This window comes from Lysobacter sp. cf310 (genome assembly GCF_900114355.1).
In the GTDB taxonomy this organism is placed as follows: domain Bacteria; phylum Pseudomonadota; class Gammaproteobacteria; order Xanthomonadales; family Xanthomonadaceae; genus Lysobacter.
In genome coordinates this window covers 851,277-932,544 of sequence record NZ_FOSS01000002.1, presented here as the reverse complement: position 1 = coordinate 932,544, position 81,268 = coordinate 851,277, and the positions used below count along the sequence as shown (strand labels likewise).

78 protein-coding genes are annotated in these 81,268 nt (G+C 69.2%); 47 read left to right on the top strand and 31 right to left on the bottom strand.

What is annotated here, in order from left to right:
- From BMZ45_RS11025 to BMZ45_RS11005, 5 genes are all read left to right on the top strand, one after another.
- Positions 1–234, top strand: a 234-nt coding sequence (locus BMZ45_RS11025; protein ID WP_139215471.1) for an OmpA family protein, incomplete at its 5' end; no start/stop codon positions are given.
- Between the two features lie 224 nt (positions 235–458).
- Entirely contained in the window at positions 459–980 is a 522-nt protein-coding gene (locus BMZ45_RS11020) for a hypothetical protein (protein WP_091636187.1), read from the top strand.
- A 67-nt stretch (positions 981–1,047) separates the two neighbouring features.
- Entirely contained in the window at positions 1,048–1,794 is a 747-nt protein-coding gene (locus tag BMZ45_RS11015; RefSeq protein WP_091636184.1) for a pseudouridine synthase, read from the top strand.
- 229 nt (positions 1,795–2,023) lie between these two features.
- On the top strand, positions 2,024–2,530 hold the full coding sequence (locus tag BMZ45_RS22000) for a hypothetical protein (RefSeq protein ID WP_254776597.1): 507 nt from the start codon (positions 2,024–2,026) through the stop codon (positions 2,528–2,530).
- 951 nt (positions 2,531–3,481) lie between these two features.
- Positions 3,482–3,973, top strand: a complete 492-nt coding sequence (locus BMZ45_RS11005; protein ID WP_091636181.1) for a hypothetical protein — start codon at positions 3,482–3,484, stop codon at positions 3,971–3,973.
- Between the two features lie 84 nt (positions 3,974–4,057).
- Here BMZ45_RS11005 and kbl read toward each other — a convergent pair whose 3' ends face one another.
- Both kbl and tdh read right to left on the bottom strand, forming a co-directional pair.
- A complete protein-coding gene (kbl, locus tag BMZ45_RS11000) occupies positions 4,058–5,251 on the bottom strand; it encodes a glycine C-acetyltransferase (RefSeq protein WP_091636179.1) in 1,194 nt (397 codons plus the stop codon).
- A 133-nt stretch (positions 5,252–5,384) separates the two neighbouring features.
- Positions 5,385–6,419, bottom strand: a complete 1,035-nt coding sequence (gene tdh / locus BMZ45_RS10995; RefSeq protein ID WP_175489045.1) for an L-threonine 3-dehydrogenase — start codon at positions 6,417–6,419, stop codon at positions 5,385–5,387.
- A 144-nt stretch (positions 6,420–6,563) separates the two neighbouring features.
- Between tdh and BMZ45_RS10990 the strand changes: the two genes are divergently transcribed.
- The 3 genes from BMZ45_RS10990 to BMZ45_RS10980 all read left to right on the top strand — a co-directional run bounded on the left by BMZ45_RS10990 (position 6,564) and on the right by BMZ45_RS10980 (position 11,431).
- Positions 6,564–8,717 (top strand): S46 family peptidase, encoded by a 2,154-nt coding sequence (locus BMZ45_RS10990; RefSeq protein WP_254776596.1) that lies wholly within the window; start codon positions 6,564–6,566, stop codon positions 8,715–8,717.
- A 103-nt stretch (positions 8,718–8,820) separates the two neighbouring features.
- Positions 8,821–10,992: a S46 family peptidase gene (locus BMZ45_RS10985; RefSeq protein ID WP_091636176.1), complete on the top strand. Its 2,172-nt coding sequence runs from the start codon at positions 8,821–8,823 to the stop codon at positions 10,990–10,992.
- A gap of 76 nt (positions 10,993–11,068) precedes the next feature.
- Positions 11,069–11,431, top strand: a complete 363-nt coding sequence (locus BMZ45_RS10980) for a hypothetical protein (protein WP_139215464.1) — start codon at positions 11,069–11,071, stop codon at positions 11,429–11,431.
- 116 nt (positions 11,432–11,547) lie between these two features.
- Here the strand turns inward: BMZ45_RS10980 and BMZ45_RS10975 are convergent, their stop codons facing one another.
- Positions 11,548–11,775 carry a DUF6289 family protein gene (locus BMZ45_RS10975; protein WP_091636170.1) on the bottom strand — a complete coding sequence of 76 codons (228 nt, stop codon included), beginning with the start codon at positions 11,773–11,775 and terminating at the stop codon, positions 11,548–11,550.
- A 119-nt stretch (positions 11,776–11,894) separates the two neighbouring features.
- A complete protein-coding gene (locus BMZ45_RS10970) occupies positions 11,895–12,125 on the bottom strand; it encodes a DUF6289 family protein (RefSeq protein ID WP_056172473.1) in 231 nt (76 codons plus the stop codon).
- A gap of 389 nt (positions 12,126–12,514) precedes the next feature.
- On the opposite strand from BMZ45_RS10970, the gene serA reads away from it, so the two are divergent.
- The 10 genes from serA (at position 12,515) to BMZ45_RS10920 (ending at position 23,117) form a co-directional block, all read left to right on the top strand.
- Positions 12,515–14,080, top strand: a complete 1,566-nt coding sequence (gene serA, locus BMZ45_RS10965; RefSeq protein ID WP_056172477.1) for a phosphoglycerate dehydrogenase — start codon at positions 12,515–12,517, stop codon at positions 14,078–14,080.
- A 1-nt stretch (position 14,081) separates the two neighbouring features.
- The gene (locus BMZ45_RS10960) at positions 14,082–14,726 is read left to right on the top strand and encodes a histidine phosphatase family protein (protein WP_091636167.1); all 645 of its coding nucleotides are present in this window, start codon (positions 14,082–14,084) and stop codon (positions 14,724–14,726) included.
- A 69-nt stretch (positions 14,727–14,795) separates the two neighbouring features.
- A complete protein-coding gene (locus BMZ45_RS10955) occupies positions 14,796–15,206 on the top strand; it encodes an energy transducer TonB (protein ID WP_091636164.1) in 411 nt (136 codons plus the stop codon).
- Between the two features lie 227 nt (positions 15,207–15,433).
- A complete protein-coding gene (locus BMZ45_RS10950; protein ID WP_091636161.1) occupies positions 15,434–16,234 on the top strand; it encodes a TonB family protein in 801 nt (266 codons plus the stop codon).
- Between the two features lie 91 nt (positions 16,235–16,325).
- On the top strand, positions 16,326–17,615 hold the full coding sequence (gene folC / locus BMZ45_RS10945) for a bifunctional tetrahydrofolate synthase/dihydrofolate synthase (protein ID WP_091636159.1): 1,290 nt from the start codon (positions 16,326–16,328) through the stop codon (positions 17,613–17,615).
- Positions 17,616–17,737: 122 nt separating this feature from the next.
- Positions 17,738–18,658, top strand: a complete 921-nt coding sequence (locus tag BMZ45_RS10940) for a DUF2167 domain-containing protein (protein ID WP_091636156.1) — start codon at positions 17,738–17,740, stop codon at positions 18,656–18,658.
- A gap of 201 nt (positions 18,659–18,859) precedes the next feature.
- Complete coding sequence (locus tag BMZ45_RS10935; protein WP_091636153.1) at positions 18,860–19,927, top strand: SPOR domain-containing protein; 1,068 nt, start codon at positions 18,860–18,862, stop codon at positions 19,925–19,927.
- An 11-nt stretch (positions 19,928–19,938) separates the two neighbouring features.
- Positions 19,939–20,715 (top strand): CvpA family protein, encoded by a 777-nt coding sequence (locus BMZ45_RS10930; protein ID WP_091636151.1) that lies wholly within the window; start codon positions 19,939–19,941, stop codon positions 20,713–20,715.
- A 30-nt stretch (positions 20,716–20,745) separates the two neighbouring features.
- Complete coding sequence (gene purF / locus BMZ45_RS10925) at positions 20,746–22,215, top strand: amidophosphoribosyltransferase (RefSeq protein ID WP_091636148.1); 1,470 nt, start codon at positions 20,746–20,748, stop codon at positions 22,213–22,215.
- A gap of 95 nt (positions 22,216–22,310) precedes the next feature.
- Complete coding sequence (locus BMZ45_RS10920; protein WP_091636145.1) at positions 22,311–23,117, top strand: ferritin-like domain-containing protein; 807 nt, start codon at positions 22,311–22,313, stop codon at positions 23,115–23,117.
- Between the two features lie 100 nt (positions 23,118–23,217).
- On the opposite strand, the gene BMZ45_RS10915 is transcribed toward BMZ45_RS10920, so the two are convergent.
- On the bottom strand, positions 23,218–24,660 hold the full coding sequence (locus BMZ45_RS10915) for a phosphatidylinositol-specific phospholipase C domain-containing protein (protein ID WP_175489043.1): 1,443 nt from the start codon (positions 24,658–24,660) through the stop codon (positions 23,218–23,220).
- Between the two features lie 408 nt (positions 24,661–25,068).
- On the opposite strand from BMZ45_RS10915, the gene BMZ45_RS10910 reads away from it, so the two are divergent.
- Entirely contained in the window at positions 25,069–27,318 is a 2,250-nt protein-coding gene (locus tag BMZ45_RS10910) for a TonB-dependent receptor family protein (protein WP_091636140.1), read from the top strand.
- A gap of 166 nt (positions 27,319–27,484) precedes the next feature.
- On the opposite strand, the gene lpxH is transcribed toward BMZ45_RS10910, so the two are convergent.
- Positions 27,485–28,219 carry a UDP-2,3-diacylglucosamine diphosphatase gene (gene lpxH / locus BMZ45_RS10905; RefSeq protein ID WP_091636138.1) on the bottom strand — a complete coding sequence of 245 codons (735 nt, stop codon included), beginning with the start codon at positions 28,217–28,219 and terminating at the stop codon, positions 27,485–27,487.
- A 168-nt stretch (positions 28,220–28,387) separates the two neighbouring features.
- Between lpxH and gltX the strand changes: the two genes are divergently transcribed.
- Positions 28,388–29,788, top strand: a complete 1,401-nt coding sequence (gene gltX, locus BMZ45_RS10900) for a glutamate--tRNA ligase (RefSeq protein WP_091636136.1) — start codon at positions 28,388–28,390, stop codon at positions 29,786–29,788.
- A gap of 31 nt (positions 29,789–29,819) precedes the next feature.
- Positions 29,820–30,311 (top strand): transcriptional repressor, encoded by a 492-nt coding sequence (locus BMZ45_RS10895; protein WP_091636133.1) that lies wholly within the window; start codon positions 29,820–29,822, stop codon positions 30,309–30,311.
- 212 nt (positions 30,312–30,523) lie between these two features.
- On the opposite strand, the gene BMZ45_RS10890 is transcribed toward BMZ45_RS10895, so the two are convergent.
- Positions 30,524–31,774: an MFS transporter gene (locus tag BMZ45_RS10890; protein ID WP_091636131.1), complete on the bottom strand. Its 1,251-nt coding sequence runs from the start codon at positions 31,772–31,774 to the stop codon at positions 30,524–30,526.
- On the bottom strand, positions 31,771–32,145 hold the full coding sequence (locus BMZ45_RS10885; RefSeq protein WP_254776595.1) for a MarR family winged helix-turn-helix transcriptional regulator: 375 nt from the start codon (positions 32,143–32,145) through the stop codon (positions 31,771–31,773). The genes BMZ45_RS10890 and BMZ45_RS10885 overlap by 4 nt, the downstream gene beginning before the upstream one ends.
- Before the next feature lie 368 nt (positions 32,146–32,513).
- Here BMZ45_RS10885 and BMZ45_RS10880 point away from each other — a divergent pair, with 368 nt between their 5' ends.
- Positions 32,514–34,217 (top strand): hypothetical protein, encoded by a 1,704-nt coding sequence (locus tag BMZ45_RS10880; protein WP_091636124.1) that lies wholly within the window; start codon positions 32,514–32,516, stop codon positions 34,215–34,217.
- A 138-nt stretch (positions 34,218–34,355) separates the two neighbouring features.
- Here the strand turns inward: BMZ45_RS10880 and BMZ45_RS10875 are convergent, their stop codons facing one another.
- Positions 34,356–36,386, bottom strand: coding sequence for a TonB-dependent receptor (locus tag BMZ45_RS10875; RefSeq protein ID WP_091636121.1), 2,031 nt, complete (start codon positions 36,384–36,386; stop codon positions 34,356–34,358).
- A gap of 97 nt (positions 36,387–36,483) precedes the next feature.
- Here BMZ45_RS10875 and BMZ45_RS10870 point away from each other — a divergent pair, with 97 nt between their 5' ends.
- A complete protein-coding gene (locus BMZ45_RS10870; protein WP_091636432.1) occupies positions 36,484–36,894 on the top strand; it encodes a MerC domain-containing protein in 411 nt (136 codons plus the stop codon).
- A 140-nt stretch (positions 36,895–37,034) separates the two neighbouring features.
- Positions 37,035–37,226: a 30S ribosomal protein THX gene (locus BMZ45_RS10865; protein WP_055901445.1), complete on the top strand. Its 192-nt coding sequence runs from the start codon at positions 37,035–37,037 to the stop codon at positions 37,224–37,226.
- A gap of 988 nt (positions 37,227–38,214) precedes the next feature.
- Here BMZ45_RS10865 and BMZ45_RS10855 read toward each other — a convergent pair.
- A complete protein-coding gene (locus BMZ45_RS10855; protein ID WP_091636116.1) occupies positions 38,215–39,423 on the bottom strand; it encodes a dipeptidase in 1,209 nt (402 codons plus the stop codon).
- A gap of 33 nt (positions 39,424–39,456) precedes the next feature.
- The gene (hutI, locus tag BMZ45_RS10850; RefSeq protein ID WP_091636113.1) at positions 39,457–40,740 is read right to left on the bottom strand and encodes an imidazolonepropionase; all 1,284 of its coding nucleotides are present in this window, start codon (positions 40,738–40,740) and stop codon (positions 39,457–39,459) included.
- A 104-nt stretch (positions 40,741–40,844) separates the two neighbouring features.
- On the opposite strand from hutI, the gene BMZ45_RS10845 reads away from it, so the two are divergent.
- A complete protein-coding gene (locus BMZ45_RS10845; protein WP_091636110.1) occupies positions 40,845–42,197 on the top strand; it encodes a formimidoylglutamate deiminase in 1,353 nt (450 codons plus the stop codon).
- 212 nt (positions 42,198–42,409) lie between these two features.
- Here the strand turns inward: BMZ45_RS10845 and BMZ45_RS10840 are convergent, their stop codons facing one another.
- Both BMZ45_RS10840 and BMZ45_RS10835 read right to left on the bottom strand, forming a co-directional pair.
- Positions 42,410–42,937 carry a methylated-DNA--[protein]-cysteine S-methyltransferase gene (locus BMZ45_RS10840; RefSeq protein ID WP_091636108.1) on the bottom strand — a complete coding sequence of 176 codons (528 nt, stop codon included), beginning with the start codon at positions 42,935–42,937 and terminating at the stop codon, positions 42,410–42,412.
- A gap of 61 nt (positions 42,938–42,998) precedes the next feature.
- Entirely contained in the window at positions 42,999–44,591 is a 1,593-nt protein-coding gene (locus BMZ45_RS10835) for a DNA-3-methyladenine glycosylase 2 family protein (RefSeq protein WP_091636105.1), read from the bottom strand.
- A gap of 130 nt (positions 44,592–44,721) precedes the next feature.
- Between BMZ45_RS10835 and BMZ45_RS21670 the strand changes: the two genes are divergently transcribed.
- Positions 44,722–45,138, top strand: a complete 417-nt coding sequence (locus BMZ45_RS21670) for a protease inhibitor I42 family protein (protein WP_175489042.1) — start codon at positions 44,722–44,724, stop codon at positions 45,136–45,138.
- Here BMZ45_RS21670 and BMZ45_RS10825 read toward each other — a convergent pair.
- Positions 45,135–46,385 carry an alkaline phosphatase family protein gene (locus BMZ45_RS10825; RefSeq protein WP_091636103.1) on the bottom strand — a complete coding sequence of 417 codons (1,251 nt, stop codon included), beginning with the start codon at positions 46,383–46,385 and terminating at the stop codon, positions 45,135–45,137. The genes BMZ45_RS21670 and BMZ45_RS10825 overlap by 4 nt on opposite strands.
- A 112-nt stretch (positions 46,386–46,497) precedes the next feature.
- Between BMZ45_RS10825 and BMZ45_RS10820 the strand changes: the two genes are divergently transcribed.
- The gene (locus tag BMZ45_RS10820; RefSeq protein WP_254776594.1) at positions 46,498–47,082 is read left to right on the top strand and encodes a YybH family protein; all 585 of its coding nucleotides are present in this window, start codon (positions 46,498–46,500) and stop codon (positions 47,080–47,082) included.
- A gap of 110 nt (positions 47,083–47,192) precedes the next feature.
- The gene (locus tag BMZ45_RS10815) at positions 47,193–47,606 is read left to right on the top strand and encodes a hypothetical protein (RefSeq protein ID WP_139215463.1); all 414 of its coding nucleotides are present in this window, start codon (positions 47,193–47,195) and stop codon (positions 47,604–47,606) included.
- Between the two features lie 292 nt (positions 47,607–47,898).
- Here BMZ45_RS10815 and BMZ45_RS10810 read toward each other — a convergent pair whose 3' ends face one another.
- Positions 47,899–48,480 carry a TetR/AcrR family transcriptional regulator gene (locus tag BMZ45_RS10810; protein ID WP_091636095.1) on the bottom strand — a complete coding sequence of 194 codons (582 nt, stop codon included), beginning with the start codon at positions 48,478–48,480 and terminating at the stop codon, positions 47,899–47,901.
- Between the two features lie 144 nt (positions 48,481–48,624).
- Here BMZ45_RS10810 and hutU point away from each other — a divergent pair, with 144 nt between their 5' ends.
- Positions 48,625–50,295, top strand: coding sequence for a urocanate hydratase (hutU, locus tag BMZ45_RS10805; RefSeq protein WP_091636092.1), 1,671 nt, complete (start codon positions 48,625–48,627; stop codon positions 50,293–50,295).
- 206 nt (positions 50,296–50,501) lie between these two features.
- Here hutU and BMZ45_RS10800 read toward each other — a convergent pair whose 3' ends face one another.
- The gene (locus BMZ45_RS10800; RefSeq protein WP_091636089.1) at positions 50,502–50,945 is read right to left on the bottom strand and encodes an SRPBCC family protein; all 444 of its coding nucleotides are present in this window, start codon (positions 50,943–50,945) and stop codon (positions 50,502–50,504) included.
- Between the two features lie 542 nt (positions 50,946–51,487).
- Between BMZ45_RS10800 and BMZ45_RS10795 the strand changes: the two genes are divergently transcribed.
- Entirely contained in the window at positions 51,488–52,927 is a 1,440-nt protein-coding gene (locus BMZ45_RS10795; protein ID WP_091636087.1) for an MATE family efflux transporter, read from the top strand.
- Between the two features lie 61 nt (positions 52,928–52,988).
- On the opposite strand, the gene BMZ45_RS10790 is transcribed toward BMZ45_RS10795, so the two are convergent.
- Together BMZ45_RS10790 and BMZ45_RS10785 are read right to left on the bottom strand one after the other, a co-directional pair.
- On the bottom strand, positions 52,989–54,461 hold the full coding sequence (locus BMZ45_RS10790; RefSeq protein WP_091636084.1) for a hypothetical protein: 1,473 nt from the start codon (positions 54,459–54,461) through the stop codon (positions 52,989–52,991).
- 79 nt (positions 54,462–54,540) lie between these two features.
- The gene (locus BMZ45_RS10785) at positions 54,541–55,320 is read right to left on the bottom strand and encodes a carbonic anhydrase (protein WP_091636082.1); all 780 of its coding nucleotides are present in this window, start codon (positions 55,318–55,320) and stop codon (positions 54,541–54,543) included.
- Between the two features lie 356 nt (positions 55,321–55,676).
- Here BMZ45_RS10785 and BMZ45_RS10780 point away from each other — a divergent pair, with 356 nt between their 5' ends.
- Positions 55,677–56,378 (top strand): response regulator, encoded by a 702-nt coding sequence (locus BMZ45_RS10780; RefSeq protein WP_175489041.1) that lies wholly within the window; start codon positions 55,677–55,679, stop codon positions 56,376–56,378.
- Here BMZ45_RS10780 and BMZ45_RS10775 read toward each other — a convergent pair.
- Positions 56,356–56,715 (bottom strand): DUF1428 domain-containing protein, encoded by a 360-nt coding sequence (locus tag BMZ45_RS10775; protein ID WP_091636077.1) that lies wholly within the window; start codon positions 56,713–56,715, stop codon positions 56,356–56,358. The two genes, BMZ45_RS10780 and BMZ45_RS10775, sit on opposite strands and share 23 nt — an antisense overlap.
- Before the next feature lie 157 nt (positions 56,716–56,872).
- Between BMZ45_RS10775 and BMZ45_RS10770 the strand changes: the two genes are divergently transcribed.
- Positions 56,873–58,033, top strand: coding sequence for an AAA family ATPase (locus BMZ45_RS10770; RefSeq protein ID WP_091636074.1), 1,161 nt, complete (start codon positions 56,873–56,875; stop codon positions 58,031–58,033).
- A gap of 58 nt (positions 58,034–58,091) precedes the next feature.
- Here BMZ45_RS10770 and BMZ45_RS10765 read toward each other — a convergent pair whose 3' ends face one another.
- Positions 58,092–59,072 (bottom strand): CsgG/HfaB family protein, encoded by a 981-nt coding sequence (locus BMZ45_RS10765; RefSeq protein WP_056172595.1) that lies wholly within the window; start codon positions 59,070–59,072, stop codon positions 58,092–58,094.
- A 358-nt stretch (positions 59,073–59,430) separates the two neighbouring features.
- On the opposite strand from BMZ45_RS10765, the gene BMZ45_RS10760 reads away from it, so the two are divergent.
- Positions 59,431–60,408 carry a hypothetical protein gene (locus BMZ45_RS10760; protein ID WP_091636071.1) on the top strand — a complete coding sequence of 326 codons (978 nt, stop codon included), beginning with the start codon at positions 59,431–59,433 and terminating at the stop codon, positions 60,406–60,408.
- A gap of 12 nt (positions 60,409–60,420) precedes the next feature.
- Here BMZ45_RS10760 and BMZ45_RS10755 read toward each other — a convergent pair whose 3' ends face one another.
- Entirely contained in the window at positions 60,421–61,347 is a 927-nt protein-coding gene (locus BMZ45_RS10755) for a CPBP family intramembrane glutamic endopeptidase (protein WP_091636068.1), read from the bottom strand.
- Between the two features lie 91 nt (positions 61,348–61,438).
- Complete coding sequence (locus tag BMZ45_RS10750) at positions 61,439–61,660, bottom strand: RNA-binding S4 domain-containing protein (protein ID WP_091636065.1); 222 nt, start codon at positions 61,658–61,660, stop codon at positions 61,439–61,441.
- A 120-nt stretch (positions 61,661–61,780) separates the two neighbouring features.
- Between BMZ45_RS10750 and BMZ45_RS10745 the strand changes: the two genes are divergently transcribed.
- Positions 61,781–62,779: a zinc-dependent alcohol dehydrogenase family protein gene (locus BMZ45_RS10745; RefSeq protein ID WP_091636063.1), complete on the top strand. Its 999-nt coding sequence runs from the start codon at positions 61,781–61,783 to the stop codon at positions 62,777–62,779.
- Positions 62,780–63,112: 333 nt separating this feature from the next.
- Positions 63,113–63,460 (top strand): hypothetical protein, encoded by a 348-nt coding sequence (locus tag BMZ45_RS21665; RefSeq protein WP_175489040.1) that lies wholly within the window; start codon positions 63,113–63,115, stop codon positions 63,458–63,460.
- Between the two features lie 63 nt (positions 63,461–63,523).
- Here BMZ45_RS21665 and BMZ45_RS10735 read toward each other — a convergent pair whose 3' ends face one another.
- On the bottom strand, positions 63,524–63,787 hold the full coding sequence (locus BMZ45_RS10735) for a GIY-YIG nuclease family protein (protein WP_091636057.1): 264 nt from the start codon (positions 63,785–63,787) through the stop codon (positions 63,524–63,526).
- A gap of 127 nt (positions 63,788–63,914) precedes the next feature.
- Between BMZ45_RS10735 and BMZ45_RS10730 the strand changes: the two genes are divergently transcribed.
- The 3 genes from BMZ45_RS10730 to BMZ45_RS10720 all read left to right on the top strand — a co-directional run bounded on the left by BMZ45_RS10730 (position 63,915) and on the right by BMZ45_RS10720 (position 66,219).
- Positions 63,915–64,934: a fatty acid desaturase gene (locus BMZ45_RS10730; protein WP_217643185.1), complete on the top strand. Its 1,020-nt coding sequence runs from the start codon at positions 63,915–63,917 to the stop codon at positions 64,932–64,934.
- A gap of 296 nt (positions 64,935–65,230) precedes the next feature.
- Positions 65,231–65,671 (top strand): hypothetical protein, encoded by a 441-nt coding sequence (locus tag BMZ45_RS10725; RefSeq protein ID WP_175489039.1) that lies wholly within the window; start codon positions 65,231–65,233, stop codon positions 65,669–65,671.
- Between the two features lie 233 nt (positions 65,672–65,904).
- Positions 65,905–66,219, top strand: a complete 315-nt coding sequence (locus BMZ45_RS10720) for a metalloregulator ArsR/SmtB family transcription factor (protein ID WP_056172614.1) — start codon at positions 65,905–65,907, stop codon at positions 66,217–66,219.
- A gap of 87 nt (positions 66,220–66,306) precedes the next feature.
- On the opposite strand, the gene BMZ45_RS10715 is transcribed toward BMZ45_RS10720, so the two are convergent.
- From BMZ45_RS10715 to BMZ45_RS10690, 6 genes are all read right to left on the bottom strand, one after another.
- On the bottom strand, positions 66,307–66,966 hold the full coding sequence (locus tag BMZ45_RS10715; protein ID WP_091636052.1) for a hypothetical protein: 660 nt from the start codon (positions 66,964–66,966) through the stop codon (positions 66,307–66,309).
- 58 nt (positions 66,967–67,024) lie between these two features.
- Entirely contained in the window at positions 67,025–67,522 is a 498-nt protein-coding gene (locus BMZ45_RS10710; RefSeq protein ID WP_057161532.1) for an RNA polymerase sigma factor, read from the bottom strand.
- Between the two features lie 116 nt (positions 67,523–67,638).
- Positions 67,639–68,640, bottom strand: coding sequence for a hypothetical protein (locus tag BMZ45_RS10705; protein WP_091636047.1), 1,002 nt, complete (start codon positions 68,638–68,640; stop codon positions 67,639–67,641).
- Positions 68,637–69,620: an acyl-CoA desaturase gene (locus BMZ45_RS10700; RefSeq protein ID WP_175489038.1), complete on the bottom strand. Its 984-nt coding sequence runs from the start codon at positions 69,618–69,620 to the stop codon at positions 68,637–68,639. Before BMZ45_RS10700 ends, BMZ45_RS10705 begins: the two co-directional genes overlap by 4 nt.
- Positions 69,621–69,781: 161 nt before the next feature.
- Positions 69,782–70,276 (bottom strand): hypothetical protein, encoded by a 495-nt coding sequence (locus BMZ45_RS10695; RefSeq protein WP_091636044.1) that lies wholly within the window; start codon positions 70,274–70,276, stop codon positions 69,782–69,784.
- Positions 70,277–70,294: 18 nt separating this feature from the next.
- Positions 70,295–70,867 carry a hypothetical protein gene (locus BMZ45_RS10690; RefSeq protein WP_175489037.1) on the bottom strand — a complete coding sequence of 191 codons (573 nt, stop codon included), beginning with the start codon at positions 70,865–70,867 and terminating at the stop codon, positions 70,295–70,297.
- A gap of 136 nt (positions 70,868–71,003) precedes the next feature.
- On the opposite strand from BMZ45_RS10690, the gene dbpA reads away from it, so the two are divergent.
- Together dbpA and BMZ45_RS10680 are read left to right on the top strand one after the other, a co-directional pair.
- The gene (gene dbpA / locus BMZ45_RS10685; protein WP_091636041.1) at positions 71,004–72,386 is read left to right on the top strand and encodes an ATP-dependent RNA helicase DbpA; all 1,383 of its coding nucleotides are present in this window, start codon (positions 71,004–71,006) and stop codon (positions 72,384–72,386) included.
- Positions 72,387–72,513: 127 nt separating this feature from the next.
- On the top strand, positions 72,514–73,230 hold the full coding sequence (locus BMZ45_RS10680) for a hypothetical protein (RefSeq protein ID WP_091636038.1): 717 nt from the start codon (positions 72,514–72,516) through the stop codon (positions 73,228–73,230).
- Positions 73,231–73,306: 76 nt separating this feature from the next.
- Here BMZ45_RS10680 and BMZ45_RS10675 read toward each other — a convergent pair whose 3' ends face one another.
- Complete coding sequence (locus BMZ45_RS10675) at positions 73,307–73,702, bottom strand: DoxX family protein (protein ID WP_091636036.1); 396 nt, start codon at positions 73,700–73,702, stop codon at positions 73,307–73,309.
- Between the two features lie 196 nt (positions 73,703–73,898).
- Between BMZ45_RS10675 and BMZ45_RS10670 the strand changes: the two genes are divergently transcribed.
- The 4 genes from BMZ45_RS10670 (at position 73,899) to BMZ45_RS10655 (ending at position 76,135) form a co-directional block, all read left to right on the top strand.
- On the top strand, positions 73,899–74,849 hold the full coding sequence (locus tag BMZ45_RS10670) for a S41 family peptidase (protein ID WP_139215462.1): 951 nt from the start codon (positions 73,899–73,901) through the stop codon (positions 74,847–74,849).
- Between the two features lie 24 nt (positions 74,850–74,873).
- Positions 74,874–75,218 carry a VOC family protein gene (locus tag BMZ45_RS10665; RefSeq protein ID WP_091636030.1) on the top strand — a complete coding sequence of 115 codons (345 nt, stop codon included), beginning with the start codon at positions 74,874–74,876 and terminating at the stop codon, positions 75,216–75,218.
- A 60-nt stretch (positions 75,219–75,278) separates the two neighbouring features.
- Entirely contained in the window at positions 75,279–75,674 is a 396-nt protein-coding gene (locus tag BMZ45_RS10660; protein ID WP_175489036.1) for a hypothetical protein, read from the top strand.
- Between the two features lie 89 nt (positions 75,675–75,763).
- Positions 75,764–76,135, top strand: a complete 372-nt coding sequence (locus BMZ45_RS10655; RefSeq protein ID WP_091636028.1) for a VOC family protein — start codon at positions 75,764–75,766, stop codon at positions 76,133–76,135.
- A gap of 114 nt (positions 76,136–76,249) precedes the next feature.
- Here the strand turns inward: BMZ45_RS10655 and BMZ45_RS10650 are convergent, their stop codons facing one another.
- Positions 76,250–77,191 carry a DMT family transporter gene (locus BMZ45_RS10650; protein WP_091636025.1) on the bottom strand — a complete coding sequence of 314 codons (942 nt, stop codon included), beginning with the start codon at positions 77,189–77,191 and terminating at the stop codon, positions 76,250–76,252.
- Between the two features lie 106 nt (positions 77,192–77,297).
- Between BMZ45_RS10650 and BMZ45_RS10645 the strand changes: the two genes are divergently transcribed.
- The 3 genes from BMZ45_RS10645 (at position 77,298) to BMZ45_RS10635 (ending at position 81,005) form a co-directional block, all read left to right on the top strand.
- A complete protein-coding gene (locus tag BMZ45_RS10645; RefSeq protein ID WP_091636022.1) occupies positions 77,298–77,990 on the top strand; it encodes a Pr6Pr family membrane protein in 693 nt (230 codons plus the stop codon).
- Positions 77,991–78,112: 122 nt separating this feature from the next.
- Complete coding sequence (locus tag BMZ45_RS10640; protein ID WP_091636020.1) at positions 78,113–80,530, top strand: TonB-dependent receptor plug domain-containing protein; 2,418 nt, start codon at positions 78,113–78,115, stop codon at positions 80,528–80,530.
- A 106-nt stretch (positions 80,531–80,636) separates the two neighbouring features.
- Positions 80,637–81,005 carry a TfoX/Sxy family protein gene (locus BMZ45_RS10635; RefSeq protein WP_091636017.1) on the top strand — a complete coding sequence of 123 codons (369 nt, stop codon included), beginning with the start codon at positions 80,637–80,639 and terminating at the stop codon, positions 81,003–81,005.
- Positions 81,006–81,268: the final 263 nt, after the last annotated feature.

Sequence of the window (81,268 nt, the reverse complement as noted above, 5' to 3'; positions counted from 1 at the left end):
GTCGAAGTCGCCGGTCACACCGACCAGTGCGGTAAGGACGCCTACAACCAGAAGCTGTCCGAGCGTCGCGCTCAGACCGTGTACGACTACCTGACCAGCAACGGCGTCGACGCCGCGCGTCTGTCGGGTCCGAACGGCTACGGCGAGAGCCGTCCGCTGGAAGACAAGGGCCAGGCGTTCCCGGGCTGCAAGAGCGAGGTCAACCGCCGTACCGAGCTGAACTCCCAGAACTAAGGGACGCCAGCCGGTTCTACGGAACCTGCCGCAACACACGAAGCCCGGCCCCGTGCCGGGCTTCGTCTTTTTGCGCGCCGCGGCCGGGAATGTGATCGCAACGGCGAAACCGCGGTGAACGCGCGCATGCGCGGTTGTCCGATCCGGCCCCCGCGCCTACACTGCCTGGGTCGTGTCCGGACCCCGTCGGGACATCGCGACGGCCAGACCGGAGGAAGTTCGCCATGCATCGTGTCCTAGCTGCAGCGCCGCTGCTGTTCATCGCTACGATCGCCCAAGCCGAAGTCGGCAACTGCGGCTCGATCACCGCGCCCGCGCTGCCGGTGCAGCCGACCGTGATCGCCCCGATCGCTCCGGAACTGGTCACCCCCAACTATCAGCTCGGCTCGGCCACCGGCGTGCTCTCGCAGGCCCTGGACGAATCCCTGTCGGTGGACCGCGTGCTGCTGCGCATGCGCATCGAAGGCTGCAACCTGGCCAACGCCAAGCCGGCCGCGGGCGGCATGCCGACCTCCAACGATCCGGCCGCGTACAAGCCCAAGACCCAGTTCGACAACACGCCCTGGCGCTTCGACATGAGCCAGGGCGGCAAGCGCATGACCGCCGACGAGTTCAGCGCCTGGATGAAGGCCAAGGGCGTGCGCGTGGCCAAGGGCGCCCCGGGCGCCGCCGCACCGGCCCCCGCGCCGGCGCCGGCGCCGGTGGTCGAAGCGCCCAAGGACGAGAAGAAGGGCAAGAAGAAGTAAGCGCCGCGTCCGCGCGCGGTTCGTTCTCCTTCGCCATCGAGGCCGCGCTGCGCGCGCGGCCGCCGCCATGACCACCACGCCCCGCCACGGCCTCGCCCGCGTGCTGTCCAAGCAGGGCCTGTGCTCGCGCACCGAAGCCGCGCGCTGGATCGCCGCCGGCCGCGTCGCGGTCGACGGACGGGTGGTGCGCGATCCCGAATTCCCTATTTCCAGCGGCCCGCGCGCGCGCCCGCGCATCGCCGTCGACGGCCGCGACATCGATCAGGCGCCGCGCCTGTACCTGATGCTCAACAAGCCGCGCGGCCTGGTCACCACCGCCCGCGACGAGCGCGGCCGCGACACCGTCTACCGTTGCCTCGACGGCGCCCGGTGGCAGGGCGCGCCCTTGCCCTGGTTGGCGCCGGTGGGGCGTCTGGATCAGGCCAGCGAAGGCCTGCTGCTGTTCTGCAACGATCCCGAATGGGCTGCGCGCATCACCGATCCCGAGCACGGGCCGGACAAGACCTATCACGTCCAGATCGACACGATTCCCGACGAGGCCGCGCTCGCGGCGCTGGTCGCCGGCGTGGTCGAGGACGGCGTGGCGCTGCGCGCCAAGTCCGCGCGCCTGCTGCGTAGCGGCGAGAAGAACGCCTGGCTGGAGATCGTGCTGGACGAAGGCCGCAACCGCCAGATCCGCCGCCTGCTGGCCGCGTTCGACATCGGCGTGCTGCGTCTGCTGCGGGTCGCGATCGGCGAACTCGCCCTGGGCGAGCTCGGCAAGGGCCAGTGGCGGATGCTCAGCGAGTCCGAGCTTGCGCAACTCTCGCGCTGACGCGCATTCGCGTCGACCGCATCGCCGCGAACGCTGAACCGACGCGTCGCCTGCCCGAAAAAAACGTGCGCCGCTGCGGCATCGCGACGTGCGCGCGCGCCGCGATCGCGACATCGGCCGATGCGTTTGCGCGGGACTGTGCCGGAGCGCACCGTTTACCACCTTTGAGTTGCGAAGTGCGCACCTAGACTCCTCCGGGACCGATGGCCGGACTTGGGGAGTGTGCGAGATGCGCAAGATCACGATGGCGGTATTCCTGCTGCTGTGCGCGAACGGCTTGGCTGCGCAGGAACGGCCTTGCGGCGCCGGCGACGTTGCGGCGGTGCAGGCCGAAGTTGCGCTGTTGCTGGAGCCGGCGGCCGCCTCGCCCAGGCTGGCGCGGCGCGCGAGCGCAGGGACGGGCGGGGCGCTCGCGCAGGCCTTCGGCCAAGCCGAAGCCTTGTCGCCTTCGCTGGCGCCGTCGCCGCTGGGCGCATGCACGCAACTGACCGCGCGCCGCGACAAGCGCAAGCGCGGCGGCGAGGCCAAAGCCGACACCGCCGCACCCGCGGCCTACAAGCCCAAGACCCGTTACGACAACACGCCCTGGCGCTTCAACATGGAGCAGAACGGCAAGCGCATGACCGCCGACGAGTTCGACGCCTGGATGAAGGCCAAGGGCGTGCGCGTGGCCAAAGGCGCGCCGACGCCGGTGCGCAAGGAAGACAAGCGCCGCCGCATCGCGCGCGAGCGCTGACGCCTCGCACGCATTCGCGTTCGCGGAAGCGCAAATCCCCTCGATCCCCCTTTTTTTGAAGGGTGGAGGGGACGAGCGCAACGCAACGCCTTCTGTGGGAGCGGCGTAAGCCGCGATTGGGCCACACGCGCGACGCAAGTTTCACCGGTGTGCCATCGCGGCTTACGCCGCTCCCACAGAAATCAAAAGCATGAGTCCCACAGCGCAGCACCGCTTTGGGTAGGAGCGGCGTCCCACAGGGACTTCGTCGGTCATTAGCCGCGACCGAACCGCAGACGCGGATCCAAGCGCCAACCTCCCGTCCATGCCCCTCCTCAAACGGGGACGGCCAGCGCGACGCAACGCCTTCTGTGGGAGCGGCGTAAGCCGCGATTGGGCCACGCGCGCGACGCAAGTTTCACGGCGCGCCATCGCGGCCTACGCCGCTCCCACAGGAATCAAAAGCATGAATCCCATAGCGCAGCACCGCTGTGGGATAGGAGCGGCGTCCCGCCGGGGCTCCTTCGGTTAAAAGCCGCGACCGAACCGCAGACGCGGATCCAAGCGCCAACCTCCCGTCCATCCCCCTTCTCAAACGGGGACCGCCAGCGCGACGCAACGCCTTCTGTAGGAGCGGCGTAAGCCGCGATTGAGCCGCACGCGCGACGCAAGTTTCATGCGCCATCGCATCTTTGCCTAATCGGGCGCGAGCCCACGGGCACTGGCCGCGTCTCGCATCCCTGGGCTAGTCTCGGGCCTCGCGGCGCCGAGCCGACGCACACCGCGTCGCAGCGCCCACCGGGTCCATGAAGGACCCGGCTATCGACACAAGGAGGTGGCCAGCCGGCCCGGATCCCGCGATCCGTCGAGGATGCCGGCATCGACTCAACCGATGCGATCCGCACCGACCCTGCTCGGCGCGGCGTCGCCGCGCGCGCACGCGCGCTTCCCCCGAATCTCAAGGAGAGAACCATGCTTCGTAACACCTATTCCGCGATCCAGGCCCTGCTGCTGTCCCTGCTGCTGATCGCCAGCCCGCTGGCCCTGGCCGATCCCACCGCCGCCAACCAGCATATGCAGATGGCGCAGCTCAACTTCATGCAGGTGAAGCTGCAGTTCCAAGTGGCCGAGGCCCACCTCAACGCCGGCCACGTGACTCAGGCGCGCCAAGCCTTCAGCGCCGCCCAGGTCAATGCGCAGCTGCTCAACATGAGCGTGATGCAGCTCAAGATGGAGAACACCGCCACGCTCAACAACGGCCAGTTCGTGCATCGCGCGCCGCAAGAGCGCGCCGTGGCCTACAGCGAGCTCGCCAGCCTGGAATCGCTGCAGCTGTCGGTGCAGTTGTCGGTGCTGGCGCAGCAGCCGACCTCGTATCAGAGCCGGATCCAGGCCCAGATCTCGATCCAGCAGCTCACCCAGAGCCTGCAGCAGTGCGCGCTGGAAATGGCGGCCGCGCAGTAAGTCGCGGCGGTTCTGTCGTGCGCCGGGTCGCCGCAGTGCGGCGGCCCGGTCGCAAGCGGCGCCCTTGCGGCGCCGCGACGCGGCTCAGGCCGCGATCACGCCCAGTTCGCGGCCGATCTTCACGAACGCCGCGATCGCGCGGTCCAGGTGCTCGCGGGTGTGCGCGGCCGACATCTGGGTGCGGATGCGCGCCTGGCCCTGCGGCACGACGGGGAAGAAGAAGCCGATCGCGTAGATGCCCTCTTCGAGCAGGCGCGCGGCGAACTTCTGCGCCAGCGGCGCGTCGTACAGCATCACCGGGGCGATCGGGTGCACGCCGGGCTTGATGTCGAAGCCGGCCTGGGTCATCCGCTCGCGGAAGTAAGCGGTGTTCTCGGCCAGACGCTCGCGCAGCTCGCCGGCGGCCGACAGCATTTCGAAGGCCTTGATGCCGGCCGCGACCACGTGCGGCGGCAGCGAGTTGGAGAACAGGTAGGGGCGCGAACGCTGGCGCAGCAGTTCGATCACTTCCTTCCTGGCGGTGGTGAAGCCGCCGAGCGCGCCGCCCATGGCCTTGCCCAGGGTGCCGGTATAGATGTCGATGCCGTCCATCGCGCCCTTGACCTCGGCCGAGCCGCGGCCGCTGGCGCCGAGGAAGCCGGTGGCGTGGCATTCGTCGATATGCACCAGGGCGTTGTACTTGCGCGCCAGGGCGACGATCTCGTCCAGTGGCGCGATGAAGCCGTCCATCGAGAACACGCCGTCGCTGGTGATCAGCTTGGTCTTGCAGCCGGCCGCGTCGGCGGCCTGCAGCTGCCGCTCCAGATCGGCCATGTCGCAGTTGGCGTAGCGGAACCGCTTGGCCTTGCACAGGCGCACGCCGTCGATGATCGAGGCGTGGTTGAGCGCGTCGGAGATGATCGCGTCGTTCTCGTCCAGCAGCGGCTCGAACAGGCCGCCGTTGGCGTCGAAGCAGGCCGCATACAGGATGGTGTCTTCGGTGCCGAAGAAGTCCGCGATGGTCTTCTCAAGCTGCTTGTGCAGGTCCTGGGTGCCGCAGATGAAGCGCACCGAGGCCATGCCGAAACCGTGAGTGTCCAGCGCGTCCTTGGCCGCCTGGATCACCTCCGGATGGTCGGCCAGGCCCAGATAGTTGTTGGCGCAGAAGTTCAGCACCGTGCGGCCGTCGGCGAGGGTGATCTCGGCCGACTGCGGACTGGTGATCACGCGCTCGGACTTGAACAGTCCGGCGGCGCGGATTTCGTCGAGGGTGTCGGCGTAACGCTGGGTCAGGGACATGGTGGGGATGGCCGCGATTGGATAGGGGGTGGAGCTAGGAACGAGGAGTGAGCGTGGAGGAGTGAGAAGTGAGCGAGAGCTGGCGAGGAGGCTGTTACTCGCTCCTCACTTCTCCACGCTCACTCCTGCTTCACTAATTCCAGCTCAACACGACCTTGCCGGCCTTGCCGGTTTCCATCAGGTCGAAGCCCTTCTGGAAGTCGTCGATCGGCAGCTGATGGGTGAGCACCTTGCCGAGCGGGAAGCCCGACAGCACCAGTTGGGTCATCTTGTACCAGGTCTCGTACATCTTGCGGCCGTACATGCCGTGCAGGGTCAGGCCCTTGAAGATGATCTTGTCCCAGTCCACGCCGGCGCCCTTGGGCATGATGCCGAGCATGGCGATCTTGCCGCCGTGGTACATGCAGTCGAGCATGTCGTTGAAGGCGCGCGGATTGCCGCTCATCTCCAGGCCCACGTCGAAGCCTTCCATGTGCAGGTCGGCCATCACGTCCTTCAGCGACTGGTTGGCGACGTTGACCACGCGGGTGGCGCCCATGTCGGCGGCCAGCTTGAGGCGGAAGTCGTTGACGTCGGTGACCACCACGTTGCGCGCGCCGATGTGCTTGCAGATGCCGGCGGCGATGATGCCGATCGGGCCCGCGCCGGTGATCAGCACGTCCTCGCCGACCACGTCGAATTCCAGCGCGCAGTGCGCGGCGTTGCCGTAGGGATCGAAGAACGCGGCCAGCTCGCTGGGGATCTGGTCGGGAATCGGCCACAAGTTGCTGGCCGGCATCACGATGTACTCGGCGAACGCGCCGTTGCGGTTCACGCCGATGCCGGTGGTGTTCGGGCACAGGTGCTGGCGGCCGGCGCGGCAGTTGCGGCAATGCCCGCAGACGATGTGGCCTTCGGCGGAGACGCGCTGGCCGATCGTGTAGCCGGACACGCCGGCGCCGAGCTCGACCACGCGGCCGACGAACTCGTGGCCGATCACCAGGCCGGGCTTGATGGTGCGCTGGCTCCACTCGTCCCACAGATAGATGTGCAGGTCGGTGCCGCAGATCGCGGTCTTCTCGAGCTTGATCAGGACCTCGTTCGGGCCCGGCGCGGGCACCGGCACCTGTTCCATCCAGATGCCCTTGCCGGCTTCGCGCTTGACCAATGCCTTCATCGTTTGCGTCATGGGGTGCTTGCCTTCGAGTGCCGCGCGGAGGCGCGGAAAGAGGCCGAAATTATACGCCCCCGACCCGCGCCGGGGCCGGTCCGGGTTTGCCCGGTCCGGTCCGCATCGCCTATCGTCGCCGCTTCCCTCCGCTCCGGATCGACCATGCGCCCCCGTCTGTTAGCCCTGTCCCTGGCCCTGTGCGCCGCGCCCGCCCACTCCGACGAAGGCATGTGGATGCCCTCGCAATTGCCGGAGATCGCCGGACAGCTGCGCGCGGCCGGGTTCCAGGGCCAGCCGGGCGACCTGGCCGAACTGGCCAAGCCGCCGATGAACGCCGTGGTCAAGGTCGGCGGCGCCACCGGCGCCTTCGTGTCCGCCGACGGCCTGGTGCTGACCAACCACCACGTCGCCTTCGGGGTGATCCAGTACAACTCCAAGCCCGAGCGCGACCTGATCGGCCAGGGCTATATCGCCGCCGACCGCGCCGCCGAGCTGCCAGCCAATCCCGACTACCGCGTGCTGGTCACCACCGGCTTCGACAAGATCACCGACCGCATCCTCGCCGACGCGCGCGGCAAGCGCGGCCGCGCCTATTACGACGCGGTCGACGCGGCGACCAAGGCCGCGGTGGCCGACTGCGAGCGCGAGCCGGGCGTGCGCTGCAGCGTCGCCAACATGTACTACGGCACCGACTTCTATTTGATCCGCCAGCTCGAACTGCGCGACATCCGCCTGGTCTATGCGCCGCCCAACAGCATCGGCAATTACGGCGACGAGATCGACAACTTCGTGTGGCCGCGCCACAGCGGCGACTTCACCTTGTTGCGCGCCTACGTCGGCCGCGACGGCAAGCCCGCCGACTACTCGCCCGACAACGTGCCCTACCAGCCGCCGGGTCATCTGCAGGTGTCCACCGATCCGGTGCGCGAAGGCGATTACGCGATGCTGGCCGGCTATCCGGGCGTGACCTTCCGTCATCGCATGGCCTCGGAATTCAAGCAGCAGATCGAATGGCAGCTGCCCTCGCGGGTGGCGCTGTTCGATCGCACGATTGGCGTGATCGAGCGCGCCACCGCCAGCGATCCCGCCACCAAGGTGCTGTACGCGGCCCAGGTCGCCAGCGCCAAGAACACCCTCAAGCGCGCCCAGGGCGAGCTCGACGGCTTGCGCCGCAGCGACGCGGTGCGCGTGCGCGCGCAGGACGAAGCCGCGATGCTGGCCTGGCTGGGCCAGCAGCGCGACGCCAAGACGATCCGCGCCGACATCGACGCCGCGCAGAAGGTGCTGGACGCGGCCGCCAAGACCGCCGAGCGCGACCAGCTGCTGACCGCGATCCGCAGCCAGAGCCAACTGCTGCGCGCCGCGATCACCTTGCAGCGACTGGCGGCCGAGCGCGCCAAGCCTGACGCGCAGCGCGAGTCCGGCTATCAGCAGCGCGACGAAACCCTGATCGCCGGCCAGCTCAAGCAGGTCCAGCGCCGTTACGCGCCGAACGTCGAGAAGCAGCTGCTGCGCGACCTGCTGATCCAGTACCAGGGCCTGCCCAAGGACCAGCGCGTCGCCGAGTTCGACGCGGTGTTCGCGGGCGGCGATGCGGACGGACTGCAAGCCGCGCTCGACACCTTGTACGCCGGCACCAAACTCGGCGACGAAGCCGAACGCCTGCGCCTGATGAACGCACCGGCCGCCGAATTGCAGGCCTCCGACGACAGCCTGCTCAGGGCCGCCGCCGCGCTGATGCCGGCGCTGCTGCGCCTGGAACAGGACAGCAAGACCCGCGAGGGCGAGCTGCTGCGCCTGCGCCCGGCCTACATGCGCGCCTTGATCGGCTTCCGCCGATCGCAGGGCCGCGCGGTCTATCCGGATGCCAATTCCACCTTGCGCGTGAGCTACGGCAAGGTCAGCGCGATGGACCCGCGCGACGGCGTGCGCTACCGCCCGTTGACCACGGTGCAGGGCATCGTCGAGAAGCACACCGGCGCGGATCCGTTCGACGCGCCGGCGACTTTGCGCGGAGCGATCGCCAAGGGCGATTTCGGCAGCACCGTCGATCCCGAGCTCAAGACCCAGACCGTCGATTTCCTGACCAACCTGGACACCACCGGCGGCAATTCCGGCTCGCCGGTGCTGGACGCGCACGGCAAGCTGATCGGCTTGAATTTCGACAGCAACTGGGAAGCGGTGAGCGCCAGCTGGATGTTCGATCCGCGCTACAAGCGCGCCATCCACGTCGACATGCGCTACCTGCGCTGGCTGCTGGCCAAGGTCTATCCGGCCCCGCACCTGCTCAAGGAAATGCAGTTGCCGGCCGAATAAGCCGGCCCGGCAAAACATGAACAGCCCGGGCAGGACTTTCGTCATGCCCGGGCCCACCCCCGGCGGGCTAGACTCGCCGGTCGATTAGCGCAAGGAGTGTTGCATGCGATATACGGCGTTGGCTGCGGCCATGGCGATGACGGGAACGTTCGCGGTCGGGGCTGGCCTCGCGCACGCGGGCGAGGGCATGTGGGTGCCGCAGCAGCTGCCGGAGATCGCCGGCCCGCTGAAGAAGGCCGGGCTGAAGTTGAACGCCAAGCAGCTGGCCGACCTCACCGGCGACCCGATGGGCGCGGTGGTCTCGCTGGGCGGCTGCACCGCCAGCTTCGTGTCGCCGCAGGGCCTGGTGGTGACCAACCACCACTGCGCTTACGGCGCGATCCAGCTCAACTCCACGCCAGAGAAGAACCTGATGCGCGACGGCTTCAACGCCGCCACGCCGGGCCAGGAAGTCTCCGCCGGCCCGAACGCGCGCATCTACGCGCTGGACTCGATCCAGGACGTGACCAAGCAGGTCAAGGACGCGATCGCCGCCGCGCCGGACGCGATCGGCCGCACCCGCGCGCTGGAAAGCGTGGAGAAAAGCCTGGTCGCCGCCTGCGAGGCCGACGCCGGCTATCGCTGCCGCCTCTACAGCTTCTCCGGCGGCAACGTCTATCGCCTGTTCCGCAATCTCGAGATCAAGGACGTGCGCCTGGTCTACGCGCCGCCCGGCAGCGTCGGCAACTACGGCGGCGAAGTCGACAACTGGATGTGGCCGCGCCACACCGGCGACTTCTCGTTCTACCGCGCCTACGTCGGCAAGGACGGCAAACCCGCCGCGTATTCCGCCGACAACGTGCCCTACCAGCCTAAGCACTGGCTGAAGATCGCGACCCAGCCGCTGGGCGCGGGCGACTTCGTGATGGTCGCCGGCTACCCGGGCTCGACCAGCCGCTACGCCCTGGCCGAGGACTTCGACAACACCGCGCAGTGGACCTATCCCACCGTCGGCGGCCACTACAAGAAGCTGGTCGCGCTGGTCCAGGCCGAAGGCGCCAAGAACCCGGACATCGCGGTCAAGTACGCCAGCACCGTGCGCGGCTGGCAGAACGCGATGAAAAACTACGACGGCCAGCTCGACGGCTTCCAGCGCATCGGCGCCAGCGAGAAGAAGCACGCCGAGGACGCCGCGGTGCTGGACTGGCTGCGCAAGCAGGGCGCCAAGGGCGAGCCGGCGCTGGCCGCGCACGAAACCCTGGTCCAGATCGGCGATCAGGCGCGCGCCAATCGCGAACGCGACCTGGTGTTCAGCCAGTTCCGCAACACCGGCGCGATCGGCGCCGCGCTGCAGCTCTATCGTTTGTCGATCGAACGCGCCAAGCCCGATCCCGAGCGCGAGCAGGGCTATCAGCAGCGCGATCTGCCTTCGTTCGAAGGCGCGATGAAGCAGATGGAGCGTCGTTACGATCCCAAGATGGACCGCCAGCTGCAGGCCTATTGGCTGGCCGAGTACCTCAAGCTGCCGGCCGGGCAGCGCATCCCGGCGCTCGACAAGTGGCTGGGCGGCAACGACGACAAGGCGGTCAAGCGCGCCCTCGACAAGCTGGCCAAGACCAAGCTGGGCAGCACCGAGCAGCGCATGAGCCTGATGCAGGCCGACCGCGCCGCGTTCGACAAGAGCAAGGACCCGGCGATCCAACTGGCGGTGGCGATCATGCCGACCGTGCTCAAGCTGGAGGAAGAGGGCAAGACCCGCGCCGGCGACACCCTGGTCGCGCGTCCGATCTACCTGCAGGCGGTCGCGGACTACAAGAAGAGCAAAGGCCAGTTCGTGTACCCGGACGCGAACTCCTCGCTGCGCATCACCTTCGGCAACGTGATGGGCTACACCAAGACCGACGGCAGCAAGCAGGTGCCGTTCACCAAGCTGGAGGAGGTTGCGGCCAAGGCCACCGGCACCGACCCCTTCGACGCGCCCAAGAGTTTGCTCGAGGCGATCGCGGCCAAGCGCTACGGCGGCCTGACCGACAAGCGCCTGGGCACGGTGCCGGTGAACTTCCTGTCCAACCTGGACATCACCGGCGGCAACTCCGGCTCGCCGGTGCTGGACGGCAGCGGCAAGCTGGTCGGCCTGGCCTTCGACGGCAACTGGGAATCGGTGAGCTCGAACTGGGTGTTCGACCCGACCATGACCCGCATGATCGCGGTCGATCAGCGCTACATGCGCTGGATCATGCAGGAAGTCTACCCAGCGCCGCAGTTGCTGAAGGAACTCAACGTCGCGCCGAAGTAATCGGCTGCAATTGATTCGCACCAGGGGCCGGGCATTGCCCGGCCTTTTTTATTGTCCTTCGCGAAACAGGTGAACGATGAATCGAGCGCTATCGGCGGCGTTCCTGGCCACGGCGATGATCGGATGCGCGAATATGCCGTCGGGCAACATCGATTTCGAGGCGGCATCGGCGCGGCTGTATGTGGCCGGCGCGGACGGCAAGCCGATCGCTCCATTCGCCGGCGAGCTCGTCGATGTCGACGGCATAGGCTTGGGACGCGAGGCGATCCGGCTGCTGCCTGGGAACCATCTCATCCGTCGCCAATGCCCGAACTTGCCGGAAGGCGTGGTGATCAGTCACCAGATCTCGTACATCGAACATCGCTTCGAAGCCGGAAAACGCTATCTGCTGCTGTGCAACGATGACGGCGGCTTGTCGATCGTGCCGTACCCACATTGACAGCGACCGATCGCGCGTCGGATTGCGGAATCGCGAATGGGCCCGCCGCGGACTCGGGCGCGAAAACGAAAGGCCGGGCATCGCCCGGCCTCCTTTCATCGCTAAACGGTTGGGCCTCAATCCCCCGGGCAGAACGCATGCCCCGAGCTGTACCGCGAAGTCAGCACGCCGGACTGGTAGTAGGTGCCGTCGCAGTCCATCGAGGACTCGCCGACCACGTGGCCGTTGGCGTCGAAATAGACGTAGAACTCGCCGATCTCGTCGGCGATGGGCGGGCGGGCGAGTGCGGCGGTGGCATAGACGGCCAGGGCGAGGCCCAGGCCGATGACGAGGCGCTTACGCATGGGTGTGGCTCCTTGAATGCGGCGCGTGCGACGCGGTTGTGCGACGGGGCGCCGGGGTGGTGGTGGGCTGGGCGCAGGCGCGTCGTGGCGCGTGCGCTGGTGCGGGTCGGCGGATCGGCTCAGCGCGGATCCGGGTCGCAGATGAAGTAGCCGTCGGCGTAGTTCTTGGTGAACTTGCCCCAGGACGCATGGCTGCCATCGCAGTTGATGGCCTGGTAGCCGACCACCGCGCCATTGGCGTCGTAGTAGTAATAGAACTGGCCGGGGCCGGTAGGCCCGACCGCGGCGATCGCCGCGCCCATGGTCGCCGCGGCCAGCAAGCCGAGGGTCCAGGCGGTCTTCTTTCGCATCTTCCACTCCCTGTCGTCGAATGCGCCGGCGTCGTTGCCGGCGCTGCGACCGTAGGCAGAAATTTGTTTGCGCGCGGTGAGGCCGAAACTAAGATTTCGTGGCTTTGTGACCGCGGTCCGCCTGGATGTCGCGAATTGATTAGGCAGGCACATCGGCAGGGTGACGCCCGTGCGGCGCTTGCAACCGCGCCGGGCTTTGCTACTCTGCGCCTTCAGTCGCGGATTCCCATGCCAGCCGGCCCCGTCTCCCGACCCGTGTCAGATGCCGCTTTATCGCGGCCGCGTCGCCCAAGGTCCGTGCCTCCCAGGACCCGCCGGTAGCCGCATCCTGTTCCCGCAGTGCCGGCTCATAGGCTTTCCGCGCTCCCATCCCACGAATGGAGCTTGCGATGAAAGTACTGGCCTGCGATGGCATCCACGAAGACGGTTTGGCCCTGTTCCGCGAGGCGGGCTGGGACGTCGTCGTCGCCCCCGCCCCGATCAAAGATCCCGACGTGCTGGCCCTGGCGCTGGCCGATGTCGACGCCGTGCTGGTGCGTTCGGCCACCGCGGTGCCGGCCCAGGCCCTGCGCGAGGCCAAGCAGCTGCGCGTGATCGGCCGCGCCGGCGCCGGCGTGGACACCATCGACGTCGACGCCGCCACCGCGCGCGGTATCGCGGTGATGAACGCGCCCGACGGCAACACCCTGGCCGCGGCCGAACACGCGATCTCGCTGCTGTTCGCGTTGGCCCGCCACATTCCGCGCGCCGACGCCGGCATGAAGGCCGGCGAGTGGCCCAAGGCCGGCCTGACCGGCTTCGAGCTGGAAGGCAAGAAGTTGGGCGTGATCGGTCTCGGCCGGATCGGCGGCACGGTCGCGCGCAAGGCCCAGGGCATCGGCATGGAAGTGGCCGCCTACGATCCCTTCCTGCCCGCGTCCGCCGCCGGCAAGGGCAGCGTGCCGCTCAAGACCCTGGACGAGCTGCTGGCCTGGGCCGACGTGGTCACCCTGCATATCCCGCGCACCAAGGAAACCACCAACCTGCTGTCGGAAGCGCGCATGCGCGCGATGAAGAAGGGCGCCTACCTGATCAACGCCGCGCGCGGCGGGCTGGTCGACGAGGCCGCGCTGCTGACCCTGCTGGACGAGGGCCATATCGCCGGCGCCGCGCTCGATACCTTCGCCACCGAGCCGCTGCAGGCCGACTCGCCGCTGCGCGCGAACGCCAAGCTGATCCTGACCCCGCACCTGGGCGCGTCCACCAGCGAAGCGCAGCAGGCGGTGAGCACGATCCTGGCCCGCCAGATCATCGACTTCGTCGCCACCGGCGCGGTCGCCGGCTGCGTCAACCTGCCGCCGCTGACCGCCGAGGCCGCGCGCGAGGTCGGGCCGTGGATGCCGCTGATGTCCTCGCTGGGCCGCCTCGCCGCGCGCCTGGTGCCGGCGCCGACGCGTCTGGAGATCACCTACGCCGGCCGCACCGACGCGCTCGACACGCGGCCGCTGTCGCGCCTGCTGGTGGCGGCCTTGCTCGGCACCGCCTCCGGCCGCGTCACCCCGGTCAACGCCCTGCAGGAAGCCGCCGCGCGCGGTCTGACGGTGGCCGAAACCCTGGGCGGCGACGGCGACGGCTTCGACCGCTTGCTCAAGCTGCGCGTGGTCGGCGAAAACCGCACCCGCGAGATCGAGGCGACGCTGCACCGCGGCCCGCGCGTGGTACGCCTGGACGGCGTCGAGATCGAGTTCGATCCGCAGGCGCACGTGCTGCTGCTGCGCAACGAGGACCGCCCCGGCATGATCGGCCTGGTCGGCAGCCAGCTCGGCGCGGCCGGCGTCAACATCGTGAACTTCGCGCTGGGCGCGGCCGGCGACGGCCAGGCGCGCGCCGCGATCACGGTCGACAAGCCGGTCACCGAGGAACAGCTCGCGACCCTGCGCGCGACCCCCGGCATCCTCTCGCTGGCGCAGGTCTGACATGCGCATCCTGCTCGCACGTCACGGAGAAACGCCCTGGAACGCCGAAGGCCGCTATCAGGGCCAGGAGGACATACCGCTGTCGCCGATCGGCATCGCCCAGGCGACCGCGCTGGGCGAACGCCTGCGCGAGGTCGAGATCGCGCGCGCGGTGGCCTCGCCGCTGGTGCGCGCGCGCCGCACCGCCGAGCTTGCGCTGGGCGAGGCGCGCGCGGCCACCCTGCAGCTCGATCCCGGCCTGATGGAGATCGCCCACGGCACTTGGGAAGGCCTGCTCGCCAGCGAAATCCGCGAGCGCGACGGCGAACGCCTGCAGGCCTGGCGCGATGCGCCGCACGAGGTGCTGATGCCCGGCGGCGAATCGATCCAGCACGTGCTCGATCGCGCCTGGCCCGCGTTCGCGCGCGCGACCGAGGGCCTGGGGGAGCACGACACCCTGCTGGTGGTCGCCCACGATGCGGTCAACCGCGTGCTGCTGTGCAAGGTGCTCGGCATTCCCTTGGCCAAACTGTGGACCTTCCGCCAGGCGCCTACCACGCTCAACCTGCTCGAAGGCAGCGACGTCGACCATCTGGACGTGGTCCGGCTCAACGATTGCAGTCACCACACTTTGTTGTTCGGCGAAGCGGTGCACCGCGCGTTGTAAGCTCGGGCCCGATGCCGCGTCCGCTCGGGCGCGGCATCGTTCCGCATCCGGGCCGACTTGGGGAGCGTCATGAGATCAGGACCGCTGTTGGTCGCCTTGCTGCCGTTCGCCACGACGGCCGCGGCGCAATCGCCGACCGCGCCATCGGTCTCGCAATCGCCAGGCGAGAGCGGGACGATGCCGGACGACTGCCCGGCCTACGATCCGGCGTCGGCGCCGTCGCGGCAGCCGCCGACTTATCCGCCGGTGATGGCCGAGCAGGGCCTGTCCGGGGTGGTGATGCTGGTGCTGACGATCGATCGCTGCGGCCGGATCGCGGAAGCGCGCATGGAACGCGGTTCGGGGTATCCGGAATTCGACCAGGCCGCGCTGGAGGCGGCGATGCGCTGGCGGATGACGCCCGCCTATCGCGACGGCGAGGCCGTGACCAGCCGGGTGCGGCGGCCGGTGCGCTTCGAACTGCTGGAAGACGTGCCCTAGTCGCGGGACGCTGCGATTCCCGGCGGGCTGCGTCGGGCCGGTCCGGCTACGGTGCCAGGCAACGCGGATTTGTCGGCGGGTTGCCGCATATCGCATGGTTCGGCTCGACGATCCACGCCCTGTAGTGCGACCAGGCGGTGCATCGTGTCGCGTAGGCATGCCCGAGGCCGCATGGTTCAATTGGGACTCGCCGCGAGCGTGCGGCCAGACTTCGTCCAGGGGGATTCATGCGGGCTTTGTTCGCGGCGCTGTGCATTGCAGGTTCGGCGCTCGCGCCGGGTTCGGTTTTGGCCGATGAGGGCGCGCCCGCGATACCGACGGACTGCCCGCCGCCATCGCAACGGCCGCGGCCGCCGGCTCAGCCCCGCCCCGATATCAAAGAGCCCAAGACCGTGGTGCTGGTGATCGCTCTGGACCGTTGCGGCCAGGCCGGCGAGATCGTGGTCGAGCAAGGTTCGGGCATCGCCGCCCTGGACGAGGCGGCCAGCGAGGCCGCCAGGAGTTGGCGATTCAATCCGTCCCCCGAAGGGCCGAGCCGGGTGCGGGTGCCGGTCGAGTTTTTGCCCAGGCAGGAGTCGACCGTGCCCGGCGGTGCCGAGCCGTCGCTCGACAAGTTGCGTGCGCAGTACCAGGCGATGCAGGTTGCGCGCGTGGCCGCGCGCGCCGATCGCACGGTCGAGGGGTTCATCCCCGATCCGCAGCCGCTGGCGCACGACACCATCGCCGCCAGCGTGGCGATGCTGGAGCGCGAAGCCAAGCTGCAGCCCGATTCGCCGCCGGGCACGCGGGTGTACGTGCGCGCCGACGGGCTGGACATCACCCAGTGGACGCTGTTCGACGAAGGCTGGGCGTTCGTGCCGGCCTTGATCCGGCAGCGCCTGGTCAGCGATGGCGGCAACGCCTTCATGCTCAGCCGCGGCCTGTGCGAAGCCCAGCGCGCGGGCGAATGCGCGCGCTTCGAGGACTTCATGCGCAGCATGCCGCGTCAGGAAACCCGGCCGCCGCCGCCGCTGCCGCCGGAGTCCTGAGCGTTCGAGGGCGGCGCCGGCGCGTGCGTCGCGGCGGGTCGCGGACGCTGCCGCGATCCCCCCGGGGCGGGTTCTGGGCGACAATAGCGCCATGCAACGCACGCTCGCCGACTGGCTGTCCCATATCGAACGCATCCACCCCAAGTCCATCGACATGGGGCTGGAACGCATCCGCGCCGTGGCCGCGCGCCTGGGTCTGAAACGCCCGGCGCGCAAGGTGATCACGGTCGGCGGCACCAACGGCAAGGGCTCCACGGTGGCCTTCATCGAGGCGATCGCGCGCGCCGCCGGCAAGCGCGTCGGCGCCTACACCTCGCCGCATCTGCTGGCCTACAACGAGCGCGTGCGCATCGACAGCCGCGATGCCGAGGATGCGGCTCTGGTCGCGGCCTTCGAGGCGATCGAAGCCGCGCGCCTGGACGGCGACGAGATCGCGCTGACCTATTTCGAGTACGGCACCCTGGCCGCGTTGTGGCTGTTCGAGCGCGCCAAGCTCGACCTGGCCATCCTCGAGGTCGGCCTGGGCGGGCGCCTGGACGCGACCAACCTGGTCGATCCCGACGTGGCGGTGATCACCACGGTCGACCTGGACCACCAGGACTATCTCGGCGACGACCGCGAAAGCATCGGCTACGAGAAGGCCGGTATCGCACGCGGCTGGAAGCCGCTGGTGCTGGGCGACGACGACCCACCGTCCAGCGTGCTGCGTCACGCCTACGCGATCGGCGCCTCGGCGGTGCGCGCGAATTGCGATTTCTTCTTCGAGCCACTGCCGGCGCAGATCGACGCCGAGCTGCAATGGCGCTGGCGCGAAGTCGGCTACCGCGCCGAGCTGCCGATGCCGCGGCTGTCGGCGCCGGCGCAGTTGCGCAACGCCGCGGTCGCGATCGCGGCGTTGCGCGCGCTGGGCGGCGCGCCGAGCAAGGCCCAGATCGCCGAGGGCGTGGCGCGTGCGCACGTGCCGGGCCGCCTGCAACGGTTCGAGCGCGACGGCGTGGACGTGCTGGTGGATGTCGGCCACAACCCGCAGGCCGCGCGCGAGCTCGCGGCCTGGCTGGCGGCCGCGCCGAGCGCGGGACGCGTGCGCGCGGTGTTCGCCGCGCTCGCCGACAAGGACGCCACCGGCGTGGTCGCGGCGCTGGCCGAAGGCGTGGACGAATGGCATCTGGCCGGGCTGGCCGACAGCGGCCCGCGCGGCCTCAACGTGGACGCGTTCGCCCAACGTCTGCAAGGCAGCGCGGCGGGCGAGGGCGAGCGTCATCCGGACGTCGCCGCCGCATTGAGCGCCGCACTCGCGCGCGCCGAAAGCGGCGACCGCATCCTGGTGTTCGGCTCCTTCCACACCGCCGCCGCCGCGCTGGCGTTCCTCGGCGCGCAGTGAGCGCGCCCGGCTGACTTGCGTCGGTCATGCGCCGAACCGGTGGGTTCCGGCTTGTTGTTACGCGCGCGCAGCGGCGACACTAGCGCCGAGGGCGTGGGGACGCCCGCTCATGGGGAATTCGAATGTGGAAGTGGATGCTGGTCGGCCTGATGGCCGTCGCGGCGGGCGCGCATGCCCAGGAAACGACGGACGCCGAGCGTAAGGCGGCCGAGCAGCAGACCGCGCAGGTCGTGCAGTCGCTGAAGTATCACGACGGCCAGATCGCCGTGGCCAAGGCGCAGGCGCATCTGAACCTGGGCAAGGAGTTCCGCTACCTGGACTCGGCCGACGCGCGCAAGGTGCTGGAGCAGTTGTGGGGCAATCCGCCCGACGCCGACGTGCTGGGCATGGTGGTGCCGCGCGACGGCGACCTGCTGGGCGACCAGGGCTGGGCGGTGGTGGTGACCTATGCCGACGAGGGTTACGTGTCCGACGAGGACGCGGCCAAGATCGACTATGCGCAAATGCTGCAGGACATGAAGGACGAGGCCAAAGAAGGCAGCAAGGAGCGACGCGAAGCCGGCTACGGCGGCATCGAACTGGTCGGCTGGGCCGAACCGCCGCACTACGATGCCGGCGCCAAGAAGCTGTACTGGGCCAAGGAGCTCGCCTTCGAGGGCAGCGAGAACCACACCCTCAACTACGACATCCGCGTGCTCGGCCGTCGTGGCTACCTGAGCCTCAACGCGGTGGCCGGCATGGGCGAGCTCGGCCAGGTCCGCACCGGCATGCAGCAGTTGCTGCCGGCGGTCGAGTTCGACCAGGGCGCGCGTTACGCCGATTACGACTCCAGCACCGACAAGACCGCGGCCTACGGGCTGGCGGCGCTGGTCGGCGGCGGCATCGCCGCCAAGGCCGGTCTGTTCGGCAAGATCGGTGCGCTGCTGCTGGGCCTGAAGAAGCTGTTGATCCCGCTGGTGCTGGTGATCGGCGCCTTCTTCGGCAAGATCCTGAGCTTCTTCCGTCGCGACAAGAAGGGCGGCGACGGCGGCGTGGTCGGCTGAGCCCACGCCCGGGCATGCGCGGGCCGACCGGTCCGCGCATGCGCATAGCCCGTTGCGACGGGCTTGGCGACGCAATCGGGCCGGTCGCGCGGGCCGAGCGGGGCGCTACCTGAATGCCATGCGTGCCGTAAACGCCGGCTCGACTGCCAAGCGGCGCTATAATTCGCGTCGGCACCCGACTCAGCGAGCGATCGAGTAGCGATGGAACCTGCCCTGAAACAGCGACTGATCGGCGCGGCGGTGTTGGTCGCGCTGGCGGTGATTTTCCTGCCCATGCTGATCAAGGGGCCGGCGCCGGAAAGCAGCGCCTCCGATGTCCCGCTCAATCTGCCCGAACAGCCCGAAGGCCAGTTCGAAACCCGCGAACTGCCGCTGGTGACGCCGGGCGATGCGCCCAACGGCGGTGCCCTGGGCCTGTCGCCGGCCGCCTCTGGCGCCCAGGGCGAGGCCCTGCCGACCGTGGACACCGCCGCCGAAGCCGCCAAGACCGCGGCCAGCGGCGCCATGCCGGCCGCCACCGCGGGCGGCGATTTCGCCGTGAGTTTCGGCAGCTATGCCAGCAGCGGCGACGCCGACCGGGTGGTCGCGGCCCTGCACGGCGCGCAACTGCCGGGGTATCAGGAAGCCGTGCCGGGCAACGGCCGCACCCTCTATCGCGTACGCATCGGGCCCTACGGCTCGCGCGCGGACGCCGAAACCGCGCGCCTGGCTTCGACCAAGGTGCGCAACGACATCAGCGCCAAGGTGGTGACCCTGGACGCCGACGCCACGCCGCCCGCCAACGCCTCGGCCTCGCAGCCGGTCGCGGCCGCCGCCCCGACCGTGTCGGCCGCGGTACCGCTGGGCGACAGCCGCAGCGCCGCCAAGCCGGCCGCGCTGCCGCCGGAGCCGGCCAAGCCCGCCGCGAGCAAGCCCGAGCCGGCCAAGCCGGTCGCCGCGCCGGCCAAGCCGCCGGTCGCCGCCGCCAAGCCCGCGGCCGAAACGGCCAAGCCCGCGGTCGCGCCGCCGGCGCCGAGCAAGCCCGCCGCCAGCAACACCGGTTTCGCGGTGCAGCTGGGCGCGTTCGGCAGCGCCGAGGAGGCCAACAAGCTGCGCGACCGCGCGCGCGCGGCCGGGTTCAGCGCTTTCGTGGAACAGGTCCGGACCGACAAGGGCACGCTCAGCCGCGTGCGTCTGGGTCCGGTCGCCAACCGTGCCGACGCCGACAAGCTGAAAAGCCAGGCCGCGGCCAAGATCGGCGTCGACGGCCTCGTCCGTCCGCATCCCTGAGCGAGGTCGCGATGGGCGCCGCCGACTTGATTCTGCTGGCGGTGGTCGCGATATCGGCGCTGTTGGGGCTGATGCGCGGTTTCATTGGCGTGGTCGCCTCGCTGGCCGCCTGGGTCCTGGCCGGCTGGGCCGCGTTCGGTTTCGGCGGCAGCGCCGCCTTGATGCTGTCGGACAACGGCGCGCCCGGATTGGGCGAGATGTTCGGCGGCTACGCGCTGTGTTTCCTGGGCGTGCTGGTCACCGTCTGGGTCGTCGGCTACGTGGCCAAGCGCATGGTCCACGAGTCCGGCCTGTCCGGGGTCGATCGCGCCATGGGCTTCGTGGTCGGCGTCGCGCGCGGCGCCCTGATCGCGAGCATGCTGGTGATGCTGGTCGGTTTCACTCCGCTCGCGCACAGGCGCGAGTGGCGCTCGGCGACGCTGGTGCCGCTGTTCGTGCCCGGCGCGCGCATGGTGCGCAGCTGGATGCCCGACTGGGCCGGACGGGCCATGGATTTCAGCGGCGGCGCGCCGGCCTGGATGCCGTCGCTGCCCAAGATGGACTTGAACATGCAGGGCCTGCCGGGCCTGGGTAGTGGCAACGGCCAGCCTTACGGCCAGGACGTGCTGCCCATCCTCAACGCCGGCGTGCTGCCCTTGCTCAAGGGCGCGGGCCTGAAGGACCCGCTGCCAGGAGGCACGCCCTCGCAGGATGCGCCGCAGGGCGATCCGCTCGAAGTCGCGCCTCGCCCGAAGCGCGACGAAGCCCTGCCGATGCCGGTCGAGCAGGACGAAGCCTTCGTGATGTAACTCCACGCAACAGCCTTAGGACTCAGAATCATGTGCGGCATACTTGGCATCGTCGGCCACAACGACGTCGCGGCCCAGCTTTACGACGGCCTTACCGTACTCCAGCATCGCGGCCAGGACGCGGCGGGCATCGCCACCGCCGACGGCGCCAAGCTGCGCGTGCACAAGGGCAACGGCCTGGTCAGCGACGTGTTCGACGAGAAGGCGATGCGCCTGCTCGATGGCCGGGTCGGCATCGGCCATTGCCGTTATCCCACCGCCGGCAGCGAGGGCTCCGACGAGGCCCAGCCGTTCTACGTGAATTCGCCGTTCGGCATCGCCCTGGCCCACAACGGCAACCTGATCAACACCGACGCGCTGCGCCGCGACGTGTTCGAGCAGGACCGCCGCAACGTCAACACCGAATCCGATTCGGAAGTGCTGCTCAACGTGTTCGCGCACGAACTGGACATGCAGCGCGCGCTGACCCCGGAAGCCGCGTTCAAGGCCATCGAGGGCGTGCACCGGCGCTGCGTCGGCGGTTACGCGGTGGTCGCGATCGTGCTCGGCCTGGGCCTGGTCGCGTTCCGCGATCCCAACGGCATCCGCCCGCTGGTGCTGGGCAAGCGCCACAGCGGCGGCCAGGACGAGTACGCGATCGCGTCGGAGTCGGTGGCGCTGGACCTGCTGGGCTTCGAGCGCGTGCGCGACGTGCGCCCGGGCGAGGGCATCGTGGTCACGCCGCGCGGCGAGCTGTTCACCCAGATGTGCGCCGAGCCGCGCCAGCACGCGCCGTGCATCTTCGAGTTCGTCTATTTCGCGCGTCCGGATTCGATGATGGACGACGTCTCGGTGCACAAGGCGCGCATGCGCATGGGCCAGACCCTGGGCGAGAAGATCCTGCGCCTGCGTCCGGACCACGACATCGACGTGGTGATCCCGATCCCCGATACCTCGCGCGACGCCGCCCTGGAAATCTCCAACGTGCTGGGCGTGAAGTACCGCGAGGGCTTCATCAAGAACCGCTACGTCGGCCGCACCTTCATCATGCCGGGCCAGGGCGAGCGCGCGAAGTCGGTGCGCCGCAAGCTCAATCCGATCCCGCTGGAGTTCCGCAACCGGGTGGTGCTGCTGGTCGACGATTCGATCGTGCGCGGCACCACCTCCAAGCAGATCGTGCAGATGGCGCGCGACGCCGGCGCGCGCAAGGTTTATCTGGCCTCGGCTGCGCCCGCGGTGCGCTACCCCAACATCTACGGCATCGACATGCCCTCGGCCGACGAACTGGTCGCGCACGGCCGCAGCGACGACGAAGTGCAGACCCTGCTCGGCTGCGACTGGCTGATCTATCAGGATCTGGACGCGCTGGAACAGGCGGTGTCGGGCCCGAAGCACCGCATCGAACATTTCGATTCGTCCTGCTTCAACGGCGAGTACGTGACCGGGATCGAGACGGGCTACTTCGAGCGCCTGCAGCAGCTGCGCTCCGACGACGCCAAGAAGACCCGCCGGGTCTCGTGAATCCCCTGGCTTTCGCTCCAGCCTTTCCCCCCTTTGCAAAAGGGGGGCAGGGGAGATTTGCTGTCGCTTCCGCTGCTGCTCCGACCGGCTGAGCCATGCCCAGCCTGTTCGACGCCGCGCGCGCCTGCCTGGACGCCGCCACGCCCGAGGACAAGGTCGCCGCGACCTTCGCCGCCGCCGCCGCCCATGCGCGCGGCGAGCTGAGCGCGCCGGACGACGCGCCGGCGCCGGAGCCGGTCCGCATGCCCGGCCGCCCCGAACGGCCCTGGCTGGTGCATCCGCGCGACCTGCCCAAGCGCGGCTTCGGCACCCAGGAGGGGCGCGCGGCGTTCGTGCACGCGATCGCGCACATCGAATTCAACGCCATCGACCTGGCCTGGGATGCGGTCTACCGTTTCCGCGGCTTGCCGGCGCGGTTCTACGCCGACTGGGTGAGCGTGGCCAACGACGAGGCGCGCCACTTCAGCCTGCTGCGCGCGCGCCTGCGCGAGCTGGGCTACGACTACGGCGATTTCGACGCCCATAACGGGCTGTGGGAAATGGCCGAGAAGACCGCCCACGACGGCCTCGCGCGCATGGCCCTGGTGCCGCGCGTGCTGGAGGCGCGCGGCCTGGACGTGACGCCGGGCATGATCGTCAAGCTGCGTTCGCTGGGCGACACCGCCACCGTCGCGATCCTGGAAACGATCCTGCGCGAGGAAGTCGCGCACGTCGCCGCCGGCTCGCACTGGTTCCGCTGGTATTGCGAACGCGACGGCATCGAACCCGGACCGCGCTTCCGCGAATTGCTGGCCGAATACGCGCGCTCCGTGCTCTACGGCCCGTTCAACTTCGAAGCGCGCAGCGCGGCCGGTTTCGACGACGAAGAACTGCGCATGCTCGAGGCCTTCGTCCAACGTTGAGCATGCCCTGATCCGCGTCGCAGGCCATCCAGTGGCTCGCTGCTGCAACAGGGGCGCGCGCGGGGACCGCCTGTCATGGTGGAGGCCGCCCGGGCGCGCCTCAGCCCACGCGCACCAGCACCCAGCGTTGCGCGTAGGCGTTGTTGATCGAGAGGCTGTCGTAGTAGTGGTAGAGCTTGACCGGGCTGCCGTTCTCCTGGCGAGCGCCGAACACGTCCAGCACCGAGTGTGGCGCGTGCTTGGGGCTGATCCGGAGCAGGCCGGCGTCCAGGCGCCGGTGGTCCGGGTCCTCGCCCATGCGCTCGAACTTCCATAGCTGATCGTTGCGGCCGTTCACGGCTTCGATCGCGATCGCGCTGCCGTCGGCGGTGCCGCCGCCAACCACCGTCAGCGCCTTGTCCGGGGCGCTCAGCGCGTGCAGGCGGTAGTAGCCGCCGCCGACGTTGTGCACGCGCCAGCGCTGCCCGCTTTCGGTCGGCATCGGCGCCATGCCGGGCAGGGTGGGCATGCCGGGCCAGAGCGGGGGCAGGTCGGTCAGGGCTTGGGAGATGCCGACATCGCGCCCGCCGACCAGCACGGTCAGGCGGCTGTTCAGGGCCAGTCGCGGCCGCAGTTCGTAGATGGCATCGTCGCGCAGGCTTTCGCTGGGATTGGCGCTGACGATGGCGGCGATCAAGTCGTGGTACATGCCGCCGGTGAACTGCTCCGGATAGTCCATGGGCACGATGCCATAGCGTCCCGGCGCGGCGGCGCGAAAGAACCGGTAGAGCTTGGGGTTGGTGGTTTCGGCCAGGGTGATCGGCCAGACCGTCCCGGTACCGCTGGCGAAGTTGATGAACAGCTTGCGTTTGTCTGGGTCGCGCACCGCGTCCGACAGGGCCCGCTCGACGTAGACGTCGAACTTGCTGGCGCGGTTGAAGTGCGAGTAGACCTTGTATTCGTCCTGCACGTCGAAGAGGACGCCGTCGGCGTTGAGATATCGGAACGGGCAGTTGTCCGGCCAGTAGGTGGCGTCGATGCCGATCGAGCCGGGTTGGTAGCGGCGCAGCAGCACGATCTTGCGCCTGACCTCGCCCAGCTTGGGCACCGTCTTGCCGGTATGCCAGAACTCGCGGCTGCCGGAATGGGCGATGCTGGCCGCGAACAGGTCGGCGAAGGCCTGGTCGTGACTGCCCGGTTGCTCGTTCTTCACCGACATCACGATGCATTCGAAGTTGTGCGCGGCCAGGAAGCGCTCGCAGGCGCCCAGTACATAGTCGAACGTGCGCTCCATGTCCGACGAGCCGTGGCACAGCCGCAGCACCGGCGGCGACACCGCGTTGTCGTAGCGCAAGCGTATGTCGAGAAAGCGGATGCCGTGCTGCAGCTGGACCTCGATATCCAGGTCCTGGCAGCGGGTCCAGCCCTCTTTCATGCCGATGTCGCTGCGGTACAGCGCGGTCACGCTGTCGTGGGTGCCGGGAATGCTGAGTTCGGACAGGTAGCGGCTGTCGTCGACGTACCGCATCCAATCGGTGACGACGGCGCGCGAGGCGTTGGGCATGGCGGACTCCGGGACGGGTGTCGGATGCCGCGATGGTTCCGCGCGCGATCGGGCGCGGCAATCGCCGAAATCAGGTAGGGCGCAGGCGCATCGCCCCGCCGCGCGTGCCCCCGCTGTCTGTGGGAGCGGCGTAAGCCGCGATCGGCTGCCGGCGTGCTTCCGGCTCGCGTCGCAAGCGGGTTCCATCGCGGCTTACGCCGCTCCCACAGAAAGCGAGTGGACGATTCATGGTGCTGGCGCGCGCGAATCGGGCTGGGGAGCGTGCGCTGCGCAGCGTTGTCGGGCGAACTGCCTTCTGACTGCAACCTCGCGTACACACGATATCGACAGACTTCCGCGGCTTCGCTCTGCATGCCGCCCGGAGTGATATCTGCAACGCACGGCGGCCTCCCTGATGGAAATCCCGACATGACGACGAAGACGACGATCCTCGCCGCCTCGATTCTGCTGTGCCTGTACACCGCCGCCGCACGCGCCGAGACGCCTGCCGCGCAGCCCGATGCCGACGCCGCGTCCGCCGCGGCCATGGACGACGCCACCACGCTGGACGCGGTCTCGGTGGTGGGTACCGGCCAGACCCGTCAGGTCCAGTCGCTGGGCCGCGCCGACCTGCAGCGCGAAGCCGCCGGCACCAGCCCGCTCAAGGTCATGGCCAAGCTGCCGGGCGTGCATTTCCAGAGCTCCGATCCCTGGGGCAACTACGAATGGTCGAGCAAGCTCAGCATCCGCGGCTTCTCGCAGCAGCAGCTGGGCTTCACCCTCGACGGCGTGCCGCTGGGCGACATGAGCTACGGCAACCACAACGGCCTGCACATCAGCCGCGCGATCATCAGCGAGAACCTGTCCGGCGCCGAGCTGTCGCAGGGCAGCGGTGCGATCGACACCGCGTCCAGCGGCAACCTTGGCGGCACCTTGCGCTTCTTCAGCAGCGACCCGTCCGCCGACTACGGCGTGCGCCTGGCTCAGACCTTCGGCAGCGACGCCACCCGCCGCAGCTACGCGCGCGTCGACACCGGCGACCACAACGGGTTCAGCGCCTACCTCAGCGGCGCCTTCCACACCACCGATAAGTGGAAGGGCGAGGGCCCGCAGCGCAACGCCCAATTCAACGCCAAGCTGGTCTATGCCACCGAGAACCTCAAGCTCACCGGCTATGCCGCGACGTCGCGCCGGCGCGAGACCGACTACGCCGACCTGTCGCTGGATTCGGCGCGCCGCCTGGGCATGGACTGGGACAACTACGCCGGCGACTGGCAGCGCGCGATCGACGCCGCCGGCGGCATCTTCCGCGGCGGCGTGAACAGTCTCGACGATGCCTATTACATCGCCCGCGGCCTGCGCGACGACGACCTGCTGTACGTCTCGGCCGACTGGTCGGCCAGCGAAGACCTGAGCTTCGCCGCCACCGCCTACTACCACCGCAACGAAGGCCAGGGCCATTGGGCCACGCCCTACGCGGCCTCGCCGACCGTGCCGATCGCGATGCGCACCACCGAGTACGACATCGAGCGCACCGGCATCACCCCCAGCCTGACCTGGCAGATCGGCAACCATCGACTGCAGGCCGGTCTGTGGCTGGAGCGCAACGCGCACGGCGTCCAGCGCAACTTCTACAACCTGCGCCGCGACACCCCGCCCGACGGCATCTACTTTCTGCGCGATCCCGACGCGCGCGTGTTCCGCCAGCGCTTCGACACCGACACGCGCCAGTTCTACATCACCGACCACATGGAGTTCGCCGACGGCCGCGTCGCGGTCGACGCCGGCTTCAAGGGCACGCGCGTGGAGACCGACGGCAAGAACCTGATCGGCAGCCGTGCCGGCGGCAAGCTCGAGGCGGAGGACAACTTCCTGCCGCAGGTCGGCGCGCGCTGGCAGTTCAGCGAGCACGAGGAGATCTTCGGCTCCTACAGCGAGAACATGGCCGCGTTCCGCACCGGCGTGAACGGCCCGCACTCGACCTCGCAGCTGGCGTTCGATGCCGCGGTCGCGACGCTGGAGCCGGAAACCTCGCGCACCATCGAGGCCGGCCTGCGCACCAGCCGCGACGGCCTGGAAGCGTCGGTGGCGCTGTACCGCGTCGACTTCGAGAACCGCCTGCTCGCGATCGCGCGCTGCGCCGGCATCGTCGGCTGCGCGTCCAGCTTCGCCAACGTCGGCGACGTCGAGACCCGCGGCGCCGAACTGACCGTGCTGTGGACGCCGATCGAAGGCCTGAGCTGGTACAACTCGCTGGCCTGGAACAAGTCGGAATACGCCTCGGACTATCTCGACGGCACCACCCTGATCCCGGCCAAGGGCAAGGACGTGGTCGACGCGCCCAAGCGCCTGTACGCGACCGAGCTGCGCTGGAACCGCGACGGCTTCTCGGCCCAGATCGGCGCCAAGTACACCGACAAGCGTTACCTGACCTATCTCAACGACTCCAAGGTCGGATCGTTCTGGGTCGCCGATGCCGCCGTGTCCTACGAGTGGACCGAGTTGAGCTGGGCGGACGCGTTCAAGCTGCAGTTCAACGTCACCAATCTGTTCGACGAAGAGTATTTCGGCAGCATCGGTACCAACGGCTTCGTGACCTCGGACCCGAACGGTCTGAACTACACGCTGCAGTCCGGCGCGCCGCGGCAGATGTTCCTGACCGCGGAAGTGAAGTTCTGATCCAGGCGGCATCTCCTCTCGGGGAGATGCTTGCTTCGACCTGCTACAGCGACGAAACAGTAGGGTGCGGTGAGCCAAAGGCGAACCGCACCTTCGCGCCGATCGGGCGCCCGCGATGGTGCGGTTGCCACCGCACCCTACGTCGCCCGGAGCGACGCCGCGAAGTTCAGCTCAGCGCCTGCAGTTGCAGACCATCGCGGTTCACCCGCAGCACCGAGCCCTGGTCGTACCAGTCGCCCAGCACCACGCGCTGGCGCGCGCTGCCCGCCACGTCCAGCTCGTGCACGGCGGGGCGGTGGGTGTGGCCGTGGATCATGCGGGCCAGGCCGTAGCGCGCGAACACGCTGTCGACGGTGGCCGGCGAGACGTCGGTGATGGTTTCCATGGTGCCGGCGTCGCGCAGGCCGGACTGGTGGGCCTTGCTGGCCGCGCGCGCCTGCTGCGCGAACGCCAATCGCGCGGCCAGCGGCTGGGCCAGGAACTGCGCCTGCCAGGCCGGGTCGCGGGTCTGGGCGCGGAACTGCTGATAGGCGACATCGTCGGTGCACAGCAGGTCGCCGTGCTGGATCAGGGTCGGCTGGCCGTACAGCACCACCACCGCCGGGTCGGGCAGGATGCGCATGCCGGCGCGGCGCGCGTAGTCCTCGCCGAGCAGGAAATCGCGATTGCCGCGGATGAACGACACCGGCACGCCGCTGTCGGCCAGCGCGCGCAGCTCGGCGGACACGTAGGCGCCGGTCTCGGAGGGGTCGTCGTCGCCGACCCAGGCTTCGAACAGGTCGCCCAGGATGTACAGCGCGTCGGCGCCGCGGGCCTCGGAGCGCAGGAACTGGCCGAACAGGGCGGTGGTCTGCGGGCGTTCGGCGTCCAGATGCAGATCGGAAATGAAGAGGGTCGTCATCGGCCTAGTTTAGGGCACCGGCGCCGGGCGACAGGCCCGGCGCGGCGCGGCCGGATTTGCGGCGGTCGGGACGGCCCGCGACGCCGGAACCGGGCATCGCGGGCGCGGCCGGCAGCGCCGCGGCCACTCCGTTAAAATGGCCGATTCCCCGATCCATCCGAGCCCCGCATGACCTGCCGCACCCGCTTCGCTCCCAGTCCCACCGGCTACCTGCACATCGGCGGCGCGCGCACCGCGCTGTACTGCTGGCTGGAAGCGCGCCGCGCGGGCGGCCAGTTCATCCTGCGCATCGAGGACACCGACCAGGAGCGCAGCACCCAGGCCGCGATCGACGCGATCCTGGAGGCGATGGACTGGCTGGGCCTGGGCTACGACGAGGGCCCGATCTATCAGACCCAGCGCCTGGCGCGTTATCGCGAAGTCGCCGAGCAGATGGTCGCCGCCGGCACCGCCTACTACGCCTACGAGACCCGCGAGGAGCTCGCGGCCGCGCGCGACGCGGCGATGGCGGCCAAGGAGAAGCCGCGCTACAACGGCGCCTACCGCGACCGCAACGAGCCCTACCGCGACGACCCGAACCGGGTGATCCGCTTCAAGAATCCGCTGGCGGGCACGGTGGCGTTCGACGACAAGGTCAAGGGCACCATCGAGATCGCCAACAGCGAGCTCGACGATCTGGTGATCTTCCGCGCCGACGGCTACCCGACCTACAACTTCGCGGTCGTGGTCGACGATCTGGACATGGGCATCACCGACGTGGTGCGCGGCGACGACCACGTCAACAACACCCCGCGCCAGATCAACATCTACCGCGCGCTGGGCGCGCCGGTGCCGCATTTCGCCCACCTGCCGATGATCCTCGACGAGGACGGCAACAAGCTGTCCAAGCGCACCGGCGCGGCCGACGTCATGCAGTACCGCGACGAGGGCTATCTGCCGCACGCGCTGCTGAACTACCTGGTGCGCCTGGGCTGGTCGCACGGCGATCAGGAAATCTTCTCGATCGAGGAGATGACCCGGCTGTTCAAGCTGGAGGACGTGAACTCCAAGGCCTCGCGCCTGGATTCGGCCAAGTTGGGCTGGCTGAACCAGCAATACCTGAAGAACGACGATCCGGTCGAAGTCGGCAAGCATCTGGAGTGGCACCTGCTGAACAACGGTTACGACCTCGCTGCCGGCCCGGCGCCGGCCGACGTGGTGATCGCGCTGCGCGACCGCGTGCAGACCCTCAAGGACATGGCCGAGCGCGCGGCGGTCTGGTACCGCCCGCTGCAGGCATACGACGAAGCCGCGGTCGCCAAGCACCTGAACGCCGCGGCACAGGCGCCGCTGGCCGAGGCGCGCACGCGCCTGGCCGCGCTCGAGGCCTGGACCGCCGAGGCCGTGGCCGCGGCCCTGCACGCGGCCGCCGAAGCCCTGGGCATCGGCATGGGCAAGGTCGCCCAGCCGCTGCGCGTGGCCATCACCGGCACCCAGGTCAGCCCGGACATCTCGCATACGGTCTACCTGGCCGGCCAGGCCCAGGCCTTGCAGCGCATCGACGCCGCCCTTATTAAGATCCCTGCCTAGGACGCGTCGCGCGCGTCCATCGGAGCCCGCCATGAGCAGCCACACCGCCTGCACCGACCCCAAGCACCACGTCCACGACGGCGACGCCTTCGTGCACGAGGTCGAGCGGGCCTGCGAGCAGCGCGGGCTGCGGCTCACGCCGATCCGCGCCCACGCCCTGCGTCTGATCGCCGACGCCGGCAAGCCGATGAAGGCCTACGACCTGCTCGATCGCATGAAGGCCACCCACGACGCGGCCGCGCCGCCGACGGTGTACCGCGCCCTGGATTTCCTGCTCGAGCACGGCTTCATCCACAAGCTGGCCTCGATCAACGCCTTCGTCGGCTGCCACCATCCGGGCGGCGCCCAGCATGCGGTGCCGTTCCTGATCTGCGACAGCTGCCAATCGGCGACCGAGCTGGAAGACGAGCGCATCGTCGACCTGCTGGAATCGCGCGCGCGCGCCCTGGGCTTCGCGCCGCAGGCGCAGACCCTGGAAGTGCACGGCATGTGCGCGGACTGCGTGGCCAAGCAGGCGGCTTGAGCGGCAGCGCTGTGGGGTAGGAGCGGCGTAAGCCGCGACCACGAAAACGCGAACATCCGCGCAAGCTTGTCACTTGCGCATCCATACGCTGTTCGATGCTCGCGTCGTAAGCGTCGTAAGCGTCGTAAGCGTCGTAAGCGTCGTAAGCGTCGTAAGCGTCGTGGCGCGGTCGCGGCTTACGCCGCTCCTACCCCAAAGCCCTAGGCCCGGACTTACGCCGTCGCCAGCGCGCGCTGCACGCGCGCCTCGCGGATCGGCAGGTTGGCGACGGCGGCCAGCAGGGCCAGCACGATGTCGGCGTACCACATCCAGGTGTAGTCGCCGAACTTCGCCATCGCCAAACCGCCGAACCAGGCGCCGAAGAAACCGCCGATCTGGTGCGACAGCAGGGTCAGGCCGAACAAGGTGCCCAGGTAACGCGGCCCGAACAGTTTGCCGACCAGGCCCGCGGTCGGCGGCACCGTGGCCAGCCAGGTCAGGCCCAGGCCGGCGGCGAAGATGAAGAACGTGGTCGGCGTCGGCGGCGACACCAGGTAGAGGCCGATCATCGCCGCGCGGCTCGCGTACATCGCCGCCAGCAGGTACTTCATGCGATAGCGCTGACCCAGTGCGCCCGCGACCAGGCTGCCGGCGACGTTGAACAGACCGATCACCGCCAGCGAAATCGCCGACACGCTGTCGGGCAGGCCGCACAGCGCGATCTCGCCGGGCAGGTGGGTAACTAGGAAGGCGATGTGGAAGCCGCAGGTGAAGAAGCCGATGTGCAGGCACCAGTAGCTGCGATCGCGCAGCGCGATGCCCACCTGCTCGCGCAGGCCGATGCCCGGCGCCGGCGTCGCGGCCGCGGTCGCGCCGACGGGCGCCTGGCGCCGTCGCAGCGGCCAGGCCAGGGGCAGCGTCGCCAAGGCCGCCACCGCCAGCGCCCACATGCCCGCGGCCCAACCGGCGGCGCTGATCACCGCCTGCGCGAACGGCGCGAACAGGAACTGCCCGAACGAGCCGCCGGCGTTGATCACGCCTGCGGCCATGGAGCGGTTCTGCGCCGGCACGCGCGCCGCGGTCGCGCCGATCAGGATCGAGAAACTGCCGGCGCCCGCGCCGGCCGCGGCCAGCACGCCCAGGGTCAGCAGCAGGCCCCACTCGGACGGAAACATCGGTGTCAGCGCCATGCCCGCGACCAGCAACAGGCTGCCGAACACCAGCACCCGGCCGGGACCGCGCTGGTCGGCGAACGCGCCGAACACCGGCTGCACCGCACCCCACACCAACTGGCCGATCGCCAGCGCGAAACTGATCTGGGCGATGCCCAGGCCGGTGCTGGCGCCGATCGGCTTCACGAACAGGCCCAGCGACTGGCGCACGCCCATGGTGATCATCAGCATCGCGGTGGCGGCCAGCACCAGCGGCCAGTAACGGATCGTCGGCGCGGCGGCGGACGGAACGGCGGAGGCGTCGGCGCTCATGCGCGGGGTCCTTGCAGTTGGGCGATCGCAAGATCGAGTTGTGCGTGCAGCGCGAGCAGGCCGTCGCGGCCGAGTTCGCGTTCGATGGCGTCCTGCGCGGCCTGCCACAGCGGGATCGCGCGCGCGATCGCGCGCTTGCCGGCGGGGGTGACCTGGATCCGGCGCTGGCGCGCGTCCTCGCCGGCCGCGGTCGCGACCCAGCCGGCGGCGACCAACGGCTTGAGATCGCGGCTGAGGGTGCTGCGGTCCATGCCCAGCTCGCGCGCGAACTCGCCGATGCTGCGCGGCGCGGCGCTGGCGCGGCGCAGGATCGAATACTGGTTGAGATTGAGCTGCGCCGGCGCCAGCGCCTGGTCGTAGCGCTGGCTCATCAGCCGGGTCAGTTTGCGTACCCGGAAGCAGGTGCACGGCGAGGTCGCGGGATCGCTTCCGCGCGGACGATCGTCGCCGGCGCTGCTGCGGTGTTTCGAGGGCGCGGAGGATGGCATTGGGTGCATATGCATGTAATTGGCGTGTATATACACCTATTTGCGGCCCGGCCGCAAGCGCGGCCGGGCGGGCGTCAAACGCGATGCGTAGGACCGAGAGGTCAGCGGGTGAGGGCGGCGTGGTGGGGCCGGCTTGGCCGATTCGGAACGCGCGTTGCGTTCACCTTCGCACAGGGAGTTATGCGGCCAGAAGGCCGTTGCACCGGCGACGCGCATAGCGTGCCTACCGTCGACACGACAAGGAGAAGTTCATGCCCGGCGATATTTTCATCAACGGCAATCCGTACATCGAGATCCTCTACAAGTTTCCCTGCCCGCAACGCATCCTGATGGTGGCCGACAGTTCGCTCGACTTCGGCACCGCCGGTTTCGGGCTGTCCGAGTTCGTGCAGATCGTGCGTAACGCGGGCCACACCGTGACCACCGCGCATCGCTCAGGCGCGGGCCCGGGCCTCAGCATTTCCGGTAGCTACAACTTCGCGACGGCCGCCACCGCGGTGACCGTCGCCAACTACGACCAGATCTGGCTGTTCGCCTTCAGCACCACCGCCTTGCAGGCGGCCGAGCAGCAGCGCATCGCCCAGTTCATGCGCGACGGCGGCGGCATGTTCGCCACCGGCGATCACGACACCATCGGCGCGGGCATGGGCGCCAACCTGCCGCGGATCCGCTCGATGCGCGATTGGGCCAGCATTCCGATGGCCACCGTCGACCGCCACGACACCGTGCTGGAGCCGGGCGCCGACGGCATCAAGCAGTTCAACGATCAGGCCGACGCGATTCCGCAACGTATGTTCCCGGTGTTCTTCTCCAACGGCGGCGATCCCTTCGTCGCCTCGACCTGGGCCGTGCATCCGGTGCTGCGCCACAGTTCCGGCGCGGTGGACTATCTGCCCGACCATCCGCACGAAAGCCGTTGCCTGGCGCCGACGCCGGTCGCCGGCAACTTCGCCGGAATCGAGGAATGGCCCGCGCCCAGCGGCGGCGGCGCGCGGATCGCGCCGGTGGTGGTGGCGGTCTCGATGTCGGCGGGACGCTTCATCGTCAGCGGCGCGCCGACCTCCAGCGGCACCAAGCCGCCGGTCTACCCGCGCAGCTTCGGCGCGATCTCGGCCTACGACGGCGACCCGGCTGCGGCCGGACGGATCGTGTGCGACGCGACCTGGCACCACTTCGTCAACATCAACCTCAACGGCTCCGGCGCGGGCAACGACCCGAGCACCGGCTTGCCCAGGACCGGCCTGTACGCCGGCGGCATGCCGACGCCCGAGTACCAGAAGATCCGCAGCTACTACCTCAACACCGTGCGTTGGCTGGCGCCGATCGGCCGTCGTTACTGCTGGCCGTTCCTGGTCGCTGCGGCGATCCGTTACGACTACGAGATCGCCGAACTGCGCCTGCCGCTGCCGCATCCCTGTCCCTGGGATCCGCTGTTGAAGCTGGGTCGGGTCGTGGAGGAAGTGTTGCTGGCGCGCGTCGGTCCGGGAGCGTTGGCGGACCTGGTGGACGGCATGCTGGCCACCGCCGGTCGCGGTTCGGGCCTGGCCGAATTGCTCGACAGCGCGCGCGTGCGCGGCGAGGCCAAGGAGGGCGGCGCGCCCTCGCTGCTGCCCTTGCAGGACCTGCGCCGGGCGGTGGCGGGCACTCTGGTCAATCTGTTGGCCGCGAAGCTGCCCGAGGACGAGCAGAAGCTGGCATCGCTCATGCGCGATCACGACGGCCTGGCGATCGACGCCATCGCCGAGAGCCTGCAGGCGGCGGAGGGCGTCATCGTCGAGTACGTGGGCAAGGCATTGGAAGCCAGCGCGGCGCAGCTGCAGTCGCTGCGCGCTCAGTCGGTGAAGGCCGGCAAGCCGGTGCCGCGGCCCGCGCGCCCTGGCGCCAAGCCCGGCAAGGCGCTCAAGCAGACCAAACCCGCGAAGCCCGCGAGCAAGGCCGGGAAGACCTCGCGCTAAGGACGTACGTGTCCGCCAGCGTCGCCGTCCGCAGAGCGGGACGGCGACGCGGCGGGCACGCTGCCTAAACGTCCGAGTTCATGCGCGAGCCGCGATGCCGCACGTCGATGTGCGGCGACGGCCATCGCGCACGCGCGATCAGAAGAACATGCGCACGCCGAAGGCCACGCCGCGACCCGGTAGCACCACGCTGTCCTTGAGGAAGGAGGTGTGCACGCGCGCTTCCTGATCGGTCAGGTTGGTGCCGTCCAGAAACAGCTCCCAGCCCAACTGGTCGGTGTCCCAGTGGTAGGCGAGGTGGGCGTCGACCAGGGTGTAGCCGTCGGTCGGGGTCTCGCCCACGGCCACGTCGTCCTGCTTCATGTAGCGCGTCGCGCCCAGCGAGGCGCGCCACGAGGACGCGTTCCAGCGCAGCTCGCCGCCGAAACGCGCCGGCGCGATGCGCGGCAGGTTGCCGCCCTCGTCCAGGGTCGCGCGCACGCGGTCGCCGAACACGCGCACGTCGAACTTGCCGGCGTCGCCGTCGAACACGTGCGCGATCGCCTCGGCCTCGAAGCCGCGGAAGCGCGCATCGGCCTGGCTCCACTGGCGCACCGGCAGATCGTCCTCGATCAGGCCGGTATCGCTGAGGTAGATGAAGCCGTCGAAGTTGGTCTGGTAGGCCGAGAGCTTCGCCTCGAAACGCGCGCCGTGGTAATGCAGGCCGAGTTCGAATTGGTTGGCGCGCTCCTTGCGCAGATCGGCGTCGCCGATCTCGAACGAGGCGGTGGCCACGTGCGGGCCGTCGGCGAACAGTTCCTCTTCGGCCGGCGCGCGTTCTGCGCGGTCGAGGTTGAGGCTCAGGCGCCAGGCCTCGTTGAACTTCCAGATCGCGCCGGCCGACAGGCTGAGCGGAGTGAACGAGCGATCGAAACCGGTGGCCGGATTGCTCTCGATGCGGTCGACGCGCGCGCCCAGTTCGATCTGCAGCGCATCCCATTCGTTCTGCTCGGTCACGAAGGCGCCGTAACCCTTGGTGCGGGTGCGCGGTACGAAGGCCTCTTCGCCGATCGCCTCGAAGGTGCGGTCGTAGCCCTGCAGGCCGAACGCGCCGATCCAGCCGCCGAACGGCTTGTGGGTCAGTTCCAGTCGGCCTTCGGTGGCTTCGTTGGTGAAGCGGGTACCGACTTCCTCGCCTTCGAATTCGACGTGCTCGTAATCGGTGTGGGCGACGCTGGCGCGCAGGCCGCTGAAAATGCCGAATTCCTGGTTGATGCCGGCCTTGCTCTCGAAGCGGCTCTGCTTCATTTCCAGATGCACGCCGGCTTCGCCCGCGGCGATGTCGCCGGGCTCGCCCGGATTGCCGTAGCTGTCCTCGTAGCGCGAGGCCGAGAAGCCGAGGAAACCCAGGTCGCCGACCAGCGACGCGCCGAGCGCGCCGGTCTTGGTGTCGACGAAGCTGTTGCGCTGCCGGCCCAGCGGGGTCTGGTAATCCTTGTTGTTGCGATACACGCCATCGGCATGCAGCACCAGGGCGCCGTCGGCGCCCATGGCGTCGACGCGGGCCATACCGGTGAAGCCGTCGTTGACCGTATCGTGGCGCACCTCGGCGCGACCGGACACGGTTTCGTCCAGCGGCTTCTCGGCGATGCGGCCATCGACCACGTTGACCACGCCGCCGATCGCGCCGCTGCCGTAGAGCAGGGTGGCCGGGCCTTTCAGGACTTCGATCTGATCGGCCAGGAAGGGCTCGACGCTGACGTTATGGTCCTGGCTGACGGTCGACACGTCCTGGGTCGCCATGCCGCCGGACAGCACGCCCACGCGCGGACCCTCGAGACCGCGAATGATGGGGCGGCCGACGCCGGCGCCGAAGTTGGAGCTCTGCACGCCGGGCAGCTTGCCGATGGTTTCGCCCAGGGTCGCGCCGCGGGCTTCGTCCAGCTTCTCGCCGGACAGCACCTCGACCGGCTGGGCCAGGTCCTCGGCGCTCGCGCGCAGCGGCGAGGCGGTCACCACCACCGAGTCCAGGTCGGTCGGCTGGTCGTGGCGTTTGTCGCTGGCGGTGTCGCTGCCGGAGGCCTGGTCGGGCGCCTGCTGGGCGAAAGCGGGGCCGGCCAGCGGCAGGGCGAGGGTGAGGGCGATCGCAAGCAGGCTGCGGCGCGGGCGACGGGCTAGCATGGGGGGCATGATCCGGGCAGGTGACGGGAGGATGTGGAATGTTATATAGTAACGAAATGCGATTTGCACCCTCCCAGAAGTCACCCCGCTCTTGCACGCGTTGCTGATGCCTCCCCTACGTCCCCGCAGTTTCCTCGACCGCCTCGGTGCCTTCGGCTCCTTGTTGTGCGCGGTCCATTGCGCCTTGCTGCCGCTGCTGATCGCGGTCCTGCCCACCCTGGGCGTGGCCGGCTGGTTCGACGACAGCTTCGAGCTGGCCTTCGTGGTGTTCGCGACCCTGCTGGGTCTGTTCAGCGTGGTCTGGGGCTATCGCCGCCACCACGCCGTGCGCGCGCTGTCGTTGCTGGCGCCCGGCCTGCTGGTGCTGTGGCTGGGCGTGCTGTACTCGCCGCTGCACCATTCGGTGGTGCCGCACGCGATCGTGATGACCCTGGGCGGTACCCTGGTCGGGCTGGCCCATCTGGCCAATCTGCGGCTCAATCACGGCCACGTGCACGACGCCAGCTGCGCCCACTGAGGGCCGGCCGGGACCGCGAAAGCCGCTTATGCTAGGCTTCGCAGCCTCGCGCGCGACGCGTGGGCCGGATCCTTACGTCGACCGCGCCCGTCCGGCGCGCGACCGCATACCGCACTAACGAATAATTCAGGAGCACGACCATGGGTAAAGGCGACCGCAAGACCGCCAAGGGCAAGCGCTACAACTCCAGCTACGGCAACGCCCGCAAGGCCGTGACCAAGGCCGCCGGCACGGCCGCTGCGCCGGCCGCGAAGAAGACCGCGAAGGCCCCGGCTGCGAAGGCGCCGGCAGCCAAGAAGGTCGTGGCCAAGAAGGCTGCTGCCAAGGAGTAAGCGTCGGTTCCGACGCTGCGCTGAAAACCCCGCTTCGGCGGGGTTTTTTGTTTTGGGGCGGTGGAGCGGCGTGATGGGGATGTCGGTGCCTTCGTGGCGCTGCTCGCTTGTGGCTGGGCAAGGGGTGCTTTCGCGCTTGTTCGTCATTCCTGCGAAGGCGGGGCCGCTTTACTTCGGCGGAGCCGAGCATCCGGTGTTGGCGTCTTGCTGCGCGCAAGGCTGATCCTTCGCTTCTGGCTCTCTCCTTTATCAAAGGGTGAGGCGGTGCGGCTTACGAATCGCAGATTCGTGCGCGGCTGAATGCCGGCCGCTTGCTCCTAGCCCTTAGCCCTTAGCCCTTAGCTCCCTCCTTTGAAAAAGGGTGAAGCCGTGCGGTTTACGAACCGCAGGTTCGTGCGCGGCTGAACGCCAGCAGGCTATGCCTGCTGGCCGGGCGGGTTGGGGAGGATTTACTGTTGCTTGGCTTTGCGTCTGCTCTTCACGAAGATCAACGGCTTCCGCCTGCTGCGCATGCGGGTCACTTTCTCTTGCTAGCCCAAGAGAAAGTAACCAAAGAGAAGGGCTCGCGTGACCAAACCTCCCCTGCGGGTTCGGTGCTGGCGCCGGGATTTTTCGAATGGACGTCCCTGTCCATTCGAAAAACGGCGCGCGTCCTGCGCGCCGCCCTTCGGGTCTACGGTTGGTCGTGTGAGCGCGGGGCTTTTGGACTTCAATGCCGCGGCAACGGCAACGGCAACGGCAACGGCAACGGCAACGGCAACGGCAACGGCAACGGCAACGGCAAGGGCAAGGGCAAGGGCAAGGGCAAGGGCCGTCGCAACCGCAACGGCAACCGCAACCGCGTCATGGATGCGTTATCAGCGGCGATGCGGCGGCGCTTCCGGCGTTACTTCGACTGCCGCGAATGCGCCCCCTCTCCCGCGCGGCGGGAGAGGGTTGGGGTGAGGGCCGCCAGCGGTGGGATTGAGAGGCGGCGCGCTGCGTGGTCTTACTTGCCCGTCGCCGCGACCTTCTCGACCTCGCGCCAGACCCGCAGCAGGTTCTCGCCCAGGATCTTGCGGATGTCCTCGTCCTTGTGCCCGCGGGCTCGCAGACCGGCGATCAAGTTCGGGTAGTCGCCGACGTTGCGCAGACCCTCGGGCAACGCGCCGCTGACGCCGTCGAAGTCGGAGCCGATGCCGACGTGGTCGGCGCCCAGCAGTTTCACCGCGTAGTCGATCTGGTCCAGCACCGCGTCGATCTTGACCTGCTGGGCCGGATGGCTGCGCTCCCATTCCTTGTCGAACTCCTCGGCGCTGGGAGGCGTTTCGCCGCGCGCGACCGCGTCGGTGCGGGCGCGGTCGAATTCGGGGCGCGCGCGGAAGTAGGCGGTGGTGTCGGCGGCGGTCTTGGGGTCGACGAAGGCGTTGCCGAAGGTGATCTGGACCACGCCGCCTTTCTTGGCGATCGCCAGCGCCAGCTCATCGCTGAGATTGCGTTCGAAATCGGGGGTGAAATGGCGCAGGCCGGAATGGCTGGCGATCACCGGCGCGCGGCTGGCGGCGAGCGCGGCGCGGGTGGCGTCGTCGGACAGGTGCGAGACGTCGACCATGATGCCCAGGCGGTTCATTTCCGCGATCACCTGCAGGCCGAACGGGCTCACGCCCTTCCACGGACGCTCCAGGCTGTAGGAACCGTCGGCGATGCGGTTGCTGTGGCTATGGGCCAGGGTGATGTAGCGCACGCCGCGCGCGTGGAACTGCTTCAGGCGCGCCAGGTCGTCGCCGATCGGCGCGCCGTTCTCCATGCCCAGCGCCAGCAGTACCCGGCCGCCGTCGATCAGGCGCGCGTAGTCCTGCGGCGAACGCAGGATCGCGAACTTGTCCGGATGCCGCCCGACCATGGCCTCGACCGCGTCGATCTGGGTGTTCGCGACCTGCCAGGCGCTGCCGTCCTTGTCCTGCTCGGGCGAGGTGTAGATCGACATGAAGGCCACGTCCAGGCCGCCCTGGCGCGCGCGCGGGTAGTCGAACTCGACCTTCGGCGAATCCAGGCCGAGGTCGTTCCAATGCTTGAGCAGCTCGGTCGGCGCGTCGATATGGGTGTCGACGATGGTCGCGGCGCGCGCGAGTTTCTGCGCCGGGCTCAGGGCCTCGTCGGCGCGGACGTGACCGGCGAACAGGGCGAGGGTACAAGCGGCGACGAGCAGAGAGCGCATGCGGAAACCTCGGGGCTTGGGAAAGGAGACGCTTTACTCGGTCGTACTGCCGGCGACGCGGCGCCCGTCGGCGTAGACCTCGCCCGCGAGCGCGCCGCCCAGCCAATAGCACAACTCGGAGGGGTGGCCGATGCGCCAGCGCACGAAGTCGGCGCGCGCGCCCACGCGCAACGCGCCGCGGTCGTCGCAGCCCAGCGCGCGCGCGGCATGCACGGTCGCGCCGCGCAGCGCCTCCAACGGGGTCAGGCGGAAATGCGTGCAGGCCAGCTGCATGGCTTGGCGCAGCGATTGCAGCGGCGAGGTGCCGGGGTTGCAGTCGGTGGCCACGGCCATGGCCACGCCGTGTTCGCGGAATGCGTCCAGCGGCGGCAGCCGGGTTTCGCGCAGCACGTGGAACGCGCCCGGCAGCAGCACCGCGACGGTGCCGTGCGCGGCCATCGCGCGCACGCTGGCTTGCGAGGTGTACTCGACATGGTCGGCCGACAGGCCGGAGAACTCGGCCGCCAGCGCGGCGCCGCCGAGGTCGCTGAGCTGGTCGGCATGCAGTTTGACCGGCAGGCCCAGCGCGCGCGCGGTCTCGAACACGCGCCGGGTCTGGGCGGGGCTGAAGCCGATGCCTTCGCAGAAGGCGTCGACCGCGTCGACCAGGCCTTCCTCGTGCAGCGGACGCATCCAGCCGCACACCGCGGCGACGTAGTCGTCGGCGCGGCCGGCGAATTCGGGCGGCAGCGCGTGCGCGCCCAAGTACGTGGTGCGCACGCTCACGCCCAGCACCTCGCCGACGCGGCGCGCGACGCGCAGCATCTTGCGTTCGTGTTCGTAGTCCAGGCCGTAGCCGGACTTGATCTCCAGGGTGGTCGCGCCGTCGGCGATCAACGCCTGCGCGCGCGGCAGCGATTGCCGCAGCAGCTCGTCCTCGTCGGCGGCGCGGGTGGCGCGCACGGTCGAGACGATGCCGCCGCCGTTGCGCGCGATCTCCTCGTAACTCGCACCCTGCAGGCGCAGTTCGAACTCGCGCGCGCGGTCGCCGGCGAACACCAGGTGGGTGTGGCAGTCGACCAGGCCGGGGGTAATCCAGCCGTCGGCGACGATCACCTGCGCGGCCAGCGTGGCCGGGTCGCCGGGCAGGCCGGCGCGTGGGCCGACGTAGCGCAGGATGCCGTCGCGCCAGCCCAGGGCGGCGTCGGCGATCTCGCCGTAGCCTTCGTCCGCGTCCAGCGTGGCCAGCGAGGCGCCGACGATCAGTCCGTCCAAGGGCAGGTCCTGCGGCGGCAGGGCGTCGCCGGCGGATGCGGCGCTGGGGCTGGGCTGGCTCATGGGCCGATTCTAACGGAGCGCGTGTTCGGCGGAGCGCATGCGGCCCGGTGCGTCGCCACGCCATGCGCAGCGCGCATGCGGAGCGGGTCTGTAGAATCCGACGCATGGAAAACCTCGACGCGACCACGCTCTGGACCCCCGCCGGTTGGCGCCATGACACCGGGCTGCGCCTGGACGACGACGGCCGCATCCTCGCCCTGGACGGTGTCACGCCGGTCGCCGATGCGGCGCGCCTGGTGCCCGGCATCGCCAACCTGCATTCGCACGCGTTCCAGCGCGCGATGGCCGGCATGGCCGAGCGCCAGACCGATCCGCGCGACAGCTTCTGGACCTGGCGCGAGACCATGTACCGCTTCGCCGCCGGCTTCTCGCCCGACACCTTGTACGCGGTGGCTTCGCAGCTCTATGTGGAGATGCTGGAAGCCGGCTACACCACGGTCTGCGAGTTCCATTACCTGCATCACGCGCCCGACGGCCGCCGTTACGACGATCCGGCCGCGATGTCGCGCGCCTTGATCGCGGCCGCGCGCGACACCGGCATCCGCCTGACCCTGTTGCCGGTGCTGTACATGACCGGCGGTTTCGACGAGCGCCCCTTGAGCGAACGCCAGCGCCGCTTCGGTCACGAGGTCGAGGACTATCTGGACCTGCTGCAGCGTCTGCGCGGCGACGTCGGTCACGGCCTGCGCGTGGGCTGTTCGCTGCATAGCCTGCGCGCGGTGCCGCCGCAGGCGATGGCCGAGACGCTGGCCGCGCTGCCGGCCGACAGCCGTGTGCATATCCACATCGCCGAGCAGGTCGCCGAGGTCGAGGACTGCCTGGCCATCCGCAAGGCGCGGCCGGTGCGCTGGCTGTTCGATCACGCCCAGGTCGACGAGCGCTGGACCCTGGTCCACGCCACCCACCTGGACGAGGACGAGACGCAGGCGATCGCGCGCAGCGGCGCGACGGTGGCGATCTGCACCACCACCGAGGGCAATCTCGGCGACGGCCTGTTCCCCTTGCGCGACTATCTGGACGCGGGCGGGCGCTGGGGCGTGGGCTCGGACTCGCATATCTCGGTGTCGCCGATCGAGGAGCTGCGTTGGCTGGAATACGGCCAGCGCCTGATCACGCGTCGGCGCAATATCGCCGTGGACGCGACGGTGCCCAGCGTCGGCGAAACCCTGATGCGCGGCGTTGCCGCGAGCGCCGCGGATTCGACCGGGCACGCGATCGGCAGCCTGGCGGTCGGCGAGTACGCCGACGCGCTGGTGCTGGATACGAAGGCGCCGATCTTCGCCGGCGCGCAGGACGAGGATGCGCTGGACCGCTGGTTGTTCGCGGGCAACCGCCCGGCGGTGCGCGAGACCTGGGTCGGCGGCCGCCGCGTCGTCGCCGATGGGCGCCATCGCGATCGCGACGCGGTCGCCGCCGCGTACCAGCGTGCGATGCGGGTGTTGTTGGAAACCGCCTGATCGCGACCGCGACCTGCTTGCTGTGGGAGCGGCGTAAGCCGCGATCGCGCAACTGCAATGCGCGACGAAACTGACGACTTCCAACGCACTGCAAGCGAGAACGCCTCGCAAGGAGGCGTTCGTCGCGTGGCGCTACATTCGTCGAATGTGCGGTCTCGCGATCGCGGCTTACGTCGCTCCCACAGGGGGCGGGAGCCGGAGACGCGTGGTGACTAGCCGAACAGATCGTTCGCCGGGGCGATCGCGCCTTCCAGCTCCAACAGGAAGCGCTTGGTCGGCAGGCCGCCGCCGAAGCCGGTGAGGCTGCCGTCGGCGCCGATCACGCGGTGGCAGGGCAGCACGATGGGCAGCGGGTTGCGGCCGTTGGCGGCGCCGACCGCACGCATCGCGCTGGCCTGGCCCAGGTGTCGCGCCATCTGGCCGTAACTCCAGGTCTGGCCCCAGGGGATCAGCGCCAGCGTGCGCCAGCATTGCAGCTGGAACGCGGTGCCGTGCGGCGCCAACGGCAGGTCGAACGCGCGCCGCGTGCCGGCGAAGTATTGGTCGAGCTGCTTCTGGGTTTCGCTGAGTACGGCGTTGTCGCCTGGCTGCCAGCGCGCATCGATCGCGGCCGGGTGCCAGGGCGCTTCGAACTCGATCAGGCGCAGGCCGTCGTCGCCGCTGGCGAGCAGCAGCGGGCCCACCGGGCTGTCGATGTGGCGATAGGTGATGGGGCCGTCCTTGAGGCGGATCTGGCTCATGCGCGCGGCCTCGCGGTTGCGGCGACGGCGCGGCGCGACGGGCGCTCGCGGCGTTGCGGGATCATTCGGCATCGCTCCTCGCTTCGACGGCGGCTTGCGCGCGGCTGCGCGCGCGCGCGCGCGGCGCGATCGGCTTGGCGACTGGCTTGGGCGCGCCCATGGAATCGCGCCACAGGTGGATCACCGCATAGGCGCGCCACGGCCGCCAAGCCTCGGCGCGCGCGATCAGCGCCTTCGCGCTCATGCGGCTGCCGTCCTCGGGCACGGCTTTCTGCAGCACCAGGTCGTCGGCGGGAAAGGCGTCGGGGTGGCCCAGCGCGCGCATCGCGATGTAGTTCGCGGTCCAGGGACCGATGCCCGGCAGGGCGACCCAGCGCGCGGCGAAATCGTCCAGAGTGCGCTCGGCGCCGAAGCCCACGCCGCTGTCGACGCGGCCGTCGAGCAGGGCGCGCGCGACCGTCCGCACGGTGTCGGCGCGCGCGCGGGTGAGGCCGATCTGACTGAGGTCGGCGTCGACCAAGGCGTCCGGCGTCGGAAACAGATGCTCCAGGCCCGGCGCGAACGGATGCGGCAGGGCCTGGCCGAAACGCTGGGCCAGACGCGCGGCGAGGGTGCGCGCGGCGGCCACGCTGACTTGCTGGCCGAGGATCGCGCGCACCGCGATTTCGAAACCGTCCCAGCCGCTGGGCAGGCGCAGGCCGGGGCGCTTCTTCAGCAAAGGACGCAGGCGCGGGTCCACCGACAGCGCGTCGGCGATCGCGTTCGGATCGGCATCCAAGTCGAACATGCGGCGCAGGCGGTTGATGATCTCCAGCAGCCGCGAGGGCGCCGGCCCGTGCAGCTCCAGTTTCAAGGCATGTTCGCCGCCGGGCCAGGCGCTCACGCGCAACCAGCCCGGACGTTCGATCGGGCCGATCACGCGCGCATAGCTGTGCGCGTCGACGCTTTCCACGCCGGGCAGGGCGCGACCGCGCAGGAAATCCAGCATCGTCGCGAAATCGTAAGGCGGGCGGTAACCCAGGCGCAGGGTCAGCACGTCGTCGCCGGCGCCGGCGTTCTCGTTCGGGCGCCGGCGCAGGTCGCGCGGAGCCATGCGGTAGGCCTCGAGAAAGGTCGCATTGAAGCGGCGCAGGCTGCCGAAGCCGGCGGCCATCGCGACTTCGGTGATCGGCAGCGCGGTCTCGGTCAACAATTGCTTGGCGAACAGCAGGCGGCGGGTGCCGTGCACGCCGATCGGCGCCGCGCCCAGACGCTCCACGAACAGGCGCCGCAGTTGCCGCTCGCCCAGGCCGACGCGTTCGGCCAGCGCCGACAGCGGATGTTCGGCGAGCAGGCCCTGGTCGATCAGCTTGAGCGCGCGCGCGACCGCGGCGTCGCCGCGGCGCCAGGCGCCGTCGCTGGGCGACAGCTCCGGGCGGCAGCGCAGGCAGGGCCGGAAACCGGCGGCTTCGGCGGCCGCGGCGTTGCCGTAATAGAGGACGTTTTCGCGCTTGGCCGCGGGCGCCGGGCACACCGGCCGGCAGTAAATGCGGGTGCTGGTGACGGCGGTGAAGAACAGGCCGTCGAAGCGCGGGTCGCGGCTCAGGCGCGCCTGTTCGCAGACCCGCCAGTGCGGCAGGCTGTCTTGGGCGACGGGGGCGGGGAAGGTCGGCATGGGATCCAGGCTAGCACCGTCGCGGGGGCCGGACTCGCCGGATTCGGACATGGACGTGGACGCCGCGTCACGGCGGTTTCGACGCCCGCGGCGCATACTCCGCGCCACCGTCCGAGCAGGGAGCTCCGCCATGAATTCTCGTCATCTGTTCGCCGGCTGCGCGCTCGCGCTGAGCCTGGCGGCCTGCGCCAGCGGTAACGGCTCCGCGCCGGCGTCCGGCGCCGAGCGCGTGCTCAGCGTCGCCGACAGCGCCGCGCCGGTGGCATTGAGCGTCGGCGAAACCGTCGTGGTCCAGGTCGAAGCGAATCCCAGCACCGGCTACGGCTGGATCGTCGATCGGGCCGCCGCGGCGGGCACGCTGGAACAGGTCGGCGAGCCTGCGATGGCCTTGTCGAATCCCGGCGCGGTCGGCGGTGGCGGAACCCAGACCTGGCGCTTCCGCGCGCTGGCCAACGGCCAGGGCGAGTTGCGGATGGATTACCGCCGCGCCTGGGAGAAGGACGTGCCGCCGGTGCGCAGCGTGGCCTGGAAGATCGAAGTCCGTTAAGGCGTGCGCCTGCCGTCGCGCAAGGCCGGCAGCAGCGGCGCGATATCGCCGTCGTTGCGCGCCGCACGGATGCCGACCAGGCGCGCCAGCAGCGGATAGACATCGACGTTGTCGAACGCGGGCAGGGTCGCGCCACGCCGGAATGCGGGGCCGCGCGCGAGGAAAATCGCGCGCATCGACGGCAGCGCCGGGTCGTAGCCGTGCGAGCCGCGATCGGTATTCGGACGTTTCGCCAGCGCCGAACGCTGGATCGCGTCCCAGCCCTCGTGCATCTGGCACACGATCGCCGGCACGCGCGGGTGCCGGCCGTAATGCCAGCGCGCGGGCAGCTCGCCTTTGCGCCAGCATTCGTACTGGTCGTGGCGGCCGAGCAGCTTGCGCTCCACCACGGCTTCGTAGCCGGGCTTGGGCGCGATGCCGATCGACTGCCCGATCGACACCACCGTCGCTTCCTGCATCGACACCATGTCCTCGACCGCGATCGCGTGGCCCGGAGCGACCGTGGCCATACCGTGATCCGAGACCACGATCAGGTTCACGCGTTCGAGTTGGTCGCGCGCGGCCAGGCCGTCGAGCAGGCGGCCGATCGCGGCGTCGATGCTGCGGATGGCGTCGCGCACCTCGACCGAATCCGGGCCGTGCTCGTGACCGGCCTTGTCCAGGGCATCGAAGTACAGGGTGATCACGCGCGGCCGCGTCGCCGTCGGTTCGCCCAGCCAGGCCAGCACCTGGTCGACGCGCGCATCGGCCGAAACGGTTTCGTCGAACAGCTTCCAGCGTGTCGGCCGCAGGCCTTGCACCGGCGCTTCGCTGCCGGGCCAGAACAGGGTCGCGCTGGGCAGGCCGGCCTTCTCGGCACCGACCCAGATCGGCTCGCCGCCCCACCAACGCGTATCGCCCACGGCCTTGCGGTCGGCGACCCGGAAATCGCCGAGGCCGTCTTCCCACATGCTGTTGTGGACGATGCCGTGGTGGTCCGGGCGCAGGCCGGTGACGATGGTGTAGTGGTTCGGAAAGGTCAGCGAGGGATAGGAGGGATTCATCCACGCCGCGCGCACGCCGTCGCGCGCGAGGCGTTCGAGGTTGGGCGAGAGGCCGCGCTCGAAATAATCGTTGCGGAAGCCGTCGATCGAGATCAGCAGCACCGGCGCGGGTTCGGCCGCGGCCGGTTGCGGGGCGCGGGTGGCGCAGGCGGCGAGGAAGAGGGCGAGCAGGGCGGTCGCGGCCGCCGGCAAATAGGAGCGCATGGCCGGATCATAACGGGCGCAGATTGCGCCCAGACGTCGGCATGACTTCCGTCGCTGGCGGCGGCGGGCGCCTGTGCCGATAGTGGCCTGGCCCTTTGCCCGGAGAGTCGCCATGCGCCGTACCGCCGTCCGTTGCGCCGTCGCGGCGCTGTCCTTGGCCGTAGGGCTGCCGGTTTGGGCGCAGACCGGGCCCGCGCCGGTGGTAATGGAGAACCCTCCGCCGCCGCCGAACTCGCTGCCCAAGCTCAGCGCCAAGGAATGCGAGGTCTGGGCACGCGAACTCAGCTTCGCCCAATCGGTCGCCGATCACGATGCGGCTGCGTTCGCGGCACATCTGCAGTCCGGGGCCGCGTTCGGCGCCAGCCGCAGCGCACCGACACGCGGCCGCAAGGCCATCGCCGAGCGTTGGGCCGGCATCATCGAAGGCAAGGCGGTGCGGCTGGAGTGGTACCCCACGCGCGTGACCATCGGCGGCGCCGCGGACGTGGCCTGGTCCAGCGGACCGTCCTTGTTCGAGGACCGCGCGCCGGACGCCAAGCAGCGCTTTTCGATCGGCAGCTTCCACTCGGTCTGGCACCGCGATCCCGACGGCGTGTGGCGGGTCTTGTTCGACGACGGCGTCGAAGGCCGGCCGGTGAGCTCGGCCGAGGCGATGGCGTTCCGCGACGCCCGGCGTACGACCTGCCCGCGAGGCTGACGAGCGCCTAAACGGGCGCGGGGGCGGCGCGCGACTAGCGTGCCTGGAGGCGTATGGTGGTCCTACGGCGGCTACGGCCGTCGATCTCCACAACGCGTTCGAGGTGTCGTATGAAACGTGTATTGCTCGCCAGCCTGCTCGCGGCCTGCGCCTTCGCGGCCTCGGCGCAGACCACCGCTCCGACCCAGACCACGTCCGGCCACACGACCCCGGGCGCAACGACTTCGGCCCAGACGACCTCGGGCCAAACGACTTCGGCACGGACCGACGTGTCGACGCAGTTCCGTACCGACGGTACCTCCGGTACCCAGGCCCAGGCCGACACCAAGTCCAAGACCGAAGTCGATCGCAACTGCCTGCGCCAGACCGGCACGCATATCCGCGACCGTTCGGCGACCAACGGCAAGGGCCGCAAGGGCTGCGTCGCCGCCAACGGCCGCGTCTACACCCGCGACGACATCGATCGCACCGGTCAGACAGACATCGCCGAGGCGCTGCGCCAGTTGGATCCGTCGATCCACTGACGCTTGGCGTGTCGCGAACCAAAACGCCCGGCTCCGACCGGGCGTTCTCGTATCTGGCGCACGGAGTATCGATCACGCTTCGGACCGAACTTGGTTTTGGGGTAGGAGCGGCGTGAGCCGCGACCGTGATCTCACAGTGGCCGGCGCGATGCAGTTAGCTGATGCCCCTGTCTCGATAAATGGGCAGCTTCGTCGCAGGCGCAGCAGCGCGGTCGCGGCTTACGCCGCTCCTACCCCACGGCCGCGCAACGGCGTCGGCGTGAGCGAGGCTCGTAGGGACTCCTCCCCACGCTCAAGCCCTGAGCCCATCCAGCACTCGCCCCAGCGAAGCCTCGTAGAAGGCGCGGAACTGACGATCGTCGTAATTGAAGCGGCCGCCGCGGTAGAGCGAGATCAGACCATGCGATTGCGCCCACAGCGTCATCGCGATGTCCCAGGCATCGCCGGCCTTCAACAGGCCGGCCTGCTGGGCCTCGATCACCACGTCGGCGACCACGTTCAGCGTGGGCGAGCGACGCGCGCGGAAGTCATCGGGATAGCGGCGCGCGTCCTCGCGCCGCATCGAGAAGGCGTGGTCGAACAGATGCGGATGGGCGAGCGCATAGTCGAGGTAGATGCGCTGGATCGCCAACAGGCGCGCGATCACGTCGCCGCCTTCCTTGCGCGCGCTCCAGTGGCGGGCGATCTCCTGGAAGCTGTCGTCGCTGATGCGCTTGAGCAGGGCCTCGCGATTGGGGAAGTGGCGGTAGATCGCCATCGGCGTGATCCCGACCGCCTCGGCGACCCGGCGCATGCTGACCGCGGCGGCGCCGTCGCGCTCGAACAGGGCGCGGGCGGCGCGCAGGATCCGGTCGGCGGTGGCGGGTGCGCTCATGTATACAGCGTATACATTTTCTCGCGGCCGTGGCGAATCGGGGCGAAATCGGCCGGCGCGGGCGCGTATTCGCGTCGCGCGCGCTGGCGGGCGCTGAGAACGCGGCGCGATAATTTCCTACACACTCGAACGCCGGAAACCGCCATGTCCGCAGCCAGCCGCAACGATCCCACCCGCGTCATCCGCGCCCCGCGCGGCAGCGACAAGACCTGCAAGTCGTGGTTGAGCGAGGCGGCCTACCGCATGATCCAGAACAACCTGGATCCGGAAGTGGCCGAGAACCCGGCCGAGCTGGTGGTCTATGGCGGCATCGGCCGCGCCGCGCGCGACTGGCCCTCGTTCGACGCGATCCTGAAAACGCTGCGCGAGCTGGAGGACAACGAAACCCTGCTGATCCAGTCGGGCAAGCCGGTCGGCGTGTTCCCGACCCATGCCGACGCGCCGCGCGTGCTGCTGGCCAATTCCAACCTGGTCCCGCACTGGGCGACCTGGGAGCACTTCAACGAGCTCGATAAGAAGGGCTTGATGATGTACGGCCAGATGACCGCCGGCAGCTGGATCTACATCGGCTCGCAGGGCATCGTCCAGGGCACCTACGAAACCTTCGTCGAGATGGGCCGCCAGCACTACGGCGGCGACCTCAAGGGCAAGTGGATCCTGACCGCGGGCCTGGGCGGCATGGGTGGCGCGCAGCCGTTGGCGGCGTCGCTGGCCGGTGCCTGTTCGCTGAACATCGAATGCAAGCAGAGCAGCATCGACATGCGCCTGCGCACCCGCTACGTCGACGAGCAGGCCAGCGACCTGGACGACGCGCTGGCGCGCATCGCCAAGTACACCACCGCCGGCGAGGCGCGTTCGATCGCGCTGCTGGGCAATGCCGCCGAAGTGCTGCCCGAGCTGGTGCGCCGCGGCGTGCGCCCGGACGCGGTCACCGACCAGACCAGCGCCCACGATCCGGTCCACGGCTACCTGCCGATCGGCTGGAGCGTCGAGCAGTGGCTGGCCGCGCAGAAGACCGATCCCGAAGGCGTGCGCGACGCGGCCAAGCGGTCGATGCGCGTGCACGTGGAGGCGATGCTCGCGTTCCAGCGCCAGGGCATCCCGACCTTCGACTACGGCAACAACATCCGCCAGATGGCCCAGGACGTGGGTTGCGAAAACGCGTTCGATTTCCCAGGCTTCGTGCCGGCCTACGTGCGACCGCTGTTCTGCCGCGGCGTCGGCCCGTTCCGCTGGGTCGCGCTCAGCGGCGATCCGGAGGACATCTACAAGACCGACGCCAAGGTCAAGGAAATCATCGCCGACGACGCGCACCTGCACCGTTGGCTGGACATGGCCAAGGAACGCATCAGCTTCCAGGGCCTGCCGGCGCGCATCTGCTGGGTCGGTCTGGGCCTGCGCCACAAGCTCGGCCTGGCCTTCAACGAGATGGTCCGCAACGGGGAGCTCAAGGCGCCGGTTGTGATCGGCCGCGATCATCTCGACAGCGGCAGCGTGGCCTCGCCCAACCGCGAGACCGAGGCGATGAAGGACGGCAGCGATGCGGTCAGCGATTGGCCGCTGCTCAACGCCATGCTCAACGTGGCCGGCGGCGCGACCTGGGTCTCGCTGCACCACGGCGGCGGCGTCGGCATGGGCTATTCGCAACACTCCGGCGTGGTCATCGTCTGCGACGGCAGCGAAGCCGCCGACCAGCGCATCGCGCGCGTGCTGTGGAACGACCCGGGTACCGGCGTGATGCGCCATGCCGATGCGGGTTACGAGATCGCCCAGGCCTGCGCGAAGGAGCAGGGCCTGAAGCTGCCGATGCTGTGAGCCTGCGGCAGCCGCGGATATCGCGGCTGCCTCTGGTGGGCGCGGCGCGAGCCGCAACCGCGGGGTAACCGCGCACGGCGTCAGTTTCGCCGCAGTTGGGTTGGCGCGGTCGCGGCTTGCGCCGCTCCTACAGGGCTTGCGGGGGAGCAGCGAGCGAATCGACGGCCCGTGTTCGGGCCGTCTTCGTTCGCGCTGGGCGGCCGCGATCAGCCCGGTATCGTCGGTTCGATCAGGCGCTCCAGCAGGGTCAGCGATTCCTGCCAGCCCAGATAGCACTGCTCCGGCGGGATCGCGTCGGGGATGCCTTCCTGCACCACCTGCAGCTCGGTGCCGCAGGACACGCTGCGCAAGCTGATGGTGGTGACCATGGTGCCGGGCAGCTCGGGGGCGTCGAAGCGATCGTCGTGGACGATGCGTTCGTTCGGCACCAGCTCCAGGTAGGTGCCGCCGAAGCTGTGGCCCTGATCGTTCGAGAAATTGGTGAAGCTCATGCGGTACTTGCCGCCGACGCGCGCGTCCAGCTCGTGCACGGTGCAGGTGAAGCCGTCGGGCGGCAGCCACTTGGACAGGGCGGCGGCGTCGAGGAACGCGCGATAGACGCGCTCGGCGGGGGCGGTGAAAACGCGGTGCAAACGGACGGTGCCGGTCATGGGTAGTCTCCTAGGCGAGGTGTAGCCCTCACTGTGTCCGACGAACGAGCGGGGCCGGGATCGACATCGCGTGCATACCGGTTTCTCGGTGGAGCCGGTGTATGCACCCTCGTTCAGCGCGCGGTGCGGATCACCGGGGCGCGAGAATTTCGCGGCCATCCTCTTGGCGCGGCAGGTTTTTTTGCACTCGATGCCGATGAACGCGACCGGATCGAGCCGGGCGCATCCGTCAGGCGATGCGCCGGCCTCGGCTGCGACGCCCCGACAGTCGGTACGCGCATAGCGAAGGGCGCGGTGCGGCGCGACGTTTCAAGCTTTCCGACAGTTTCGGTATCGCGCGCAACATGGCTGAATAGGGCGGCCGTCCCAACCGGTGAGACGGCCGCGCGGCAGGATGCGCGGGGCGGTTGGCCGGGCCTGAGGGCGGCCAGCGACGGATCGGCCTGCGCATGTCGAATTCGCCGCCCCTGGTTCGTCGTACCCGTATCCGGTACGACGGCCTCCGCCGTACTCCCGTCCCTCCAGCGCATGGATAGGTCCCGATGAGTCAGCAAACCCCCACCGTCCCCGAGTCCGATACCGCCCCGCATGTGCCCACCGGCTCGCTGTGGAGCGAGATACGCGAAGCCGTGCGCGGCACCAACGCCGATTACACCAAGATCCCGCTGCGACGCGCGGTGTTCCTGTTGGCGGTGCCGATGGTGCTGGAGCTGGTGCTGGAGTCGACCTTCGCGGTGGTCGACATCTTCTTCGTCGCCAAGCTCGGCCCGTCCGCGGTGGCGACGGTGGGCCTGACCGAAAGCTATCTGTTCCTGCTGTACGCGGTCGCGATGGGCCTGGCGATGGCGGTGACCGCGCTGGTCGCGCGCCGCATCGGCGAGGGCAAGCGCGAGGACGCGGCGGTGACCGCGGTGCAGGCGATCTTCGTCGCCGTGCTGGTGTCGGTGCTGCCGGCCATACTCGGCATCGTCTATGCCCAGGATCTGCTGCGGCTGATGGGCGCCGATGCCTGGAGCATCGAGCACGGCTACCGCTACACCCAATGGATGCTGGGCGGCAACGCGGTGATCATGCTGTTGTTCGTGATCAACGCGATCTTCCGCGGCGCCGGCGACGCAGCCATCGCGATGCGGGTGCTGTGGTTGTCCAACGGCCTGAACATCCTGCTGTGTCCCTTGCTGATCTTCGGCCTGGGCCCGGTGCCCGCGCTGGGCATCGAGGGCGCGGCCATCGCCACCAACATCGGTCGCGGCGCGGGCGTGGCGTTCCAGTTGTGGGTACTGTTCCACGGCGGCAAACACATCCGCGTCGTGGCCGCGCAGTTGGTCTGGCGCGGATCGCTGCTCTGGCATGTGGTGCGCACCTCGCTGGGCGGCATCGGCCAGATGATCGTGGCGATGACCTCGTGGATCTTCCTGATGCGCATCCTGGCCAGCGTCGGCAGCGAGGCGGTGGCCGGCGCCACCATCGCGATCCGCTTGATGATGTTCACGATGATGCCGGCCTGGGGCATGTCCAACGCGGCGGCGACGCTGGTGGGCCAGAACCTCGGCGCCGAGCAGCCCGAGCGCGCCGAGGCTTCGGTGTGGCGCATCGGCTGGTACAACATGGCCTATCTGGTGATCGTGTCGGTGCTGTTCTTTCTGTTCCCGCAGCAGCTGATCGGCTTCTTCACCCAGGACGCCAAGGTGATCGAGATCGGCGCCGAATGGCTGCGCATCCTGTCCTACTCGTTCTTCGTCTACGGCTGGTGGATGGTTACCGTGCAGGCCTTCAACGGCGCCGGCGACACCATGACTCCGACCAAGATCAACGTGGTGTTCTTCTGGCTGATCCAGATCCCGCTGTCCTATTTCCTGGCCATCAGCTTGAACTGGCAGCAGTCCGGCGTGTTCTGGGCGGTGTTCGTGTCGGAGACCTCGGTGGGCCTGTTCACGCTGTGGCTGTTCACGCGCGGGCGCTGGAAGACGGTGCAGGTCTGAGCGAAGCGCAAACGCGAACGGCCCGCGCTGGCGGGCCGTTCGCGCTTTCGACGCCGGGCCTTCAGTTACCGGATTTGCTGCGCAACTGCTGCAGCACCTGCGTCTCGAACGCCTTCCCCGCGCGCTCGGCCTCGGCCGGGTCGCCCGGCGTGAGCAGCTTCTGCCGCAGCGCTGCGTCGATCGCGGCGCGCGGCCCGCCGACCACGATCAGGGTCTGATCGCCGGTCTCCAGCGCCAGGTAGCGGTCCTGGGATTTGCGTGCCTGCAGCAGCGCGTCCAGCAGGCGCAGCACGGCGTCGACGTCGTACCAGTCGCCCTGGTTCTCGGCGCGGGTGCGGTAGATCATGCCGTCGGCGTAGGCGACCAGCTGATAGGGGCCCTCGTCGTCCGCGGGCGCGATCTCCTCGAACACGACCCCGTTCAGCGACGGCCGCACCAGCGCGGCGAGTTCGCGCAGCAGGCTGTCGTGCGCGTTCGGGAACTGGCCGGTCTCGACATCGAACCAGTGCGCGTAACCGGCCGCTTGCAGCACCGCCTCCGCATCCGCGCCCTCGACCTGAGTCGGATCGACCTCGCCGGCGCGCACGAAGCCTAAACCCTGCAATTGATCGATGCGCGCGCGCACCTGGGCCAGGGCGGCGGGCTTGGGCGCCGAGGCCTCGTCCGGCGCCGGCGGGGTGCGCGGCTTGCGCAGCGCGGTGCACACCGGATCGTCGACGCGACGCGCGCAGGCTGCCTGCAACTGGGTCTGGCCGGCGCCGTTGGCGGCGTGCGCGAAGGCCATAGCGACTTCGTCGGCGCGCTCCTGGTCGCGGATCTGCGCGTGCAGCCGTTCCAGCGTCGCCGTGGCGTCGGCTTGCTGCAGCTCCGCCAGCACGAAGGCCGCCTTACGTGCGAGCGCCTCGTCCTCGCCCAGTATCGCGGCGCGCGCGCTGCGTTCCAGGCGAGGATGGAAGGGCGGGCGTTCGGAGACCTGATCGCGTTCGTCGTAGTACGCCAGCACCGCGGCGTCCGGCGTGTCCGCTCGCAGCACGGCGGCGCTGTCCGCGGGGCCGGCGCAGCCCTCGGCGAAGGCCGGCATCAGGGTGCGGCGCAAGGTCGAGTCGGGCTCGGCGGCGATCGCGCGCGCGGCCGTGCAGAACGCCGGCGTCGAAACGCGATAGCGCAGGCGCTGCTGCCACTGTTCGGTCCAGGCCGCGACGTCCGCGGCCGGCACCTCGTCGGCGCTGCGGCGCAGGCGTGCCATCCAGCCGGCGTCGCCGCTGGCGATGCCGTCGCTGGCGTGCATGATCGGCGGAAAGCGGTCGCGGTCTTCCCACCAGCCTTGCATGTCCGCGGCCGTGGACGGCAGCGCCGCGGAATAGCGGGCCGGCAAGGGCCCGCGTTCGACGCTGACCCGGCTGGCGGCGGGGTCGGCGAAAGCCACGCGGGCGCCCGCGCCGTCGGCGACGGGCGCGCCCGCGTCGGGTTCGCCGCAGGACGACAGGCCGGGCGTCATCAGCAACGCCAGCCACCAGCTGAGATTCGAGCGCATCCGTCCTCCCCGACGGTAGTGCGGATGCGCCCGATTGTTTCAGCACCGCCGCGCAGGGTAAAGCCGCGGCCGCGCGCGCTCAGTCGCCGCCGGCCTCGGTGCTGACGGGGCGGCCGTTCAGGGGTTGCACGGGACGGCGGTTGCCCTGCGGAAACTCGGGTCCGCTGAAGCGCGCCGAGAACGCGGCCAGCTGGCTCAGGCTGGCGGTACGAACCCTGCCCATCACATGCCAGGCGAGGTTCTCGCGGCAGTCCGGCGTGGTCAGGGAGCCGCTGAAGCGATAACTGCGTCCGCTCGGGATCAGGGCGCGCAGGTTCAGCGCCCGCGCCGGTGCCGACTGGCCTTCGTGCGCGGGCATCGCGGCGATGATCTTGTCCAGCTGCGGATCGCGCGCGCCCTCGTCGAACAGCACGCCCACCACCGCGATCGCGCCCGAACCGTCGGTGGCGGTATGCACGAAGTGCAGCTCCAGCGGGTACTGCTCGCCGTCGATGTAGTTCTCGCTGGGCGTGTGGACGTGGAACTGGTCCAACTTGTAGGTCCGGCCTGCGACGCTCAGCGTATTGCCGGCCGGCATGTCGGTGCGGATGGTGTGGCCGGCGTTGACGACCGTGACGTTGGCGGAGGTCGAGTAATTGAAGGTCAGGCTGGGCAGGCTCATGACGCGCGCGTTGGCGCGGATCACGTCGATCGGCGATTGGCGCGTGCCGGAGGAGCACAGCGCGTAGCTGGGATGCAGGTCGCCCCAGTCGACGGTGCCGTGTTCGTAGCCCCAGTGCGGCAGCTCGGCGGCGACGCTGGCCGAGGTGAGTAATAAAGACGTGCAAATGATGGATAAAAGCGACAGTCGACGTGTCATATCGGGCTCCGGATGCGATGGGATGGAGCCGCGATGCAGTCCAGCTTGCCATCGCGGCTGCCGCAAACTAGCCCCCGCCCGCGGCGCCTACGCCCGCTGAACAGCGGAGCGCGGCTCTGCCGATCGGCGTATGTCTGGCCGTACTTTCGCGCCGTAGTGTGATTCGCGTGGCTGTTCTCGCCGACCGCGCGGCCGGAAGATCGGCCGTGGACAGGGGTTCCGCGCGATGCTGGGCGTGGATGGCCGCTGCGGACCGCCGCGACCCGGGGACGTCGGTGGCCGCGCGTTCGAGCCGGACGCTGCGGCGGCGGTATCGGGCGCGCGTCCGCACGCCGAGCTCGCCGGAGGGAGACCGCATGCCGATCGTTGTGAACCTGCCCTTGCGTGTGTTGATCGTGGACGACCACGAGATCATGCGTGCCGGCTTGCGCACGCTATTGGGCGGCCTGCGTTGGCTGCAGGTGATCGCCGAAGCCGGCGACGGCGGCGCCGCGATCGAGCTGGCCGAGCGCCTGCGCCCGGACCTGATCCTGCTGGACGTGCGCATGGCCGGCATCGACGGCTGCCAGGTGCTGCGCCATCTGGCCTGGCAGCCGCTCACGCGCGACATCGTGGTGATCAGCCTGCACGACAGCCTGGAGCACGTGCGCGAGGCGCGCAGCGCCGGCGCGCAGGCCTACGTGTTCAAGGACGCCACGCGCGCCGAATTGCTGGGCGCGATCCAGCGCGCCTGGCGCGAGCGTCCGTTGGCCAAGGGCGTGCGCGCCGGCGAGGCCGCGCACTTTCCGATCGACGAACGCCTCACCGAGCGCGAGGGCCAGGTGCTGGCCTTGCTCGCGCAGGGACTGACCAACCGCCAGATCGGCGACCGCCTCGGCATCGCCTGCGGCACCGCCAAGACCCATGTCGAGCACATCCTGGCCAAGCTGGGCGTCTGCCACCGCACTCAGGCCGCGGTGCGTTCGGCCGCGCTCGGGCTAACGCCGCCGCCGCGCCATCCCGACGCGCCGGACGCGGGCTTCCGGGCGCGCGCGCTTACAGTTCCAGGATCGGCTTGAACCCGCCCCAGAACATGCGCATGCCGTCGAAGGGCAGCTTCTTCGGGTCCATGGTGTCGCCCAGGCGCGGGTCCTTCATGACCTTTTCCAGCACCTTGTCGCGCTGGGCGCGCGATTTGTAGACCACCCAGGAGAACACCACCACCTCGTCGGTCTTGAGCTTCACCGCCTGCGGGAAGGAGGTGACCTTGCCCGGCTTGACGTCGTCGGCGACGCATTCGACGTAGGCGAGCGCGCCGTGCTCGCGCCAGACCTTGCCGGACTTGCGGGCGAGGCGCTTGTAGGCGGTGAGGTTCTTGCGCGGTACCGCCAGGACGAAACCATCGACGTAGCTCATACATCCTCCGTGTCTGCGGACAGGTGCGCAGCCGTGGCGACTGGCCGGCGGATCATGCCAGCGTCGGGCTCAAGGTCGGATGAAACGCCGCCGGCAGGTCGCAGGGCCTGAGATGCGGCCGGGCTCCAATGCCCTTCCGATTCGATACCCTGCGCCCATGCTGAGCACGCTCGCGATCGCCCACTACCGCTCTCTGCACGACCTGGTCGTGCCGATGGGGCGCCTGAACCTGGTCACCGGCGCCAACGGCAGCGGCAAGTCCAACCTCTACCGCGCATTGCGCCTGCTCGCCGAGACCGCGCAGGGCGGGGTGGTGCCGGCGCTGGCGCGCGAAGGCGGCCTGCGCTCGACGCTCTGGGCCGGGCCCGAGGAATTGTCGGCGCGCATGCAGCGCGGCGAAGTGCCGGTGCAGGGCGCGGCGCGCCAGAAAGCGGTGTCGCTGCGCCTGGGCTTCGCCGGCGACGAATTCGGTTACGCGATCGATCTCGGCTTGCCGCCGCCGTCGCTGTCGGCGTTTTCGCTGGATCCCGAAATCAAGCGCGAGGCGATCTGGAGCGGGCCGTTCCTGCGCGCGTCCAATCTGCTGGTCGATCGTCGCGGCGCGAGCGCGCGCGTGCGCGACGGCCGCGGCTGGCGGGTGGTCGCCGAACACCTCAACGCCTACGAAAGCCTGTACGGCCAGATCGCCGACCCGGTCGGCGCGCCGGAGGTGCTGAGCCTGCGTGAGACCATCCGCGGCTGGCGCTTCTACGATCACTTCCGCGCCGACGGCGACTCGCCGGCGCGCCTGCCGCAGCTGGGCACGCGCACGCCGGTGCTCAGCCACGACGGCCGCGACCTCGCCGCGGCCTGGCAGACCATCGTCGAGATCGGCGATCCGCAGGCGCTGCACGCCGCGGTGACCGACGCGTTCCCGGGCGCGCGCGTGGACGTGGTCGGCGCCGACGGCCGCTTCAGTCTGGAGTTCAGCCAGCACGGCCTGCTGCGGCCGCTGTCGGCGGCCGAGCTGTCCGACGGCACCCTGCGCTATCTGTTGTGGATCGCGGCCCTGCACACGCCGCGGCCGCCGCCGCTGATGGTGCTCAACGAGCCCGAGACCAGCCTGCATCCGGATCTGCTGCCGGCGCTGGCGCGTCTGATCGCGCACGCCGCGCGCCGCACCCAGGTCTGGGTGGTCTCGCACGCGACCCGTTTGATCGCGGCGCTGGAGCAGGAACCCGGCTGCAACACCCTGCGCCTGGAGAAGGCCATGAGCCGCACCACCCTGGCCGGGCAAGGCCTGCTCGACGCGCCCGCCTGGCATTGGCCGGAACGCTGAGCCGCAAAGCAAAGGGCCGCCTCGCGGCGGCCCCTGCTTCATCGCGACGGCGATGGACTTACTTGGACAGTTCGAGCGCCAGCGAGGTCACCCAACCCTTGTTGCCCATCTCGTCCTCGACTTCCCACATCGCGCCCTGCTTGTTGCCGGTGGGGTAGAGCATCATGCCGACGTCGAGCGAACGCACCACCTTGCCCTTGCCGCTGGCGTCGGTGTACAGGCGGCCGGGCTTGACCACGGTCACGGCCTGCTGGGCGTTGGACGCCGAGGCATTGCCGGACACGCCGCCGAGTTCGCCGACCAGGTCGGTGTAGGCCTGCAGATACGCCAGGGTGATGACCTGGCCCAGTTCGGTGTTGGCATAGCCCGACACGCCCGCGCCGCCCAGGCCGCTGCTGCCGAACAGCGCGCCGCTGGCGCCGAATCCGATGTCGGTCTTCTTGGCGTGGCCTTCGGCCATCGCGACCTGCTCGGAAGAGCGCACGTCGGTCAGGGTCAGCACCACGTCCGCGGTCTTCTTGCGGAAGTTGAGGTTGCCCGCGACCGCGCCGGCCTTGCCGCCGATCAAGCCGCCGAGCAGGCCGCCGATGGCATTGCCGCCGGCGTCGTTGTTCTGCGCGATCAGGTCGGGCACCAGCACGTAGTCGGCGGCCTTGATCTGGCCCTTGCCGACGTTGGAGCGGCCGCGCAGCTGGCCGCTGGCGGCGAGTTCGCGTTCGCGCATGGCCATGTCCATGCCGGCGCCGCGGTCGACCAGGGTGAAGCAGCGCGACTTGTTCACGAACACCTTGATCAGCTTGCTGGGCGCGGGCAGCTGCTGGCCGGTCCACCAGTTGACCGAATCCTCGGGCTCGATGACCGAGATCGTGCCCAGGCTCTTGCTGCAGGTCGGAATCTGCGCGGTCTTCTCGGCGCGCTGTTCCTGCGCGCTCTTGCGCTGCGCCGAAGCGGGGGTGGCGGTCAGCGTCAGGCCCAGGCCCAGCGCGCATGCCAGCAGCGAGGCGCTGCCGAGCGAGATGCCCCTGTGTGCGGTCTTCATTGTGCGGTTATTCCTTCAACGACTACGAAAAAGCCGGCATGTGCCGGCACCCGTGGAGTCCGTTCGTCCTGTCCGGCCGTCGCCGCGATGGCGGGCCATCGGGCGGAGGGTCGGTCCCCAAGCGAGCGTGCCGACGGCGGACCGGCGGGCATGGCGACTCACTCGCCCATAATAACGTGACCTGTGTCGGATTCAGGACGCGTCCGCCGACGGCGGCGTGGATTGGGGGGGCGGAGGCACCGGTCTTATGGCCAGAGCGTGCAAAGTCGGTGCCATCGGTAGTAGGCGCCGGCATGGCGATGGCGCCCGGTCCGGCCAAGGCTAGAATCGGCGACCGAACCGGGGACCGTGAGCACGAATGATCGTTCCAGCCTATTGGGCGGAGGCGCGCCTGCAGCAGCGCACGCACCGTCGTCAGATCACCGTGCGCCGCTTCGGCTGGTCGGACGTCGGCCCGGCCGAGGCCCAGGCGCATGCCGATGCGCGCGTGCGCGAGGCCTTCGACCGCATCGTCGCCGGCGAACGCCTGCCGCGGCTGGAGCGCAAGGTCGGCTACGGCGGCGCCCAAGGCCTGCCGATCCGCGAAGAGATCGTCGACCGCCACGGCGATGCGGTGATCACCCGCAACAGCTATGGCGCCTTGTGCCTCAACACCCCGGACGTGCTGTTCGCGGACGTCGATTTCGACGAGCCGGTCAACGACGGACTGTCGAGGACGGCGGTGGCGGTGGTGGCCGCGATCGCGCTGGCGCTGGGGCTGTGGACGCGCTCCATCGGCTACGGCATCGGCGCGTTGTTCGCCGGCTTCATCGTCGCCATGGTCGTCGTCGGCTGGTTGCGCAAGCGCGCCCACGCCGCCAACGGCGGGCCGGAGGCGCGCGCGCGTCATCGCATCGATGCCTTCGTCGCCGCGCGCCCGGACTGGCTGCTGCGTCTGTACCGCACCCCGGCCGGGTTTCGCCTGCTGGCCTTGCACCGCACCTTCGGACCGCGCGAGCCGGAAGTCGTCGAAAGTTTCCGCGCGCTCGGCGCCGACCCGCTGTACGCGACCATGTGCGCGGTGCAGAACTGTTTCCGCGCGCGCGTGAGCCCCAAGCACTGGCGCGTGGGCCTAAAGCGCAAGATCGTGCCGCCCACGGCGGTGTGGACGTCCGAGCACGCGCAACTGCGCGAACGTCAGGCCTGGTTGGCCGAGTACGCGCAGGCCGCCTTGAACTACGGCGCCTGCCGTTACGTGGCGACGTTCGGCTCCGGCGTCGCCGATCCCAAGGCCGACGACATACGCCAACTGCACGATGCCCTGTGCCGCGCGGACGAAGATCTGCCGATCGCCTGAGCGCGCCACGCCTCAGGCGGCGCCGGTCCACTCGCGGATGAAGGGCGCCAGCTGCGGAATCAGATCGACCATGCCGTGCAGCGGCACGATCAGCCACAGCGAACGCGTGCGCGCCCACAGCACGCCGAAGGCGATGCCGGCCGGCGCGATCATCACGATCGAATAGGCGATGGCCCAGCCCGGCGTCGGCTCGGCCACGCCTTCGAGCAGGCTGGCGCCGCGCAGGTACAGGCCCGGCGCGTGCGCCAGGCCGAACAGCAGCGAGGCCCAGGCGATCGCCGCGACCTGCGAGCCGGTCGCGAGGGCGACATGCTCCTGCAGCACGCGCCGGAACAGCAGTTCCTCGCACAGTCCCGCTTCCACGGTCTGCCAGACGAAGCACAGCGGGATCGCCCACAACAGCGTGGTCGCGGCCGGCGCGAGCTGCGACAGCGACATCAGGCCGCGTCCGAACACCGCCTGCATCGCCAGATAAGCCAAGGCCATCGCCACGAACACCCACCACAACCGACGCGCGCCGAACGGCGCCGGGCCGCGCTCGCGCAGGCGCAGGAACAGCCAGGCCGGCAGCACCACCATGGTCAGCAGCTTCAAGGCGAGCTTGGCGATCGACTGCGCCGGATCCTCGGGCACCGCCTCGTTGAGCGCGCTGAAGCCCCAGCCCAGAATCAATAGCGAGAACACCGCCAGATACAGCAGCACGCCGGGCAGGCGCGCGCGGCCCTGCGGACGCGGCGGATGGCGCGGCTTGCGGGTCAGCGCCCAGGCCAGCGCCGGGAACGCCACCCCGATCACGCCGAACAGGAACAGCGGGTCGGCCAGGCTCGCGCCCGGCAGTCGCTGCAACACGTACAGCGAAGCCAGATAGGCGAGGGCGGCGACCGCGAGGGCGATCGTGGCGTGGCGGCGGCGGGCGCCGGGCGAGGACGGGCTGTGCATCGGCGCATGGTGCGCGATGGCCGTCGCCGGGTCCGCTGCCGTTCGTCGCCCAACCAAAGTCAGGGGGCGATCGGCGTGCCGAATCGGCGCCTCAGCGCGGCGCGATCACCCGGATTTCCACGCCCTGCAGGCGCACGATCTGGCCGGCGTGGATCTTGCAGGTCTTGCGCAGCTCGACCTGGCCGTCGACGGTGACCGCGCCGCTGGCGACGATGGCCTTACCGGTGCCGCCGCTATGGGCGAGGCCGACCAGCTTCAGCAGCTGGTTGAGTTCGACGTGATCGCGGTCGAGTTCGAATTCGATCGGGGACATGGCACCGGCGCGTGGAGAACGACGGGCAGGGTCGCAGCGCGGGCGTCCGCGCGCAAGCCGCACGAGCGCGGTAACGTGGGCGTTCCGGCCCGCGACGGGCGATCACTGGAGGATGCGGCCATGAAGCAGGCCAGGTATGCGACGCGCGGTCCGGTGCCGCAGGACGTGATCGAAGCGGTGGACAGCGAGCTGCCGGCGCTGGCGCCGGGGCAGGCCCTGGTCGAGGTGCTGGCCGCGCCGATCAATCCCTCCGACCTGCTCACCCTGACCGGTCAGTACGGGCTGCTGCCGCCCTTGCCGGCGGTCGGCGGCAACGAAGGCGTGGGCCGGGTGCTGGCCCTGGCCGACGACGTGAGCGCACCCGCGGTCGGGCGCACCGTGCTGTTGCCGCCCAGCGGCGGCACCTGGGCCACCCACATGGTCGTCAATGCGCGCGCGCTGCTGCCCTTGCCGGACGATGCCGATCCGGTGCAGCTGTCGATGATCACGGTCAATCCGCCGACCGCGAGTCTGTTGCTGTCCGAATTCGTCGATCTGACGCCGGGCGAGTGGGTGATCCAGAACGCGGCCAATTCGGCGGTCGGCGGTTATCTGGTGCAGTTGGCGGCGCTGCGCGGGCTGAAGACGCTCAACGTGGTGCGACGCGAATCGGCGTGCGAGGACGTGCTGGGGTTGGGCGCGGACGCGGTGCTGGTGGACGGCGACGATCTGGGCAAACGGGTGCGCGAGGTCACCGGCGGGGCGACGATCCGGCTGGGCGTGGATGCGGTGGGCGGGGCGGCGACGGAGCGTCTGGCGCAGTGTCTGGGCGAGGGTGGGGTGGTGGTCAATTACGGGGCGATGAGCGGGGAGCCTTGCGCGGTGTCGCCGGCTTCGCTGGTGTTCCGCGATGTGGCGTTGCGCGGGTTCTGGCTGGCGCGCTGGTATCGGACGGCGCCGCAGGAGCGGCGGGCGGCCTTGTTCGCGGAGTTGGCGGGTTTGATCGCGCAGGGCAGGTTGCATGCGCGGGTGCAGGCGACTTACGGGATCGATCAGATCAGGCAGGCGGTTGCGGCGGCGGCCGCGGGGGAGCGGGCGGGGAAGATCGTGTTGATTCCTAATGCGTCTTCCCGCGCGTAAGTCCGCCTTCGTCTTTGATTCGCTCGTTTGCTTTTGACTCCCTCCTTTGGAAAAGGGTGAAGCCGTGCGGCTTACGAACCGCAGGTTCGTGCAGGGCTGAACACTAGCAAGCTCTTGCTCCTAGCTCCTCCTTTGTAAAAGGAGGGTTGGGGAGGATTTGCTTTTGCTGTTGCTTCGTCGGCTCGGTTCGAAGGTCAAAGGCTTCCGCCTGCTGCGCATGCGGGTCACTTTCTCTTGCTAGCCCAAGAGAAAGTAACCAAAGAGAAGGGCTAGCGGGACCAAACCTCCCCTGCGGGTTCGGTGGTTGCGCCGGGATTTTTCGATAGGACATCCTTGCCCTATCGAAAAACGGCGCGCGTCCTGCGCGCCGCCCTTCGGGTCTACGGTTGGTCGTGTGAGCGCGGGGCTTTTGGATTTGAATGCCGCGGCAACGGCAACGGCAACGGCAACGGCAACCGCAACCGCAACGGCAACCGCAACGGCAACCGCAACCGCAACCGCAACCGCAACCGCAACCGCAACCGCAACCGCAACAGCAACAGCAACAGCAGCGACAGCGACAGCGATCGGAATAATGGGCGCGGCAACGGCCACTGGTGCAGCTCGGTCCTGCTTTTTGCTGCCATCCCCGAAGGGAGGGCCCGGGGCTTCAGCGCGTGGTCGCGACGACGGGGGCGCTAGCCGCGGCCGTAGAGCACGGCCGGCTCGCGCCGGCGCGTGGCCCTGTTCGGTTCAGGTCCAGGTTCAGGCCGGCGGTGCCTGGGCGCCGGCGCCGAGGGCGCGTTTGCGCTCGGGGCTGAGCTGCTTGATCGCGTATTCCGCGCGCAAGGCGGTCGAGCGGTCGGGGTAGGCGAAGCTGGTCAGCAGTCGCAGGGGCGGGTGCGAGCGGGTGTAGCGGGCGCCTTTGCCGGCCGCGTGCTGGGCGTAGCGGCGGTCCACGTCGACCGCGATCCCGGTGTAGACGCTGCCGTCGCGGCATTCGATGAGGTAGACGTGCCAAACGGCCATGCCGATAGGGTAGCGGCGATCGCGCCGGCGCCGCGAATCTGAATGGCCATCACAACCATACGCCAACGAACGTCATTGCTAGGACACGTAGCGACGCCGACAATGGGTCTTCCCCTGGAGAATCCGCTTGAGCGCCGCAGACGAATCGCACGCCGCCGTAACCAACCTGCGCCAACTGTGCGCGCGCTTCGCCAAGCCGCACCTGGGACGGGCGGTCTGGCAACTGATCAACACCCTGGTTCCGTTCGCCGCACTCTGGACCCTGATGGCCTGGAGCGTGGTCGCGCAATGGGGCTACGGTTGGACGCTGCTGCTGTCGCTGCCCGCCGCCGGCCTGTACGTGCGCATCTTCATCATCCAGCACGACTGCGGGCACGGCTCGTTCTTCGCCAGCAGCCGCGCCAACGATCTCGTCGGTCGCTGCCTGGGTCTGGTGACCCTGTTCCCCTACGGTTACTGGAAGAAGACCCACGCCGTGCACCACGGCACCTCGGGCAACCTCGACCGCCGCGAGATGGGCGACATCGAGACCCTGACCGTCGCCGAGTACCGCGCGCGTTCCTGGCTGGGCCGCATGAGCTACCGCTTCTATCGCAGCACGCCGGTGCTGCTGGGCATCGGCCCGCTGTACCAGTTCGTGCTCAAGCACCGCTTCCCGTTCGACCTGCCCTTCACCTGGAAGAAGGAATGGGCGAGCGTGCTGCTCAACAACCTGATGCTGATCGTGGCCTTCGTCGCGATGGGCTTCACCATCGGCTGGCATACCGTGCTGCTGGTGCACCTGCCGATCGTGCTGCTGGCCGGCGCGATGGGCGTGTGGCTGTTCTATGTGCAGCACACCTTCGAGGACGCCTACTGGACCCGTAAGGACGACTGGAACTCGCACGAGGCCGCGATCGCCGGCAGCTCGTTCTACGACCTGCCGCGGGTGATGCATTGGTTCACCGGCAATATCGGTTACCACCACATCCACCACCTCGCCAGCCGCATCCCCAACTACCGTCTGCGCGAGGCCTACGAGTCCAGCCCGCTGCTGCAGGCCGCGCCCAAGCTGACCCTGTGGTCCAGCCTGAAGTGCGCGCGACTGAAGCTGTGGGACGAAGACCTCAAGCGCATGGTCGGTTTTCCGAAGCGCGCGCGGGCCTGATCCGCGCCTAGGCAATACCGGGCAGGGCGTCCGCAGCGCGCGACGTCCTGCCCTCGACGCCCCGCCGTGACCGATCCGGCGGGCGTCGCCGCCCGCAGCGGGCGCCCTGGCGTTTCGACGCATTCCCTCGCGTACCGCCCCCACGCTCCCGCCCCGACCGGCGCTTCGCTTCCTCGATGCCCGCGGCCCGGCCTCTCGGCCTGGCGCACGCCGACGAACGGCGCTTGACTTCGTGCGCGATTGATTTAGCATATTAGTTAAATAAGCAAATGACTAAACCATAGAGGTGCACCGCCATGATCGATGAAGCCCTAGTCACCCAAGTCGGCCTGCTCGCCTACCTGGCCATCTCCGTCGCCATGACGATCTGGGTGGCCCGCACCCTGTCGCGCAACGGCGAGGTGTTCCTGGTGATGTGCTTCGGCCAGAACGAAGTCCTGGCCAAGTCCACCAACCATCTGCTGGTGGTGGGCTTCTATCTGATCAACATCGGCGTGATCGCGATCCGCCTGGACGGCTGGAACGCCGACGCCCTGCTCAGCAACCCGATCGCTCATATCGGCAGCAAGATCGGCGTGTCGGTGCTGATGCTGGGCGCCATGCACTTCTTCAACATGATGATGATTTCGCGCTACGGCCGGGTGGTGTCGGGCTGGATGAACGAGCAGCGCTACGAAGAGCGGGTCGCCGAAGCCGCCGCGCGTGGCGCGCCGCCGCCGCTGCCGGGTCGCGGTTGAGGTCGGCTTGCGCCGCGCAATCGCGCCGCAAGTCCGGGCCGCGACGGGTGCAGGCACCCGCCGCGGCCTTCGCGCGTGCGGCTCCCGGCCGCAGCGCGCGGCCGGTTTCGCCCACGCTCATACCGGCGTGGCGCGGAAGGCTATGATGTTCTCGCAGGCCACTGTCCATGTGTCCCGGCCCTCGCGGGCCGCCGTCGTTCCGACTCTGAAAGACCAGCCATGAGCGCGCAGTTATGAAACAGGACAAGATCTTCGAGGCGCTGGCGTCCACGCCGCGGCGGCAGATTCTGGCCTATCTGTCCGAGCAGGAACTGCCGGCCGGCGACATCGCCGCGCGCTTCAACATGAGCGCGCCGGCGGTCTCGCGCCACCTGTCGGTGCTGGTCAATGCCGGCCTGATTTCCAGCGAGCGGCGCGGGCAGTTCGTGGTCTACAAGCTGGTGCCCGACAACCTGGTCAACACCCTGACCCAGTTCGCGTTCGAGATCTGCCCGGTCGGCGGCCCGCTCAAGCGCGAGAGCCGGCGCGCGAAAAAAGCGGCCGGTTGAGCCGGCCGCTGGGGGAATGGCGCCGCGGTCGCGGCGCGTTCTTGCATTCGATCGAGGTCGGCGCGCGATGCGCCGGCGGCCCTGATTTCAGTCGCGCTCGAAGCGCGCGATCTCCTCGGCGATCGCCTGGGCGCGGCGCAGGCTGCGGCCGGTGATGCTGTCTTCCATGGCCTTGGCCAGGCGCGGCCGGCTGGGGTGGCGCGACCAGTGGTGGAACCACCAGGTCGCGAGCAGACCGACGACGCCGATCGCGCCGCCGATCACGAACACCGACGGCGCATTGAGGTACAGGTCCGCGCCGAACAGCACCATGAAGACCACCGTCATGAACGGCATCCAGATCAGCCACCAGGCCAGGCCCACGACCATGCCGGTGCGCACGTAGAACTTGCGCAGCCGCGCCAGGCGTTTCTGGATCTCCAGCACCGGCGCCGAGTAGTCCACCGCCGCGATCATGGCCTGCACCATGCCGCCGCAGGCGATCAGGGCCACGCCGTAGACGTGCAGGATCAGGCCGCATACGAACAGGTGGGTGACGTCGCGGTGGCTGGTCCAGAAATCCACGCCCAGCAGCAGCACCGCCAGCCCGATCAGCATCTGCAGGCCCTGGCCCAGAACCAGCGGCCACAGGCCGGATTTCAGGCGCTTGCCGCGTTCTTCGCGGAAGCGCAGCAGGTCCATGGCGTGCTGGCGCTCGAGTTTGCGGTCGAGGTCTTGCCAGGCTTGTTTGAGGTCGTCTAGTTCCATCGTCGTTGCGCTCATCGTGTCGTGTGCCGCGTGGTGGAAAGGGATGCGTGCGCCGCCGTCAGTCCGGCATTTCGCTGCGGATGCGTTGTTTGAGGCGGCTGATCTTTGTGGCCACATTGGTTTCGCTGATGCCGAGCACCTCGGCGATCTCGCGGTAGCTGCGGTCTTCCAGGTAGAGCAGCAGCAAGGCGCGGTTGAGCGGTTCCAGTTGGCCGATGAAGCGGTGCAGGTCGCGCACGCGCTGCGCGCTTTCGTGGTCGCCGGCGGATTCGTCGGCGAGCTCGTGCAGGTCCTCGTCCAGCGGCACCGCGTTGCGCTGGCGCGGGCCGTCGCTGCGCACGAACGAGATCGCCACGTTCAGCGCGATCCGGTACATCCAGGTCGAGAACGGCCGCGACGGGTCGTAGCCGGGATAGGCGCGCCACAGCTGGGTCGCGATCTCCTGGGCCAGGTCGGCGCGATCGTCGGGGTGCCGGCAATAGGTATTGCCGACCTTGAAGACGATCTTGCGATGCGCATCCAGCAGTTCGCCGAAGCGTTGCCGTGCGTTGTCCATGCCGACCGACCCCTCCAAACCCTTCATGCCGATGCCGCCGCTTCCGCCCTAGTCGAACACATGATTCGCGGGGAGGGGCGAAACATCACAGCCGGGCGCGACCGAGGGCGGGGCGGTCAGCCGGGCGGCGGCGCGGCCGGGCGATGGCCGGCTTCGGCGCGGCGCCGATAGAACGACAGCAGGGTCTCGCTCTGGCCGCCCAGCAGCCAGCGCCCCAGCGGCGCGGCGTACCAGTCGAAGGCGGTGCTGACGCGGTAGTCCAAACGCATCGCCAGCTGGGTGCCGCCGTCGCGCGGGGTCAGGGTGTAGGCGGTGTCGAGCAGGTCGAAGTATTCGCCGCCGATGCGTACGTGATCGTCGAGCGCGCCGGCGGGCACCGAATCGGCATCGAAGTGGTACTGCCATTTCACATAGCGCTGCGGCTGCCAGTCGCTCGACATCTGCTGGAAATGGATGCCTTTGCCCATGCGCACGTCGCGCACCAGGCCGGTCGGCGTCTGGCGCACGATGCCGGCCAGGGGCTTGGGCACGCCGATGCGGTAGGTCCAGGCGGTATCGACTTCGTCCGGGCGGATCGCGTCGGCGGTCATCAACTGGCGCCAGACGGTTTCGGGCGAGGCGGCGATGAAGACCTGCCGCTCGATGCGTTCGATGCGACCTTGCGGATGCGGGTTCTCGAGGGCGCCCAATACCAACGGCAGCAAGGCGACGCCGTATAGCGAGTGGCTCGGCCGTCGGGTCAGGCGGCAGATCAGGCCCATGCACAAGCCGCCGAATGCGCCGATGACCGCGAACAGAGGGAGTGCGACGATGGCGCAGATCGCGCCCTCCAGGCCCATGACCAGGGTCCCGGCCACGAAGAACGCATTGGCGAGCGCGCCCATGCCGAAGTGGAAGCCCCAGCCTTTGCGTGCCTGGCGTTCGACCACATAGACGGCGACCATGCCGACCAGGAAGGGTGCGAGCAGCAGGAACGAAATCAGCATGGGCGTGTAGGGATTGCCGGCGTCCGCGCTGAAGATCAGGCGCAAGCCCAGGCCGACCAGCACGCCGCACAGCAGCGGCCACAGCCAGTTGCCGTACAGCCAGCGAACGCGCTTGCCCGGCGCCGCGCTCATGACAGCCCCCGCGCGCGCAGACCCTGGCAGAACGCGCAGGGCGTGGCCGCGGGCTCCGGCAGCCGGTGCAGCTCCGGACGCGGCGGCAGGTCGGCGGGCTCGCGCAGGCGAGCGACCAGGCCGACACGCGCCAACGCGCGCAGCGTCCACCAGCCCGGATCCCATTCGCCCGGATACAGCCCCAAACGCGCCGAGCCCGGGAACGCATGATGGTTGTTGTGCCAGCTCTCGCCCATGGTCAGCAGCGAGGCGAAGCGCACGTTGTGGCCCTGCACCGCGGCGCCGCGCACTTCGTGGTGCATGCCGCCATGGTTATGGGCGAAGTAGCCGATCAGCCAGTGCCCGAACACGCCCGCGCTCACGCGTGCGCACACGCCCCAGAACACCCAGCCCCAACCGCCCAGGGCGAAGAACAGCAGCGCCCAGGGCAGGTGTTGGGCCATCCAGCTGCGCTGCAGGAAGCGATAGAACGGATCGTCGGCGATGCGCGCCTCGATCGCGATCGGCGGCGGATCGGCCAGCCGCAGCTCGCAGTGCAGCTGCCACCAGGCGTCGATCAGGAACGGCTGCCGATGGGCGAGGTAGTCGTGGCAATGCGGCAGGCGCTGGGCGTAGTCGCGCAGGTCGTGGGTGCGCACCAGGCCCAAAGGCCCGGCCAGACCGACCTGCACGCCGCAGTAGACCAGCAGGTACTCCAGCCACTTCGGGCAGTCGTAGCTGTCGTGGATCAGCTTGCGGTGCATGCCCAGCGAGTGGCCGAGCAGCAGCACGGTCGCGGTGCTGAGCGCGAACAGGGCCAGGGCCGACCAGCTGAAGTGCCAAGCCCCGCCGACGATCGCGCCCAGCACCATGGCGCTGAACCACACCGAGCGCACCGGCTCCCAGACCACCGCCCCTACGCTGACCGCGCGCACCGCGGCTTCGGCATCGGGGTGGGTGCGCACGCGATGGGTGCTCAGGCTGTCGGGCAGTGCGTTCATGGCGATCCCCTGGTCTGGGCGCGGACCTGCTCCGAGGTTGGGGCGGCGCCGGCCTGAATTCAGCATTTAACTAATTTGCTAAATATTTATTTGCACCTGCCACGCTTGTCAAGCGGCCGCCGACGGGCGGCGCCGGGGCGATTGGAAGAGGCGTGCGGGTGCTATGCCCGGCGCGGCGGCGCGCCGCGCTCGGAGGCGAGGTCCGGCGCGACCCAGGCATCCACGCCCCAGGACCGCGCCAGAGAGGCGCGGCAGGCGGCCGCCAGTTCCAGCGCGCGATGGCGCAGCTCCGAGCGGTTCTCGGGCATGTACTGCAACGCTTGGCCGAACAGCACCATGCCGGCCTCGACCTCGCGGTTCTCGACCAGCGCCAGCTCGCCCCAATACAGCTCCCAGAAACGCGCGACCGCGTCGCCGTGGTCGTGCGCGGACGCGATGCGCGCGCACACCCGCGCCGCTTCCGCGTACAGCTCGAGCTGTTTCTCCAGAAACGGCCGGGTCGCCTCGATGCGCCGGGCCTCGGCCTTGCGCTCGCCTTCCTCGCGCAAGGCCCGTAGCTGATCGCGGCGGGCGGTGCGCCAGGTCCACACGCCCCAGCAGAACGAGGCGCTGGCGCCGACCACCGCGATCAGTACCTTGAGGGTTTCCGCATCCATGCCTTGCGCTCCGATGCTTCAGTCGACGAAGTCGTACAGACGGTAGATCCAGGACAGCTCGTAGACGATGCCCGCGACCACGAACGCGCGGTGGAACCACTCCGAGCGCGTGCGCATCGCGATCAGGCACATCAGCACGAAGCCCAGATTGCGCACCGGATACTCGGGGCCGCGGCTTTCGAAGTAGATGCTGCCCTTGATCGCGGTGTCGATGAAATCGATCAGGTAACTCAGCGCCATGATCCCGAAGAACCACTTGCGCCGCGACTGGAAGTAATCCTGCCAGCCGCTGTAGTCGCCGATGTCGTCGGGGAACAGCAGGGTGCACAGCAGGAACAGCACGACTACGTAGACGATCAGGAACGCGTAGGCGGTGATGGTCCAGGCATGCACGTGGATCAGGCGGAATTCCCACCACCAGAAGTGGGTGAGCAGGATGAACATCGACACCGCCCAGCCCAGGTGCACCCAGTAGATGCGGTCGCGGCCGGGGTGCTGGACGAAACGCGCCAGGCCCTTGAGCAGGGTGGTGATCGCCAGGCCCAGGATGATGCCCAGCAGGACTCGGATATGGAGGAATTGCGGTTCCATGCGCGCGCTCCGTGTGGCGGCAGATCGTGCCGCGGCGGCCGCCCCCGGGCCGTGCCGGCGCCGGCAGCATACGGCGCGCCGGGGCCGCGCGGCGAGGTTGGAGCGCAGGCTCGGGCCAATGCTGCGATCATGGCGCATGAGCCAGAACGACGATTTCGCCTCCCTCCCGCTGTCGCCCGCCTTGTTGCAGGGCGTGGCCGCGCTCGGCTACGAGCGCATGACCCCCATCCAGGCCCAGGGCCTGCCGGCCCTGTTGGAGGGCCGCGACCTGATCGCGCAGGCCCCGACCGGCAGCGGCAAGACCGCCGCCTTCGGTCTGGGCCTGCTGCACCGCCTGGACCCGGCCGACGGCCGCACCCAGGCCCTGGTGCTGTGCCCCACGCGCGAACTGGCCGACCAGGTCGGCCGCCAGCTGCGCAAACTCGCCTTCGCGATCCCCAATCTCAAGGTCTCGGTGCTCTGCGGCGGCATGCCGCTGGGGCCGCAGCTGGCGTCGCTGGAACACGCCCCGCACGTGGTGGTCGGCACGCCCGGCCGCCTGCAGGAGTTGGTGCGCAAACAGGCCCTGCGTCTGGACGCGGTGTCGGTGCTGGTGCTGGACGAAGCCGATCGCATGCTCGACATGGGCTTCGAGGAGCCGATCCGCGAGCTGGTCGGCAAGACCCCGCGCAAGCGTCAGACCCTGCTGTTCTCGGCCACCTTCCCGGACGCGATCCGCACCCTGGCCGCGAAAATGATGCGCGAGCCGGTCGAGGTCACGGTCGAAGGCGCGGTCGGACAGCCTGTGGTCGAACAGCATTTCTACGAAGTCGAGCCGGCCAGGAAGACCCCGCTGCTGGCCGCGCTGCTGCTGGAGTTCCGCCCGGATTCCTGCGTGGTGTTCTGCAACATGCGCCGCGACACCGAGGAAGTGGTCGGTTCGCTGAGCCACTACGGCTTCACCGCATTGGCCCTGCACGGCGACATGGAGCAGCGCGACCGCGACGAGGTGCTGGTGCGCTTCGCCAACCGCAGCTGCAACGTGCTGGTCGCCAGCGACGTGGCCGCGCGCGGCCTGGACGTGCAGGACCTGGCCGCGGTGGTGAACTACGAACTGCCGACCGATCCGGACGTCTACATCCACCGCATCGGCCGCACCGGTCGCGCCGGCCGCGGCGGCGTGGCGCTGAGCCTGTGCAGCCCGCGCGAGATCGCGCGCGCGCAGCCGATAGAGGAGCGCCAAGGCCGACCGCTGCGCTGGGAGCGCGCTGCGCCGCTGGCCGGTCGCGCCAGCAATGTGCCGGTGGCGCCGATGGCGACCCTGCGCATCGACGCCGGCCGCACCGACAAGCTGCGCCCGGGCGACGTGCTCGGCGCGCTCACCGGCGATGCCGGGCTCAAGGCCGACCAGGTCGGCAAGATCGACGTGTTCCCGACCCGGTCCTATGTGGCGGTCGCGCGCGCGCAAGCCGCGCAGGCGCTGGCGCGCTTGCGCGAGGGCAAGATCAAGGGCCGCAAGTTCCGCGTGCACCGCTTGTAAACGGCCAGCATCGAGCCCGGCCATACGCCCACGGCGATGGCCGGCGCGGGCTGCCCTGGTGTCGTTTGGGAGGGCGGTCTAGGCTGATGCCGGGGATGCGCAGGCGCATCGCTGCGATGCACGCAGCTTGGCGATCACCACGGAGGGTGTCATGCCGCAAAACGAATCCTACGCGACACGTCTGGCTCAACTGCGCGCCTTCGCCGAGAGGACGCCCAGCGCGAGTTTGCGGAGTCTGTACACGACCGCCGCCGATATGACCGAGCTCGCGGCGCAGCAGGCGGATGAGCTGGTTCGCGTCATCGGCGACTACATGCCGGCTTTGCTAGAACGCATCGCCTACGTGCGCGAGGCCCACGCCCAAAAGGTCGAGCGCGCCGGCAGGGAGCTGGAGGACGCGCAAGCGCGCCTGGCCACTGCCGACGACCCGTCCGAGCGCGCCTTGATCGCGACGAACGTGAAAATCCTGATGACCGACCTGGAGCTATCCGCGACCACGCTCAAGTTCACTCAGCTGTTCCAGGACAACGATCGATTGCAGGTGACCAGCGCCCTCAAGCTGGCGCAGGCCTTGTTCGACGATATCTATGCGCCCGACGAGCGGCGCTTCCAATTGGCGGCGGCGATGCAGGCGGTCAAGCTGACGGCGGGGCTGTTGTTTCCCGTGGTCGGCGGCATGGCCGCCGCGGTCGAGGCGCTGTGGGTGGTGGGAGGCGCGCGCCAGCAGCAGGCACAGAAGGCGGGGAAGCACGTCGCCTACATCGAGCAGTACATCGTGGCGCTGAAGACCTGGCACGATGCCGCGGGCCACTCGATCGAGCACTTCCGCCAAGCCTCGGTCTAGGCGTCGGCCGCTGCCGCCAGGCCAGGCGGTCAGGCGCGACGGACGCGGCCATGCGGCCGCATCCGATTCGGGGCGCTTACTTGCCGTTGGCGCTGAAGCTGCCCGGGCCGAGCAGGGCGATCGCCAGGCCCGAGACCAGGAACATCACCTGCAGCTCCAGGGCCCAGCCGCCCTGGTCGTTGAGCTGGTTCAGCTGGCCCAGGTGGACCAGGAAGATCGCGAACAGCATGTTGATCGCGATCAACGCGCCGCCGACGCGCGCGTGCCAGCCCACGATCAGCAGGATCGGCGCCAGCACCTCGCCCAGCAGCACGCCGTAGCCGAGGAAGCCGGGCAGCCCGTGCGACTCGACCAGACCGACGATGCCGCCCATGCCGCCTTTGAGCTTGGCGATGCCGTGCAGCAGGATCAGCGCGCCCAGGACGATGCGCATGAACAGTCGGGCGAGATCCTGTTGGGTGTTCGGGTTCATCGGGCTTCCTCGGTGCGATCGGTTCGCGTGGACGAACGGCAGGATAATCGGCGCGGGCGGCCGTGTCTGCGGGGAGAGCCGTCGAGGCTGGGCCGAGCCGGATGGGGAGCCAGCGGCCCTGCGGCCGACCGGCTTCGATTGACCGGCTCGCGCGGCTGTACCCACAATCGGTCACACCCCGATGCAGCCGACCCGCATGCGATTGCTCCTGCCCTTGCTGCTGTTGGCGCCGGCGTGCCCGGCCGCGGCTTCCGAAACGCTGAGCGCGGTCATCGCCGTGACCAAGGACGAGGCCTATCGCTCGTCGCGCGTCGACTGGCCGCGCGTGGAGGCCGAGGCCGCGGCGGTCGAGCGAGCCGAGGGCGAAGACGCCGCCGTCCAGTTCGTGGTCCGCGCCTTGGGCGACCGGCATACCTGGTACGAGTCGCCCACCGCGAGCCGGCCGCCGGCTTCCGCTGCAACTCCGTCGGCCGCACTCGCCGCATCCGCCGCACCGCGGCCGATCGCGGTCGCGCTACCGGCCGCGCAGGGCGTGCCGGTGCTGCAGATCAACGCCTGGAGCGGCAAGGATACGACCGCCGCCGCGTCCAGCGTGCGCAATGCCCTGATCGCTTCGCTGGAGCAATCCGCCTGCGGCCTGGTGCTGGACTTTTCCTCGAACGAGGGCGGCAACATGTGGCCCATGCTGACCGGGTTGGCGCCCTTGCTGACTGAGGGCAAGCTCGGCGCCTTTCGCGACGCGAAAGGCGCCGAAGTCGTGATCGAAAAGCGCGACGGAAAAATCTACATGGACGGGGTCGAGAACCGTCTCAATAAGACGCTGAGCCAGACGCCGGCGCGGCTGCCGAAATTCATCGCCTTCGCGATCGGAAAGCGATCGGCGAGCTCCGGCGAGATCACTCCCATCATGTTCCGCGGCCAATCCAATGTCCGCTACTTCGGTTCCGCGTCGGCCGGTTACTCGACGGCGAACAGGGCGGTCCCGCTGCCCAACGGCGGACGCCTGGTGCTCACCACGTCGGCGACGCTCGATCGGAACGGAAACGAGTACGTACGGGAAATCGTCCCGGACGTGCAGACGGCGGACCCCATTCAAGCGGCGGCGGCCTGGATCAACGCACAATGCCGAACGAGCGCCAGTCGATGAGGCGACGGCCATAGGAGAGCGGTCATGCGAATCCAATACCTGGAGATAGTGAGCAAGGACGTGGATGGCGTATGCGCCGCCTACGAGGCGGCCAACGGCGTGCGCTTCGGCGCGCCCGATCCCGGACTCGGCCACGCGCGTACCGCACCCTTGGCCGGCGGCGGCCTGGTCGGCGTACGCGGACCCTTGCGGACCACCGAGGAGCCGGTGGTGCGGCCGTACTGGCTGGTGGCGGATATCGAGGCGGCAGTCGCCGCCGTGGTGCAGGCGGGCGGCTTCGTCGCGGTCGAGCCCACGCCGATACCGGGCCACGGCACCTTCGCCATCTATCTGCAGGGCGGCAACGACCATGGCTTGTGGCAGCTTTGAGCCCAGCGCCGGCGGCAGCGTAAATTCGGTCAGGCGTAGATAAGGGCAGAGGCGTCAACGGTGGGCTATTCGATCCCAAAGCAAAACGTAATTTCCTACGGACCCGAAGCCTTGGGTTCCTTCCACGGCTACATCTTCGAGTGGATCGACAACCTGCACTTCACCCAGGCGCCTTCCGCCTTCGTCGGGCCGCAGGCCGCGGCCTACATCGCAGCGGCCAAAGACCGTTTTCTGGCCATGGGCTGGGAGGGCGACGGGGATATCCAGTTGCTCTGGCTTCCGTCATTCGTGTTTCCGTTCGATGCCGGCATCAGGCCCGAGGGACTGGCGCTGTGGCATGTCAAACAAGAAGAGGACGGGGTTTCATTCCTTCTTTCGCCGGTAGAGCTGCCGTTCGAAGCATTCGGGGATGGCAGCCCTGGCGCAAGCGATTCGATGGCCGGCGCTGGCGGTTGACGAACCATTCGATTCCGAATCCCTTCATCGCCAGACCCATGTCGAACGTCAGGCTTGCTCATCGTCCCCAACTAGCAGGAGTGCGATCCATGGAACTCGGCGCGTTTTCCGTCAGCCTCGCGGTCAAAGACATCGCGGCGTCCAAAGCCTTCTACGAAAAGCTCGGCTTCTCCGCTTTCGGCGGCGATCAGGCGCAGGGCTGGCTGATCCTCAAGAACGGGTCGACGGTAATCGGCCTGTTCCAGGGCATGTTCGACAAGAACATCCTGACTTTCAATCCGGGCTGGGACCAAAGCGCGAGTCCGCTGGCTTCATTCACGGACGTGCGCGAAGTGCAGACGTCGCTGGATGCACAGGGCGTCGAGATCACGACGCGCGCGGATCCGGACAGCACCGGGCCGGCGCACCTCATCCTGTCCGATCCCGACGGCAACGTGATCATGCTCGACCAGCATGTCTAGGCTGAACCCGGAAATGCAAAGCGATGCCGAAGGCGAGAGAATCGCGATGTGCCGAGTCTGCGGCTACTGTGTTCCGCTGCTGCGGGAGTAAGTGGGCCTACTTTTTGTAGGCCCTCACTCGGACAGATTCTTGGCCTCGGCCGTCCCCAGCAGTTCCGGCTGCGACACCGCGCGCGGGCGGCTGATCAGCGGGTGCACGAACACCGCCGACAGGATGATCACCACGCCGACGTAGAACAGGCCGCTGAGTTCGCGCTGTTCCCCCAGCAGGGCGATCGCGAGCACGATCGCGTACACCGGTTCCAGGTTGATCGCGAGCTGGGCCGCGAACGCGGTCATGTGGCGCAGCGCCACCAGCGACAGCGCGAACGGCAGCAGCGTGCACACCAGCGCCAGGATCACCAGCAGCACCGCGTCGCGCAGGCCCGGCAGCACCAGCAGATCGCCGGCGAAGGCCGGGAACAGCAGCGGCATCGCCGGCGCCAGCACGGTCAGGGCGAGGGCGCCGGCGCCGAGTTCCAGCGCGGTCACGGTCAGCGGATCGCCGTGCTCGACCAGGCGCTTGTTGAGCGAGGAGAACAACGCCACCAGCAGCGCGGACAGCGCGCCGACCGCGATCCCCGCGCGCATCTCGTGCGGCACGCCGCCCACCACCAGGGCCACGCCCGGCAGCACCGCCACACCCAGCGCCAGCTCGCGCTTGGAGAACGGCCGTTTGGCCAGCTTGGGTTCGATCAGGGCGGTGAACACCGTCGCCAGCGCGATGCAGGTCGCGGCGACCGAGGCGTTGGCGAGCTTGATCGCGCCGTAGAAGGTCAGCCAGTGCAGCGCCACCAGCACGCCGATGCCGGCGTAGGACCACAGCAGCCGCGCCGACATCGCGCGCAGGCCGCGCCAGACCTTGGGCAGCAGGGCCAGCGCGACCACTACGATCAGCATGCGAGACCACACCAGCGGCAGCGCCGGCAGCGAGATCAGCTTGCCCAGGATCGCGGTGAAGCCCCATAGCAGCACGCAGAAGTGGATCTGGACTTGCGCCTTGGCGGTCGGGGTCATCGGTTTCGCGGTCGTGGGGTGAGCCGTATTATCGCTCCTCGGCGCGGATGCGCCGCGGGCGCGCGCATGCGACGCTGCGCCGCATACCAGGGGAGAGCGCACGGCCATGCCAGTCAGCGATACCCGTCACGCGTCCGGCGCCGGCGCCGCCCATCCGATCGGCCCGTCGGGGCGCGCCTTCGCCGCGTTGGTCGGCGCGGTCTCGCTGGCGTCCCTGGTCGGCCAATACTGGCTGCTCATCGCCAGCACCTGGGACACGGTGGGGCCGGCGTTGGCGACGCTGCGCTACCTGAGCTACTTCACCATCCTCAGCAACCTGCTGGTCACCGCGACCTGCGCGGTGGCGGTGTTCGGCGGCGGCTCGCGTCTGGCGCGCTGGCTGGCCAGCGCGCGCGCGCGCGGCGGGATCGCGCTGGCGATCGGGGTGACCGGCACGGTCTACGTCACCATCCTGCGCCACCTCTGGCAGCCGCAGGGCGCGCAGTGGTGGGTCGACAGCGGTCTGCACTATGCGACCCCGGCGTTGTATCTGCTCTGGTGGCTGGCGGCGGTGCCGCACGGCGGCCTGGGCTGGCGCGATCTCGGGCGCTGGCTGTGGTTTCCGGCCCTGTACGTGGTCTGGGCCTTCCTGCGCGGGCAGGTCGTGCACGAGTACCCGTATCCGTTCCTGGACGTGGGCGCGCTGGGCTGGCCGGTGGTGCTGCGCAATTCGGTCGGGGTGCTGATCCTGTTCCTGGTCTTCGGCGCCGGTCTGCTCGGGGTCGACCGGTTGCTGGGGCGCTGGCGTGGGCCCGACTGAGCCGGGCGGCCGCGTATACCGGAACTGCTTTGCAGATTCTTAGCGGAATCTTTACGAATCTTGGCCATTCGGGGCGAGTCGGCTTAGGCTAGGTGCCAATTCCGGTACCTGGGGTCAGGCCAATGACGCAACACCGCACTCGTTTGTTCCGTGCCGTCCATTACGCGATCTGCCTGGCCGGCGGTCTCGCCGTCGCCGCGCCGGCCCTGGCCCAGGACGCGCAAGCGCCGGCCGAGCCGGCCAGCGAGGCCAAGACCCTGGACACCGTGTCCGTGCTGGGCTCGCGCCGCAGCCAGCGCTCGTCCGATACCGCCTCGATCTCGCCGGTGGACGTGCTGCCGATGGCGCAGGCCACCGAGGAAGGCGCCCAGTTCGATCTGGCGCAGTCGCTGCAGTACGCCGCGCCCTCGTTCAACTCCACCCGCCAGACCGGCGCCGACGGCGCCGACCTGATCGACTCGGCCGCGCTGCGCGGCCTGGGCTCGGATCAGACTCTGGTGCTGGTCAACGGCAAGCGCCACCACACCACCGCCCTGGTCAACCTGTTCGGCGCGCGCAACCGCGGCAACACCGGCACCGACCTCAACACCATCCCGCTGATGGCGATCGACAGCGTCGAGATACTGCGCGACGGCGCCGCCGCCCAGTACGGCTCGGACGCGATCGCGGGCGTGATGAACATCGCCCTGAAGAAGCGCAAGGGCTGCGAAGCGGTGGCCGGCTGGGGTCAGTACTCGCGCGGCGACGGCGAGAACTGGCTGGCGTCGGGCTACTGCGGCGTCGGCCTGGGCAGCGACGGCGTGCTCGGCATCACCCTGGAGTATCAGGACCGCGGCCGTTCCGACCGCTCCGAACCCAAGGGCAGCCCGCGCATCATCGGCGACTCCAAGATCCGCAATCAGACCCTGTTCCTCAACGGCGAAAAGCCGCTGACCGAGAACGCGACCCTGTACTTCACCGCCGGCCTGCAGAACCGCGATGCGTCCTCGGCCGCGTTCGCGCGCGAAGGCATCGGTTCGGAAGACATCCCCTCGCGCAACTCCGAGGCGATGTACCCGAACGGCTTCGTGCCCTTCATCGACGGCGATCTGGAAGACCGCTTCGGCACCGTCGGCCTGCGTTGGGGCATGGGCGAATGGCAGGCCGATCTGTCGGCCACCTACGGCTACAACGAGCTGCGCTACGACATCAACCACACCCTCAACGCCTCGATCGCCAACCTCGACCTGCTCAACGGCGGCCGCGGCGTCAGCGCGAGCAGCTTCGATGCGGGCGGTTTCTCGTTCCGTCAGAACACCTACAACTTCGACGTCAGCCGCTACTACGACACGGTTTTCCACGGCTTCAACGCCGCCTTCGGCCTGGAACGTCGCGACGAGCGCTACAGCATCTTCGCCGGCGAGCCGGGCTCCTACATCGACGCCGACGGCGTCGGCGTGGGCGGCAACGCGGGCAGCCAGGGCTTCCCGGGCTTCCAGCCCAGCGATGCGGGCAGCCACGAACGCGACAGCTGGGCCGCTTATGTCGACCTGGAAGCCGATTTCACCGATCGCCTGACCACCGGCTTCGCCCTGCGCTACGAGGACTACAGCGACTTCGGCGACACCCTGACCGGCAAGCTCGCCGCCGGCTTCCGCGCCACCGACAACCTGATGCTGCGCGCCTCGGCCAGCACCGGCTTCCGTGCGCCCTCGCTGCAGCAGAAGTACTTCTCCTCGACCATCACCGACTTCATCAACGGCGAACCGGTCGACGTGGTGATCGCGCCCAACGGCGGCACCATCGCCAACGCCGCGGGCCTGCCGCTGCTGAAGGACGAGACTTCGAAGAACTACACCCTCGGCCTGACCTGGTCGCCGACCGCGAACACCTCGTTCACCCTCGACGCCTACCGCATCAACATCGACGACCGCATCGTGCTCAGCGGCCGCTTCGACACCAGCGATCCCACCGTCGGCGCGATCCTGGATTCGCTGGGCGTGGGCCAGGCCCAGTTCTTCGTCAATTCGGTCGACACCAAGACCGAGGGCGTGGACCTGACCTTCAACCACGAGACCGAGTGGGGCGGCGGCAAGCTGGGCACCTTCGTCGCCCTCAACTTCAACCGCACCAAGGTCACCGGCATCCACGCGCCGCCGGCCCTGGTCGGACGCGAGGACGTGCTGCTGTCCGAGCGCGAGCGCTTGTTCATCGAGCAGGGCGCGCCCAAGTCCAAGGCCGTGGTCGGCTTCGACTATTCGCGCGGCGCCTGGGAAGGCGACTTGAAGGTGATCTACTTCGGCCCGCAGACCCTGGGCACCTTCACCGGCACCGCCGGCGGCGTGCCCAACGCGCGTTACGAGGCCAAGACTTCGGCCGACGTCAGCGTGACCTATGCCTTCAGCGAGAACACCAAGCTCACCGTCGGCGGCGCCAACGTGTTCGACGTCAAGCCGACCCGCCAGGATCCGAACGAGACCGACAACGGCCACGTGTTCGACAGCGTGCAGTTCGGCCTTAACGGCGCGGCCTACTTCGTGAGGCTGTGGCACCGCTTCTGATCGCTGTGGTCCGGTCGGCATGCGCCGATCGGTCGCGATCGGCGCAATTCGGCGGTGCCGACGCGCGTATCCTTCCGACGTACGCGTCGGAAGGAGCGCAGCAGGCATGAGCAACGACTATCTCGATTACCTGCGCGACTTGATGGCCGGCTTCGGCACGGTCACGTCGCGGCGCATGTTCGGCGGGCATGGCTTGTACCGCGACGGCGTGATCTTCGCCCTGGTCGACGACGACGCGCTGTACGTCAAGGTCGACGACGTGAGCCGCGCGCAATTCGAAGCCGCGGGCTGCGCGCCGTTCGTCTATCACAAGCAGAAGGAACTGATCGCGCTGAGCTATTGGTCGGTGCCGGAATCGGCGCTGGATTCGGCCGAGGAGCTGCGGCCGTGGCTGGACCTGGCCTACGCCGCCGCCTTGCGCAAGGCGAATGCGCCGACGAAGAAGAAGCCGCGCGCGAAGCGTACGGCGAAGTAGCGCGATAGTGCGTTTGCCTAAGGGGCGAGCGGCGCTAGCCGCAGTCGCGCCTGCGTGGCTGCGACGAAACCGGCGATGGCGCGTGTGGTTTCAATCGCGGCTTACGCCGCTCCCACAGGAAGCTGGGCGCGGCGATCTCGCGAGCTTGGGGCGTTGGCCTTGGGGTAGGAGCGGCGTGAGCCGCGACCGCGGCTGCGTGGCTGCGACGAGACCTTCGATGGCGAGTGAGGTTCCGGGTCGCGGCTTGCGCCGCTCCTACAGGG

Excerpts from the sequence above, each read along its gene's own strand:
- BMZ45_RS10955 (WP_091636164.1), top strand. The coding sequence starts at position 14,796 with ATGAGATCAGGACCGCTGTTGGTCGCCTTGCTGCCGTTCGCCACGACG.
- hutU (WP_091636092.1), top strand. The coding sequence starts at position 48,625 with ATGTCCGCAGCCAGCCGCAACGATCCCACCCGCGTCATCCGCGCCCCG.
- BMZ45_RS10870 (WP_091636432.1), top strand. The coding sequence starts at position 36,484 with ATGCCTCCCCTACGTCCCCGCAGTTTCCTCGACCGCCTCGGTGCCTTC.
- BMZ45_RS10755 (WP_091636068.1), bottom strand. The coding sequence starts at position 61,347 with ATGCACAGCCCGTCCTCGCCCGGCGCCCGCCGCCGCCACGCCACGATC.
- BMZ45_RS10645 (WP_091636022.1), top strand. The coding sequence starts at position 77,298 with ATGCCAGTCAGCGATACCCGTCACGCGTCCGGCGCCGGCGCCGCCCAT.
- BMZ45_RS10635 (WP_091636017.1), top strand. The coding sequence starts at position 80,637 with ATGAGCAACGACTATCTCGATTACCTGCGCGACTTGATGGCCGGCTTC.
- BMZ45_RS10735 (WP_091636057.1), bottom strand. The coding sequence starts at position 63,787 with ATGGCCGTTTGGCACGTCTACCTCATCGAATGCCGCGACGGCAGCGTC.
- BMZ45_RS10725 (WP_175489039.1), top strand. The coding sequence starts at position 65,231 with ATGATCGATGAAGCCCTAGTCACCCAAGTCGGCCTGCTCGCCTACCTG.
- lpxH (WP_091636138.1), bottom strand. The coding sequence starts at position 28,219 with ATGACGACCCTCTTCATTTCCGATCTGCATCTGGACGCCGAACGCCCG.
- BMZ45_RS10745 (WP_091636063.1), top strand. The coding sequence starts at position 61,781 with ATGAAGCAGGCCAGGTATGCGACGCGCGGTCCGGTGCCGCAGGACGTG.
- BMZ45_RS10960 (WP_091636167.1), top strand. The coding sequence starts at position 14,082 with ATGCGCATCCTGCTCGCACGTCACGGAGAAACGCCCTGGAACGCCGAA.
- BMZ45_RS10940 (WP_091636156.1), top strand. The coding sequence starts at position 17,738 with ATGTGGAAGTGGATGCTGGTCGGCCTGATGGCCGTCGCGGCGGGCGCG.
- BMZ45_RS10710 (WP_057161532.1), bottom strand. The coding sequence starts at position 67,522 with ATGGACAACGCACGGCAACGCTTCGGCGAACTGCTGGATGCGCATCGC.
- BMZ45_RS10700 (WP_175489038.1), bottom strand. The coding sequence starts at position 69,620 with ATGAACGCACTGCCCGACAGCCTGAGCACCCATCGCGTGCGCACCCAC.
- BMZ45_RS10820 (WP_254776594.1), top strand. The coding sequence starts at position 46,498 with ATGCGCCGTACCGCCGTCCGTTGCGCCGTCGCGGCGCTGTCCTTGGCC.
- BMZ45_RS10640 (WP_091636020.1), top strand. The coding sequence starts at position 78,113 with ATGACGCAACACCGCACTCGTTTGTTCCGTGCCGTCCATTACGCGATC.
- BMZ45_RS10890 (WP_091636131.1), bottom strand. The coding sequence starts at position 31,774 with ATGAGCGCCGACGCCTCCGCCGTTCCGTCCGCCGCCGCGCCGACGATC.
- BMZ45_RS10790 (WP_091636084.1), bottom strand. The coding sequence starts at position 54,461 with ATGCGCTCGAATCTCAGCTGGTGGCTGGCGTTGCTGATGACGCCCGGC.
- BMZ45_RS10715 (WP_091636052.1), bottom strand. The coding sequence starts at position 66,966 with ATGGAACTAGACGACCTCAAACAAGCCTGGCAAGACCTCGACCGCAAA.
- tdh (WP_175489045.1), bottom strand. The coding sequence starts at position 6,419 with ATGACGCAAACGATGAAGGCATTGGTCAAGCGCGAAGCCGGCAAGGGC.
- kbl (WP_091636179.1), bottom strand. The coding sequence starts at position 5,251 with ATGTCCCTGACCCAGCGTTACGCCGACACCCTCGACGAAATCCGCGCC.
- BMZ45_RS10770 (WP_091636074.1), top strand. The coding sequence starts at position 56,873 with ATGCTGAGCACGCTCGCGATCGCCCACTACCGCTCTCTGCACGACCTG.
- gltX (WP_091636136.1), top strand. The coding sequence starts at position 28,388 with ATGACCTGCCGCACCCGCTTCGCTCCCAGTCCCACCGGCTACCTGCAC.
- BMZ45_RS10835 (WP_091636105.1), bottom strand. The coding sequence starts at position 44,591 with ATGCCGACCTTCCCCGCCCCCGTCGCCCAAGACAGCCTGCCGCACTGG.
- BMZ45_RS10880 (WP_091636124.1), top strand. The coding sequence starts at position 32,514 with ATGCCCGGCGATATTTTCATCAACGGCAATCCGTACATCGAGATCCTC.
- BMZ45_RS10675 (WP_091636036.1), bottom strand. The coding sequence starts at position 73,702 with ATGAACCCGAACACCCAACAGGATCTCGCCCGACTGTTCATGCGCATC.
- BMZ45_RS10885 (WP_254776595.1), bottom strand. The coding sequence starts at position 32,145 with ATGAGCCAGCGCTACGACCAGGCGCTGGCGCCGGCGCAGCTCAATCTC.
- BMZ45_RS10845 (WP_091636110.1), top strand. The coding sequence starts at position 40,845 with ATGGAAAACCTCGACGCGACCACGCTCTGGACCCCCGCCGGTTGGCGC.
- BMZ45_RS10650 (WP_091636025.1), bottom strand. The coding sequence starts at position 77,191 with ATGACCCCGACCGCCAAGGCGCAAGTCCAGATCCACTTCTGCGTGCTG.
- BMZ45_RS10950 (WP_091636161.1), top strand. The coding sequence starts at position 15,434 with ATGCGGGCTTTGTTCGCGGCGCTGTGCATTGCAGGTTCGGCGCTCGCG.
- BMZ45_RS11015 (WP_091636184.1), top strand. The coding sequence starts at position 1,048 with ATGACCACCACGCCCCGCCACGGCCTCGCCCGCGTGCTGTCCAAGCAG.
- BMZ45_RS10785 (WP_091636082.1), bottom strand. The coding sequence starts at position 55,320 with ATGACACGTCGACTGTCGCTTTTATCCATCATTTGCACGTCTTTATTA.
- BMZ45_RS11020 (WP_091636187.1), top strand. The coding sequence starts at position 459 with ATGCATCGTGTCCTAGCTGCAGCGCCGCTGCTGTTCATCGCTACGATC.
- BMZ45_RS10920 (WP_091636145.1), top strand. The coding sequence starts at position 22,311 with ATGCCCAGCCTGTTCGACGCCGCGCGCGCCTGCCTGGACGCCGCCACG.
- BMZ45_RS10895 (WP_091636133.1), top strand. The coding sequence starts at position 29,820 with ATGAGCAGCCACACCGCCTGCACCGACCCCAAGCACCACGTCCACGAC.
- BMZ45_RS10970 (WP_056172473.1), bottom strand. The coding sequence starts at position 12,125 with ATGCGAAAGAAGACCGCCTGGACCCTCGGCTTGCTGGCCGCGGCGACC.
- BMZ45_RS10750 (WP_091636065.1), bottom strand. The coding sequence starts at position 61,660 with ATGTCCCCGATCGAATTCGAACTCGACCGCGATCACGTCGAACTCAAC.
- BMZ45_RS10985 (WP_091636176.1), top strand. The coding sequence starts at position 8,821 with ATGCGATATACGGCGTTGGCTGCGGCCATGGCGATGACGGGAACGTTC.
- BMZ45_RS10690 (WP_175489037.1), bottom strand. The coding sequence starts at position 70,867 with ATGGAACCGCAATTCCTCCATATCCGAGTCCTGCTGGGCATCATCCTG.
- BMZ45_RS10915 (WP_175489043.1), bottom strand. The coding sequence starts at position 24,660 with ATGCCCAACGCCTCGCGCGCCGTCGTCACCGATTGGATGCGGTACGTC.
- dbpA (WP_091636041.1), top strand. The coding sequence starts at position 71,004 with ATGAGCCAGAACGACGATTTCGCCTCCCTCCCGCTGTCGCCCGCCTTG.
- BMZ45_RS10975 (WP_091636170.1), bottom strand. The coding sequence starts at position 11,775 with ATGCGTAAGCGCCTCGTCATCGGCCTGGGCCTCGCCCTGGCCGTCTAT.
- BMZ45_RS22000 (WP_254776597.1), top strand. The coding sequence starts at position 2,024 with ATGCGCAAGATCACGATGGCGGTATTCCTGCTGCTGTGCGCGAACGGC.
- BMZ45_RS10930 (WP_091636151.1), top strand. The coding sequence starts at position 19,939 with ATGGGCGCCGCCGACTTGATTCTGCTGGCGGTGGTCGCGATATCGGCG.
- BMZ45_RS10910 (WP_091636140.1), top strand. The coding sequence starts at position 25,069 with ATGACGACGAAGACGACGATCCTCGCCGCCTCGATTCTGCTGTGCCTG.
- BMZ45_RS10705 (WP_091636047.1), bottom strand. The coding sequence starts at position 68,640 with ATGAGCGCGGCGCCGGGCAAGCGCGTTCGCTGGCTGTACGGCAACTGG.
- BMZ45_RS10655 (WP_091636028.1), top strand. The coding sequence starts at position 75,764 with ATGGAACTCGGCGCGTTTTCCGTCAGCCTCGCGGTCAAAGACATCGCG.
- folC (WP_091636159.1), top strand. The coding sequence starts at position 16,326 with ATGCAACGCACGCTCGCCGACTGGCTGTCCCATATCGAACGCATCCAC.
- BMZ45_RS10810 (WP_091636095.1), bottom strand. The coding sequence starts at position 48,480 with ATGAGCGCACCCGCCACCGCCGACCGGATCCTGCGCGCCGCCCGCGCC.
- BMZ45_RS10780 (WP_175489041.1), top strand. The coding sequence starts at position 55,677 with ATGCCGATCGTTGTGAACCTGCCCTTGCGTGTGTTGATCGTGGACGAC.
- hutI (WP_091636113.1), bottom strand. The coding sequence starts at position 40,740 with ATGAGCCAGCCCAGCCCCAGCGCCGCATCCGCCGGCGACGCCCTGCCG.
- BMZ45_RS10825 (WP_091636103.1), bottom strand. The coding sequence starts at position 46,385 with ATGCGCTCCTATTTGCCGGCGGCCGCGACCGCCCTGCTCGCCCTCTTC.
- BMZ45_RS10665 (WP_091636030.1), top strand. The coding sequence starts at position 74,874 with ATGCGAATCCAATACCTGGAGATAGTGAGCAAGGACGTGGATGGCGTA.
- BMZ45_RS11005 (WP_091636181.1), top strand. The coding sequence starts at position 3,482 with ATGCTTCGTAACACCTATTCCGCGATCCAGGCCCTGCTGCTGTCCCTG.
- serA (WP_056172477.1), top strand. The coding sequence starts at position 12,515 with ATGAAAGTACTGGCCTGCGATGGCATCCACGAAGACGGTTTGGCCCTG.
- BMZ45_RS10670 (WP_139215462.1), top strand. The coding sequence starts at position 73,899 with ATGCGATTGCTCCTGCCCTTGCTGCTGTTGGCGCCGGCGTGCCCGGCC.
- purF (WP_091636148.1), top strand. The coding sequence starts at position 20,746 with ATGTGCGGCATACTTGGCATCGTCGGCCACAACGACGTCGCGGCCCAG.
- BMZ45_RS10875 (WP_091636121.1), bottom strand. The coding sequence starts at position 36,386 with ATGCCCCCCATGCTAGCCCGTCGCCCGCGCCGCAGCCTGCTTGCGATC.
- BMZ45_RS10815 (WP_139215463.1), top strand. The coding sequence starts at position 47,193 with ATGAAACGTGTATTGCTCGCCAGCCTGCTCGCGGCCTGCGCCTTCGCG.
- BMZ45_RS10840 (WP_091636108.1), bottom strand. The coding sequence starts at position 42,937 with ATGAGCCAGATCCGCCTCAAGGACGGCCCCATCACCTATCGCCACATC.
- BMZ45_RS10865 (WP_055901445.1), top strand. The coding sequence starts at position 37,035 with ATGGGTAAAGGCGACCGCAAGACCGCCAAGGGCAAGCGCTACAACTCC.
- BMZ45_RS10855 (WP_091636116.1), bottom strand. The coding sequence starts at position 39,423 with ATGCGCTCTCTGCTCGTCGCCGCTTGTACCCTCGCCCTGTTCGCCGGT.
- BMZ45_RS10935 (WP_091636153.1), top strand. The coding sequence starts at position 18,860 with ATGGAACCTGCCCTGAAACAGCGACTGATCGGCGCGGCGGTGTTGGTC.
- BMZ45_RS10800 (WP_091636089.1), bottom strand. The coding sequence starts at position 50,945 with ATGACCGGCACCGTCCGTTTGCACCGCGTTTTCACCGCCCCCGCCGAG.
- BMZ45_RS10760 (WP_091636071.1), top strand. The coding sequence starts at position 59,431 with ATGATCGTTCCAGCCTATTGGGCGGAGGCGCGCCTGCAGCAGCGCACG.
- BMZ45_RS21670 (WP_175489042.1), top strand. The coding sequence starts at position 44,722 with ATGAATTCTCGTCATCTGTTCGCCGGCTGCGCGCTCGCGCTGAGCCTG.
- BMZ45_RS10720 (WP_056172614.1), top strand. The coding sequence starts at position 65,905 with ATGAAACAGGACAAGATCTTCGAGGCGCTGGCGTCCACGCCGCGGCGG.
- BMZ45_RS10695 (WP_091636044.1), bottom strand. The coding sequence starts at position 70,276 with ATGGATGCGGAAACCCTCAAGGTACTGATCGCGGTGGTCGGCGCCAGC.
- BMZ45_RS10795 (WP_091636087.1), top strand. The coding sequence starts at position 51,488 with ATGAGTCAGCAAACCCCCACCGTCCCCGAGTCCGATACCGCCCCGCAT.
- BMZ45_RS10990 (WP_254776596.1), top strand. The coding sequence starts at position 6,564 with ATGCGCCCCCGTCTGTTAGCCCTGTCCCTGGCCCTGTGCGCCGCGCCC.
- BMZ45_RS10980 (WP_139215464.1), top strand. The coding sequence starts at position 11,069 with ATGAATCGAGCGCTATCGGCGGCGTTCCTGGCCACGGCGATGATCGGA.
- BMZ45_RS10765 (WP_056172595.1), bottom strand. The coding sequence starts at position 59,072 with ATGAAGACCGCACACAGGGGCATCTCGCTCGGCAGCGCCTCGCTGCTG.
- BMZ45_RS10775 (WP_091636077.1), bottom strand. The coding sequence starts at position 56,715 with ATGAGCTACGTCGATGGTTTCGTCCTGGCGGTACCGCGCAAGAACCTC.